Source organism: Nostoc sp. LEGE 12454, assembly GCF_056620565.1.
Genome location: NZ_JBWQXL010000027.1, coordinates 1 through 82,322 on the forward strand (window position 1 = coordinate 1; position 82,322 = coordinate 82,322).

General features: G+C 38.4%; 48 protein-coding genes and 4 pseudogenes. 18 read left to right on the plus strand and 34 right to left on the minus strand.

Annotation, left to right across the window (positions count from 1 at the left end):
* Positions 1-66: 66 nt before the first annotated feature.
* The 5 genes from AC1F2U_RS23560 to AC1F2U_RS23580 all read right to left on the minus strand — a co-directional run bounded on the left by AC1F2U_RS23560 (position 67) and on the right by AC1F2U_RS23580 (position 6,252).
* Complete coding sequence (locus AC1F2U_RS23560; protein ID WP_480263302.1) at positions 67-294, minus strand: hypothetical protein; 228 nt, start codon at positions 292-294, stop codon at positions 67-69.
* A gap of 108 nt (positions 295-402) precedes the next feature.
* Positions 403-1,524: an ABC transporter permease gene (locus AC1F2U_RS23565; protein ID WP_480263303.1), complete on the minus strand. Its 1,122-nt coding sequence runs from the start codon at positions 1,522-1,524 to the stop codon at positions 403-405.
* Positions 1,525-1,601: 77 nt separating this feature from the next.
* Complete coding sequence (locus AC1F2U_RS23570; protein WP_480263304.1) at positions 1,602-2,705, minus strand: ABC transporter permease; 1,104 nt, start codon at positions 2,703-2,705, stop codon at positions 1,602-1,604.
* Positions 2,706-2,761: 56 nt separating this feature from the next.
* Positions 2,762-4,726, minus strand: coding sequence for an ATP-binding cassette domain-containing protein (locus AC1F2U_RS23575; protein ID WP_480263305.1), 1,965 nt, complete (start codon positions 4,724-4,726; stop codon positions 2,762-2,764).
* A 155-nt stretch (positions 4,727-4,881) separates the two neighbouring features.
* Positions 4,882-6,252 carry an HlyD family secretion protein gene (locus tag AC1F2U_RS23580; RefSeq protein ID WP_480263306.1) on the minus strand — a complete coding sequence of 457 codons (1,371 nt, stop codon included), beginning with the start codon at positions 6,250-6,252 and terminating at the stop codon, positions 4,882-4,884.
* A gap of 122 nt (positions 6,253-6,374) precedes the next feature.
* On the opposite strand from AC1F2U_RS23580, the gene AC1F2U_RS23585 reads away from it, so the two are divergent.
* Positions 6,375-7,025 (plus strand): TetR/AcrR family transcriptional regulator, encoded by a 651-nt coding sequence (locus AC1F2U_RS23585; RefSeq protein WP_480263307.1) that lies wholly within the window; start codon positions 6,375-6,377, stop codon positions 7,023-7,025.
* Between the two features lie 446 nt (positions 7,026-7,471).
* On the opposite strand, the gene AC1F2U_RS23590 is transcribed toward AC1F2U_RS23585, so the two are convergent.
* From AC1F2U_RS23590 to AC1F2U_RS23645, 12 genes are all read right to left on the minus strand, one after another.
* Positions 7,472-8,305, minus strand: coding sequence for an alpha/beta fold hydrolase (locus AC1F2U_RS23590; RefSeq protein ID WP_480263308.1), 834 nt, complete (start codon positions 8,303-8,305; stop codon positions 7,472-7,474).
* Between the two features lie 186 nt (positions 8,306-8,491).
* Positions 8,492-8,965 carry an acyl-CoA thioesterase gene (locus tag AC1F2U_RS23595; RefSeq protein ID WP_480263309.1) on the minus strand — a complete coding sequence of 158 codons (474 nt, stop codon included), beginning with the start codon at positions 8,963-8,965 and terminating at the stop codon, positions 8,492-8,494.
* Between the two features lie 162 nt (positions 8,966-9,127).
* Positions 9,128-10,816, minus strand: coding sequence for an iron uptake porin (locus AC1F2U_RS23600; RefSeq protein WP_480263310.1), 1,689 nt, complete (start codon positions 10,814-10,816; stop codon positions 9,128-9,130).
* A 130-nt stretch (positions 10,817-10,946) separates the two neighbouring features.
* Complete coding sequence (locus tag AC1F2U_RS23605) at positions 10,947-11,939, minus strand: Rieske 2Fe-2S domain-containing protein (RefSeq protein ID WP_480263311.1); 993 nt, start codon at positions 11,937-11,939, stop codon at positions 10,947-10,949.
* Between the two features lie 727 nt (positions 11,940-12,666).
* Positions 12,667-13,419: a class I SAM-dependent methyltransferase gene (locus AC1F2U_RS23610; RefSeq protein ID WP_480263312.1), complete on the minus strand. Its 753-nt coding sequence runs from the start codon at positions 13,417-13,419 to the stop codon at positions 12,667-12,669.
* Positions 13,420-13,462: 43 nt separating this feature from the next.
* Complete coding sequence (locus AC1F2U_RS23615; RefSeq protein ID WP_480263313.1) at positions 13,463-17,770, minus strand: thioester reductase domain-containing protein; 4,308 nt, start codon at positions 17,768-17,770, stop codon at positions 13,463-13,465.
* Between the two features lie 33 nt (positions 17,771-17,803).
* The gene (locus tag AC1F2U_RS23620; protein ID WP_480263314.1) at positions 17,804-22,015 is read right to left on the minus strand and encodes an amino acid adenylation domain-containing protein; all 4,212 of its coding nucleotides are present in this window, start codon (positions 22,013-22,015) and stop codon (positions 17,804-17,806) included.
* Positions 22,012-24,870 (minus strand): type I polyketide synthase, encoded by a 2,859-nt coding sequence (locus AC1F2U_RS23625; RefSeq protein WP_480263315.1) that lies wholly within the window; start codon positions 24,868-24,870, stop codon positions 22,012-22,014. The genes AC1F2U_RS23620 and AC1F2U_RS23625 overlap by 4 nt, the downstream gene beginning before the upstream one ends.
* Entirely contained in the window at positions 24,867-27,611 is a 2,745-nt protein-coding gene (locus AC1F2U_RS23630; protein WP_480263316.1) for a type I polyketide synthase, read from the minus strand. The genes AC1F2U_RS23625 and AC1F2U_RS23630 overlap by 4 nt, the downstream gene beginning before the upstream one ends.
* Before the next feature lie 130 nt (positions 27,612-27,741).
* Positions 27,742-32,961 carry a beta-ketoacyl synthase N-terminal-like domain-containing protein gene (locus AC1F2U_RS23635; RefSeq protein WP_480263317.1) on the minus strand — a complete coding sequence of 1,740 codons (5,220 nt, stop codon included), beginning with the start codon at positions 32,959-32,961 and terminating at the stop codon, positions 27,742-27,744.
* Positions 32,962-33,565: 604 nt separating this feature from the next.
* Positions 33,566-35,038 carry an acyl-CoA-binding protein gene (locus tag AC1F2U_RS23640; protein ID WP_480263318.1) on the minus strand — a complete coding sequence of 491 codons (1,473 nt, stop codon included), beginning with the start codon at positions 35,036-35,038 and terminating at the stop codon, positions 33,566-33,568.
* Between the two features lie 134 nt (positions 35,039-35,172).
* Positions 35,173-36,933, minus strand: a complete 1,761-nt coding sequence (locus tag AC1F2U_RS23645) for a fatty acyl-AMP ligase (RefSeq protein ID WP_480263319.1) — start codon at positions 36,931-36,933, stop codon at positions 35,173-35,175.
* 1,385 nt (positions 36,934-38,318) lie between these two features.
* Here AC1F2U_RS23645 and AC1F2U_RS23650 point away from each other — a divergent pair.
* From AC1F2U_RS23650 to AC1F2U_RS23675, 6 genes are all read left to right on the plus strand, one after another.
* Positions 38,319-38,594, plus strand: coding sequence for a hypothetical protein (locus tag AC1F2U_RS23650; protein ID WP_480263320.1), 276 nt, complete (start codon positions 38,319-38,321; stop codon positions 38,592-38,594).
* An 805-nt stretch (positions 38,595-39,399) separates the two neighbouring features.
* Positions 39,400-39,813 (plus strand): element excision factor XisH family protein, encoded by a 414-nt coding sequence (locus AC1F2U_RS23655; protein ID WP_193919711.1) that lies wholly within the window; start codon positions 39,400-39,402, stop codon positions 39,811-39,813.
* Positions 39,801-40,136, plus strand: coding sequence for a XisI protein (locus tag AC1F2U_RS23660; protein WP_193919712.1), 336 nt, complete (start codon positions 39,801-39,803; stop codon positions 40,134-40,136). The genes AC1F2U_RS23655 and AC1F2U_RS23660 overlap by 13 nt, the downstream gene beginning before the upstream one ends.
* Positions 40,137-40,279: 143 nt before the next feature.
* Positions 40,280-40,597 (plus strand): hypothetical protein, encoded by a 318-nt coding sequence (locus AC1F2U_RS23665; protein WP_480263321.1) that lies wholly within the window; start codon positions 40,280-40,282, stop codon positions 40,595-40,597.
* 60 nt (positions 40,598-40,657) lie between these two features.
* The gene (locus tag AC1F2U_RS23670) at positions 40,658-41,668 is read left to right on the plus strand and encodes a tyrosine-type recombinase/integrase (protein WP_480263322.1); all 1,011 of its coding nucleotides are present in this window, start codon (positions 40,658-40,660) and stop codon (positions 41,666-41,668) included.
* A gap of 3 nt (positions 41,669-41,671) precedes the next feature.
* Positions 41,672-42,136: a hypothetical protein gene (locus AC1F2U_RS23675; protein ID WP_480263323.1), complete on the plus strand. Its 465-nt coding sequence runs from the start codon at positions 41,672-41,674 to the stop codon at positions 42,134-42,136.
* Positions 42,137-42,195: 59 nt separating this feature from the next.
* Here the strand turns inward: AC1F2U_RS23675 and AC1F2U_RS23680 are convergent.
* From AC1F2U_RS23680 to AC1F2U_RS23725, 10 genes and pseudogenes are all read right to left on the minus strand, one after another.
* Positions 42,196-42,399: pseudogene (locus tag AC1F2U_RS23680) on the minus strand (M48 metallopeptidase family protein); the annotation flags it as partial.
* Between the two features lie 311 nt (positions 42,400-42,710).
* Complete coding sequence (locus AC1F2U_RS23685; protein ID WP_104902249.1) at positions 42,711-43,847, minus strand: HNH endonuclease; 1,137 nt, start codon at positions 43,845-43,847, stop codon at positions 42,711-42,713.
* A 115-nt stretch (positions 43,848-43,962) separates the two neighbouring features.
* Positions 43,963-44,460, minus strand: coding sequence for a Mov34/MPN/PAD-1 family protein (locus AC1F2U_RS23690; RefSeq protein ID WP_181154582.1), 498 nt, complete (start codon positions 44,458-44,460; stop codon positions 43,963-43,965).
* The gene (locus tag AC1F2U_RS23695) at positions 44,457-46,199 is read right to left on the minus strand and encodes an E2/UBC family protein (RefSeq protein WP_104902247.1); all 1,743 of its coding nucleotides are present in this window, start codon (positions 46,197-46,199) and stop codon (positions 44,457-44,459) included. Before AC1F2U_RS23695 ends, AC1F2U_RS23690 begins: the two co-directional genes overlap by 4 nt.
* The gene (locus AC1F2U_RS23700) at positions 46,200-47,261 is read right to left on the minus strand and encodes a cyclic GMP-AMP synthase DncV-like nucleotidyltransferase (protein ID WP_104902246.1); all 1,062 of its coding nucleotides are present in this window, start codon (positions 47,259-47,261) and stop codon (positions 46,200-46,202) included.
* 379 nt (positions 47,262-47,640) lie between these two features.
* Positions 47,641-48,018 carry a hypothetical protein gene (locus AC1F2U_RS23705; protein WP_480263324.1) on the minus strand — a complete coding sequence of 126 codons (378 nt, stop codon included), beginning with the start codon at positions 48,016-48,018 and terminating at the stop codon, positions 47,641-47,643.
* Positions 48,019-48,090: 72 nt separating this feature from the next.
* Positions 48,091-49,582: pseudogene (locus AC1F2U_RS23710) on the minus strand (ISNCY family transposase).
* Between the two features lie 165 nt (positions 49,583-49,747).
* Positions 49,748-50,530: pseudogene (locus AC1F2U_RS23715) on the minus strand (transposase); the annotation flags it as partial.
* 401 nt (positions 50,531-50,931) lie between these two features.
* A complete protein-coding gene (locus AC1F2U_RS23720) occupies positions 50,932-52,359 on the minus strand; it encodes a phospholipase D-like domain-containing protein (RefSeq protein WP_104902245.1) in 1,428 nt (475 codons plus the stop codon).
* 28 nt (positions 52,360-52,387) lie between these two features.
* Positions 52,388-55,942 (minus strand): AAA domain-containing protein, encoded by a 3,555-nt coding sequence (locus AC1F2U_RS23725; protein WP_420759029.1) that lies wholly within the window; start codon positions 55,940-55,942, stop codon positions 52,388-52,390.
* 412 nt (positions 55,943-56,354) lie between these two features.
* On the opposite strand from AC1F2U_RS23725, the gene AC1F2U_RS23730 reads away from it, so the two are divergent.
* Together AC1F2U_RS23730 and AC1F2U_RS23735 are read left to right on the plus strand one after the other, a co-directional pair.
* Complete coding sequence (locus AC1F2U_RS23730) at positions 56,355-56,675, plus strand: hypothetical protein (protein WP_480263325.1); 321 nt, start codon at positions 56,355-56,357, stop codon at positions 56,673-56,675.
* A gap of 40 nt (positions 56,676-56,715) precedes the next feature.
* Positions 56,716-57,168, plus strand: coding sequence for a P-loop ATPase, Sll1717 family (locus AC1F2U_RS23735; protein WP_480263335.1), 453 nt, complete (start codon positions 56,716-56,718; stop codon positions 57,166-57,168).
* Positions 57,169-57,276: 108 nt separating this feature from the next.
* Here AC1F2U_RS23735 and AC1F2U_RS23740 read toward each other — a convergent pair.
* Positions 57,277-58,597 (minus strand): annotated as a pseudogene (locus AC1F2U_RS23740) (IS4 family transposase).
* Between the two features lie 220 nt (positions 58,598-58,817).
* Here AC1F2U_RS23740 and AC1F2U_RS23745 point away from each other — a divergent pair.
* Positions 58,818-59,504 (plus strand): hypothetical protein, encoded by a 687-nt coding sequence (locus AC1F2U_RS23745; RefSeq protein WP_104902241.1) that lies wholly within the window; start codon positions 58,818-58,820, stop codon positions 59,502-59,504.
* An 84-nt stretch (positions 59,505-59,588) separates the two neighbouring features.
* On the opposite strand, the gene AC1F2U_RS23750 is transcribed toward AC1F2U_RS23745, so the two are convergent.
* Together AC1F2U_RS23750 and AC1F2U_RS23755 are read right to left on the minus strand one after the other, a co-directional pair.
* Positions 59,589-63,359: an ATP-binding protein gene (locus tag AC1F2U_RS23750; RefSeq protein WP_480263326.1), complete on the minus strand. Its 3,771-nt coding sequence runs from the start codon at positions 63,357-63,359 to the stop codon at positions 59,589-59,591.
* A gap of 199 nt (positions 63,360-63,558) precedes the next feature.
* On the minus strand, positions 63,559-67,068 hold the full coding sequence (locus tag AC1F2U_RS23755) for a hypothetical protein (RefSeq protein ID WP_104902239.1): 3,510 nt from the start codon (positions 67,066-67,068) through the stop codon (positions 63,559-63,561).
* Positions 67,069-67,256: 188 nt separating this feature from the next.
* Here AC1F2U_RS23755 and AC1F2U_RS23760 point away from each other — a divergent pair, with 188 nt between their 5' ends.
* The 3 genes from AC1F2U_RS23760 (at position 67,257) to AC1F2U_RS23770 (ending at position 68,240) form a co-directional block, all read left to right on the plus strand.
* On the plus strand, positions 67,257-67,472 hold the full coding sequence (locus AC1F2U_RS23760) for a hypothetical protein (RefSeq protein ID WP_146110977.1): 216 nt from the start codon (positions 67,257-67,259) through the stop codon (positions 67,470-67,472).
* A 79-nt stretch (positions 67,473-67,551) separates the two neighbouring features.
* On the plus strand, positions 67,552-67,713 hold the full coding sequence (locus AC1F2U_RS23765; protein ID WP_480263327.1) for a hypothetical protein: 162 nt from the start codon (positions 67,552-67,554) through the stop codon (positions 67,711-67,713).
* Entirely contained in the window at positions 67,701-68,240 is a 540-nt protein-coding gene (locus AC1F2U_RS23770) for an MFS transporter (RefSeq protein WP_480263328.1), read from the plus strand. The genes AC1F2U_RS23765 and AC1F2U_RS23770 overlap by 13 nt, the downstream gene beginning before the upstream one ends.
* Before the next feature lie 10 nt (positions 68,241-68,250).
* On the opposite strand, the gene AC1F2U_RS23775 is transcribed toward AC1F2U_RS23770, so the two are convergent.
* The gene (locus tag AC1F2U_RS23775; RefSeq protein ID WP_480263329.1) at positions 68,251-70,473 is read right to left on the minus strand and encodes a hypothetical protein; all 2,223 of its coding nucleotides are present in this window, start codon (positions 70,471-70,473) and stop codon (positions 68,251-68,253) included.
* 559 nt (positions 70,474-71,032) lie between these two features.
* Positions 71,033-72,217, minus strand: a complete 1,185-nt coding sequence (locus tag AC1F2U_RS23780) for a ParB N-terminal domain-containing protein (RefSeq protein ID WP_480263330.1) — start codon at positions 72,215-72,217, stop codon at positions 71,033-71,035.
* A gap of 515 nt (positions 72,218-72,732) precedes the next feature.
* Here AC1F2U_RS23780 and AC1F2U_RS23785 point away from each other — a divergent pair.
* Complete coding sequence (locus AC1F2U_RS23785; protein WP_094332278.1) at positions 72,733-73,185, plus strand: helix-turn-helix domain-containing protein; 453 nt, start codon at positions 72,733-72,735, stop codon at positions 73,183-73,185.
* Positions 73,186-73,196: 11 nt separating this feature from the next.
* On the opposite strand, the gene AC1F2U_RS23790 is transcribed toward AC1F2U_RS23785, so the two are convergent.
* Complete coding sequence (locus AC1F2U_RS23790; protein WP_190881515.1) at positions 73,197-73,394, minus strand: hypothetical protein; 198 nt, start codon at positions 73,392-73,394, stop codon at positions 73,197-73,199.
* Positions 73,395-73,507: 113 nt separating this feature from the next.
* Between AC1F2U_RS23790 and AC1F2U_RS23795 the strand changes: the two genes are divergently transcribed.
* Entirely contained in the window at positions 73,508-74,647 is a 1,140-nt protein-coding gene (locus AC1F2U_RS23795; RefSeq protein WP_480263331.1) for a tyrosine-type recombinase/integrase, read from the plus strand.
* A gap of 108 nt (positions 74,648-74,755) precedes the next feature.
* Here AC1F2U_RS23795 and AC1F2U_RS23800 read toward each other — a convergent pair whose 3' ends face one another.
* Positions 74,756-74,902 carry a hypothetical protein gene (locus AC1F2U_RS23800; protein ID WP_420759036.1) on the minus strand — a complete coding sequence of 49 codons (147 nt, stop codon included), beginning with the start codon at positions 74,900-74,902 and terminating at the stop codon, positions 74,756-74,758.
* Between the two features lie 12 nt (positions 74,903-74,914).
* Between AC1F2U_RS23800 and AC1F2U_RS23805 the strand changes: the two genes are divergently transcribed.
* From AC1F2U_RS23805 to AC1F2U_RS23815, 3 genes are all read left to right on the plus strand, one after another.
* On the plus strand, positions 74,915-75,640 hold the full coding sequence (locus AC1F2U_RS23805) for a hypothetical protein (protein ID WP_480263332.1): 726 nt from the start codon (positions 74,915-74,917) through the stop codon (positions 75,638-75,640).
* A gap of 646 nt (positions 75,641-76,286) precedes the next feature.
* Positions 76,287-79,505 (plus strand): DISARM system SNF2-like helicase DrmD, encoded by a 3,219-nt coding sequence (drmD, locus tag AC1F2U_RS23810; RefSeq protein ID WP_480263333.1) that lies wholly within the window; start codon positions 76,287-76,289, stop codon positions 79,503-79,505.
* A gap of 14 nt (positions 79,506-79,519) precedes the next feature.
* The gene (locus tag AC1F2U_RS23815) at positions 79,520-82,213 is read left to right on the plus strand and encodes an Eco57I restriction-modification methylase domain-containing protein (RefSeq protein WP_480263334.1); all 2,694 of its coding nucleotides are present in this window, start codon (positions 79,520-79,522) and stop codon (positions 82,211-82,213) included.
* Positions 82,214-82,322 lie beyond the last annotated feature (109 nt).

Sequence of the window (82,322 nt, forward strand, 5' to 3'; positions counted from 1 at the left end):
AAAGTACACCTATAGGAGGCTCAATCTTACTTACGGGTGTTATTGAAAAATGGGTGGCTAAGATGCTTATGGGGGAAGGCTTTTAGCCTTAGCGTACAATTTTCCCGTTTTGGCACGGTGATGCCAATCAAAACTTGGTCTTCTAAATCTAGCTTGGGAGGACAACCACGGGGAAAGTTTGGTTTCCGTAGTATCTCCCATGACTTTGACCATCTGATCAAATGTCAGCCTTTGGACTCCCAACAGACGTTTGAACTCTCGGTTTGATAGTTTTTTTGTTTGCTCGTATCGCATAAGTGAGTTTAATCAAGCTAAAAACTCCCAATCTTACAATAAAATAATTCTGCAAGAGGTCTAATGATAATAATTTTAAAGAGGGATGCTCCCGTACTACCCATCCTCTTAACTTAACTGACTGCGAAACTTACTAATACTAATAGTTAATAACACAACAGCAAAGGCAACTAAAGCCAAAACATTCATCCACAGCACATCTAAGCCAACGCCTTTGAGCAAAATACCTCGAACGATCGCAATGTAATGACGGAGGGGATTAAGTAGGGATAGGGCTTGAAAGAAAGGAGGCATCGCTTCAATGGGTGCGATCACCCCAGAAGTTTGTACCATTGGCAAATTAATAAAGAAAGATGTCAGGACTACCTGTTGTTGGGAACTACTCACAGTTGCCAACATAATACCCAGGCTAATTCCTACAAATACATACATACTTGATAGGGCTAAAAATAGTAGAAAATTACCTCGAAATGGTACATGAAATATTACCATTGCTAAAGTGATAGCGAATAACACATCTCCCATTAATAAAAATACTAAAGGGACAATTTTCGATAGTAATATTTGCCAGTTAGCAACCGGAGTCATTAATAATTGTTCTAAAGTTCCCGTATCTTTTTCCCTGACAAGAGTAATTGCTGATACTAATGTGCCAATTAATGTTAAAACTAAACCCATAATGCCTGGTACAAAAAACCAACTACTCGTCAGTCCAGGGTTGTAAAGAAATACAACTTCAGATGAGACTGGAGGACGTGCTTTACCTTGGGCTAATTTCAAATTATATTGCTGGATAATTTGATTCATATAATTTCCCGCAATCCCGGCTGTATTAGCATTTACAGCATCGATAAATACTTGGATTTCTGCTGACTTTTTTGCTAATTGACGCGGAAAGTCGGGAGGAATTATGACTCCAACATCTAGCTTTCCTTCTTCTACCTGACGACTCAAAGCTTTTTCACTATTTGGTACAGATTCTAAGCTGAAAATTCGATTTGATGTCATAGCTGAAACTAACTCCCGACTGACGTTGACGTTGGCATAGTCGATTACGCCTAATCGTAAGTTATGAACGTCAGGATTGAGAATAAAGCCATACAGTAATAATTGGATTGTCGGCGGAACAACTAACAATACAATTAATTGCTTATTACGGAGAATTTGATTAATTTCTTTCCGCATTAATGCCCAAAATGGGCTATCAAATAATTGCTGAATAAGTTTCATAAATCGGGATTGGGTACTAAATACTGGGCAAAATAACAATTAGAAATAAAAAATTAACTGTAATTTTCGCAACTTTCTTAACTAGGTAACTGCATTCGGCTTAAAACTCGGCGTGATACATTGAAAAATACTAATCCCAAAGCTGCAAGCATAATTAAATCAAACCAAACTCCGGCAAATCCTGTACCGCGCACGAAGGCATCACGAGTGATATCAATGTAATAACGTGCTGGAATTACGTTAGGTACTAGTGATAAGGGAAAAGGAATATTATTGAGGGGATAAATGAAACCTGAGAGTAATAAGGATGTGATAAAGCCTACAAGGGAAACGCCTTGTACAGCAGCATTTTGGTTACTACTACGGACTCCTAAAAGTAAACCAAATAGAACGCTATCTATTAGAAATAGTAAAGTACCAATTAGCAATGTAATAGGGTTGCCAACTATGCCCGCTCGGAAAATAATTGAGCCTAATAGCATAACTATTAATGCCTCGGCAATCGCAATTAATAAGTATGCTAATCCTTTACCAAGTAATAGTTCTGTGGCGCTAATACTAGAGGTATAGACTTGTAGAATTGTCCCTTTTTCCTTTTCTCGTACCATTGCGATCGCTGACAGTAATGAAGGAAAAATCCACAGTACAACACCGTAAACTCCCGGTACAATATACAGCGATTCTAATCTACCAGGATTAAACCATAAACGCATTCGTGCTGTAATACTAATAGCGGGTAGGAGTCCATGCTTCTGCATAAAAAAGTTTGTGACTCTTTGAATATTATTTCTAATTACACGGGCATTATTAACATCAGTCGCATCGATTAATACTTGCACGCTTGTACTTCTATCTGCTTGAATATCGCGGCTAAATTCTGGCGGAATAATTACAGCAACTTTGGCGATTCCTTTATCTATAGCATCGCGTATTGGATTACCGCCAGACCATTGTTTAGGTATAAACTGGTTAGTAGCATACAGTCTTTCAATGTAGCTGCTACTTAGGTTTGTGCGGCTAAAATCTTGCACAATTAAGGGAATATTTTTACTCTCCAATCTAATAGCAAAACCAAAAATTATTAAGGTGATAAATGGCAATAAAAATGCTAGTGCTAACGTCAGGCGGTCACGGCGAAATTGGGCTATTTCTTTCACACATTGAGCTAAAACTCTTTTCATATATACTGAAGAAACTTTTTCTTAAATCTTACTTTTGTACAGACAGACACGATTATTCACGTAGCCTCCTTACTTTGCGATCGCTGTACTATACCAATAAAAGCATCTTCTAAAGAAAAAGGAATAGGACGTAAAGAATTGATGGTAATTTGATTAGCTTCTAAAAGTTGAGTTAGTTGATCTATTTCCTGTTCAGGATGATCGAGAACAACGTGTAAACTATCAGCGAAAATCGAGACGCGCCAAGACTCAAGGTGTTGTTTTAGTATCTTAGAAGCTACTTGGTTTTGATTAACAATAATTTCTATTAGTTGTCCCGGTTGCGAGGCTTTGACAGAACTAGGTGAACCTTCGGCGACAGTTTCTCCTGCAACCATAAAACTCATCCGGTTGCACTGTTCAGCCTCTTCTAGATAGTGCGTTGTCACTAAAATAGCTGTACCGTTGCGGGCAAAGTCATTAATCAGCTTCCAAAACTGGCGACGCGCCAACGGATCTACCCCCGATGTGGGTTCGTCTAAAAATAAAATATCTGGTTCGTGCATCACACAAGCACCAAAAGCGACTCGTTGCTTCCAACCACCCGGTAGCTGCCCAGTAATCATGTTTGCTTGTCCTTCTAAACCACAGGTAGCAATTACCCAATCAATTTTTTCCCGTCGGAGTTTGCGAGGTACGCCATAAACTCCGCTATAAAATTCGAGATTTTGCAGAATAGTTAAATCGTCGTAAAGGGTGAATTTTTGGCTCATGTAACCAATACGTCGCCGTAAGTCTGCACTCCGCAGATTTCCGGTTTCACCACCTAAGGAAATTTCACCGCCACTTGCTGCTAGTAATCCACACAGCATCTTAATTGTGGTGGTTTTTCCAGCACCGTTAGCACCTAACAACCCAAAGATTTCCCGGTAGCGCACTTCGACGTTGACATCTTTAACGGCTTGGAACTTGCCAAACATCCGACTAAGGTTGTGGGCATAGATGGCGACTCCCTTTGTGTCTCCTTGTCCTCTTTTGCGAAAACGAGGAAAGGGGAAAAATTGCGGCGCAGAACCTTGTTGTCGCAGGCGCGTGACAAAGACGTTTTCTAATGTGGGTTCGCCATGCTCGATACTGGGAGAAGGTAACTGATGTTGTTGCAGCAGTTCGCGGACTTGGATTTCGCCGGAATTTATATCTTCAACAAGGACATCCAAGCGATCGCCAAAAGTTTGCACATCTACTATATTTGTCTGGTCAGTCTGAGATAATATCTCTTCTGTAGCTTGTAGATTTGCTGTTCGCAATTCCAAACGATGCAAGCCTAAGTTAGCCCGTAATTCTTTGGGTGTGCCAATTTCATGAATTTGCCCACTGTACATCAAAGCCACGCGGTGACAGCGTTCAGCTTCATCTAGGTATGGTGTAGCAACTACAATTGTCATTCCCTCGGCTGACAATTCTCCTAGCACATCCCAAAATTCCCGCCGGGAAACTGGATCGACACCCGTGGTAGGTTCATCTAGTAACAATACTTCTGGTTGAGAAACCAAAGCACAACACAGCGCCAGCTTTTGTTTCATCCCACCAGAAAGTTGTCCCACTAAGCGATCGCCAAATTGCTCTAAATTCATTAATTTTAAATATTTATTGCGGCGTTCCCTTAATAAATCATCTGCTACTTGCCGCAAACCTGCTGCATAACGCAAGTTTTCATCAATACTCAAATCCAAATACAGCGAAAACTGTTGAGTAAGATAACCTGTAATTAATCGGGCATCTCGTGCAGGTTGATTAAATATCTGCACCTCTCCCGCCCTTGCTTCCATCACACCGCCCAAAATGTGAAAAGTGCTAGTTTTCCCCGCACCATCAGGGCCGATTAATCCAAACATTTCACCTTTATTGACACTCAAATCAATTCCTCGCACAGCAGCTAAGTTTCCATAGTGCTTATGCAAACCGCGAACTTCAATTGCTGTGGTTGGCAGGCTAGATGATGGTGGTAAGTTTGGAGAAAAAGTAGTAATTTGCTGTTTCATTCCCTTCAGCGTCCTATCTTGAAAAGTGGTGTAATGGTCTCAGAGGATGGAGTGTAGACGAAGATACCTTTTTCATGGTTGGCAATGAAATTTTTTAATCGAGACTATCTTAAAAGTGCTAAATAAATATTTCCTCCCCTGCTCTCCCTGCTCTCTTATCTACCTCCTGCCTTCAAACTAATTTCGGCATCTGCTGGCATCCCCATTTTGGCGCAGGGTAAATCTGATTCACTATAAGGATTTTCGGGGTTAAAGCAGCTATCAGGGTTTTGAACTTTGATCCGAATCCCTACTACTTGTCTGACTCGATCTTTTTGAAAGTAAATATTTTCTGGTGTAAATGAAGCTTGCGGATCGATCGCAATTACTTTACCTTCTAATGGTTTGTCCGGCGCAGAATCAATGAAGATTTTTGTTGTTTGTCCTAGACGCACTTTGCCAATATCACCTTCGGGAATAAAACCTCTAAAATACACTGTTTTGGGGTCAACAATTGTCAAAATATTAGTCTGACTGCTAACTATTGCGCCTGGTTCGACACTCCGGACTGTAACTACTCCATCTAGGGGGCTGACTACATTTAAATCTTTTTTGGAGTCTGCAATCTGCGTGAGAATTTGCTGATTTGATGCTTGGGCATCTTTAACTTTGGCACGGGCAGAGTTGACTTTCGCTTGTGCAGACTTAAGTTGAGCATAACTTTGCTGCTGCTTTCTGACTAATGCTGTTAACTGGGCATTGCGAATGTCAGGATTGAAACCTGTAGTTTTAACTTGAGTTAACGCCCCTGATGTAGCCTTTAATTGTTGGCGTTCGGCATTAACTGCTGCCTGTCGTGCTTCTAGGGTTGCTATTGCTGTATCTAGGGTAGTTTGCGCTTGATCGAATTGTTGTTGATTGATCGCCCCTTCTTTGACTAATTGGGCATAGCGATCGCGGTTGATTTTTGCTAAATTAATTTCTGCTGCTGCCTGTTTAACTTGCGCTTGTGCTTGCACTAATGTGGCTCTAGCTGCTGCCACATTTGCTAGTGCCTGCTCAATCCTTCCTTCGGTATCCCCTTGAGACTGTTGCAAATTCAGTTTGGCTTCGTTAATTTGGCTGTTAATTTCCTGAATTTCTCTGGTGACTCGCTCGACATCTGAAATTGCCTGCTGTTCATCATACTTAGCAGATGTTACTCTTGCTTGAGCACCAAGCAGTTGTTGTTGCAGCAATTGATCGTCTGTGTCGTCTAACTTAATTAACTCTTGCCCCTTTTTTACTGCTGCCCCTTCCCGCACGACAATTGACTCTATTCTTCCAGAACGCTTGATCCCAATCTCGGTTTCATAACCCTCAATCCGTCCGCTAACTTGCAATACATTTGCTGATACTTGCGGTTGACTACGCCACACAGCGTAACCAATGCCACCGACCACCAGCAGCGCCCCGATCATTAAAGGAATCGGTTTTTTGCGGTGCTGCTGTTTTAATATTGGGGCATCTTTGAGATTTTCCGGGGATGTTGGGATAGTCTGAGTCATGGTAGCACCCTGGATTGTGAAAAATATTTTATAGACAAGAATCGAGAATTTTGAATTCTTCGTCATCATACTAGACTGTATAGTATAATCTTACAAGATATGCGTCAAAAAATTTACTCTTCATGTTCAAAAACCCTAGTTCCCAACTAGAAAATCCTTTACCTGTTATCACTCCAAAGCAAGAGCAAATCTTGCAAGGAGCTATACGGGTATTTTTGAAGGAGGGTTACGCTAGAACAAGTATGGATCGTGTCAGCGCGTCAGCTGGAGTGTCGAAGCAAACCGTATACAGTCACTTTCAAGATAAAGAAAGACTGTTTAAAGCGTTGATAGAACGGTTGACGCTCGCTTGTTTTCAAAGTATTTTTTGCACAGAAGAATTGCACGGTGAACCAGCAATTTTGTTGCGTCAAGTTGCTGAAATCTATTTAACTAAAGTCGCTGATAATCCCGATTATTTGGCATTGTTGCGTTTGATTATCACCGAGTCACAGAACTTTCCGGAATTAGCCAAACTTTATACCCAAACTGTTGTACAGCGTGGTCGGCAAATTCTCAGTCAGTATTTCGCATCTCATCCAGAATTAGGAATTACCGATCCAGAAGCAATGGCTCACATTTTTTTTGGTTCGTTGGTATCTTACGTGATTGTACAAGAAATTTTGTATGGAAAAGAACTTACATTTTTATCACGCGATCGTCTGCTAGACAGCCTAATGAACGTGGTCATGAGCCAGTCCTTAAATACGGTAGGGGCAACAACAGTATATTAAGCTGAGATAGCAATACTTGATACAGACTGATTTGAAAATCTAACCGGAGATGACAGACAACTTGAGCAAAGGTTTAAGATTGCCACTGTTCCCACCTTAAATCATTAGATATGCTTTTTTCATTCGCTTATAAGGTGGTAATGTCTTCAAATTTTAGCTTAAGCCTTGTGAGCTTTACGCTGTTAGTTTCACCGAATTTGCATATACTTAAGTTTTAAGGTCTTTAGTATAATTTATCTTTAGTACCAATTCTCTGTGAAGCTGCACATTACTTTGATCCCTCCCAACCTCCCCAAACTTGCGAGGAAGTACCGTAGGCAATGAGATTCTTTCTATACATCTTTATACAAAACTGGTATAAAACACCTGTTTCATTGTTGGTTATCTCCAAAAAAAACCGCTCTCATCACAAATGAATAAAGTCGAGCTTAGAAGTAAACCCTTAATTATTTTAGAAACTCAAGGACTAAGTGATTGAAATCATCAGGATATTCCAGATATGGCCAATGACCACAGTTGTTAAATAGGTGTAGTTTGCTATCAGGAATTTTACTAGCAGTGCTTTCTGCATAGCTAACTGGTATAACTTGATCTTGTTTTCCCCAGATTATAAGTGTAGGGGCTTGAATTTGTGTCAAAAAATCACAAATATTTTTTAAAAATTCTGGTTTCATTCCCCAGAAATTTGCAGTTGTCCGAAAAAGGCGTAATTGAAATTTTAAAACTTCTAAGGGTAGATTTTGGTATACAAGGTTCACAAATTCATCATTGAGAAAGTTTTCTGGATAGTGGGCACACTGCCGAATCAGAAATTTAGTAGTAGCAAGACTTGGTTTATTAAGAGCTTCGCCAATTCCCGGTATGGATGAAATACGCATTCCTAAACCTACGGCTTTGCCTAAACCAGCGCTGCCAATTAAAACTAATTTATTTACTTTTTTGGGAAAAGCTAATGCCAATTTTAGTGCAATAATTCCACCCGCAGATGCTCCTAACACAGTGGCATTTGACACACCTATTGTATCCATAAACTGGATTACAAAATTTGCTAAATCATCATAGTTATATGTTTTTTCAGGTTTATCAGTCTTGCCTGAGCCTACCCAGTCCAGAGCATAAACTACATGATTTTGCCCTAAGATAAATATGTTTTTGTACCAGTAATCTATTGATGCACCAGCCCCATGAATAAGTATAATAGGTGTTCCATGCTCACCAACTTTCCAGTAGCGAGTGTTAATACCTTCTATATTGATATAATTATCGATTGGCATTTCCATGAATATTAACCTTTGAAACAGTATTAAAAATCAAGCTAATCCTCTGGCTTTAAGTAGGGATTTCCTATTGAGTGTTAATGTTTACTGAAATTCAGCCAACAGTTAACCGTTAATGAAAATAGGAGCGACTCTCTCCTTATCCCCAGAAACAAAGGAGTTTAAGAGTCGCATTTATAAAAATCTAACTTAACTAGATTTAGTCTTTAACAATTTCTCTATTTCTAATGGTAAATGTTGCATAATCGTTCCTTTTTGCGTATTAATTAGCACTAAAGTCAATTGTGCTGTTACATAGGTTTCTTGCTCTTCTAACGATTGAATTGTATAGTCCCAATCAAGCCTTATCCCACTTACTTTAGATTTCATACAGGTTCGGACAACAGCTACCATTCCCATCCGCATAGGCCGATGATAGCGAACTGATAAATCAACAACAGGTAAATCACAACCTAAGCTAGTCAGTTTCGCATGATCGATTCCAATAGAGTGCAAATATTCTATCCGTGCCTCTTCCATCCAGTTGATGTAAGAACCATGCCAAACGACACCAGCATAATCCGTATGATGAGGCTGTACTCGTACTGAATATCTAAACCACTTGTCATCTATCTTTGAAGGTGATTTTTCAATAGACTTAATAATAGGGGATTGAGATTGCATTTGAATTTAAAACTCTAAACTAAACTACACCATCAAGCTTTTATAATAGAACCTTGGATAAGAGCAGTACCGAATTAATAAGATTTAACACAATAATTAGAAGCCACGTCAATGTTTTCAAAAAAAATCCTTTCTTATAAAATTGATTAATTGATTAACCTTTTAAAACTTAAATGTAGTTCTAAGAGTAACAATCACAAAATCATCATTTTCATTACTCTGATTAGGTGCAGTAATCCAGATAATTCCAGGCGTAATAGAAATGAAATCATTAAGTTGATACTTATAGAAACCTTCAAGATGTAATGACATATCGTCATCTTCAATAGATATTTCCCTAAGATTACTACCAGATTGAAGACCTATAAGAGTAGGTTCCTGTCCAATAATAATACCACCGAGACTACCTGATTTACCCAAATCAGGAAAAGCAAGCGTGATAGCCCAGTTTAAAAGTTGAGCGTCGCCGACCTGAAAGATACGACTATCTGTAAATCCAGCCCAACCACCAAGATAAAAGTTATCAGTAACCTGAAAGTTAGCTTGAAAACCGTATGAACTTGTAATAGCTGGGCTAAACCTCCGTCCTAAAAATACGTTAGGATTACTGGCTTGAAAGCTACCAACCAGAGGTGCAGGTAAAGGACCTACTCTAGGATTACCAAAATAACTATTAATATAAGTAAAACCAAACTGCAACTGTTCACTGGGCGTAAAAGTAATTTGTCCTAAAGCGCTATAGTTACCCTGAAAAATTCCTGTATTTGGATCGTTGGCTTCATTGCTGAGGTAACCTGCGCTCAACAAAACTGAGTCAGTTAATCTAACTTTCATACCAACACCAAAACCACCACTACCAAAACGATAAATTGGGTTACGTTGCCCAAATGCAGAAATGGCTCCGCTACCCCGTTCATTATCATCGAAAAAAGGATTAATGCTAGGGGTATAATACTCATGGCGCCCACCTGTAGCCATTAAGACAGCCTGTATTCTATCACCTATAGGAAAATCATAAACTAACTTATCTAGTTCCAGTTGATTATTGGTTCCGTATGCTTCTGTTATAAGAGTCCCTTGAAAACTAGGAACAATGGCTGTTCTAAAAGGGGTAAACCTATTTAACCTTTGGTTAAGTTCTAGATTAGAACCATATCTAAAACTAGAAATTAACCTATCTCTACCAGAAAAGCTAGACGCAAAGTCTAGATAAGCCACATAGGAAAGAACAGTTGAACTTGAGTTACTTTTTCTGAAAATATCAGAAACTGCAAAACTAGCTTCACCATTAAATTTAATTTTAGTCGAAAACTGCCTAGCTTCTAGTTGGCTAATATTGTCATCTATGATGTTTATACTACCTACTAAATATTTAAGTTCCAATGCAAATTCTCTTTGCAATCGCTGTACAGTATCTAAAGTATCTTTATTAGCTAAACTTCCACTATCTGTTGCTAACTTTTTGTTAAGTTGCTTTAGAGCTAGCCTTAAAGCTGTTGCAAACTCGTAACGATTCAAACTTCTGTTACCTTGAAATTTACCATTAGGGTAACCAGCTATCAGTGCGTAACGTTCAATCAAAGATTGCAGAGCTTGAAAAGCCCAATCACTAGGTTGCACATCTGAAAATTGAGAGACAGAAGTTACTTTGTCAGCCGCAGTACTAGAATCATTATCAAGAGGCTCTAATTCAACTTGAGCTTGAGTCTGAATATTCTTGAGTGGGATATCTGAGAATTTATCCTTGACGATATTATTTTCAACTTCTAATTCAAATGCTAAAACAGCAGTACTTAAAATATTCAGGAACAAACAACTAAAAAATAATATTTTCCCCACACGAATAATCATTAGCTAAAAGATTTAACTCCAGATATAGAACCTACTTTTACTAATACAAACTCAATCAAGATTTAGTAACTATTTTAAAAAAATAGTTTTATTTTAACCTTAGCCTTAAATCAAAGAAACTACAAAAAACTTAGCGTAAAGAAATAACGTCTTTTTGCCAATAAAGGCTTTTTATACGTTCACGAGTTAGCTTTAATACTTTATCAAAACGCCCTAACTGCATTCCTACAATACTAATATTTTTATTTGTTATTCCTTCGAGCATTTTTTTATCTAACTTGGTTTCATAATCTAATAAAAATGTTGCTAAAGGATTTAAAAAACGGCTAAATACGGCTAATTCTGAGGACATAAAAGAAAACATCATCATTTCTGTTTCTTGGTCATTAACTGGGTTAAAAAATACAGCGCCTTGTGCCTCTCCTTTTCTGAATTCCGAGTCATTGGGAGAAATCCAATAATTTTTTATGTTGATATGTACTGGAGAAAACAGAACCTCTAACTCGCCTACAAACAAACTATCACGTTTGTAACCTAGTAGCAATTCTAAAAATCTGGGTATTTTCCTTTGTGGCCCCTTATTAATAATTCGTACTGCATCCTCTGTAACCTCAAGATAACTCTCAACCTGAGATATTCCCTCTAAATCGTGTCCAAGAAAAATATGAGTTGTACAACTATGCTCAATCTCAGAAAAGTTATCTACTAATAGTTCTAGAGGCGCTTGAATACGGTAATGTAAGGTACAAACTTGATGGAATTCAGGATTAACTATTACTGGTAATTCTGCAGTAGAATGAAGTTCTTTTACCCAGATTGCCCCGTATTTCTCGGCAATATCATAAGATTTAACACATGGACGTAGTCCTGAAGTACTAGGGCTGGTTCCTTTCCCATCTCGATCATAATTCCAGCCATGATAAGGGCAAACTAGACGATTTCCCCTGACAGTTCCTTTGCTCAATCGCATTCTGCGGTGTGGGCAACAATCTTCTAATGCTCCTAATATTCCATTTTCACTCCGAAAAATAACTAATTCCTTTCCACAAAAATTTACACTCACCGGTTGACGTTTTATATCTTTAGTTTTTAAAACAGGATGCCAGAAATTATGTGCTTTCATGACTTTCTTTTACCTTGACTAAAAATGTATCCACAACATTAACATTTTTTTCCTCAAACATAGTCTGGCGCTACGCACCTCATTTACAAATACTCCGCTACCTGAATCCTTACGCATAATTTAAAGCCAGAAGTACATCTCAAAGGTTTTGGAATGTATGTCAACAGCCGCATTCGATATGCTCACTCCCACTAACAACAGTTTCAATGATGGCCGTAAAATCGGCGGATTGACATATAGTAGTTCAACAGGCCCTAATGCTTGAAGCTTTGCCTGAATGAAGTGGAGCAGCTAAAGTCGCATTCCAGCTTTTTAGTTGTGTCATTCAAGCAGACATCTGCCCTCAGGCGCGGGTGCTTACGTCTAGTTGTTTTATGTACCGACCAGGGCAAACGCATCTAAATTACTCTTGATCACAGCCAAGGTTAAGAACCAACGAAAAAATCAGCATTTCTCGTTTGGCTTAGTTTCCCAAACTCAAAGCGATCATTAAATGTGTCTCAATACAGCACTTCCGACTATTATGAAGCACAATTTTCCCCATATCCCTTTCCTATCCTAACTTTTGAGACTGTGTGCGTACCTCATAGCAGGCGGAAGTGCTGTAAGCAACAATTAATGCGACTATTCTTGAGCTTATTGACAATAAACTACTTTTGTTAATATGATACGGTCGCTCTGATGTACTGACCTACTGATTTAGGATTGCTATAAAAATGTTGTGACTTTAAATTTTTTTACTTATAGCACGATAGCCATTCCCACCATATATAGATTCAATTTCTATCTCTTCAAATCCTCCATTAACCAAGTGTTCGCGAATTTCTTCAGGTGTGTATCGGTGGAAAATATCTTTATCGAGTCCTTTTTCAAGGTCACTGAATCCAGTTGCAGTCAGAGGATAAATGACCCACTGGCGGAATATTTTGTACAACCAATTGACATCATGACGCTCTGATTCAACTTTGCGAGCATGGGTAAAGATATTTTTAACAGCCCAATTCTCACTAGGTACAGCAAGTACAAGTTTAGCTCCAGGCTTAAGTAAACTACTTATTTCTTTGATTACTCCCCGCCGCTCAGATTGAGTCGCAAGCATATAAACGGAAAAATGAGCTACCGCACCTTCAAAAAAGCCTAAGTTTAAATCTTTAAGGTGGCGCATATCACCTTGCTTAATAGTGACCCTATCTGCACAACCAAATTTTTCGGCACGATATCGAGCATAGTCAGCACCACCTTGGCTAATTTCTACACCAACCAAGCGTCCACCTTCATTTAACCATGAACGGGCATGGTGGATAAGACGGCCATTACCACAACCAACATCAATTATTCGATCTGATACTTTGGGAGCTAAAGCTTCAAAAGCACCTTTGATTGAAAGGTCATAGTTAATAGGAATAACAGGGTCAAAAAGACCGAACCGATAGAAAAATGACCAGGCAGACTGTTTTGTTAGTAAAACTGAGTTTGTCATATCAAACACTCCATCGAAATTTTTAGACAAATTCACATGGTTTCTACACAGATAAGTAATTGTAATTCTGCTCCTTAATTACAGTGGGAGGATTAATAAATCCACTATCAATAAAATGTGAAAAATATGCTGTTAATAAATCAACGTTTACTGTCGGGCAGGTTATAGAAGATCCTGTTAAACTCTGGAGAGTAGTTTGGCAACCTAATTGAGGCCTTTGAATTTGTGCAAATATTTCTGTTTCAGACATATTTACTGTGCCAAAAAATAGGGAGGCTAATGGATATAATGCATTATTATCAGTAATATTGATGTTTTGAATTAGTTTTGTTTGCCACTGTGTATATGAAATTTTTTCAATAGCATAGCCAAAATCTATCATCCAGTTAATAATATCATTCCAATTAACAGGTTGAGGATTGACTAAGTGAAATGTTTTTTCTAAAGAATCTAGCTGTCGCGAAAGATAAACAATAGCACTGCTTGCATAATTTACAGGGGTTATGTCTATTAGAGTATCTAAATCTGGTGCAATACCCAACTGGATACAGCTTTTTATCATTCTCCAGATAAAATCATTTGTATTACCTATGCCATTTTGACTATGACCTCCTAAATTTCCTGGCCTATATATAGTAGTAGGAATACCTCTAGAACGTGCTGATACAATTAATTTTTCAGCAACCCATTTGCTTTGAGCATAACCTCTAAAAAGTCCTTGAACTTTATCCAAGTCATAGTTTTCATGAATAATAGGAGCTTCAGAGGTAGTAACTGATTCAAATACAGCAATTGAAGAAGTAAAATGTACTGGTTTAACCTTAAATTGAGCAGCTAACTTAATAATTTCTTGAGTTCCTAAAACATTGCTTGATTTGAGAAAGGAGTATGGATAAGTAAAATTAACTATTGCCGCATTATGGTAAATGGTATCAATCTGACTAGCAAGCTTTTGATATTGCTTAGACGTAAGCCCTAAAAAAGGACGAGATAAATCACCGATTACAGGAATAATTCTAGTACTAAAACCACGCTGCCAAAGCCCATAATACTCTAAATTCCGTCTAATTTTCTGTTTGGATTCTCTAATATTATGCGAACGGATTAAACAGTAAATATGTCCCTCCGTCTGTTTTAAAAGCTCAGATAATAAAAATGCTCCCAAAAAACCCGTTGCTCCAGTTAGAAGAATATTATCTAATTGATTTGCTACTGGCTCAAAATAAATTCCTTGAAGTTTAATATTTTGATCTAACAACGAGTCCTTTAAAAAATCTATAGAATTATTATTTAATGGATGATTTTCCGGATATTTTCTTTGAAGCCTATTAACTAATTCAGCCAATTTTGCAATGGTTGGTGATTCCAATAAAGAACGTTGAGGAAGTTCAACATCAAAAATATTGAGTACTTGGGTGATAAATTGAGTTGTAATTAAAGAATTCCCTCCCAATTCAAAGAAATTATCGTGAATACCGATTTGGTTGACACCTAGTAAATTTTGCCATATTTCGGCTATTTTTTGTTCTATTTCGCTAAGAGGTGCGACGTACGTATTATGTAAGTTTGGTCTTGAATATAGTGATGTGTTCTTTATATCTGAAGAATAAGTATCTTCTATTTTTTGCTCGCATTCTATCTGGTGGCTATGATTATGATTCATAGCTGGCGGATTAATCCAATATCGTTGCTGCTCAAATGGATAAGTTGGTAATGAAATACGGTGGCGTTGCTCATGAGTATAAAATTTAGACCAATTGATGTTAATTCCCTTTAACCATAGTTGACCTAAGGTATTTAGCAATAATGTTATGTCTGATTGCTGATCGTGAGGATGACGTATCGAATACAGTACATTTGATGCTGTTGATTTTCCTAGAGTTAACTTAGTCAACGTACTTAATGTTGAACCAGGACCAACCTCCAGTAAAATAGGGTTTTGTGCTTGCATCAATGTCTGGATACCTTCCATAAAACGCACTGTTTGGCGTAAATGCTTGCTCCAATAATTGGGATCTGTTGCTTCTGAGGCAGTAATCCAAGTACCAGTTACATTAGAAATGTAGGGGATTTGAGGAGAAGACAGCTTAATTTTACTGACTAACCAAGTGAAAGTTTCTAAAATTAAGTCCATACTATTAGAATGAAAAGCATGGGAAGCGTTTAAGCGACGGCAAGTAATATTTTCATTCTTCATTTTTTGCTCTAGTTCAGCTATATGATGTTCTGCTCCCGAAACTACACAAAGATTAGGGGCATTATTTGCAGCTAAAGAAAGTTCGCTAGTTTCTAAAAATCGTGTTATTTCTTCTTCCGAAATAGCAATACTCAGCATAGCTCCAGTAGGCACTTGCTGCATTAACCGACCACGAGCAGCTATTAAGGTTAAAGCATCCTTTAAACTCAAAACATCAGCTAGGCAAGCTGCCACATATTCGCCTACGCTATGACCAATCATTGCATTGGGACATACACCCCACTCTATCCATAGTTGTGCTAGTGCAAATTCAACTACAAAAAGTGCAGGTTGTGCTATGGCAGTGGTGCGTAACTTATGTCTTGCGTTTTCGCTTTCACTTACACTTGGATATAGTATATCACCTAAATCTAGACCTAAATCAGTCTTAAGTAATTCTGCACATATATCTATATGTTTGCGGAAAGTTGGTTCAAATTTATAAAGTTCCAGAGCCATATTCACATATTGTGAACCTTGTCCTGGAAACATAAATATAATTGACTGCTGTTTTAACTCTTCATAACTTGTATACACTCTATCTGTATTAATTGGCTCTAATATGTTGACAGCATCGCTTATATTATCACAAACTAGCATTCGTCTATAATTGAAGGCTCTTCGTCCTACTTGGTACGTATAGGCTACATCAGCAATATTAATTTCAGGATATTGTTTTAAATATATAGCTAAATTCTTGGTTGCTTTTTCTAGCGCAGAGCTAGTTTTAGCAGATAACAATAATAGTTTCTTTGGTCTTATTTTTAGAGAGGATTCATCTATTACAGGGGCTTCCTCAAGAACAAGATGAACATTTGTACCACCAATTCCAAAGGAACTTACTCCTGCTAGTCGTTTGCCTTGGTTAACTTCCCATCTTTTCAATTTAGTATTCACATAAAACGGGCTGTTATTAAAGTCAATTCTCGGGTTAGGATGCTGAAAATTCAAACTGGGTGGAATTAATTTATGCTTCATCATTAAAACTGTTTTAATTAAACTCGTGATACCTGCGGCAGCTTCTAGGTGTCCAACATTGGTCTTGACTGAACCAATAGCACAAAATTGTTTAACCTTAGTACTAGTTTGAAAAACTTGAGTAAGAGTAGATATTTCGATAGGATCACCTAGTGGTGTTCCTGTACCATGCGCTTCAATATAAGTGATTGATTTCGGTTTTACCCCTGCTACGGCATAAGCTTCTGCAACTACTTTTGCTTGACCATCAATACTAGGTGCTGTGTAACCAATTTTTAAGGAGCCATCATTATTGACGGCTGAACCTTTAATAACAGCATAAATTGAGTCACCATCGTTTATAGCATCAGCTAAACGCTTTAGGACTACGACTCCAACACCACTACCGAAAATTGTTCCTTGTGCTTCAGCATCAAATGCTCTGCAATGTCCATCAGGAGAGAGAATAGAACCTTTCTCATAAAGATAACCAGTTTTAGGGGGTGAAGAAATTCTAACACCACCGGCTAAAGCCATATCGCACTCATTATTTAGCAAACTTTGAGCAGCTAGGTGTACAGATACTAATGATGAAGAACAAGCAGTTTGAACGCTGACGCTAGGTCCTTTTAGATTTAGTTTGTAGGATACACGGGTAACTAAATAATCCTTATCATTACCAATGATAGTTTGAAGTTTTCCTACAGATTTTATTAGTTCATGGTTAGGGTAAAGATTGAAGAACAAATAACTGCTCATTCCTGTACCTGCATAAATACCAATAGAACCTTTATATGATTCAGAATTATAACCCGCATCCTCTAAAGCCTCCCAAGCACAATTTAGAAAGAGGCGATGCTGGGGGTCTGTAATTTCTGCTTCTTTGGGACTAAAACCGAAAAATGCTGCATCAAATAAGTCAATATCTGCTAACACGGGTTCTGCTTTCACATAGTTAGGGTCAGCTAAATCGCTATTTTCTACTCCTACTGATTGAAGTTCTTCGTCAGAGAAGAAAGTTATTGATTCAACTCCATTTTTTAAATTTTGCCAAAATTCTTCAATATTCTTAGCTCCGGGAAAACGCCCAGATATACCAATAATAGCTATCTCGTTAGGATACTCAAAGAGTTCATTTGAATTCTCATGCATATTCATACTCTTGGTTATTATAATTTAATTTTTTTATGGCTAGATAGATTTTTTACGGCGCTTACTGGCTTCTCTACGAGCTTCACCCCTTTGATCAGCTTCTTGCAAAATTTGCTTTTCTTCTATTTTTTGACTCAGGTATTGGGCTAAAGAATTTAATGTTGAATACTGGAAAAGTTCAATTATTGGAATGTTTTTATTAAAAATGTTTTGCAATTTATTATGGGCTTTAACAATATGTATTGAATTTGCGCCTAAATCAAAGAAATTATCATGAATTCCAATATTCTTTAATTCTAATACTTCTTGAAAAATCCCTTTAAGATTTTCCATAATTTGAGTATTAGGTTGTGCTATATTTTCCATTTCATCAAGGTTAATATTAAGATACTTTGGTAGCGGTAGGGATTTACGATCTACTTTCCCATTTGGATTTAGTGGAAGACTATCTATAAATATTAGATGTGAAGGAACCATATAATTCGGTAGCTTTTGCCGTAATAATTTTTTTAAATCGATATCTAAAAAATTGTTCTTCTTAAATACTTGAGGTGAATCCTTTAGGGACAATTGTGTATTAAATGGTTGCTTTACTTTAGGTTGAAAATTAATTAATCCTCCTACTAAGGAATGTAGAAAAATATCATTTTCTTCTAGGAGAAATAAATCGCGAATTTTTTCAAAATTTATTCCACCTATTGGGCAAAGCCCAATTTTATGACTTGAAGCTATAGTCATCAGTAATTGAGATATATAGCCAGCTTCAAGTAAACAAAATTCTTTGGATAAATTACCATACATAGGGGTGATTGCATTCATTCGTCCAATGAAAAAGACAGAAAATGCTGATTCCTCAAATGCATCACGATTGATTGAACTATGTATGTCTTCGCTAGTTAAGATGCATTCGGAGATGATAAGAAGACAGTGTTCTTTAGGGTGATAATAGTAAATTCCTGCTTTGAGCCCTTCGATTCGGTTAGGCTTGATATAGAGGTAAGTTTGTACTGGATATAAACCCCCAGCAGAAGCATATTGATATTTAGGTAAAGCATCTATTTCTATATTGTATAGACAACTTAATAATTCGCTAAACTGATGAAGGGAAATAAGGCTGCTTAAAAATTCTCGATAACTGCGGCGTTGGATATATTTTAGTTTCAATTCTTCAGTGAGTTCAGGCTTGGAGAGATTGACATATGATTTATTTAGGTCTTGTCTTAATCCAGGCTGTTTAATTTTAAACTCAAGCCTTTTCAAAGGATCAAGAATAATATTTTTTTCCTGTTGCTGATTAAAGTTTTCTGGTAGTTTCTGCTTAATTTGAATTTGTAATTCGTTGGTTATTAGTTGCTTATCCTTAGGAACAATATAGCTAATTAGGCTTTCATTACCGGGACTACCCGTAATTGTAACTACGACGCTTTCTACTTCTGGATGCTGACAGAGAACCTTTTCAATTTCACCCAGTTCTACTCTATAACCGCGAAGTTTAATTTGGAAGTCTTCTCTGCCTAAAAATTCAATATTTCCATCTGGAAGAAGTTTTCCTAAATCGCCACTGTTGTATAATCGTTCACCTGTTTTGGGATGATGAATAAATTTTTTGTTGGTTTCTTCTGAATCGCGCCAATAACCCCTTGCTAATCCTGCACCGCCGATATAAAGCTGCCCAGCTACCCAAACAGGACAAGGCATTAATTTTTCATTCAATATATAATAACGGGCATTGGTTAAGGGACAACCATAAGGAATACTTTTCCAATTGGGATCTACAGTTACAATTGGGTAGCAAATATCCCAAACAGTTGTTTCTGTAGGCCCACCCGCACTAATAACTTGAACGCTATTAATTAAGGATCTGAGCCTGTCAGGTAGTGTGACAGGAATCCAATCTCCGGATAATATAACTAAGCGTAAAGAACGAAGTAAATGGTCTTGAAAATTAGGTATATTTTCTAAATGCTCTACCAACATTTGCATAAATGCTGGCACAGAGTTCCAAAATGTCACTTTTTCTTGGTATATTAATTTTACCCAATGGGACGGATCGCGTGTTAATCCGGCATCAGGTAAAACAAGAGTTCCACCAGCAGTTAGAATGCCAAATATATCATAAACTGATAGGTCATGATGCAGAGATGTGAGGGCTAAGGCTCGATCGCCTGGGTTGATGCCAAAACGTTGATTAATATCAGTAATTCTATTAACGACGTTACGATGTTCAATCATGACTCCTTTTGGAAGTCCTGTAGATCCGGATGTATAAATGACGTAGGCTAAATCTTCGGGTTTCTGGATAGGTTTAAGCGGTGGATGTTTAATATCATCTAAGGGTTGCTGATCTATATATATTTTATGTATGTGAGCGGGCCAGGGAATTTTATTGTCTATCGAAGATTGAGTCAGTACAATATTGACTTCTCCGTTGCCTAATAATAATAAGAGGCGATCGTTAGGAATGTTAGGGTCAATAGGCAGATAAGCCGCACCAGATTTAAGAATACTCAAAACTGCAACAATTTGCTCCCAGCCTTTATCCATGACGATTGCTACTAAGGTATTGGGACGTGCCCCCCAGTTACGTAATTGTGAACCTACTTGGTTAGAGTAGCAATCTACTTCTTCATAGCTAAGAGTCAAATTAGTTGTGATTATGGCTGGATAGTTGGGCTGTTGATTTGCTCGTCGGCTAAATAAAGTATGTAAAAGTTCTTCAGGGATATCAGCTTCAACCCCATTGAGCAATGCTATTTTTTGTAGTTGTGCAGATGGTATTAAGCAATTATTGGCTTCCGTCCAAATGGTAGGCTTATTGGCTAAATTCTGAAGTAGTTGGCAGTAAGCATCAAACATATATTGAAGTAGACCTTCAGGGAAGATAGCTTCAAATGCATCCCAATTAAATAATAGTGTTCCATCTTCTTCAAATACCTGGTGATCTAACCAGACTTGAGGAGTTTGGCTAATACTATAGACTTTTTCACCAAGTTGAGCTAAAGAATTTAAACCTTGGCTACTACCAATCGAGTCAAGCGCACTGGTAAATACAATCGGCATGATAGCTTCACCAGTTTTCCCTAGATGATGGGTTAGCTCTCGTAATACTTGAATTCCACTCACAAAACGATGCTCTAAATCGTTCCAAAGCTGTCTTTGAATTTTTTGGGCGCGAGTGATAAAGTTATCTGTGACGGAATTATCTATTTCTAGTAAAATAATTGAAGTAAAATCGCCCAAAATGTCATTGATTTGAGGATGGACTGGTAGACGATTAAATAGCGTCACATTAAGGGTAAAATGGTCTATTCTACTCCATATTGTTAATACTTCACTGTAGGCAGCTAGTAATATTCCGGATGGGGTTAATCCTGCTTGGCTAGCGTGTGCTTTTAAACGTTGCCAGGCTTCTTTATTTAGTTGATAGCTGAAGCGGCAAAATTGAGAAGACTCTGTATTTTGACTAAGTTGAATAAATGGTAAATCGGGTGCTGGAGGAAGGCTAACTAAGCGAGAGCGCCAATAATTTAATGACTTTTGATACAGGTCTGAATCACGTAGAGCCTCTAAAGCCAAGACATAATCTCGATAGGATAATTCTAAAGGAGTAAGCGATATATCAGGATTTTGATAAACTTGTACCCATTCTCGGATAAGGATCATAAAACTCCCAATATCAATATTTAAGGCATCGATACTAATATGGAGCCGAATCAAAGAATCATCTAAGCGAGAAGCACAAATCTCAAATAGAGGCCATTTTTCAGATGGTAGTACTTGATGAGATAAACGCTGCCGTGTAACTAAAAGATGGTCTTCTACTACAGCAGGGTCTTGGTTCCGTAAATCGAAGATTTTGATTTCGTAAGGAGGAACTTGTGCCAATATCTGTTGCTGTCCATCTGTAAGCACAATTGACCGTAGCATATCATGACGCTCAATTAATTGCTGCCAAGCGATATTTAAAGATACTAAATCAAGACTAGTATTTTCAATTTCCATATAAGCATGAATGGCTACATTTCCCCCCTGGAAAGCACCCATACGACCAATCCAGTATGCTTGTTGAATATCTGTCAGGGGAAATGGTTTGTAACGTTCCTTTGGATTAGGTACAATTCTGGGCAATTTAGTAGCCGTTTTTGTTGATTGTGTTTGTTCTGTTTCAGCTTTTTCCCTTAACATTTTTGCTAATAAAGCTCTCTTCTCGTCCGGTGGCAGATTTGCAGTATTTTTAGTGGAGTCGCTCATGAATCTTCCTCTTCTAAAACTAATTTATTAAGTAGTTCGTTTACTTCGGTATCTGATAAATATTCAAGTTCTGCAAGCAACTTTTCTGCTTGAACTTTCTCATTTATTTTTTTGCTTGTTACCATTAGTTCTTCGAGCGTTTCTATGGCAAGCTGTGCAGTACTATTACCCTCAATAAATTTCACTAAAGGTACTAGAATTCCTAGAGCAGCCTCGATATTATTTTTCAATTCTAGAGCCATAAGAGAATCTAACCCTGATTGATTCAGAGGTAAATGAATATCAAGTTTTGAGGGTAAAATTCTTAAAACTTTAGCTACTTCTTGATGCATAAAAGTTTCTATCATGGAAAGCCGCTCTTGTGGTTTTGCAGCTAAGATAGTATCTCTTGTCAGTACGCTGGTTGTTGTATTAAGCCTTAAGTTTAAAACATATGTAAACAATGGTGATTGGCTCAAACTTGGATAAACTTGCTGCCATTGTGCCCAGTTAATAGGTAATACACCAACTTGGGGTAAATTTTGTTGTAAAAGATAGTTAAATGCTGCCAACCCTTGCTGAGTTGTCATACTACCTAATATACTGGGGTCAAAATAACCAGATGCTTTTGTCCTAACTGCCATACCTGTTTCAGCCCAAGCTCCCCAGTTAATACTAATTGCAGGTTTCCCTTGAGCATGGCGATAGTGAGATAAAGCATCAAGAAAGGTATTGGCAGCAGTATAATTAGCTTGTCCTGGTGAACCCAATAATGAAGCCGCTGAAGAGAATAATACGAAAAAGTCAATATCTGCATCTGCAAATAGTTTGTGTAATAGCCAAGCTCCTAATACTTTAGGGTGTAAGGCTTCTGCAAATGTAGTTTTATTGAGCTTTAGTATTGTTCCGTCACGCAATTCTCCAGCTAGATGAACTATACCACGAATTTGAGGAAATTTATCTTGCTTAATTTGCTGAATAAAAGATGATATTTCTTTTTCGTTGCCAACATCGACAGAAGCATAAATGACATTTGCTCCCAGTTTTTGCAATTCTTGAATTGCTATAATTTTATTTGCTATATGGCTATCTGCCGTTATTTGCTTCCATTCAGAGGCGGGAGGCAGTTTTGTACGCCCTAATAATATTAAGTTTTTAGCTCCTTCCTGTACCATCCAACGCGCAACTTGCAGCCCCAAATCGCCAAGTCCACCGGTGATCAGATAACTAGCATTTAAGCGCCATTGGAACGAACGCATGGGTTTTTCTGAGATGGGCTGACGTATTAAACGCGGCACATAACACTTTCCATCTCTGAAAGCAATTTGTTTATCTGCATCTGATTGGCAAATACTTTGAAATAAAATAGAAGTTTCTTCTATGGGTGCTTCAGGATCTAAATCAATCAAACCACCAAACCATTCAGGATGTTCTAAGTCCATCGCTCTACCCATGCCCCAAAGCAGGGATGATGCTAAATTGATATCTGTTACATTTGCCTTCACTGGTTGAGCGCCACGGGTTATTAGCCAGATTTTCGGTGTCTCTAACCATGTAATACTATTTAAGCTTTGCAATAGCAAAAGTATGCTTTGATAACCTAACTTTTGAGAAGTATCTAGAGTATTGATATTATTGTTTGCCAGTTCGGTGTTTAAACTCCACAAGTGTATTATTCCACGACAGGGTATTTGATGATCGCTACCAACATAATGCAATAACTTCTGATAATCCTCAAAATTCTCTGGATCAATCCAAGCTTGTGTTTTATCTGAAGAAATACTATAACTAGAACCAGGGGAAACAACTATATAGCTATGATTGGAGGATTGGAATAAAGCAACTAATTCTTTACCCAAATTTTTGTCACTCTCTACAAAAATCAACCATTTGCCTGCATAATTACTTGTTAGTGGTTTAATCGTGTGTTCCACGATTTTAGGTTGCCACTGTAATTGATACAGCCAATTCTTAAGATAGTAAGGAATTATACTTTTATCGTGTTCAATTTTATCAAATCGCTGTAACCCTAAACCCAAGATTTCTACAAAAATTTCCCCTAAATCATCAACTAAGTAGAAATCACATTCAAAAATATCAGGATTTGTATCTAAGTTATTTGAGCGAATATTAACATAGCTCCAAACCTGAGTACTAACAGGTTTGTGAATGCACACTTTTTCTAAACAATAGGGTAAATAGGTAGCAAAACTAGAAAATTGAGAACTATTTGAGGGGAGAGCAGCTACTAAAACTTGAATGCAAGCATCAAGAAATGCCGGGTGTATATGGTAGAAAGATGCTTCCTCTGCAAGCATAGACGGTAGGTAAATTTGGCCTAATGCTTCACCCATACCACAATAAATTTGTTGTATCCCTTGAAAACTAGGACCATGCTCCATCCCCCGACTGCGTAAACTCTGATAAAATGCAAAACTGGGAATGATTTCAGAGCAACGCTGTTTTATATCTGCAAGGCATATTGATGATGCAGATATAAAACTATTAGTATCATTAGTCTTATTACGAAGCTCACCTTTGACGTGTAAAGTCCATTGGTTTAATAGCTCTTCATTATCTGAGCGTTGACTGAGAATCTCAAAAGTAGCGGTTTCAGTAGAAATTTGCGAACAAATAATAAATTTAATATTACGCGTTTCTCTTTCTGCTAAGATAAGCGCTTCTTTAAGTTCAATGTTTTCGGCAATAGGCTGAACCGTACCAAAAACTTCTGTCGCTGCTGCCAGAGCCATTTCTATATAACCAGTTAAGGGGAAAATAATTTTACCCTGCACTCGATGCTCTAACAGATAAGGCTGGTATTCCGTACTGATCTGAGTTTCAAATTTAATGTATGGGATACTTGATGTTGTCATTTTTCGTCGCCTGTTGAAGCTGAGTTAGATATACGTTTTCCTAACAAAGGATGAATAGGAGCTTTAGACTTACTTATTGAAACTTTTTTATCGTCGGATGAATTCAATGGCAATGAATGTGATTCATCAAACCAGTATCGTTCTCTTTCAAAAGGGTAAGTTGGTAAAGGAATACGGTAACGTGGATAATTTTGGTCAAACCCTACCCAATCTAGATTTCGTCCCTGACAATATAGAGTACCTAAACTATTTAACATAACTTGCCAATCACTTTGACCCTGTACCAAAGAAGATAACCAAAATACATTATTTTCTGATAAGCACTGTTGTCCCAATCTTGAAAGAGTTGGATTTGGTCCTAATTCGACAAATATTTTATAGTTATTGGTAGCTAGTGATTGAATTCCTGCCATAAACTCAACAGGTTCACGGATATGTTGACACCAGTAGTCAGCATCTAGGGGCTTTCCTGATTTCCAAATCTGACCTGTGAGATTAGAAACTAAAGGAATTTGGGGAGTGTTAAATTTAACCTGCTGTGCAATTTGCCGGAATTCCTTAAGTATAGGCTCCATTAGAGGAGAATGGAAAGCATGAGACACTTGTAGAAGATGGACAGGAATAGACTTCGATCGCAACTCCTCAATAACAGCTTGCATTGCTGTATGCTCACCTGAAATCACTATCTGCTCAAGACTATTGACCGCAGCAATAGATACTAAACCCTGATAAGCTGAAAGAACCTTAAGCACCAGTGGTTTGTTGGTTTGTACCGCTGCCATCATACCGTTACAAGGTAAAGACTGCATTAATCTTCCCCGTTGAGCAATGAGTTTCAATCCATCTTCCCAACTGAATACTCCGGCTACACAGGCCGCTACATACTCACCAACGCTATGGCCCATCACGGCTTCAGGGACAACTCCCCAAGAACGCCAAAGTTCAGCTAATGCATACTCTAAGGAGAATAGGGCTGGTTGTGCATACTGGGTTTCATGCAGTAAAGGTGTTGCATCACATCGAGGATAAAGTACTGAGAGTAATGGTTGTGGCAAATCTGGTTGCAGTAGTTCGTTGCATTGATCGAGTACTTTCCGAAAAGTTGCTTGAGTTTCGTAAAGATAACGGCCCATCTCCAGGTATTGAGATCCTTGCCCAGTAAACAGAAAAGCAACTTTTTGACGACTGTCTGTTTGTTTACCAAACCGTACCATTCCTGCAAATTCTTGTTTTTCTAAAAACTCTGCTAATTGATTACAGATAGAACTCGCTGAAGGAGCCACAATGGCTAAACGGCAGGAAAAATGACTGCGTCCACTATTAGCAGTAAAACAGACATCTGCCAATGCTTGCGAAGGGTGCATAGTTAAATGATGCTTAAATCGCTTTGCTAACTGTTTTAAAGCTTGTGGACTTTTAGCAGATAGAGTCAGGATGTTTACAGGACGCTCTATTTTTACATGCTCAAGTTCTTTGATTGGAGCTTCTTCAAAAATTATATGAGCATTAGTACCACTAAACCCAAATGAACTTAGTCCAGCATAACGCCGCTTATTCTCAGCATTCCAGTATGTTAGCTTAGTAGGGACTGTTAAAGGAATATCTGCCCAAGAAATTCTAGTGTTTGGTTTTTTGAAATGCAAATGCGGTGGGATTTGCTGATGCTGCAATGATAAAACAACTTTCATTAACCCAGCTATTCCAGCAGCAGCTTCTAAATGCCCAATATTAGTTTTTATTGAGCCAATAACTAAGGGGGAATCAGCAGGACGAGCTTGAAAGACTTCCCCTAATGCTTGTACTTCAATTGGATCTCCTAAAGCAGTACCCGTACCATGTGCTTCTACATAATCAATAAGTTCAGGGCTAACATCAGCATTGGCTAAAGCCTGACGAATAACTATTTGTTGGGAAGGCCCATTAGGAACAGTCAAACCGCTACTAGCTCCATCTTGATTAATAGCTGTTCCCCGAATTAATGCTAAAATATTATCTCTATCTTTAATTGCATCCGAAAGGCGTTTCAATATTACTACTCCGCAGCCCTCACCTCTTGTAAAGCCATCAGCAGCAGCATCAAAAGTTTTACAACGTCCATCACTAGCTAACATTCGAGATTTAGCAAAAGCAATACTTGCGTAAGGTGATAAAATTAAATTCGCACTACCAACGATCGCTAAATTTGATTCACTATTTCGCAAACTTTGACATGCTAAATGTACAGCTACTAAAGAAGAAGAACAGGCTGTATCAACTGACAGGCTAGGGCCTTTCAAGCCTAAAGTGTAAGATAAACGACCAGATGCAACGCTAAGAGCATTGCCTGTAGCTCTGTAAGCATCAATACTCTTGTAATAATCTTTCTGCATTTGGAGGTAAGTGTAATCGTTAGCACAAATACCTACAAACACCCCTGTAAGACTGCCAAATAATTGATTAGGTGCTAAACCTGCATTTTCTAAAGCCTCCCAGCTTACCTCTAACAGCAACCTTTGTTGAGGATCAATACTAACTGCTTCACGGGGAGAAATATTAAAGAATGATGCATCAAAACTATCCACCTCATCTAAAAAAGCACCCCACTGCATATAAGTTTTACCAGGGGCTTCTGGTCGCGGATCGTAGAAACTATCAACATCCCATCTATTTTGTGGAACCGGAACAACTGCATCTACTCCATTACACAACAATTCCCAGAGTGCCTCCGGATTACTAGAGCCGCCTGGAAGTCGACAACCCATACCAATGATTGCAATGGGCTCTTTACGCGAGTACTCAAGATTCTTGAGTTTAGCACGTAGGGTTTTCATCTCTAGCAAAGCATTTTTCAATACAGAGTGACGATCAGGTATATCAGGGGGTGTATTCATCTCAATTGATTTCCGTAGGATGGGCTAATTCTTCGGCAAGTAATGTAACTAGTTCATCTTCAGAAAGCTGTTCAATCTCTGCATCTGTGATCGCTATATTTTGCTGGTCAGTATTAGCGATCTGCGGCTTAAGCATAGTAACCGGGGAAGAGCCACAATAAAATATTTTCTTAATTAGATAATGAATCAAGGCTTCAGTGTTAGGGTAATCAAAAGTGAGAGTCGAAGGCAAACGTTGACCTAAACTCACTTCCAGCCGATTTTTAAATTCAACTGCTGTCAGAGAATCCATGCCCATTTCAAACCAGCCTTTATGCTCAGGAATTTCAGAAGGTGTACTTAAATTTAGTACTTCTGCAAGTTCCGCACAAATAGCACGACTTAAAATTTCTGAGCGATGACTTGGTAGAGCTGCTTCCAATTGACGGACAAGCTCAGGTTTCTGAGTGTGTGCAGGCTGTAAATGTAGACCAATGAGTGAGGCTGCAAACTGTTTATCTTCATCAAATAAATGTAAATCTGCTGTTACTATTTCATTAGATGAGGTGTAAGGTGATCGCAAAACTAGATGGAGCCAAATTTTTGCCCCAGGTTTATGGTCAAATTGGACTTCATTAACCGCTGTAGGAATATGGATATTTTCAGCTATCACACGAATTACTGGTTTTGACCAATCCACACCAGCAAGCTGAATACAGCCATCAAGTAAGGTTGGATGTATATAATAATTGTCTACTGTTGTAGATAATTCTGGTCGTAGACTTAACAATGACAAAACCTCATTATCTTTTCGCCATAAAGCCTGAATTTCTAAGGCAGTCTCTTCATAATATTGTAAACTTTGATTAAGATAATTTTGATAAAGCTCAACATTAAGTACTTCCTCTGAACATTGACCCTGAATTTCTTCAAAATTCATTTTCTGTTGTTGGAGTTCTTTAATTGTTTGGAGTGAATTATCAAACTCACCAATACAATTTAAACTCCATCTGGATAATTTTGATTCAACAGAAGATGATACACTGTAAATCCGGAAAGAAAATTTTTCTTTCTCCGTCTGGCTTAAAATTGATTGTATAACTTTAGTTTCCCCTTCCGATAAGCTCAAAATCTCTTGAAAAGTAATATTATTTAAAACTTTTATGTCTACACCAAAAGTCTCAATCACAGCACTCAAATACATCTCTAACTGTACAGAAGCTGGCAATATTATCTTTCCAAAAGCCGGAGAATTCTTGATGTAGGGAAATGAATGTTTATTCAAATAAGTTTCAAATTGAACATCTGGCAAGGCTGAATGTAGCCTATTACCTAGCAAAACATGGGTCTCCGGAGCTAAATCTGCTGTTGGTGAGCCAAAATTATTTATAGAAAATTTTTGATTAATCTTTACGGGCATTGGCATTGTAAAAGCTGCAAGGCTTGATTCTGTGGATATTGGGGCTTGTGCAACTAATATATGTTGCCCCAAAACCTCAGTCTCAAAACCTGATTCAGGAAAAGCTTCAACCTGGCTAAAACCTTGAGCCTTTAATAAGTTCTGCCATTGGGATACCGAGATAAACGGCTGATTTTGTCTGAGTTCTTCATCCTCAATCGGCTGTACCAGTGGTCCAAAAGCTACATCAAACCATAACAAAGGCTGAGTAACTTCCCAAACTAATAAAATTCCTCCAGGGGCTAAAAGTGACTTTACATTTTGTAGCGTTTCTTCAAGGTTACGAGTAGCATGAAGAACATTTGCTGCCAGAACTATATCATAGCTATGGCTTTCATAACCTTGATTTTGAGGTAACTGTTCAATGTTCAGTAAACTATACTTAACAAACGGGTATTTATGAAACTTTTTAGTAGCTTTATTTAAAAACAGGGTAGAAACGTCTGTAAATGTATATGTACTTCGATGCATCGGCAAAATTGGTAATAACCATGAAGTTGTTCCTCCTGTCCCCGCACCGATTTCTATAATCCTTAGGCTGGTATTCGACGATAAAGTTTTAATCACGGCTTGTATAGCTTCCCTAGCTATAGCATTGTAATAGCTAGAAAATTGAGTCTCTTGATAAAGACTTGCCATAATATCTAAAAAACCGCCAGAAAAGAGCAAAGCTCTAATATCCTCCTCTCCAATCAGTATTTCTGCCAGATGTTCCCCAGAACGCTGAATAATTTCTACTAATTGTGGCGTACCTTCCCATTGATTTCTAACTTCCTGTACTAATTCTTCAAAATTATTACTTTCAATAGGTGAAAAATTAATGTAGTATTCACCTTCCTTTTGTAATTGTCCATTCTCTATTAATACATCTAACCATCTAGCAACTAATTGCTTATAACTAGAGCGAATAGCCAATCTGTCTACTAATTCAGCCAGAGTATAAGCTTTATCTTGGCGAAAAGCCCTTAATTTTTTTAATGCTAAATTAATGTAGTTAATACACAACTGATACATACACTGATTTTGTCTTTGCTCAGTCGGTAACTTATATTCTAAAACCCCTTTATAGCTTTGGTCGCGGCCTGCTTGCACTAAAGAATTCCAAAGTTGCAATAATTGAGGCTGTAGCTGAAAAGAATTTTCTAAATTACCTTCAATCCAGTACCGTTGTCGCTGGAATGGATAATTTGGTAAAATCGAAAGTCGAGAACGGTGATAATCTTGCTCAAAACCTAACCAGTTAATCTTATAACCCCGAATATATAGTTCTCCTAAGCTGTTTAGTAGCTGTTGCCATTCCCCAATTTGTGGATGTAATGAAGGTAACCAAACACTGCTTGCTTGCAAAATATTTTGACGACCCATAGCTATTAAAGTTGAACTGGGGCCAATTTCCAAAAATATTTTTATACCCAAGTTATGTAATGTTTGCATTCCTTGAGCAAACTGAACACCTTCCCGTGCATGGCGACACCAATATTGAGAAGTTGTTATTGCTTCATTATCCAACCGACCAGTTAAGTTAGAAATTATCTGTATTTTTGGTTTGGCATATTTTACTTGTTCTGCAACCTGGCTAAAAGCAGCAAGCATAGGCTCAATAGCAGGTGAATGGAAAGCCTGTGATACATTTAACAGCTTAGTTTTGATACCTGCTGTTTCTAGCTGCTGTAATACTTTCTCAACATCAACATTCAGACCAGAAATAACCGTATTACTCGGACTATTTACCCCGGCAATGACTACCTTATTCCCACAAGAAGTAATGATTTCTGCAACTATACTTGCATTTGTAAACACCGCAGCCATCACACCATCATTTGGTAATGATTGCATTAATCGCCCTCGCTCGGCTACCAGTTTCAACCCATCTTCAAGACTAAAAACCCCTGCAAAACAGGCGGCTACATATTCTCCCAAGCTGTGACCCATAACAATATCAGGGATAATCCCCCAGGAAAGCCAAAGCTTTGCTAAAGCATATTCCAAGACAAATAATGCTGGTTGTGCATACTCTGTTTTATACAACTGATTTTTATCAATCGATGAGAAAAGAATAGAGATGATTGAAAAACCTAAGTAAGGACGTAATGTCTTATCACATTGTTCTAAAACTTGCCGGAAAGTAGGGTTAGTTTGATAAAGCTGATATCCCATACCAATATGTTGGGACCCTTGACCAGTAAATAAAAAAGCTATCTTGGGGCATTTTTTACTGGACAATTGACCGCTAACAATTCCAGGGATCTGTTTACCAGCTGCTAACAAAATTAACTGCTCATGCAAATGTGTAGTGGATTGACAGACAATAGCCAGACGGTGATCAAAATGCGAGCGCCCTACATTCCCTGTGAAACAAATATCTGCCAGTTCTATCTCAGGATGAGATGTTAAAAAATTTTCATAACGCAGTACCCACTCATTTAGTGTCTCTTCACTTTTTGCTGAAAGAGTAAATAGATGTACAGGACGTTCTACATCATTAGTTGGCTTTGTTAGCAAAGGTGCTTCTTCTAGAATTACATGGCAGTTAGTACCGCCAATACTAAAAGAACTAACCCCAGCTAACCGGGTTTCTTGATCAACAGACCAGGACTGGCACTCCGTCGGAATACAAAAAGGTGTCTTTGCTAGAGAAATATATGGATTTAATACTTTTAAGTGTAAATTAGGAGGAATTTGCTTATGTTGTAAAGAAAGTACTACTTTAATAAAACTAGCTATTCCTGCAGCAGATTCCAAATGACCAATATTAGTTTTGACAGAACCAATCCAACAAGGTTGATTGAGAGAGCGACCAGGCATCAATGCAGCTTTTAAAGCTTCAATTTCAATTGGATCGCCTAAAGGCGTTCCAGTACCGTGAGCTTCTACATAGCTAATTTGCGCTGGTGCTACCTGAGCATCTTCTAAAGCTTTACGAATCAGCATTTGTTGAGATGGGCTATTCGGTGCTGTTAGACCATTGCTCATTCCATCGTGGTTAATTGCTATACCTTTAATAACTGCTTGAATTGTATCTCCATCTCGGATTGCATCTGCAAGAAGTTTAAGTACAACTACACCGCACCCTTCCCCTCTAACATAACCGTCAGCTTTAGCATCAAAAGTTTTACAGCGTCCGTCAGAGGCCATCATATTAGCTTTAGAAAGAGCAATGTTTAACTCTGGAGAAATAATTAAATTAACTCCTCCTACCAAACAGACATTAGATTCTAACCTATCCAAACTATGACAAGCTAAATTTAATGCCACTAAAGACGAGGAACAAGCAGTATCTATAGCTATGCTTGGCCCATGAAGATTTAGGAAATATGATAGACGGTTAGGAGCAATACTAAAAGAACTACCAATTCCATCATAGGCATCTGTACGAAATATATCTTTGCGTAATAGCAAGCCATAATCGTAATTACCTATAGCAATAAAGACTCCAGTCTGACTACCTGCTAAAATATCTGGTGACAGTCCAGCATTTTCTAACGCTTCCCATGCTACCTCCATCACTAGCCTATGCTGGGGATCCATTCTTTCTGCTTCACGAGGGGAAATCCCAAAAAAATTAGCGTCAAAAAGGGAAACATGATCTAAAAAACCACCCCAACGAGTGTTCATTTTCCCAGGTTTAGTAGGATCTGGATCATAGAAAGCATCAACATCCCATCGAGCTTGCGGTATCTCTGCAATAGCATCTACGCCATTTTTCAACAAATGCCAGTAGGCTTCTAAATTATTCGCTCCAGGAAAACGACATCCAATGCCTACAATTGCTATAGGTTTCAATTTTTAACTCCCAATTTTATCTACTTCTTTTATGGTAAGTAAAGCGAAAACTACTGGGTGACTGACAAAACTGTGGAGCCTAACAGAAAGACATCTAAACTCGCGTTCAAATTGCTTTTGCGCCTTTTTTCGATAAACGATGGCAGGTTCTGGATCAATTTTGCCGATTGATTTTTGGCATTACTGAACGAAAGTATGAATTAAATACGGTTCAGTTAAGGCTAAAATGCTTTGAAAAAGCCAATTTTTTTAACGAATTACAGAGGCGCAGAGGACACCGAGAGAAAAAATAAATGTTTAATTGAATCGTATTGAGTATGAATTTATCTTACGTGAGAGCAAGAGTTTGAGAAATGGAATTTTTGACTTTCATATTTTAATTCAGCAACGCCTGATTTTCATACAGAAATTCTTTCTCATGTCATGCCCTTGAATAAAAGACTAGACTTTTTCTTTCCTTCACTTATGCCAGTTGTTAACCAGACCGAGGGAAGAAGGAAGTACTATTTACTTCCTTCCTAAAACTCAATGGGCTAAATCCCATACAGGTGAAGAAAAATACTTAAAAATTCCTCCAACAGTTCACCTGAGCCAGTACTTCAATCTAGGCATTAACCAAAACATTGGTTTTTCCAGCTAAACTTTCAGCCAAAATTTGAATGGTTGGGTAATTAAACAGCAGAGTAGGAGTAAGTTCTCTTTCCAGCCAAGCTTCTAAGTCTCCAATTAGACTTGTAGCATCAAGAGACCCTAAACCATAGCGATCAAAGGGTGCTGTAATATCTATCTGCTCCTGTTCCTGTTTCAAAAGTTCAGCTAGGTAAGCAACTAACCATTCTTGAATCTCTATTACCCCAGGATTTGCCCCATTAACAGAGCCATTATTATCATTATTTTCTTCATCTAGAGTCGTAACCTGGCTGCGCTTACGTGGTAAAGAAGCTACTAATTTGCTATACATCTGCATTGCCTCAATACGGCTTATTCCTTCCAGCTTCTTCCATGCTTGCCACTGAATGTATTTACGTGCATGTAAAATTGGGTCTGGTTCTTCAATAGTACAATCCCCCTCTATTGCTTGTTGGTATAAACTATCAATTTCTACTCTTTGCTTACCCGTTGGTAGCTCAACATGGTCAAACCTTACTAAGTTTGTCATGTTTTGAAATTCAACTTCTGTTTTATCTAAATCATTCCAGGCTCGTACACGATTAATTCCATAATCATCGCGTCCAGAGACAAGAATACAGAAATGTCTTTCAATATTATGATAGTTTTCATCGAAAAAATCTCCCTTTAAGCGATGAGGATAAATCTGTACCTTCGGATGTATATAACGTGCATTAATACCTAAGCGACGTTTATTAGAACTATTACCAGGAGAATAATGCATACATCTCTCAGTAAAAATGATGATCTGCCCTGGTTTGGCTGGTACTGCTTCTACTTCCCATTGACTAGCATCAAAATCAAATACTTCTGAATATTGTTTTCCTCCTTGCCAAATCATTTTGTGAACTTTTACACCTGCAAACATACCTTCTTCCGCAGGCACTTTTAAACGTCCAAACTTTTGTTTGTGAGTCCCATTAGCAAAATGCACACAACCACTTTCGATAGTGGCATTATCCAAAGCTACCCATACGGTGAGATTTAAAAAATCTTTTTCTTCAGTATATACTAGAGTTGGTTTTTCCTCATCGTAACCAGTAGGATTGTAAGAATCATAAACTTGATGCCATTTTATCTCACCTTCGCCTGGCATTTTGCAAAAAACGTTTGAACGCCACATTAACAGATCTGGTTCACCCAACTGATTTAATAACCGCACAATTTTTTGGCTCGTGAAAAAGTCAGTTATTGCTTTATGGAATAGATGAAGATCACGAGATGTACTAATGTTCATTATATTATTATAGAACATCATCATTGGTTGTTCATCTACAACTTTGATAGTACTATTAAATTCTAAACATTCTTTTATAGAAGCAACTTCTGCCTCTGTAAATATATCTAGAGGACCAATCCATCCTTTTTCGTGGAAATTTTTGACTTGATCTTCATTAAGTGTGTACATTATCTTTTCCTTTCTTGTTTGTATTACTGAATTTTTTAATGCCTTAGTAAGTTATATGTGCATTGGCATTAAAAATCTTGACAAAAACCTAGTTCTTAGGACTAAAAAATCTAATTATGAATTAAATCAAACGCCTAGGAAACTAATTCTTTTTGAATTTTTAGACTTTCTCCAACTTGATTTACACATGCTAAAGAACCATCTAAAAACCTAGTTCGGCATTCTCTACGCTGGATTTTTCCACTAGAAGTTTTGGGAACATTTCCAGGTTTTACTAAGACAATAGCATAAATTGGTAAATTATGTTGTGTCATAACTGCCTGACGAATATTGCCAATAACTTCTTCTATATTTAATGTTTGCAGATAACTCCGCTTTATTTCTTGAACAATCACTAATCTTTCTTCACCTTCTATCTCTAATCCAAAGGCTGCACCACAACCACGTCTTAATGCAATGTGACTTTGTTCTACTGTTAATTCAATATCATGAGAAAAATGATTACGGCCCCAAACAATTATTACATCCTTGAGCCTTCCTGTAACAAATAGTTCTCCATCTTTTAAAAACCCTAAATCACCAGTACGTAGAAATGGACCCTCATTTGTATCTACTAGGTAAGCTTGAAAAGTTTGCTGTGTTTCTTGAGGTTTTCTCCAATACCCCTGAGCAACAGTGGAACCTAACACCCAAATCTCTCCTACTTCATCAGATGCACATTTGGTTAATAACTCAGGATGAACAATAACAATCTTTGTATCAATCTCGCTAAATCCACATCCAACCAACACTTGTGCTTTCTGTTTAGATGAATTCACTTCTAACACTCTATTTTGTAAAAGAGCATCAGCTTGAATTTCATAGAAAGTCGGTGGAGTTTCTCGACGTACCGCAGCTACTTTTAAAGTAGCTTCAGCAAGACCATAACCAGGACAAAAAGCAGCTAGATCAAAACCACACGGTTTAAATGTCTGAGAAAATCGCTGGAGTATTTCTGCTCTTACTGGTTCTGCACCATTTAAAGCCATATGCCAGCTACTGAGGTCTAATGTAGACCTTTGTTCTGGTGTAATCTTACGTAGACAAAGCTCATAGGCAAAATTAGGAGCAGCACTATGAGTAGCTTTGAAGTGTGAAATTGCTTCTAGCCAATTCAAAGGTTTACGTAAGAAGGACATAGGGGACATCAAATAACAGGAAAAACCTTTATATAGAGGTTGAATTACTCCATAGATGAGACCCATATCATGGAAAAAAGGTAGCCAAGAGACCATAATACTCTCTGCTGTGTGCTTCCAACCTAGATCGAGATCAGCACTATTGTTTAGTAGATTCTTATGGCTGACCATAACTCCTTTAGGTATCCCAGTAGAACCTGATGTGTACTGGAGAAAAGCTAAGGTGTCATCACTCAAATTCTGATCCTGCCAAGTAGATTCTATATCTTTATCCAAATTATCAGTAGCTAACCATTGCAGCCTTCCCAAACTTGGGTTTTCAATTATTTGTTGTCCTACACTAACCAGCGTATAACTAGTGGTGAGTGCTATAGATGCTTGAGCATCAGATAAAATTGCCTCTAGCCTTAAACTTGCTCGATTACCTTCTGGGGGATATACAGGAACAGCAATAACTCCAGCATACAAACAGCCAAAAAAGGCAACAATAAACTCTAAACATGGTGGGTATAGTAGTAGTGCTCGTTCACCCACCTTCAATCCTGAAACTTGCAATTGAGCTGCAACTGCTCTTGCCTGTCGATCGATCTCTTGATAAGTCAGGCTATTAACTTCTGTTTTTCCATCTTTTAGAAATGTATAAATAACTCTATCAGGACTGTATAAGCTTCTGTCACGAAGAACAGATAAGAGCGTAGAAAAACGGACTTTCCTCATTTCAGTAACCCCGATGGTAGTACTAAACAAGTAATGATGCATTGTAGTAATGTACAAAATACCAAATGCCCCAATGTAGTTTTCTAACGATTTAGAAAAGGATGAGGTTTTTTCCATTAACCGAGACACTCGGTGCCTCAATGTATAGTTGAATCGCTCAATGCCTCAACGTATATAGCGGTTCTCGCTTGCGTGCAGTACAGTTTTGACCTCTTTCTTGTAAGAACAGAGCCTTTGAATCTTACTGCTCTTCCTTGTGGGGCTACCGTGTATACACAAGTTGAGTTGGGAATCAAATGGACACATATAAGAACGGAAAATTATTTTTAAAATCCTTGATTTTCCGTTAAACTTCTATCAATAAGCAGACATTATTGATAATTAGCTTGCTCAGTTCAAAACCTCGCCTACTAAGCCTTGTATCTTAATCAGGCAAAGATTTTAGGATTTGTGTATACACTGTAGCTTTGTGAGGAAAGGCTAGGGGTTGGGTTTGTATTCCATACAATTGAGAACCGCTATAGTTGAATCGCTCAATACCATCTGCTTCTGAGCAAACACCTTTTGTCCCTATTCTTTCCAAAGCTTCTGTTCCTCTAATATGAGTTACATATCGTCAGATTTAGCACATATCTGCATGAGTAAGCGTACTAAGAGCGAAAGTGTCTAAAGTTGAATGACAAACAGTTGTTTGTCTTGTCAAGTTCCGCTCAGACAAAACATTAATGAGAATTGCTTAAGAACTTGAGTGGATTTTGTACGACAAAACTAGAGGGACTGCAATATTAAAAAATCACTTAACAATCCCGTAAAGTAAGTTAACCGAGGGATGAAACCTGTTTACAGGTGGTTGCTCGTGATGGGTGTAAAGAAATATTTTTCTTTCTCAGCAGAGGGTTATCATATTTATTTTCCGCTAGAATAGTCGATTTATTAAAAGACTGAACTGTAGTTATCTTGCCGATAAAGTAGTTAATATGCAACTAGCTTATTGTAAATAATTGTAAAATTAATGAACAAATTCATCTCTCAAAATGCCGAAAGCTATGAAAATATCAAGTTTATAGCTTGTCATTTGCATTACTTATCTTTACTATAGAGCTCCGATTTGATTTCTGAAAACATACTTAGACTGAAAAGCCTGTTTTATCAGGGTGTGGTGTGGGTTCGCAGATAAGATGAAATTAGAACAACGAAGTTACAGGGGTTTGAACCACTGCAATTTGCACATAAAGTGGAATCAACTGTGAAGCAAGGCTTTGAGCTAGCTAGGCAATTCGAGCATAAAGTGAAATTTTGCATCTAATCATGGAAAAGCAGGGTATTTTCTTGAATCTTGATGATAATTTATACCTAAATTCCTAAATGTTCTATAGTCAAGCTACTTGGCTACTTATGGCACGGAGCGATCGCCTGGGGCGAGGCGTAATTCCATCGCACCTCAAAAGTCCGCTTTTAAAAGTATTCGGGCTGTCGTCAAATTAAAGTCGGAAAATTTCAATTTATGTGCGAATTGGCTATTTGGCTCAAACCCAGACACCACAATCGATTTCACTTTATGCGCGAATTCCGTCGCCTGGAATCCCTATAGCTCCGTTGTTCAAATTTCATCTTATCTGCGAACTCACACCGACAGCATTGTGGGTTTGCAGACTAAATGAAATTTTTTCAACGCAATAATAAGGGTTTAAGGAACTTTTGTTGCAGACTAAATGAAATTTTTTTGCGGACTAAGTGAAAATTTCCCCCTAAATTCGCAGACTAAATGAAATTTTCCACCAAATGCGCATAAAACGTTCCAATTCATATACAACACAAGGCTTTGGAGCAAAAATCTGTAAGTAGCGATCGCTCTCGAACTACGAAAGAATCAGGGTTACACCAACAGATTTTCAATTAGTCTGCAATAGAATTTCATTTAGTCCGCACAAATTTCATTTAGTCTGCAAACCGACCCCGGCAAACTTATGGTTACAGTCACATGTGTGTCCGGGGAAAAGCTATTAATCGTAGTTTATGTCGGATAAAAGATAAGGGTAGCTTATTTTATATTGTAGTCTTGTACTACCATGTAATCTAAAGCATAATGTGAGCAAAGTCTAGATTTAAAGGATTTATGTGTAGAGGAATAAAAAAGTTCAACAATAAATAATAAAATCCAACAATTTCTGTTAGGTGCTTTACCCCGCTCCAGGCATCCGTCCATAAATCGCTCCAAAGAGCCTGTACACCGTGCCCATGCTACGTTATTTACTAGAGCGATCGCCTCCGGCGGGGGTAGCCCATCGCGCCCACATTCTCTTAGCATCACTCTCCTAATTGTTCAACTTTTTTATATGCTTACATTATGTACTGGAGTCGATAGTCAGTACTAAGTTGAAATCTATGTTTAAATGTTTTACTGGCAAATGACACCACTAAGGGTGTTGAGCAGTATTAAGGTTAGTGTGGCTTTGCTGTGAAACTATGGCTCGTGATTTATTCCACAATATTGTGAGGTCTGCACTAGAAAAAGATGGTTGGTTAGTTACAGATGACCCGCTAAATATTCGGTGTGGTGGAGTTGATGTTCAGATTGATTTAGGTGCAGAACTCCTAGTTGCTGCGGAAAAATCTGGAGAAAAAATAGCAGTTGAAATCAAAAATTTTGTTAGTGCATCGAAGATTTCAGAATTTCACATGGCACTAGGACAGTTTATTAATTATCGGACTGCATTACGTGCAGAAGAACCTTCGAGAAATTTATATTTAGCTGTACCATTGGTAACTTATAATGATTTTTTTAATTTGCCTTTTATTCAAACTGTAGTCAACGAAAACAAATTGAAATTAATTATTTATAACCTTGAGACTGAGGAAATAGAGCAATGGATAAGTTAAATGAATACCGCACAAAAGTTAGGCAATTATTAACTAAGTATATCGAGTACAAGCCTAGTTATGGAGATGTAGAGGTCGAACAGATTTTTGACGTAGAGTATGACCATTATCAAATTATTAGCATTGGATGGAACAATCAAAAACGGATCTATGGCCCAATAATGCACCTAGATATCAAAAATAATAAAATTTGGATTCAACAAAATACAACGGAAGTAGATATTGCTTTAGAATTGATAGAAATGGGTGTACCTAAACAAGATATTGTCATCGGTTTTCATACTCCTAAAATGCGTCAATTATCGGGATTTGCTGTGGAATAAACATGATACAAAACGCAGAATCTTTGCCAACATTCCGATTGAGAATATATTAGTTAATAGAGAGCTATGAGGTAGTAAAAGGACTACTTTATTTTGTATAAATTCGGGTAAAATTTTGTTGTGATAGCCACAAGTTGTTAATCATGCGTTATTATTACAAACTCGTAGGACATACCCCTGTTGCTGTTAATTCATTGTCAGAGTGGCAAAATTATTTACACTCAGTACAAGATTCACTCAAACATCTAGTTGCCGAAACTATAGTTGGGGATGCCAAAATATCAACTAGTTTTTCGGGATTCGATCTCACTTTTGGAGATCCCCCGTTGCTTTTTGAAACGATGGTTTTAGGCGGGCCTCATCACGGGAGAATGCAGCGTTATTCTACATGGGAGCAGGCACTAACCGGTCACGATCGTACCGTCGTAGAAGTCATGACTACCTCACCACCAGATGAGTAGTCTCAAATCAATACAGGGTTATATTTAATACTTAATAACTAATAATTTACACAAAACTGGATGAACTACAGCGCAGATTCTCTACCTGAGATCAAACTCATTCCCCTTGATCGTGAAGCTCTACATTTCACACAGCGAGGAGAAACTAGAAGACCACCAACCGATATTCGGTGGGTAAAAGTTCTGGAATTTTTACGCAGCAACAATCTCGCACCCAACAGCCGCAAACTCTACGAACGCGAACTCAAAAGGTTTTTGGCTTGGAGTGAGCTACATTATCATGAACTGCGTCCACGTCACCTTGCGCTATATAAAGAATATCTCCGTGATGAAATACGGACTGATGCAGGTAAACCGCTTTCAAAAAGCAGCATCAATGCGGGAATTGCGGCACTCAAAAGCTTTTTCAAATGGATGTGTTACACGTATCCTGAAATTATTGCTACTAATCCTACACTGGGGATAAAACTGGAAAAAGTGCCACTACCACCAGCCCAGAGTTTAACCCCAGAAGAGATGGAACGGGTTTGGTCAGCGTTAGAGTTATTGGGAGAAACAAAGCAACGCGATACAGCACTCCTTCACATTCTCAGTCATGGACTCCGGGCAGGGGAAGTTGTACAGCTAAATGTTGGCTCATTTGATGGCAAGCTGCTATTTTTACCAGACACCAAAACCAATGAACCACGCTTAGTTCCACTGCGAAAAGAGAGTCGGGAAGTTTTAGCAGAGTATTTGCGATCGCGAGAAGAAAGGAGTGAGGTGTTAAACAGCCTTAGCCCACTGATGATTTCACACCATGCTTCATACAAAGGTGAACGCTTGAGTTATCACGGCATTTACTTCGCTGTGGAAAAAATCGGTGAAATAGCTCACATTGAGGATTTGCACCCTCACTCCTTTCGTCACACCTACGCCACTGACTTATTGCTATTGGGAGTTGACCCCAGCCATGCACGAAAATTAACAGGACATCAAAGCGAGAAAGCGTTTCGGCGGTATACTTTACGGAGTGAACAAGAGGCGGCGATCGCTGCTTACTATCGTGCGATTGGCGAAGAAGCGGAGTAAGGTATGCCCAAGCCACTTGATCCCAAATGTCAGCTATGTGCCAAGTTATCAACTGCCCAAGCTAAAGTTTTACATGGAACAGCAGGGGACATGTGTTGGAATCCCAAAGTCTGTCATAATCGCCGTTCGTTTTACCGCCACCGCTCCCAGAATAATTCAGCAGAAATTGATGCGATCGCAGTCGAACCACCAGCAACATATTTTGCAGTGCTGTATTTGTATAAAGAACCAGGGGATAAGCCATTGCACGCTATGTCGGCAGAACTCTGGCTGGGGCAAAAACCTGTTTGCCGCTTAGAACCAATTCACTGCTTTGGGTTAACGGCTGGTAAAATACGCGCCTATACAGATCAGGTGTTGCAGGCTTTTGCAAAACAATACAGTGTTTCACTATATCAATATAAGGAGCTGTTCGAGATTGCACCAACACATTGTCCAGTGCGTCCTTGTCCCTTGCACCCTGACTGATCGTCATACAAGCGATCGCTCCAGCCTCACTCACATTCATACTTCCCAAGATTCCAGTTTTAACCCTTCCGCACCCTCCAGTCCGGCATGACGCATGAGAGAGCTTCCCAAAAACCATTACCATAATTGCGGTGCAGCAAGTGAACAATCTCATAGGCTACTACGTACTCCAAGACTGACAAAGGCGCATCAATTAACTGCCAATTGATGCGAATCACTCCATCTTTTCCGCAGGTTCCCCAAACTCGCTTTTGCTCTGAAAGCCTAACAGGTGGTAACTAAAGACCCAACTTACGGGCATAAACTTTGATTTTGATGAAGTTCTGAATATCCTGCCAAGCGCAATCGCGTTTCCAATTAGTTAGTGCTTGCTCAATAGCATCTTCTCTTTTACCCCCAGCCAACTGGTGTGGTACTTGAATGTAAAAGCGGCTTCTGCAAGCGATAGTAACCTGTTCTACATCGGCTGACTCTCTCGATACATGGGCTAGTATATATCTAGCTTGTAACTAACTTAGTTTTTCAAACCAAATAAATTTTTACTGTACAATATTTGGGTATAAAATTATTGCTTTCAGTTTATTTTTAATACTCTTTGAAATCCTCCTTTCTCCCTATAATATTCACAAGCATAAATTTCAGGATCTTTTGTCGGTAAGATAACTCTCCCACACTCTACTGCTATTGAGACGGGAACTGCGGGCAAAATGAGTATTTTGCAGTTCTTTCCGTGTTTTGCTTGTATTTGATTAAGTAATTTACGGTATTCGTAACTAAAAATTTCAAGTTGTCTTTTTAATTTTAAAAAGTGTGGTGATGCTTCAGATACAGTAATTTGATAGATACTGCAATTATCAGAAACTAAATTTTCATATTTATCATACTCAATGGTATCACTAATGGCTAATTTCAGTAAGACAACTTCGCCTTTCCCATCTTGTTCGCAAGAAACTAAATAAGGTAACTCAACACTTGAATCTTCTTGCCAAGACCAAGTTTTACTCGTATCCTCAATATTCCTGTGCGATTGATAAATGTCTGCCGGAACAGTATCACCTATACACTTACCTAAATACATGAGTAAAGGCATAGGTGATATTCCAAATATGGAAAAATGTTTAATCTTCACATCATCAATGCCTTCCTCTAAATCTCTTAAAATTCTACGCTTAATTTTGTTGTCAGCAAATGTTTGCCATTGTTCAGGCGTTCCTAACCTATCAAAATGGCTTTCTTCTATCTTTATTCCTTTTAAGTCTGTTGGAAACTTCGGGAACATTGCATTTCTTATCACTTCAGTATTTATAGGAACAATCCTGTCACCAATATTTACAGAGAACAATAATACTGTAGATTTATGTATATCCTCTGGATAACTCGTTTGGATCTCTATTCTATCTTCGTGTTCTTGCTTCCAACGACGTAATAATTCAGTTGGATATTTTCTTTGATGACGATCTATTTCTATATGGCATCGTTGGCACAGAAGCATTAAATTAGAAAAATCTATTTGTAAATCTTCTGACTGGTCTGTTCCTCTTGGCCCAGTTTCACTTGAACCAATAATATGTGCAACTTCTGCAAAGTTTCCTTCACTTAAAGTTAATCCATTATACCAAACAGGTGTATTACACCCTTTGAACTCGCAACGTCCTGCTGACTTTACCCAAAGTTGTAATTTGACAGCTTCTGGGATACTTTTTCTAACCATAATTTACAGTTTTGGAAAATCCTGATTTTTTGCGTTGTTATACAAGTATTTACAATATTACATTCACTTAATTTACTATTTATTCAAAGCAGATTGTCAAGTAATTAGCTTTGTTTTAACTGCTGTCATTTGATGTACTTTCATTAAGTAATTCAAAAATAAAAGTTTTTTTATTACCCTCCCAAACTCGTAAAACTTTTATGCCAATAATAATAAAAAACAAAGTATCTCCGCTAAAAATATCTTTTTTAAGGCGAGCCTGCCAATTTTTAATGTCAGTATCCGAAGGTATAGGAATATTCTCAGGATGAGTGTGCCATTCTCCTATATAAGTACTTGTACCCCCACTTTCTAGCCAAGATTGATCGAGGATTTGCTGGTGAGATTGGCGACTACGCCAGAAATAAAATCGTTGCCAGCGATCGCCCGCCATTGGAACTGTTATTTCATCAATAACAATATCTTGACTGTTACGAATGTAACGCCCTATTAAGATTCCCCCTGCTTCAGGTTTGTGTCGATCATCTTGAACAAACGCCAGCATACGTAACAAAGCATGGCTGCTGATTTCAAGCTTGCTTTCGTCTGACTTTCTAAAGATTAGTGACTTCATGCTTGTTGTCCACCACAGACCGGACATTGCAAATTAATATAGTCGTACCTGCTTGCCTGTAATTGGTCAGGAGTCAACAAGTAACGTGGAGATACTTTAAAACCCGCAGCTACAAAATTATCATCAGTTCCTTTCCAAGATAATATGGGACTACCTCGCTCACGCTCTGTTAAAGCATCGAGTGCAAGTCTAACAGCAGATTCAGCTGTTTTTTGCGCGTCTAAAAAACTATATGGTATATATGAACTACCGCAGCCCAAGTCATCTTTAGCAAAAGATTGGCCGTAGGCAGCAAATGCCGATTTATTGTAGAGTGGGGTGTTAATTGCGGTGGCTGAGGTAAAAAGGCATTGTAAGCAACCTGGTTTATCAGGGCGGGTAAGCAAAGAGTGTCCCCCAATTCCTAATGGTTCTAGCCAAGTAAACACTGTGATAGGACTTTTAGATTGAGTAAAATGCAATAAATGGTTAATATATAGTTCTCTTGTGGGATCACCTGTAGCAAAAATTGCTAAATCAAAATAGGACAAATCAATCAGTCTATCTTTAATGGCTTGCTCAATGTATTGTTGGTGTGTTGTGACTAACAAATAAGGATACTTGCTTTCGATTTCTTCTTTAAGGGCTGTAACTTTAGGTTGAAAGAGTGCTGTCTTACCTAAAACGTGTCGATATATATTTTCTGGTTTAAGAATGTCAGGGTCTACCAGTGTCAAGTGCATAATGCCTGCCTGTGCTAGTGCAAGGGCTATATAACCGCCAACCGCACCGCATCCAACAAGGAGAACTCGGAAGTTACCGAATTTAGTATAACTGCCACCTCTTTGAAGCAAGTAGTCAAGGTCATAGCGTTGAATATTAATTGGTATTGGCAAATTTTTTACTCTTCCAGATAAAAGTGGATGACCACCAGCAACACCAGAAAATAAAAGACCTATAAGGGTCATTCCACCACGCGGACGGGGTAAACTTAAAATAACCAGCTCTTCCGATTTCCACTTTCTCCCCCAATGTCTTAATAAGCGACGATTTTCTTCAGACAAGTTCTTGTGGACAATCAATTTTACGTCTTGACTACTCCAGGGGTTATTGGGTTCGGGTGGAAGTACAAATGCACCGTCTTTAAGCGGAATGTATAAAGCAGTACGTCTTGACAATAAATCGAGTTCTTGACTGTCAGTATTTAAATATGCCTTTATGGTACTAATGTTGTCTGCGGTTAATTCTGTGCCTTTGTTATCCGTATAAACAAATATTTTGCGTAATACATTGTCTATTGGCAAAAATGCAAACAAAGTCTTGGAACTAATTCGTTGCCAATATGCACCGAACTCGTTCATAAAATCTAGTTTATTAGAACCTTTGACACCTGCTTGTAGAACATCAACAGCTTTAGCGATCGCTTCAAAAATAATGCCAATAGGGTCTTCTGAATTTAGCAGCAGTCCCTCGGAATCTAAATAGCAAATGTTGCCATCTTCCTCCACATGTGGAATGAAGCCAAGAGCATCTGATGGACGCAGAAATACTTTTGGTAGGCAAAGAGGAAAGTTACAATCAACTCCAATACACAACGCTACGTTTTTACCCGCAATAGCTACCTGTCCTTCAATTGCCCATATAACACCGTGGGTTTTGAAACTATTCAGATCATTTTCAGGTAATATACGTAGATCATGAAGATATTGTTCCTGTGTTAGAGATGCAACGATGTTAAGTTGTGTTTCTATATCCAGCATTTAAGCTGAAGCGCTAGAGGAAATAATGGCTGGTGGTCGTTTTTGTGCCGTGTCTTCTCGACTGGGTATGGGAAAGTCATCTCCAAATTGTTTTTGAAGGATTTTGCAAGCTTCTACAGGGTCTGCTTTTTGTTGAGCTTCCCCAATGGCTTCTAGTAGAATTTCTAATTTCTCCTGAAAATCTGCCATTTGATTATCAGTCATTTTCTCAAACAGGTCGTTATGGGGAGAGACAGGTAACTCCACTATCAACCGTTGAACTATGTTGCTGTTAAAGTATACATTTTGGAACTTAGCAAGCATAGCGTTGACAAAGCATCGCAAGGCTTCTAAATCGTTGTAGTTTTTTATATTTGTAAACGAGTCACGAGTGTAAACTGGGTTGAACCAGTGGTAAGCTGCAACAGTAATGCCAATTCCAATCGGCGCTGCGTTTCCGTCGCTAGAGAATTTCACATCCTTCCAGCGTTTGAGGTAACGAATAATGCGGCGAAATTGTTTATCATCTTCTCTGTCTAGAAAGTGATTTTTGATCAGATGTATAAAAGTTTGGGGATCAGATTCTTGCCAAAATCTATGTTCTATAGCGGAATTTAACTTCCCCTTGGCTAGATACATTTTGCCATCTGGGTTACAGTCTTGATCCGAGTAAACTGCTAAATCAACGTGGTAAATGGGTTCGCCTTCTTGTTGGTAAAATACTGTGACACATGGGCGGCGAATTTCAACTCGTTGGGTATGTCCATTTAAAGCAAGATATACCCATGTCTTCACTTTCACTGGGTCGGGATAGTCTAAGTAGCAAATTTTAAATCGTATCCCTGTATCAATGTCGTAATGCCCATCAACTGGTTTAGTACCAGTACCCATTGCGTAACTACCCTGGTCAAAAATTTCGTACTTTGGTGGTTTCAAACCTTCGATCTCAAAGATTTTTATCAGTCCAGAGTCCAGACGAGCGAGAATGCGATCGCGTTTTTCACGAAGCACTTCATTCTCATCGAAGCGCTTAAGTTTGATTGCTTCATGAAAATTAATCATTTGGTATTGTACATTTGCCATATATCTTTTTCACCCCTCATGAGTTATATCTGAAAGATGTAATGTTGGTTATCTAGCATCTTTCTTGCGTAACTTTCTATTTTCAAATAGCTGTAGCATTTTTAATTCTGGTTAGTTTACTTTGAAAAACTAAAAGACTTTTCAGTACAAAAGTACTATTAGAAATTAAAGTTTACATCAGTATGAATACTGAATTTTAGTGACTATTACGAAAGTAGGATCATCTAAGAGTCTGTCAAGAAACAACTCTTACAATTTTTTATCTAGAAAACTTACTGAAAAAGCATTTCTAATTAAAAAGAAGGGAGGTTGTTATTTGACAAGCTCTAAGAGCTTGAATGAAGCTCTGCCTAAGCAATAAAATGAATGTAAGTATTTATTACCCATTCCACTTCATCAACACGCCATCAACACAAGTGATACCCCACTGCGGAAACTTCGCTAGCAGCTTCTTGATCACGATCTGTAAGGCAGGGTGATTATTCCAACACTTATGCAAGAAATCAAACCCCGGATTTTGCCCCGAATTCGCCGCAACTTTCAGTTTCTGCATCCGCTCCGGTCGCATATTTGACCTCGCTACAATCGCCTCATGCGACCACTTTTCAGGATCAGGGGCAAGCGCGGCGGAACCTTCGCCTTCATGATCCGCTTTCATTTCTCCACCCGAAACCGAGTTTTCAACCAACAACAAAGCGGGATTACCTGCTTCTACTTGCCCCTGAGTTTGATTAGCGATCGCTACTTGTCCCCACATCAACAGCTAAATGCTAAATTTTATTTAGCTACCCAGTAGGAGTTTTCTTTTTCTCTAGTGTGGTAAAACTTACTAGAGAAGACGACTCTCTAAATTAGCCAAGTAAGCCTTGGGGTTTCTGCGAAATCGATACTGTTCAATTCTGGCTTTATGGTGTTTTTGCAATTGAGAACGTAATTCGAGCCAAGTATCAATATCAACTTGTGCTAAATCAGATGCGGTAAAAGAATGAAGTTTAGTAGCAATTGCACAGGCAAGTTTGACAGAACCACGAATAACGAGTGATGAGGGGGCAACTTTACGATCGGTACAACGACGTTGATGGTGACGTAGCATACCAAAAGCATGTTCTAAGTCATTATTAGTTCTGGGAAAATCTTCAATTTCGTAACAATGAAAAAGTCCAGACCAGTAGCTATGAGTGGTTTTTATAAAGTTATCGATTGCAGTGTTTAGCGTACCAGCTTTCTGCTTTTGTTGGGACATTTCTGTTAACAGTTGCTGATAACTTTGTTTGACCCCAGCAGCATTAAGACCTATTTTATTATTAAGAATATCACTAGCTTTATCAACCCACTGATATGCAACCCTCACAGGTGAAAATAAAGATGCAGTCGCAGATAAACCCTTAGCTATCAGGTGTTTTAGGTTGACTAAGGGTGGGGTTAAAGCACTTTTTTTTCCATCCGTTCTAAACTTTGCTCTATCAATGTCAAATTTTCTTGTAACTTTAATCCAGATGCCTCTAACGGTGGATGACCATCATTGGTTATAGAACTACGCACTGCCGAGCAATAATCTTCAATAATAGTTGCCATTTCCTGAGTTTCATTGGTAATACTACGTTCAATGTCTCGTAATCCTCTAACTTTTTTTTTCAATTCCTTTTTTGCATGTCGATCTGCCTCATATATGGGTTTAATTGCCTCCTTTAGGTAATGATAATGACATAAACCATGAGCAATACTAGGTAATGCTAACCTAACAGCTTTGCGAATTGATTGTTGCCCATCACTAACAACGCCATCAATTGGTACATTTAGGGTATTAGTTACTTCTAATAATAACGCCACTAAATCTTCGTTTCTTGATGATAATAAGGTTTTAGCTAGTAAGATTTCTCCTGATAAGCAATCTCGAATTACCCATAATACTTCATGTCCAATTTCTGGCTGCATTCCATCGATCGCTAATATCACCCGTCCTTGGTTAGCCACTATTGCTTTTAACCTTTTATGGTCTTTTAGCCACAAAGAATTTTCTCGTCATATCTGTCAATTAGGTGCGTGACCGTTCGTTGACTGATACATATACCCTTTAATTCAAGGTGAGCGTGTATTTGGGTAACACTTCTATGTTCCTGGTAGCGTAATGCTCCTATATAAGCAATCACATCCAAACCAAATTCGTTTTGTGGTAGAGCGAGTGACCCTTCTTGCTCTGGTCGATATGCTTTTTTGTACCGCAGACATGACTTATTGTGACATTGCCGAATTTTTAGCTGTAGTTCTACTACCCCATTTAATGTTCTTATATGTCGAGGATTATTGTATTCATTCCACATTGCTTGACCGCACGAAGGGCATTTTTTTTGAACACAATCGAGTACTTCAAACGATGTTGCCTCTGGTTTTAGATTTTTTCTTGCCAAGTTTTTGCACCATTATTTCGCTACAAGGTCAAGATTACAGGATTTTGACTCTTCTCTAGTAAGTTTTGCCACGCTAGGAATTTTGTCTGTTGGTGGATAGTATTGCTGTAACCAAACTTGACGCAAAACTTCTACGGCTGGCAGTTGTCGCAGTTCAATCGGGGAAGTTTGGGAATAGATGTTATCGAGTAAATGAAAACCATCCGCACCTATGATCTCGGCTAATGCTTCCCTGTCGGTAGGTGTTCTAGGGAGCCGAGAATCTTCAAGACGTTTGCTATAGCGGTCATACCACTCGGCAGGAGCTAGTGACTTCAGCCAAATGGGTGCGACTTCGGCCACAGCATTCAAGGCATACCGCAGCGTTTCCCCCAAATGTTCCAGTCTGCTTAAATCCCTGACTACAGCTAGTATATGAGTAGAGTCAGTGCGCTGTTTTCCCCTTGCTGACAGTAATTTGAGTTCCTGAAATTTCGACAGCATCAAGTCTAGTATTTGCCGCTCGACTCCACCTGTGATTAATCGATCGCGGAATTCGCTTAAAACACTAAAGTCAAAACCAGGGTCTGTCAACTCCAACGACAAAGCGTATTTCCAATCAATCCGCCCTTGCACTGCAAGGGTTGCTTGTCTATCAGAGAGATTTTCTAAATATTGCATTACCAGGATCATCGCCAACCTCCAAGGTGCTTGCGCTGGCTGACCCCGTTGTGGATACAGTGATGCGAAATCTTCATCCTGATAAAAGACTCCAAGTTCATCACGCAGTCGCATATATAAATTACCTTTTGGAAATGCGGCCTTGGCTACACGCACCGTTTCATTGGGAATAGGAGGAATTTCTTCAGGATGTAAACACATATACTGCCTCCACAGGTATTTCTTCTAGTTTATTGATTATTGAGGCAGCTAACTTAATTTTTTTATTCTCGTGTAATACACGGAGAGGTGTGATTCTCCTTTTCATGTAATACACGGTAAAGCCGCCGTTTTTTTGTTAAGCAATATTTCGCCAACGGTATCCGTATCTCGGCTCAATACCAATACCAAGAGCCTTCCAAATATCATCTGTTAATCGCAAAGAATGTACTTCACGATAGTCATCATTCTTAAGCGCAAACTTTCCTTTTTGCCTACTTTTACCCTTATATGGATTTGAGGCTTATTTCTGCCTCAAAAATGTTTAAGTCCCGTTATTTGAATTATAGAGAAATACTTGTATGTAGCTAATTCATCCCGTATTTGTGCAACGCCTATAAAAATTAAACTTTGACCAAACTAATACCACTGTTAAATAAATCTTCAATCGTTTGTTTATCCCTTAAAATTACTCCTAATTCATCTCTATAAGTTAAATTAGGATCTGCTCTAAATGATAAAAAATTAAAGCTGGTTACTATTGCAAACTTATCATCACAAACTACTTGCTTACGATGACTATTGGTGGTTTTTTGAAAATTCAAATTCTTATAATTGTACATTAAATTCTCTAATTTATTAATTGACCAAGTATCATTTTTCATACTCCCCGGAGTTTCCTTATACCCGTATATGATATTAACTTGGACTTTTCGTTTCAATGTCTCCTCTAAAATTGATAAAAATTCTTGATTTACCACATTACTTTTGATCCAGGGAGAAACTATCATTACTCTATTGTTTGCCTGTTTCAAAGCCTTAAATAGATATTCTCGAATATCACAAGTATGAATTACTTCCGATATTCTACTTTGAGTTTTTATTTGTTCTAGTTGTGCCTTAAGTTTTTGCTTTTCTTCTTTGACCGAGTTATTTGTAATGTCTATGAAAGAATCAGGATCATTAAGTGAACTAATTCTTGCACTGATTTGTTCTACATTTTTAATATCCTCATCGTTAATACTACTAACAATTTTAGTAAAAGATTGATTAGAAGTATTATCTTGTTTCATATCCTGAAAAATAGGATCAAGTATTTTTTTACCTTCACCATATAATTTTTCTATAGTTTCTCTATAATCTTTCTGAATAGAATCTCTAGAAAAAATTTCATATTCTAATTCAGTATCATTCGCATTACTTTTATACAAAACCAATAATACTTCATGCCATTCAGGATATACTTTTTCTATTTTATTAACTTGGATCAATTCAATAATATTATAACCTGGAGGTTGTAATAATTTTTCAATATCTTGATAATGGTCAATAATATCTTCTATATTATCTTTTCTCGGCCTTTTTATTATTTTCTCTATACAACTGTTTTGATACTTTTTAGTATCAAATTTACTCAAATGAAATTTATCTATCAACTTTCCATTTAAAGCATCTAAATAGAAAGTTTTGGTATCTGAAATAGGGGCTAAAACAGTTTGCTTTTGTAAAGCATCTACTCCATTTTGTGTAAGATTAAAACCGTGTTCTCTGATAATTAAATCATTGGAGATTAATTTTGATAATACTTTTTCGATAATATGGTTATCCATTCCTAAGAAACCAAAAATTTCTTCTAGTTTATTCAAACCATTAGCAATACATTTCATTACATATTCTTCCAATAGTTCTAAATCTCTACTGTCTAAATAAGTTAAATCAAGAGTTAAAACATAAAATGGATAACCGATAGGTTTACAATCAATTACTATGGCTTCAGGATGTGAGTGATATTTGCGAATTTTATTTTCAAAATCCTTGATTTGACTAACCATAAAATCACCTCATTATTATCGTTATTAACTAAATAAAATCATTAGATTTTAATCGTGAACAGGAAGAACTACTGCTATCAATATATTCTATTAATGGTTTAAAAGGATTAGAAATATTGTTAGGAGTTCTCCCCTGATAAGCCATATTATCATTACCCACTATAATTAATAACTGTTTAGCACGAGATAAAGCAACATTTAATCTGCGGTCATCAGATGTAAAACCCAATTTATTATGTTTATTGTTTCTGACTAAATCATAAATAATAATATCACATTCACCTCCCTGAAAAGCATCTACTGTACGAATAATGATATGTAAATTTTTCCATAATTGCTTATCATTAGGAGCAATCGCAGATTCTAAAATACTAATTTGTGAACGATAAGCTGAAATAACACCGACTTCTTTTTGTAACTGATTTGATTCGCAATTTTCTTGAATTTTAGCTAAAATTCCCTTAATAACTCTGGCTTCATAATGATTTATACGACTTTTTCCATTTTCTCTTTCTTGAGATTTTTCCCCTGCATCGCTAGTGGATATCCAATAAATATTTTTATCAAAGATTGTTACATAATGCTGTTTCTCTTCAGGGTTTACAAGATTGCTCGCCACCTGATTATCATAGAATAATATACTAACAAGATTACCAATATGAGGGTGCATTCTATATTGATTATTCAAAGTTATTTTATTAGTTTTAGGAAGTTGTTCATAAAGATATTCAAATAAACTCCTTTCTAGGATAATTTTTTGAATATCTTTTTCACTTAAAGCTCGTTCCTGTAATTCTTGATCAATAATAGGAGGTAATTGTTTATGATCACCAACTAAAATAATTCTTTTTCCTTTGGACATGGGTACAAAAGTTTCAGGAGCAGTTGATCTACCAGCTTCATCAACAATTACCCAATCAAAGTTTCTATCTTTAAATCTTGCTACTCCTAAACAAGTTGCACCAACAACATTTATTTCATCTATAAATATAGATTCTAAACTTTTTTGTTTTCTTATAAGTTTTTCATTCCATTCTTCATTCAGCCTTTGTAGTTTAATAAGCTTTTCGTAATTTTCTTGATTATCGCCTAAAATACCTTGTAATACTTTATATTCTTCATTAATCCAATCTGACAGATTTTTATTATCAGGATATTCTATTCCAAATTTTGTAGTATATATTTCTAGTAATTTTAATATTTTTTGCTCCAATTCTAACTTTTCAGAAATCAATTCTATAGCAGTATCAGAAAAATCAATAGATGCTAAATTGTCTTTATATATAATTAACTCTGAATTAAATCTAGAAATTATTTGTGTTAATTTGTTAGCCAATATTTGTAATTCTTTATTTTTCGTTTTTATATCTTCCAATTGAGCAATTTTTTTTACTCCTGATAGAAGTAGCTCATTTTGTTCTTGGTACTGTTTCCAATAAATTAAAGACTTATAACGTAGAGAATCTTGCCATTTGATAATAGCTTTTTCTACCTCAAACTGTCTAGCATCTTCTTCTATCTTTTCTTCTCTACCAATTCTAATACATTTAATTTCCTTATCTTCAACACGAGAAATTCTTGTTAAAACATTATCAACTGCTACATTAGACTGGGAAGAAATCAAAATTTTATCATTAGGATATTGATTTAAAATCTGTAAAATAATTTCTGTAATTACAGAAGTTTTACCTGTACCTGGTGGGCCTTGAATTAGAAAAATATCTTCAGTAGCTAAAGCTTTACAGACTGCTTTTTGCTGTGATTCATCTAATTTTTGATTAAAAAATTTATGAATTAAACTTGCTTCTATTGGTTTCACATTAGATGGTTCTGCTATTACCCGAGATAAGGCTGCATTTTCACAGTCTCCATATCTAATTTCTCTTAAAGCCTTATGTCGTTTTTCAATTTCAGATTCTTGCTGTCTTTTATTTGTTTCAATTTTTCCTTTATCTAAAATAGATTCTATAATTTCAGGATTTAAAAAGTCACTAATACTAATATGTAACTTTTCAACTACTTCTCCATTACTAGATTTATCACCATCAATAATATCTCCTATCTCCCATTGCATTTCTTTTTGTCTACCAGAACGTAAGCTTTTTCTAATAGATATAGTAAAGGGTACTGGAGGAGAAGTTATCTTATCAAATTCTTCAATTGAAATAGGCTTTACTAATGATAAAATCAAAATTTGTCTTTGTTTATCATAATATTTTTCTCTGTATTCAAATACAGATTTTTTATCACTAATTATTTGTTTTTCAATATCAATTAGTGATTGCCATTGTTCAAATGTTGCCGCTAAATCTTTATTATTTTTTATTTGATTTTTAACCTGCTGATCTTTTTGTAAAACTTGTTTAATTAATTCAGATAAATCTACTTTTCTTTTTAATCCAGAACCTACCTCAATTATGGGATTAGCTTTGATAGGTAATCCATTCTCAAATATTTGTTCTTGTATATTAGGAGGTAAAGAAATTTCATGTAATACTGTTATTTGGGTAGAATTATGATTATCTAGATTAATAAACCCACGATAGAATTTAGATAAACTCTCTAAACCAATATCAATTGTTAGTCTATTTTCATCATGTTGATGTTTATCTGGACTTTTTTTGAGATGTAAGATATTGGAGTTTTCGTGGAATAAAGACTCAATATGCTTTTTGATTTCTAAAAGGTTATTTTGAAAGTTATATTTATCATTAATTTCTTGTTCTACTTTACGAGTTATATTAAAAACAATAGTAATCGATTGTTTTATTTCTTCCTGAACATTAGCAATAATTTTTCTAATTTCATCCAGCTTAGGACGATTGTCACGATTTTTATCTGTCGCGTTTTTTAAATTTTCTATTAAAGTGTTAAAATTACCACAAGCACTTAAAGTTGTGTAAGTAGATTGATAAAGTATAGTTTTATCTCTTTCATCTTGAAAAGTAATTCTCGCTTCTGGAGTTGATAATAAGTATAAAAATGTCATTCCTAAAGAATAAACATCAGAATCTCTAGAAACTTTTTCTAAATTAATTTGCTCAGGAGCAGAAAATAGAGGCGTATGATAGCTTCTAATTGTATTTGTTAGAATAGTAGTAGTAATAATAGCTATACCAAAATCTAAAACCTTTGCTTGAGGTTGTTCATCAGTTTTTACAATTTTGATATTGTCTGGCTTAATATCTCTATGAATTATATTTTTAGAATGGGCATGACTAATTGCATCAATAATTTGTGAAAATAGATTTAATTTAGTTCTTAAATCAATCCCACTATCAAAATAAGTTTTAATATCTTGACCATCTAAATATTCTAATACTAAATAAACAAGCTTATGACGATTTTCATAACCTTGTTCAATAAATTTAACGATATTAGGATGATTAAAACGTTTTAAAGTCTCAGTTTCTCTTTCTAAAAGTTTAATTGCGTTCTCTTCTTCAGTGGAAATAGTTTTAATAGCATAACGCTCATTAGTACCTAATTTTTTTGCTAAATAGACTACCCCACTACCACCTTGTCCAAGTTTAGCTTGGATATCATACTTACCACCAATAAATTCACCGATAACATTAGACATACTGAATTTCTAGAATTATATTCGTAAATTTGATTCGGTAAAAGCCGTATTATAAAATTATACTATAGGGGTAAAAGTAGCCAAAACACATTTTGCCGCCACGTAAAGCTTGAAAAGCTTGCTATAAAATAGTTACAGAAATAAAATAAATCGCTCTTCTCATCAAAAAACGGAGAAAAAGCTTGTTTTGGCTGTATCAATTGAAGTCTAAGTTATTTGATACGGCATTTAGTCACGTAGCCTGACAGGTACTGCGGAACAACTGCTTTCAGGGCAGTATCTTACTTGTCTCATCAGTGCTTGACGCAAGAATAGTCAAAGCAGACTCATCTGCTCAACAATTGGGATGCTCCCCTTTTCAGCGTGTCGTTATCTTGCTGCTAAAGTTACTGGCATAAACTTCAGAATAACCATGCGGACAGATGTGTGGCCTTTGATACGGAGGTATGATGAGTCACTTGACAAATTTGAGCAGTATGTACATGACATCACTTGGAGCCAAGCTGACTTCCGAACCCTTCTATTTAAGCGGATTAAGTATCAGGTGGATTGTTTAAAAATCGAAATTTCTCCTTTACCTACATACACAACAGAAATTGAGATTGAAGAACATTACGTGAACCAAATCTTTCAAGCACGAACATTATGGGGTGAAAGTGAAAGACCCATGTATCAAATAATTTATACTCTCTCTTACCATAGACCTCGCTGGGCTATTCAACTATGTATGTAAGCTTGCACAGGAAGAAGCTATTAGAGAAAAACAAGGATTAATTGCTAAACAGCACATAGATGCTATCTGGGGAGAATATGGCAGGAAACGTATTAGTGACCTGATTGCAGAACATAAGCATCAGTGTCGCAATGTAGAAGAGTTAATAAATAGCTTTAGAGGTGCAGAGCGTCGAATGACACGAGATGAACTAATTACATGGGTAACTAATCACATAACAAATCATCTTTCACCAGTTATAGAAGGTAAATCAGTAAAATCATCTCTAGATATCGCACACTTCTTGTTTAGGCTAGGCTTTATTGTTGCCAGAGCAGAAAAGGAAGATCAGGGATATGAACATTATTTCTTTTCTGATATGCCCGATTTTCTCTCAAGCAGAACAAATCAAGACTTCAACGTAATTTGGGAGATTCATCCATGCTACCGAGAAGCTTTAGATATTCAAAAACTTAATCAGCATCAGCAGAGGAGACGTAACTACGCTAGATAAACAAAGGCAACACAGCATCGTACTTCAACTCACCCGTTCAATCCCATAGGCAATACCGCTTTATCATCTCCTAAGTCACCACAGCTTCATCCTTGGAGGTCATTGGTGTCAAGTTAAGGCAGAAGCCCAAATGTCAAGCGACCTGGCGGCGTTGCGTCGGTGTCGCTGACGAACAGCTTTCACAAGACCCATAGAACGTTGATGCTCAACTAGCCAAGGAATCAGTTGTAGTTGTGAATTGTGCGATCGTGCGCGATGGAAAAAATATAAACTGCGAAACACCATTTCTACGGAAATACGCTCTAACGGCTGCTGTAAAGCGATCGCTACATCAGCACACAAGTCATTCAGAACAGCGTAGAAAATCCAAGTAGCGTATATTTGCATTTGTACACCGTTAGTACCACCAACCCACAGATAGGACAAGCCCAACAATCGCTTAGTCAATAGAAATGCGTCCTCAATCCGCCAACGTCGTCGGTATAAATCACAAACTTCTTGTGCCGAAAGTTTTTGTGGGTCAAGAACATTAGTTAAGTAATGATACCAAGTCTTACCCCACAATACTGATACTAGGCGCATGGGATGGTGGCAAGGGTGAGTGTGATTCAATCCCATGTGAATAATTTCGTCTTTGTAGTGAGAGCCAAGAGACAAGTACACGTGTTACCCGATATGTCACCAAATTCTTTTGGCGTGTGAGTACATACTTGCCAGCTGCGGTAAGAGAATCAAACCACTCAAAACCATAAAATCCCATGTCTACTATCAGTAAACCACCATCAGGTAAACGTTCTAACAGTGCTTGCCACCAACGAGTCTCATTTATTTTGGCATCAGCATCATACCAAATTGCTACAGGAGTGTGAGTGAAAGCTTCTACAACCATCAGTATTTTTCCTGCCAACACCGTACCTGTTTTTTCTTGCAGTTGTCCGAAGTGTTTTTTCATTGCTTCGAGTGTTGAGGCATCTCCAATCCAGATAGCGGTAAATCTTTGTGCTACTGATGACCAAGCTGGGGCTAATTCTCTTACGCTCCTTTTCACTGCCAGACGCTCTATCACTTGCTCGAATAATTTTGCAAATAGTGTAGCCGGCAAACTATTGAGTCTTTGTGACAACGCTTGCTTACTCACTTTTGTTGCTTTCACCCACATTAATCCCTCTATTTCTAGCGATCGCAATACATCTGTGAGATGCTGTATTTGTCGATACACTATACTCAATACTATTGCTGCCATTACTGGCAAGGTCAGTACTCGTGAACGCAAGCTCCGTTCTTTGTCTTTCACCTCTTTGAGGTTAGCAAATGTACCTGGGCTGACTAGTTCAAACAGGCGTGATTCTATCTCTTGGCTGGCTGGGGCAGGTACGCTGACTCGATGGCGAAAATCTGGATTCCCTTGCTTTTTCCGTGGTTTACTCATGGCTTTTCAACACCCCTGTGTTAATTGACTTTTACCATTGATTTGCCCACTCTTGACAGCCATCTATTTTTCTTAACTTGACACCAATGGAGATTAGTCCATCTCATTGACGATAAAGTTGATTTAGAAGATTTCTAAATTTGTGTCAAAAAGATATGTTCGAGATTAGTCCATCTCATTGCCCAGTGCGACCCTGCCCGTTAAATCCAGAATCCTAGAGATGACCACATACCGCCAATTAACAATTTGGGATGTGCTGGATGAGTTGTCTGAATCTCCACCAACTTCTTCCCTTGATGCTATGTGGGATTGTTTGGATGCCGAGCTAGAAAATTTACCCTTGGAGGCACAGTTATTAACCGCAGCGCTTGCTTTCAATCAAATTGCGGATATTCTTAAGTCTCGTGCCGAAGTGCTGTTGCAAGATACCCACGATCGCAATAGTCTTTTGGGGCCAATTGTTAGCGCCGATCTCTTTGCTGGTCTAGTGCGGACAACAATGCACCTAGATTTAGATGATTTGATTGAACCGGAAACACCACAAACCTTTAAACCACACGGCCCACACCAATTTTCATATCCTAACCAGGAGGGTGATTCTGTAGCAGCACCTGTTGAAAAAGCGAATGTTTTGGTAATGCTCGATGAGGTGACGAGTTTAGAAGATGTCCACAAGCTGGCGGGTGATGAACATGTGGAAAAATGGCTTAGTGCGATCGCTAACTACCTTGCACATATTAAAGGTGAGATTTCTTTAACTCAACTCCAAGGTGGATTAAAAATGCCTTTGGTAGAGGTTTGGCTGGGACTGTTGCTGGGTAATTTTACATTAGAGCAACGTGGAGATTTTTATAGTAGCCAGGATATTTGGGTAATTACAAACGCTGATAAACTTGTTATAAAATAGGGTTATAGCTAGGATAAAGTGGATAAAAATAGTCTAGAAATTAATTTTTGGCTATTAAGTAGTAGAAATTTTTGTATGAACAATTCAATTATTTGCTGACAAAATTAAATTGAGAATATTTAGAGAGCGAGAGTTAAGAAAGTAATTTGCTTTAAACAAACTCCGACGAATTTGTGCCAAATCGTAACTTTTAAAAATTACCCAAGGAAAATCAGGGTAGCCATTACCAATAGGAAGAAAATCATTAGCAGGGTATAAAGCTTTAATATAACGCTCTAGTAAAATACGAAAATCAGAACTCATAGGAGAATTTGCATCTCCTATGAATGAGGATTGAAGAATTTCATCCTTTAACAAAAAATGTAGGGGAATAGCTAAGTACTGATCGCTAAAATTACTAGAATCGCTTATTTGCTGAGTGTTACCCTCATTTTGGAGCAGGTGTTCTATAAAATCAATGGCAAACAAAATTTCATTTTTGATATTTTCTGAATAATCACCTTGACTAATATTTTTTAGTGCATTCCTAAAGTTTGTTGTTATATAAGAGCGAATTTGAGAATAAGGATCTATACTATAACGTGATGTTACAGTATGATTATTCATTGGGATAATCAATAATGAACCGTCCATGTAAACCTGCGGACTAATTTCTATTTCTAACAATTCAGCCATACAGGAACATTGGTCAAAGAAAAAATCCACTCCTAGCTCCAACAAGGACAGCAAGCTAATTTTTTTTCTAGCTGGTTGCTGGACAACAGAAGAATTGGATATGCGAGGAGATTGAATTAGAAACTCGGATGACTTAAATAAAGTAAACAGATTTTCACAAACAAGTTTAATATCCTGGTCATCTGGATGTAGCCGCTGGTGACTTCGTAGTAACTGCATCAAAGATTTAATCCGAGTGCTGAAAGTCTCACCGCTTGAATATATCGCTTTACCACCGACGGGAATCATGGCTACGTTGTGTCCACCTAAATTCCCAGCACCCAAAATTCGCGTCATTATCGCCGCCCGTAAGACGAGTAGAGAACCTATTAAATTCGCGGCGCGGGTACTTTTACTTTGTTGATTATTAGGTGCATTTGTAAAAACTTTTTCAATAATGTAAACTGTTATTTTCTTATGAGCGCGGTCATTATTTTGTCCCTCACCAAACTCACCTCTACCTCGATAAATTACCTGAATTATCTCCATCAGGTTATTTTCTATCTGAAATCTTGGTAGTTCAACAATTATGTGTTTAGCAAGGGGAAAAGAAATACCGCGAGCCGCAGATGATGTCATAAACACTACCCGTACCTGATTCTTGCGTTTGAGCAGCATTTCCAGATCAGCTACTTGGGAATGTATCTCTAGATAAATCTCATTTTTCTCGAAGCCAAAAAGTCTCTTTTTGACTAGGGAAATTAATTGTCTTAGACGTTGTTTATCCTGGATATAAACAATTAATTGTCCTAATTCTGGGTGATTAACATAGTGGATTATTTCGTTTATTAAAGACTCATCTCGTGCTGATTGACCAGGTGTAAATTTAATGGAACCATCATCGTTGATTTTGTTCACTTCAAAAAACACTTGGTAAGTTAGCTCAATTTGTTTAGCTGGATATGAGTTAACATTAATAACAGCAGAATCAACATTGCCTGGCGGTGCAGAATAACCGCCAAAAGACAGATAACTAACTTCTAATGGTTCTTGCTTTTTATCAACAAAAGAACAATAGATTTTATCTGGTTCCGCTTCCTTTGTACCGAGATGTGGTTTAACAACATCAAGACCTGTAAGAGAAGCATCGGCAATAATCAACTTTGTATTGAAACCGTATGAAGGGTCAAATAACTCAAGTTTTTTTCCTAACCATTTCTTCATAGAGTGAAACCACTCAACTCCAGCATTGTCACCTGTTACTTCGTCAATCATGACAATGATATGCTTCAGGCGTGAAGATAATTCACTCATTAACTCCGGAATTACATCACCATTATTTGTAACTGAACGAAATAGTCTCTCGAAATTATCTAATGAGTCACCTCCACTATTCAATTTGCGGAGGGATTGAGTTGAGCAGGTAATGACAATTTTATTTTTTTGCTGTTTGATGAGAATATGACCTGCGTCACATAAACTTCTAATAACTCCGGTTCCGGATTTGTTGTTGTAGCCGAGTGAAGAGCGGGACTGACGATTTATTAAATTCTTTCGGTTGGTATTCCGTTTTTTATCATATTCTGCACCATGAAAAGTTACCCCTAAGCTTTCAAAAGTTTGGTTATTGCCATTAGAATAATATCTCACTGTAGGCTGGTTATTATTGGTAGCAATCAGAGCGTGACTCGTGGAAATACAATACAGGTCATCAGCAAACAAATTACCTGTTTTTGTATCTATAAATTTATTAATCGTGTCTTCGTTTACAGAGAGACGCGGACTAATGTAGAAAAACAGGAAACCCTCGTCAGCATGATCGCGGATAAAATTCACCACCGCTGTTGTTTTACCAATACCCGGATTCCCGGTTAGAAATAGATTACGATAATTACCTAACAGATGTTCCTGAATTATTTTTGCGTGGGCATTTATTAAAGAAATTTGCTCAGTTAGATGGTATTTTTCACTGATTGAAGTATCTAAAAAATCTGAGGGATTATTAAAATTTGTAAGTGTTTCACTGAAACACACAGTTTTCTCTTCTGTAACATTAGTATCACATAATGAGTCCACAAATTTGTGGACTTTTTGTTCATGAGAAAGTTTATCTGGCTGAGATTTTTCTATTAATTCTTCTTTTACCGAAATTCCTACTTGTTCAAGCGAACGTGAAAGACAATATACAGCATTTTTTTTAATTAAATTAAGCATCTTAAACAGCGCATTTTCATAAGTATTGATAGAATTTTCTCTATCCGACTTTTGCCGTCCCTTCATCGATTTATATGCCTCGGCGCAAAGGTCAAGAATGTGAAAGTCCTCCCGGCTAACATTTAAGGTGCTAATTCCTCGTGTAGTGTAACCTATCGTTGTCACTTGTACGGTCGCATCCTTGGGTATTCTATTTTCTGAATCAAGAAATTTGACGAAACTTGCTGAGTATGATGCTGCCTGTACCAACTTAACAAAATCTTTGTCGTAATAAGAAAAAGCTGTAAGATAATCCTGAATATATTGCCCTATTAATTGCTGATTAGTCCCTTTTTGGGTGTCAATTTTTAATTGATGATAAACACTTTTGGACATTAAATAACGCAGTTCTGCTTTTAAATATCCAAGAATAGACGAAGCGCTTGATAAATTCCACAACTCAAACTGTTCTTGTTCATGTCTTGACTCATCATTATCTTTCTGAGAATTCAATTCATTATCCTGATTATTCTCCACAGTAAAGGCGGACAAATCAACACAAATAATGTAATATTCCTTGTTTTTTTCTCCGTCTTTCGACATCAGCATCAATGTATCCGCTTTTAAAAATTCTCCTGTGTCGGCATACTTATTTATATAAGGTGTAACCTTATCTGCGGTAATATCAAACTGCGAAAGAATCTGAGAGTATCGGTCATGTTGATGTTTTTCTAGCGTTCTCATACTGGCTTCGTCTGAGAGGCAGCATTGCATATACAGTAGTTCCCAGTTTCTATTAGAAGCGGACGAAAACTCCAAAGAGTCCATCAATTCCTTCCATAAACCTAAACCACCGAGATGACCTCGTAAAAGTAAAAATTTACCCCATGCTGCCCATATTCTTTGACTCTCCGCATCAATAAATCCTTCTAACAGTTTCATCTCAACAAGTTTATTGACTACTCCTCGATGATTGATACGTTTCAGGTCATCAATGAATAAATCCATGTGGGCATATTTCATCCCTGATTGATGAATGGCTGTCAATATTCCTGCGTTGAATGCTAACTCGAAAAGATGTCCCTGAGCTTCTCTTATTTTCATTTTTAATTTATTATAAGAATTCTATTCAGCTTTTCAACAATAATTTGCTGAGTTCATCAAGGTGTAATTGATATAAATAAAAATAAAATGTCTTATAATTCAATTAAAATTGAACTTGAACATTACCGTTTTCAATCTCCCAACGCTTATTTTCTAGTATCAAGTAAATTCGTTCTCGTAAAATTGGGTGGTTATAGTGCCTCACTAAGAAGTTATTATAATCTCTAGGGAGTTCTATCGATGGGTCTTTTATTTGGTATTTATCCAAAAAATCTTCAATCTCTTCAAGGAAGGCAAGTAGAATTTGAGATGAATTGGCAGAATCATTAATCACATCTTTTACATCTCTTGAGTCACTTAAGGCATTGTTAACTTCTGTCAACCATGCGAGATAATTCATTTGCACCCCAGGAATGCAATGCTTACCTCTTGCCGATGATCTGCCGATTGCATTATCGCCGATAATATCATTAAGCGGGTCAAGCTTAGGTAACAATTTCTCCGACTTGCCTTGTTTCTTTTCATATCTTGAATAATGCAATAGTGTCAAATAAAACGTAATATCATTTTTTAATTGACCTTCCTTAATTAGACCATTCATAACCTTCGTCATGTCGAGTGCATCACCTGGATGAGCATTCAAAAGTGTTGAATAAGTCGTTGCAGTGTTATAAAAAGTCCTATCTTTCTCTATGGTCTTTACTGTAAGCAAATTAAAAAATATTACCTGGGAGCGATTGGGGTCATTAAATAAGTTACTTAGTTGTCGTACATCCTGAATATATAAGGTTTCTTCTTGAGTTTTATCGTCGATGCACAAGGCACTATAACTGTCATATAAAGCAGGATATATGATTATATCATCTGCAATATCTTTGAGGAACTTTATTATATCCGGTGACATAAAAAATAATTCATTTTGTTGGTCTGTCACCCGCAATTGTTCAGAAAAGGGAGTTTTAGCGATGTATAAAACATCCTTAAAACCCTTATCGTACATCTCATTAATTACATCTCGAAGCGCCCACGGAGTGCGATGCAATTCATCTAACCAGTAATTGCCTGCTAAAGTTTTAACTCGATTTATCTTTATACCAGTTTCGGTGTCCTCCACCGCTACTATTTCACCTGTCAAATTCGCAATATAATTATCTTCCAAACGTGATGAACGAGCATCACACTTGTTACTAGACACCATTACTATTAATAATTTTTTTAGTATCCGTTTATCGTTATTTTTGCTATGGTATTTTTGAGGTAATACAGAGTACAGTGATTTCTTGGCATTAGCAATTCTAAAACGGTCGATTTTCGGTAACACTATCCCTTGAGAATTGATGAACATAAAGTCAGTTAATAAGTGATTCCATTCTTCAACCGTTTGATGAATTAGTGCTTCCTGTTGTGTTGTTTCTTCTTCCTGTGTTTCATGCAGTATCCACTGCCCTACAAATAAATTTTTGTTTTTTTTCACCCTACTAGTGAGAAGTTCTAGAATTATAAATCCAAGGGTCTTTAATGTAAGCTCGTATTTGAAACGCCCTTCAACCGTAGCTTTTTCTAAAGGAACTTCCCCTATTTGAAACTCTATAATTGAGCCATCAAATACAACACTGCTGAGTAAATCACTAGCTTCGTCAGCATTGTTAAGTGTATTAACTTTCTTCAGAAAGTCAGGTTTTTTACCTAATAATTGTGCTAGCTGTTTTATATTTTTCTTATCGCGTTCAAATTGTTGTGCATTATTAGATTGTATAAACTTATGGAAGACAGTGAGCATTTGTATATCGTCAGTTTGATAAGCCATATCAAACTCACATTTTTTTGCTGCTCGATAGAAATTATCTGTCTCAAATTTCAGCTTTACGGGTAGCTGGATAATTGCTTCTTTTGTTACCCCCTGTAGGGAAATAAAGATATGCTTGAGACATTGTTTCAAATTACCTGAAGAAAGTTCTTCTGCAAAAAATCTATCTGTACTACTTATTTCTGTCAGTTCAGAAACCAGTAATTTCTTTGATATCCCAATACTTATTTGTTTCTCATCTGATAATAAAAATTTTGGATATTTTAAATATTTTTGGATAATTTTTACTATTGCTTTTAGGTTGTGTGAAACTAAATATTGATTAATATCACTAACAAACTGCACTAACAAGTTTTGCTTATTTGCATCACTCTGATTATCTGGGTTACTGAAAATAGGCAATACTTTGTCTGTGAAATCTTTAACTACATCAAATTGGAGAACATCTTGATAACAAGAATTTACTTCCGAGGGATTAGGACACGCAAATGCAAAATAATAAAGAATAAAATATTTAATTATTTTTTCAACCTGCCAATCTGTTTTTTGCGGGGGGTTATCATCAATTTGTTGATTATTTAATTTTGAATTTGGGTTAATTATGTCAAGTCCGTAAGCGAATGAAGTACCGTATTTAACTGGATTATTGACGCGCCCATTGAATTTAAATTTTAATCCAAAAGTTATTGAGGTTATACCTAAACGTGGGTCATCTGTCTGCCCAATACAACCATTAATTTGCCCAATGATAGGCAATTCCGAAAAAGCATCCCTACGAGAAAATAATTCTTTAATATTTACAGTCACACCCTGATATACTACATCGTAATAACTATCAGCTTTATTCGGGTCATTGATGAATTTTTCTAATAATCTAATGCGTCTACTGTAGTCTCTCAAATAAAATGATGCCTCATGGGATGATATTTTACGTAAATTTTCTCCTGTACCATTCTCATATATGACTTCTCTGTTTTTACTTAAATCGTTACATTCTTCACTAATAACTTTTGCCCAAAATTCTAAAAAATTTATCTCCGCTTCTCTTTTTAATCTTCCGATTGTTTCTTGATTAATTAATTTTTCAAGTAATGATAATTCCTGAGAGCCATGAATCTTGATAGACTCCAGATTAGTTCTTACATTGCCAATTACATAATCAGATATATCTGACTCATCATTCATCTTCAGACGAACATAGTTTTCTAGTGCCGTTAATACAAGTTCGCGGAATCTAGTTGCACTATTTATTTCTATGGTGACTTTGTGGTTTATAATCGCAGGATTATCAAACTCAGACTCCAAGGCTAGTTCTTGGCTACTTAATCCAGGCGATTGAGGGAAATCCCAGGTAAATAAGGAAGAGTCTTTAGCTTTTTTTGCCAAGGGCGTAAGCATTGAATCAATTAATTCCTCAATGATATTGTCTGCGATTTGTGCATTGGAATTTAAACCTGTGCTATTCCTAATTTCATCTATTAAAAGTTTGGATAAAGTCGCTTTTATTTCTTTAGTTTTATCTTTAAATACTTCACGACAAGCATCGATCATATTTATTGACGCTCGATATGTTTTTTCGTCTTTTGACAACGGTAATCTTATATCTTTAGCTTTAGCTATCTGGTAAGCAAAGGCATGAATATCAATGATTAACCTTAATCTCCCGTTATTAGAGTCTTTTTTCAAAGAAAATATTTTTCCTCCTGACTCTCCATTCAATTCCTCATCTATTTTTGAGAGCAAATCTCTATAATCTGGTCGCGGTAGTTGATTTCTTTCTTCTCTTAACTGATTCTGATTTTCCACTCTGTGTTGCCCCTTTCTTAGTTAAGTGAAACCGGCTTATGTATTGCTTACCTTCCGATGATTGGCTCAATATAATACAACTAATGTTCCGAAAAAATCATTTTATATTCACAAAAATAGACCCTTTTCAGGGAAAGTATATAGCCATTGCATGGAACCAGCTGACTGCGGCATTTTCAAGCCACTTTGTGACAATAATATCTACACGGCAGCCAGATCCTGCAATGACTTATGCAGTTGCCATTGCCATTTGCCGACAAGAATCCGCGCAGCGACGGTACCAAAAGCAGTTTTTGAGCAATGATGGTTGCTACAGGAACATCACAGCTATAACTAAAAAACACTACACTCCTTCCAGAAAACAGCAGAGTGGTGAAAATGGTCTTGGCAAGGCAATTTTCTAGCTTTGATAAATATGCCCCCTCCCCCCATTTCTGTTAAAATTTTGAGATAAAAGACTTGTGTAACTATGCCCCTTGATAAATGAATACCTTGACATTTTTCCGCAGCTTGAGAAATCCGGTATTTGCAAGGCTGTACACTGCTCAGACCACTAGTTTATTGGGCGATGCACTTACTTGGGTGGGTTTAGCCCTTCTGTCCTTTGAGTTAGCTGGAAAAATGCTGCGGTTGTGCTTTCAGTAGCTTTGACTCTGCGTGTCACTGCTTTTGTATTGCTGTCTACCCTTGCAGGTGCGATCGCTCTTTCGGCTGCTACTTATCAATTACTTGGTGTACTTGGCCCTGGTATCGCTGGAAGTGTCGCCGCCTTCATTGGTGCGAGACAAGTTTTCTTTTTGGATGCTCTCAGCTTTGCGATCGCGGCAGTCTTAATCTTCACCCTACCAGGTCAGCTCGTCGTTGCACAAAATCAACAGCCTTCCAGGACAACACGCCGAACATGGGGAGACATTAAAGACGGTACAACTCGCCTGCTTACAGATGCACCTATTCGTTACGCGCTAGCGATGCAGTTAGTCGCATCAATTGCCGGAGCGCAGATATTAGTAAATACTGTTGGCTATGTTCAAGGTACACTCAAATTGGGAGAAGTGCAGTACGGCTGGGTGATGGCAGCTTTTGGGATTGGTGCAACCCTGTGTGCAGTTGCGGTTGGTACGTTCAATAGAAGTTTGCCACCGTATAGGCATCCAAATCACTCTCACCTGTGAAATTCAGCCATCACGTCTCACCTTCTTGAAACACCAACTCCAACGAAAACGGTAGACACCCAGGATTGGCAGCTGCCCACTCATTGGCTTCTGCAATTAGAGTTTTGTTACCTGAATCGAGATAAAATTGCATTTTGGCACTCTGCTCCAGTCTTTCCCGTTCCTTGCCCCCAATTAAGCATCGTGCAATCAGGCAGTACTCTCTAGCTACACGTTTGGCGTAAGATGCTGCTTGGAGTCGCAACTTAGTCAGATTCTTCAGTTCTGACAAAGCGAGAGTTGCTGCTGAATCGCTTGAAGGTGTACTTTGTTCGCTAACTTCGGCTTTATGTGACGTTTCAGGCGGCACAATTGCAGGTGTACGCGCAGTAAGCGGAATACTAACAGAATTGATTAATAAGTTTTTGTTATTGTAATTTTCAGCCGCGCTGGGGTTAGAAAGGTATTTGAAATTCTTATCTGAAGTACTTTCATTAAGATTTTCAGCTAATTCTATAATATTTGAAGAAACTAATGAATTATCAGAATTATTGACACCTGAAGTTAAAGACAGATCCTCTGGTTGCAATAAATTCAATTCTTCGGAATTCTTAATTTTCTCAGATTCATCTTGTACCTGTAGTACAAATAATTCTCCTTGAGACTCAGCAACTTCTTCAAAGATTGCTGCTGCCAACTGCCCTGTAGGGGCATCGGCAGCAGGAGGTAAGCAGTTACAAAAAACCTTCATATAGTAAAAATGACCGTCATTTTCCTTTTCGTAAGGATTTTGAGCAGTCTGCTTGGCAAATGAGTTTTCAAAACTATTAAATTGCCCGTCATTGCTTGATTGATAAGGCTTTGAGCTATTTTCTGTCCACGGGTCTAAGATGTAGCGTGTGGGATGCCACAAATGCAAGTGCTTTTGTAGTGTCTCTTGTGAGATAGTTTTGTGAAAGCGGCGCTTGTATTCAGCACGTATCACTTTCCCTCGTTCAGTAGCCCCTGCTGGTAAGCCTCTATCCCACTCTATTGCCCTTACTACTATCTGGATGCGTTGTTGGGCTTGTTGGCTGCGTTCCCAGTTCTGTTGCTTACGACGGTCAAATGGGATTACGTTGTCTTTGGGTTTATCAATGCTCTTAATGCCTGCTATGGCTTCTGCAAAGGTGTTGGCGAATGTACCCAATAGCCGTTCGGGATAACTAATATAGGCGCTGTACCATTTGTTGCGAATTGTGGATTCTACCCAATGCCGCACTCTAGCTTCGATTTCGTGCTGGTGTCGGCAATATTGGCTATAGCCGGGGGCGTTAATTGCGGTAGTAAGGCAAAATTCGACTAATTTATCACTCTCTAAGTCTAAAAAGACGATTCCGTACCCTACGAAGATTTGTAGGAGGGTGTTTGTTTGTCCTTTTCCTGTCCAGCCTGTGCTGATGATTTCTTCCCAGTTGGCACGCCACTGTACAACGTCAGCAGATTCTTGCTTGCGATATCTCTCCCGTGAAATTTGTTTTTTGGCTTTGTTCGCTACCCGTTTTAGTTTCGTTAAATCTTGCCGACTTGCCGCGCGATCGCAATAATCGAGGAAGATAGAAACTGAGTCGCTAATTGGTTGTAGGTCATCATTAAGTAAAAATGAGCCGCTACCCGGTTGCATGGGGCAACGGATGGCTTTGTAGTTAGTTATTTGTTTGGCACTATATGGTTTGGTGTTGGGGAAAATTTCTAGATGTCCTTGGCGGAGGATAAAGCCTGCGTTTCTCAAGGTAATCTCTAGGGCGCAGGCTAGGGCAAAGGTAGGTAGGGAGGAAGCAAAGGTTAGGATTAGGTGATATCCGCCACTAAAACTGGACTGGAGGATGATGATATCGACTATGCCGATGTCCTCTAACGCTGCTTTGATGCGATTTATGGATTCAATGTTATGGTAGTCGCCTTCTAAGTCTAAATCGATTGTGGCGTAACGAGTTGTGTCGTTAAAGCGCAGACCTACTAGTTTTGACTTGTCCTGGTGCAGGTTCCACAGTTGGGAGGGTTGGAGGTAATAATCGATAGTGCGCCATGCTGGTTTTGTACCTTCTACTAAAGAAGGGGCAACTATCGCCCCAAATGGATGCCAAAAGCGTTCTACGTAGCGTTTGCCCACGGATTCGGCGGGCAGGTGGGGTTTGATTTTCTTTTTTGAAGGCTGTGAAAGACTTAATTGGGGCTTGTTATCAAAATTTGCCCCAAAATCTTCTTGGTACATGAGTGACTGTCCTGATGATTTTTGTGCATCAGGTAGCCTCGCTGTTGGTCAAAATGTGTTAGCCTAAATTTGAAATTTTTATGTTTAAGCGGTTGGTTATCCGCTTGTTGGAGACGACTGGTAATCGTCTCGTGGTTGAAAGCAAACAAAGGTTTATACTTGTTTAGGCTTAGACATACGTAGGCTTAGGCTAAGATTTAGTCCAACACGCTTCACCAACAACAATGCGACTACCCAACTTTTTTTTGGTAATTATTTAAATGAGGCAGTTCGAGCGAAGTTGTCACTAAATCGACATTCTTAGTTTTGGGATAACAATGCAAAGCTAGTAACACCCACAAGCGTCACCCCACATTGGCTCTTATTAGTACAACTGGTGAAGATGAAATTACTCATACTCCACCACCGAGTTAAAAAACAAAAAACAGTCAAATATCTTGATACGAGTTCAGCACTCAAAACAGTGAACTCGTACTGTAATCAGTATTGAGATGCTAATCTAGTAAGTAATGTTAAATTGTGGGATAAATTCTCTGCTAGATTAACTGCTTACAGCTACCTATGCAGCACAAATCTTATCCTTTTTTCTATTTGTAGAAACTTCCATTGCTTTCATTTGGGTCTTATAATCTTCCCACGTTTTTTCAAATACATCAGACTCATACATCCGCAATAAAACCTCTTCTTTATCAGTTAAATTTGGGAGTTTTAACAACTCCGCTAAAGATACCTGAACTGGGAAAACATCACTAAACTTTTGCATTAAGTGAAATATTCTCTTCCTCTGTGACGCAGATGGTTCATCTTGCAATTCTGCATCAATTTGTCGCGGGCGTAGATTCACAATTTCTAGGCTCATATTCCCTAAATTCCTCAATCCAAACACAACAAACTCATTAGTTATACCAATAACCCGTCCCACAATTTCCAACTCGGGCCGCAGTCTCTTTTTGAATTGATATACTTGGTCAAGCTGGAAACGTCGAAACGGATTGCGCTCGCCATTCAGCATCCAAGCAATACCATCGCCTATACTACCTATCTCATCTGCCTCCAGAAGGTCTATCACCTGGTAACAGATATCTTGATTGCAAACAAACTTGTATGCTGCATCAATACTCCGGTTAAATTCCATCTCCAATGCAACAACTGCCTTAAATTTTTCCAGTTCTCGTAATTGAGAAATTAATTCAAAAACTTTCTTGCCCTTGTGATAACTACCAACACTTATATTTAGATTCTCCGAGACCTCCTGAATCACTCGCTTGCCCTTCCCTAATTGAGACTTACTCTCAGTTACCGAATGATTCAAATTTGAATCATTCGATTGATTCAAACGACGAGCGCTTTGGCGCTGTCTTTCTTTCGCTTGGGGACGAAGTACGCTCTCCCAGTACTGCCCCTCGTGAAATTTCTGGTAATGAGTCTTCCCACCTTCCCGGTGGAGATTAAAGTCAAGCACTAGTTTCAAATCTTCTTCAGGCGAACCAGACTCGACAAATTCCACTTTCACAGTGGAAATTCCTAACTGGCGAGCTATCTGCAAGCGACACTTACCTGCCAAGACGATATTTACACCAGTACGTGCAGATACCTTTAAAGATTCAAGAATCCCTTTTTCAGAGATACTTTTTTCTAAAGCCGGACGTTCCTCATTCTCACCATATATTTCTATCAGCTTCGGATGAACAACCAACTCCGCAGGTGAAATATATACAATTGCCGGATTCTTCACCTCAGACATATTTATACTCCGGGTCACAAATTGTCACTCAAAAGATAGGTTCCATCTTGAAAAACCTAAGCAGAAAAATCTTAACCAGCAAGACTTATAGCACTTTCATCCCTTGGAAAAAGTGACAAGTTGAAAAAATAATTAAATCTTGTAAATGGCAAAGGATTAACTACCAGAAAAACTCTCGAAGAGAATTTTCTCGCGCAGTAAACTATTATTCCCAACCCATTGAAAACCAATACGACTGAAGAGAGATTTAAAGTACTGGTATTTAAAAAAAAGCATCTATCTAAAGATAGATTTGTAAAACTGGGTAAATTCATGATATGATGGCTCTAGATAACTAAATTGACAAAACAAAGTTCCGTCCTGTTTTAGTAACAGGTGGGGTTGTTTTTTCCTCAAAGCCCTGTTTGCAGCAGGGCTTTGAGTGAATCTTTAGGAAAAATGAACTCTACAAAAAAAGTATATCAGGCTTCATTCGATTTGGCAAAATTGTAGGTTTAAGCGGGGTAAATACTAAAATGCCTCATATTCAAGTATTGAATCCTATTGAAAAGCAAGTATTAGAGAATATAGCAGCCACCGGCAGCGATGAAATGATCAAGAGAGCAAACATCCTGCTAGAACTTAATCGTGGGGAAAATCATAAAAATATAGTAAAAAAACTTGGTATAGCGAAGCAAACAGTAACAAACTGGAAGAAAAAGTGGACATCAAGTACCATAACATCGGAAACCTTGGAAGATGCGATCGCAAAGATAAATAATGTATTAGGTGTGAACGCAGGCAGACCTAAGAAGTGCAAGAGCGCAGAGGCGAGCAAAATTGTTGAAATCAGCGAATGGAGCAAGAACCGAAAACCCAGTCGTTCAAAGCACCATTACCATATGCAAGTTGCTGAAGAAGCTACTCGCAGGGGGTTGCCAGCACTATCGCCAAGAAGTATAGGTCGGATCTTGGAAGCGCAACCCTAATAGCATCAAGCTCAAATCAAGCTAACGGGCAATCCTATCTTTTCATTACGCCAAAATAACAACCAAGTCGCCGAAACTATCAAGTTAAAAGGAATGCCTGAATTGTCGCCAACAACAATTGGTTGCCTCCTATAAGCAAAAGGAGCAGTAAGAAAAATTGATAATTCCCTTAAACCATTCCAACCACTGGGATGGTTTAATTTTTGCATCTCTCATAATTCATTAAAAATACATACTGTAGCACAGTGAAGCGTTGGGTAATAAGCGAATAGCACTAATACCACAGCAGTATATTTAGCAACATTGCGATTGTGTTGGTCTAATGGAAGATTTATCGCGCCAAAGTGAGTGTAGTCGGGCAAATCGAGAGAGAATAGGTTTGATATCGAAAACACCCATTTTCGCGCCCAATGCTATGTCTGATACTCCATATCCCCCCTGGCGTGCATCCCCAAAAGCAAACGATGATACCGGATTTGACTCGGCGGTAGAGTCATTAAAAAAATCTCTTTCAGCCCCAATTGAGCGGTATTTTGCTGCAACGGAGGACGAACGGGATGTCATCGCTTTGATGCTCGCCAATATTCGCGCATCCAGCACCCGGCGCGAATACCAGAAAGATTTGCGGAAATTCTTTGTGGCGATGACTGGTATTGAGCCAAATGTTGATAGCGTGTTGGAGTTTCTGCACCTGACCGAGAAACGGGCGGTGGCGGTGGTGTTGAAATATAAGGCCAAGCTACTGGCTATTGGGTTGAAGGAAGCAACGGTTAACCGTCGTCTCAGCAGCATTAAATCGCTGGTGAAGTTTGCCCGCAAGCTAGGTGTGTGTAGCTATACGCTAGAAGATGTGGAGTTGGAAAAGGTAAAAGCATATCGAGATACCTCTGGGGTAGATGCCCAAACCATCGCCAGTGTAGTCGAGCTAATTGAGCGCTCAACTGTTCACGGCCAAAGAGATTATGCGCTGTTGCGGCTGTTGTGGGAAAATTTACTGCGACGTAATGAGGTGAGTCAATTAAATATTAAAGACTTCGACCCACACGAAAGCAGGTTGCGGATTTTGGGAAAAGGGCAAGGTACGAATGATGAATGGGTAAAACTGTCAGTAGCAACAGTTAATGCTATCTGTGATTGGTTGCAAGTCCGGGGTAATATTACCGCCTCCTCACCTTTATTTATCGCCCTTGATAACCGCAGCAAAGGGCATCGCCTCACTGGGGACGGCATTCGCAAAATTGTTGTCAATTATTTTGATGCAGCTGGTGTAAAAAAGTTAATGTCACCCCACCGCATCCGCCACAGTGGGATTACAACTCTTTTGGAAGCAACCCAAGGGGATGTGCGAAAGACGCAAAAAGTCAGCCGTCATGTCAAGCTGGATGTATTAATCCAGTATGACGATAACCGCAAACAAGGTCAGTCAGAGATGACAAATTTGTTGGCAGATATGATTGACTAAATGGATGCGTTAGCCAGGAAGTCACCCCCTGATTTGGCTACAAAAGCGATAACAGGCTTTGCTCAAATTGTGCGTGCGCCAACGACTCCTGAACAACTCCAACAGTGGCTAACTAACTGTTGCAGACAGTAGTAATCTGACTGCTTTTTGGTAGAGGCGATGACCTCCGGTCGGTCGGAGACCATCGTCTCCGGCGGGCGCACTCATGCGCTCCAAAATGATAGTGTCAAGGTAGTTATCTTTTCGGGATGACACGCTCACTCAGTCGTGTCCAGTCCAGATTTACCTAGACATTACCTAGACATGAGCCAAACAGGGAAAAACAAGAAACTGGCATCTTTTAACTGCGACCAAAAGATGTGGGAGCAGTTTATTGCCCGTTGTAAGTCGAAAGGGACGACGGCAACAGCCACGCTGACCCAATTTATCGAACTCTACCTAGATGATATAGATAACCTTGATGCAATTGGTGGCGATAATTTAGATAAACGCTTGGACTCTAAGATTAAGGCAAGTGTTGAGGAGTACTTGGTTGCTGGTAACAATAGTCACCCCAGTCTTACGAATGAAACGATATTAGCTATTTGCTCACGACTTGATAAGCTCGAGTCACAGTTTTCAAGTGAATCTAGCAACGAAACCGGAGCAATCCATAATCTCGCCGATTTATCAGAAAAAATTGAGGGGATAACAGCCCGAATGACACAGTTTACCGAGGCGATTATTAAAATTCAAAATCATCTCAACAACCAACCGAGGCGGGGCAATAAATCGTACAACAACAATTCATCCTTTAAAGGGCATACTCCCCGAATCCAACCATTAACGGAAGAAGGTTTAGCTTCAAGACTTGGTGTAAGCGTAGAAACTATACGTGAGCAGCGAAATAAGCTGCACCCACCGCTTTTTGTGGCATGGTGCAAGGGGAAGGATAAATCGGGTATGGGATGGGAATTTAACGAAAATACGGGGTTATATCATCCTGCAAGTTAGTATTTTTATTAATTTCAAGAATTTCTGAATTTACACTGATTCGCTCGTCTTTTTGCGATCGCCAAACAATTATTTTGTTGTCCTCAATAGAAGACATCGCTGTGGCCACTGAAAAAAACTTCTATAAAATATCCTAGAAACGAATGGCAGCCATTCACAGTACCCTCAAGGGTACTTTCTCTATCAAGAACTACTTGAGGGCTTCCATCTCTGTGAGCAATTCTTGATGTTGGTTGACAGTGGTTAAATAATGCTAGTTTATCAGGTTACTTTAAGTATACGCAATTCAGCCTAAATATCTTAAGTGATATTACTGAGCAATAGATTACTATTTAATTTTAATCCAATAATTGTCTATGTGATATTAGGTAGATTATACTTTTTAGACTCTCTTCATTTAGGAATTACAAAGTTTTCTGCTGAAAATAGCCACTTACTATAGACGTATATAAAATAACATCATTAAGATGTAGCAGGTGCTAAATAACAAATAGATTAAAAGCTATTTTATACCTGCAACGCAACTTTCAAAAAGATGGTTGTAGATTAGCACTCCAAGCTAACCAGGCATTAGGGTTTAGGGGAGTGAGTTTTTCATGATTAGAGGAGGGATAATACCAGTCCAGTTACAAGGGGGAAGACACGAGTGACTGACATTGTAACTGGACAGATTGTGCGCGTGCGATCGCGGCAATATCTTGTAGAAGAAGTTGTGTCGAAACCCACTAAGGAGCAAGACACTAAAGTTAGTCTTTCTTGTTTAGAAGATGATGCGTTAGGAGAATCGCTAGAAGTCCTATGGGAACGGGAAATAGATGCCAAAATCGTAGGGGCGACATCATGGGATTCCATAGCGAATCGAGGTTTTGATAATCCGCGTCTGTTTTCTGCCTACCTGCACACATTACGGTGGAATTGCGTAACCTCCACAGATGCCAAGCTTTTTCAAGCGCCTTACCGAGCCGGTATAGAAGTCAAAGCTTATCAATTAGAGCCGCTACGTAAAGCTTTACTGATGCCGAGAGTCGGTTTGTTCATTGCTGACGATGTAGGGCTGGGCAAAACCATTGAGGCAGGGCTGATATTGCGTGAAATGCTGATGCGGCAGAAAGTTAGGCGAGTCGTTATCTCGTGTCCGCCATCAGTAGTGCGACAGTGGCAAGAGGAAATGGAGAGTCGCTTTGGACTCACATTTATGATTCTTGACCGTGAGTTTATTGCTGCGCGTCGTCAAGAACGGGGTTATGGAATTAACCCTTGGATGACGCATACTCGGTTCATTATTTCCCACGCTTTGCTACGAGATGAAACCTATGCCGCACCATTACGGGACTGGCTTGGTGATTTTGCAGCTGCTTCCATGCTCATCCTTGATGAAGCTCATAATGCTGCACCTGCGAGTGGTGCTAAGTATGCGGTTGATTCCCAACTTACCAAAACTGTTCGAGATTTAGCACCGCGTTTTGAACACAAGCTGTTTTTATCTGCCACTCCCCACAATGGACATTCCAACAGCTTCGCTGCCTTACTAGAAATCCTTGATCCCCAGCGTTTCTGCCGAGGAGTACCCGTTCGTAATCGCAAGTTGCTGGACACTGTAATGGTGCGGCGCTTAAAACAAGATTTACGGGAGATCGGAGAAGAGTTTCCCCAACGCTACGTTCTTCCTATAGTTATTGATAATCTCCCAGAAGACGCGCCCGAATTAAAATTATCCCGACTGCTGCAACAATATCGCAATCTGCGTGAGGAAAAGCTCAAAGATGCAGCGAAGTCTACCCAGACTACGGCGATGCTGGTGATTACTTCGCTACAAAAGCGTCTTTTATCTTCCATAGAGGCATTTGCTCGGACTTTAAAGGTGCATCGGACGGGGATGGAAAAACAAGCGGCTCACCGCCCCTCCATATATCAAGCCAGTCTCCCGTTGCTGTTTGAATCCCCTGGTGCTGATGACGAACGGGCTGAATTTTCCGAAGAGGAAGTACAAGCAGAAGAAGATGCTCAAATGGCAGCAGCTAGTATGCAAGCTGCGGGACAAACAGCGCGTGAATTAGCGATTTTAGATGAAATGGCAGATGTAGCGAATTCCTCTCGCTACCAGCCAGATCCACGGATTCAACAACTGGTGGAGTGGATTCGCCAAAATCTTTGTCCCGATTTGGGTCAAGCGAATGCTGCTTGGTTAGAACGGCGAGTAATTATCTTTACAGAATATACGGATACTAAACGTTATTTACAACAGCAATTACAAAGTGCGATCGCAGGCTCTAACCGTGAACATGAACGCATAGATGTATTTCACGGGGGCATTGGAGAAGAACGCCGCGAAGCTATTAAAAGTGCATTTAACGCTGATCCTGCACGTCATCCCCTGCGTATCCTGATTGCCACAGATGCAGCACGGGAAGGGGTGAACCTCCAAAATAACTGTGCTGACTTGTTTCACTTTGATGTACCGTGGAACCCGTCGAGGATGGAACAGCGTAACGGGCGAATTGACCGCAAATTACAGCGATCGCCTGTTGTCCATTGTTATTACTTTATCCTACCGCAACGCACTGAAGACAAAGTATTAGACGTACTCGTGCGAAAAACAGCCACGATTCAACAAGAACTCGGCAGCCTTGCACCAGTGGTTGAAAGAAATGTGTCGCGCTTACTGGCTAATGGGATTCGCCACCAAGAAGTAAATAATCTTACTGATTCGATAAATAAGGCAGAACTACTTAACCAGGAAACAGTAAATACAGAAGTAATTAATGAAGAACTGGAGCAAGCCAGACTCCGCCAACAGGATTTGACTAAACAAGTAGAGAATTTACAAGAAATGTTGAAAGACTCGCGGGATTGGTTGGGACTAGATGACAATCACTTCCGTAATGCCATCTCTGCTTCTTTAGAAATTCTGGGAGTCCCAACACTTGCCCCTGTAGATGTGAATGAGGTTGCTAACAATCCTGTAACTGCGCGTTGGACAATTCCGGCTCTCGACCAGCGTACTGGTGCAGATCCAACATGGTCAACTACACTTGATACCCTGAGAACACCTCGTAAAATCGGACAAAAACCTTGGGAATGGCGAAAAGAAGCACCGATTCGTCCTGTAGTTTTTCGAGATCCTGGTTCCTTGGATGGGGATGTAGTTCATCTGCATTTAGAACACAGAATTGTCCAGCGTTTACTGAGTAGATTTTTAGCTCAGGGTTTCTTGCATGATGAATTAACTCGTGCTTGTGTTTGTCTGACTGATGACCCCATGCCAAAAGTGATTGCACTGGGACGACTGGCTCTATACGGGGAACGGGCTTCTCGCTTGCACGATCAAGTGATTGCAGTAGCAGCAGAGTGGTCAGATCCAACCAGCCGGGGACGCAAGAAACTTCAGCGTTTAAGAGAAGGCGAGAAAGACAACGTACTGGAATTACTGGAAAATTCCCTAGCTTCCCCTCACTTGCTGGAAGTTGCTGAAGCGGTAAAAGAGCGATTGAAAAAAAGTGCTGCCCAAGATGTAGCAGAATTAATTCCTCATCTGGAACGCCACGCCACAGCTTTAGCTGAGAGGGCTGAGAAAAACCTGGCCAATCGGGGTACTAAAGAAGCTGCTGAGATGAAGAACATTCTGGAGGAACAGCAGACGCGAATTATCAAGTGTCAGGAAGAATCTAAGGCAGTGCAGTTGTCTCTTCCATTCATAGAAGAACAGCGCCAATTGGATGCAGACCGTCGCCACTGGGAAAAACGCCTTCAAGCGATCGCAGTGGAACTAATTTCAGAACCAGCCCGAATTGAAGCCGCCTACAAAGTAAAAGCAGTGCGAGTTGAGCCAGTCGGCGTAATTTATTTATGGCCGATTTCCGGCTAGAGGGAGTATAAACAATGGCAAACGATCCAGAAATTCGCTTACATAAAGAATGGTTGGGCTTTCTCCAGCCAGTGGGGTTGGTGGTGTCTCCGCCAGCATTGTCAGCAGCCCAAGCTGTGGTTAACCGCAATGTGGTGGAACTGCAACAAACACTCGCTACAGTTGCCAGACGCGAACCCCTCTCCGGTGAGTTAGGCAAGGAAACCTTTGGAATTGACGACTTTCCTGCTTTTACTATCAATGTTTTAGGTTGGCAACTAGAAGATTTAGTTGTCAGCCCAGAGGAATTAGCGATCGCGCTCCCAGATTACAACGAAGTTTTGACCCCCACGTATGCTGTACCCGACCCGAATGGCAACTGGATGATGCTGGTACAGGTGCTTCCTGATGGTACTGAACTTGACAACGCTGGGGCGGAAGATAGTAAATCTACTGGTTGGCACGCTAGCCCTCAGTCTAAGTTTGAGCGCCTTTTAAAAGAAACGAAAGTTTATACTGGGCTATTGTGCAACGGTACAGAATTACGTTTAGTTTATGCACCACTTGGTGAGTCATCGGGACACCTGACCTTTCCTGTACAGGCAATGTGTGAGGTATCTGGGCGGCTGATTTTGGGTGCAATGGAGATGTTGCTCTCGGCTGACCGACTGTTTAATGTCCCTAGCGATCGCCGTTTGTCTGCAATCCTGGAAAAAAGCCGAAAATATCAAAACGATGTCTCTATTAAGCTTGCAGAGCAGGTATTAGAGGCATTATGGGATTTACTGCGCGGCTTCCAAATAGCAGATGCAACTACTAAAAGCGGCTTAATAAGTGATATTGCCACGACTGCACCCCAGCATATTTACGGTGGGCTGATTACTGTTTTGCTGCGGTTAGTGTTTCTGCTTTACGCTGAAGATCGGGGATTGATGTCTCAAGATGCAGTTTATACACGCTATTACTCAGTTAGTGGACTTTACGAGCGATTGAGAGAAGATGCAGGCAACTACCCGGATACAATGGATCAGAGGTATGGTGCTTGGGCATGGTTGCTGAGTCTGTTTCGTTTGGTTTACGATGGCGGCGGTCACGCTGATTTGTACTTACCTGCTCGTCATGGGCAACTATTTAACCCAGATGAGTATCCGTTTTTAGAAGGTCGTCCCCAGTATACAAAATATCAAACAGGGGAAAGTCTTGAACCCCCTCGCGTTTCAGATGGGGTAATTCACCGGGTATTGCAAGGGTTGCTGATACTGGATGGAGAACGTCTGTCTTACCGTTCTCTAGACGTTGAGCAAATTGGTTCCGTCTATCAAGCGATTATGGGCTATGAGGTAGAAAGAGCAAGTAGTCCTGCCATCGGTGTTTGGAGTAAACCTAAAGGTTCCAAATCTTCGGTGACAGTTGTTGTCAGCGTTGAGGAAGTTCTCAAAACTAAGGTGGGAGAACGGGCTAAATATTTAAAGGATGTTGCAGGTTGCGAAATTACTGGTAAATCCCTAACTGAGTTAAAGGATGCGAGGACAGCAGAGGATGTAGTGGCGGCGTTAGGACGCAAGATATCACCGAAAACGCCGAGTTTAATGTCTGTCGGTTCTCTGTATTTGCAACCGGGGGAAGAACTGCGGCGGAGTGGTTCTCATTATACGCCTCGTGCTTTGACTGAGCCGATTGTGAAAGAAACTCTCAGACCGATTTTATCGGCTTTGGGAGAAAACCCCGCACCAGAGCAGATTTTAGAGTTGAAAATTTGTGATTTGGCGATGGGGTCGGGGGCATTTTTAGTGGAAAGTTGTCGTCAGTTGGCTGAAAAATTAGTTGAAGCATGGAATAAGCAAAACGTATTACCTGAAATTCCAATTGATGAAGAACCGTTACTTTATGCGCGGCGGTTAGTGGCACAACAGTGTTTGTATGGTGTGGATAAAAACCCTTTTGCAGTGAATTTGGCTAAGTTATCTTTGTGGCTGGCGACTTTGGCGAAAGCTCATCCGTTTACTTTTTTAGACCATGCCTTAAAGTGGGGAGATTCATTAGTTGGGTTAACTTCTGAACAAATTAAAACCTTTACTTGGGATGAAGATAAAACCTACAAAGATCCAAATTTACCTTTGTTTAATTTGGCGATGGAGAAAGCGAAGTTTTATCGCAATGGAATTCACAATTTAGATGAAGATAATTATGTAGCTAAACGCGATTTTTACGAAAATATAGAAACAGAATTGCATGATATTCGGCTGAAAGGAGATTTGCTTATTGCTTCATTTTTCGCCCAGGATAAGGACAAGGCGAGAAAGGATGAGCGTGATAATTCATGGTTGAAGTTTTACCAATGGCAGAAAAATCAGGAAGATGATTTAGATGTCAGGCGGATTTGTGCCGAATTACGGTATGGTGAAAAACCTGTTCCGGCGTTTAATTGGGAGATTGAATTTCCAGAAGTATTTGATAGAGATAATCCGGGGTTTGATGCGATTGTTGGTAATCCGCCATTTGCCGGGAAGAATACAACAATAAATGCTCATGCTTCTGGTTATCAGGATTGGTTGAAAGTTGTTAATCCCGAATCTCATGGGAATGCTGATTTGGTAGCGCATTTTTTCCGACGAGCGTTTAGCCTTTTACGCCAATCTGGATGTTTTGGATTAATTGCCACAAATACCATTGCCCAAGGTGATACTCGCAGCACAGGTTTGAGATATATCCAGGGTAAGCGCATCTAATTTTGTGCTTAAGAATACAGATTATTTTACTGTAGTAAGAGTGATGCACTAAATAGGAGCATGAAATGTGTTGAGTAGTACGCTAATAAGCAAAGCGTTTAGTCACATG

Coding starts and splice junctions, on each gene's coding strand:
- AC1F2U_RS23560 (WP_480263302.1), bottom strand. CDS start 294: ATGCGATACGAGCAAACAAAAAAACTATCAAACCGAGAGTTCAAACGT.
- AC1F2U_RS23565 (WP_480263303.1), bottom strand. CDS start 1,524: ATGAAACTTATTCAGCAATTATTTGATAGCCCATTTTGGGCATTAATG.
- AC1F2U_RS23570 (WP_480263304.1), bottom strand. CDS start 2,705: ATGAAAAGAGTTTTAGCTCAATGTGTGAAAGAAATAGCCCAATTTCGC.
- AC1F2U_RS23575 (WP_480263305.1), bottom strand. CDS start 4,726: ATGAAACAGCAAATTACTACTTTTTCTCCAAACTTACCACCATCATCT.
- AC1F2U_RS23580 (WP_480263306.1), bottom strand. CDS start 6,252: ATGACTCAGACTATCCCAACATCCCCGGAAAATCTCAAAGATGCCCCA.
- AC1F2U_RS23585 (WP_480263307.1), top strand. CDS start 6,375: ATGTTCAAAAACCCTAGTTCCCAACTAGAAAATCCTTTACCTGTTATC.
- AC1F2U_RS23590 (WP_480263308.1), bottom strand. CDS start 8,305: ATGGAAATGCCAATCGATAATTATATCAATATAGAAGGTATTAACACT.
- AC1F2U_RS23595 (WP_480263309.1), bottom strand. CDS start 8,965: ATGCAATCTCAATCCCCTATTATTAAGTCTATTGAAAAATCACCTTCA.
- AC1F2U_RS23600 (WP_480263310.1), bottom strand. CDS start 10,816: ATGATTATTCGTGTGGGGAAAATATTATTTTTTAGTTGTTTGTTCCTG.
- AC1F2U_RS23605 (WP_480263311.1), bottom strand. CDS start 11,939: ATGAAAGCACATAATTTCTGGCATCCTGTTTTAAAAACTAAAGATATA.
- AC1F2U_RS23610 (WP_480263312.1), bottom strand. CDS start 13,419: ATGACAAACTCAGTTTTACTAACAAAACAGTCTGCCTGGTCATTTTTC.
- AC1F2U_RS23615 (WP_480263313.1), bottom strand. CDS start 17,770: ATGAATATGCATGAGAATTCAAATGAACTCTTTGAGTATCCTAACGAG.
- AC1F2U_RS23620 (WP_480263314.1), bottom strand. CDS start 22,015: ATGAGCGACTCCACTAAAAATACTGCAAATCTGCCACCGGACGAGAAG.
- AC1F2U_RS23625 (WP_480263315.1), bottom strand. CDS start 24,870: ATGACAACATCAAGTATCCCATACATTAAATTTGAAACTCAGATCAGT.
- AC1F2U_RS23630 (WP_480263316.1), bottom strand. CDS start 27,611: ATGGGTTGTCGACTTCCAGGCGGCTCTAGTAATCCGGAGGCACTCTGG.
- AC1F2U_RS23640 (WP_480263318.1), bottom strand. CDS start 35,038: ATGTACACACTTAATGAAGATCAAGTCAAAAATTTCCACGAAAAAGGA.
- AC1F2U_RS23645 (WP_480263319.1), bottom strand. CDS start 36,933: ATGAGGAAAGTCCGTTTTTCTACGCTCTTATCTGTTCTTCGTGACAGA.
- AC1F2U_RS23655 (WP_193919711.1), top strand. CDS start 39,400: ATGGCTCGTGATTTATTCCACAATATTGTGAGGTCTGCACTAGAAAAA.
- AC1F2U_RS23660 (WP_193919712.1), top strand. CDS start 39,801: ATGGATAAGTTAAATGAATACCGCACAAAAGTTAGGCAATTATTAACT.
- AC1F2U_RS23665 (WP_480263321.1), top strand. CDS start 40,280: ATGCGTTATTATTACAAACTCGTAGGACATACCCCTGTTGCTGTTAAT.
- AC1F2U_RS23670 (WP_480263322.1), top strand. CDS start 40,658: ATGAACTACAGCGCAGATTCTCTACCTGAGATCAAACTCATTCCCCTT.
- AC1F2U_RS23675 (WP_480263323.1), top strand. CDS start 41,672: ATGCCCAAGCCACTTGATCCCAAATGTCAGCTATGTGCCAAGTTATCA.
- AC1F2U_RS23685 (WP_104902249.1), bottom strand. CDS start 43,847: ATGGTTAGAAAAAGTATCCCAGAAGCTGTCAAATTACAACTTTGGGTA.
- AC1F2U_RS23690 (WP_181154582.1), bottom strand. CDS start 44,460: ATGAAGTCACTAATCTTTAGAAAGTCAGACGAAAGCAAGCTTGAAATC.
- AC1F2U_RS23695 (WP_104902247.1), bottom strand. CDS start 46,199: ATGCTGGATATAGAAACACAACTTAACATCGTTGCATCTCTAACACAG.
- AC1F2U_RS23700 (WP_104902246.1), bottom strand. CDS start 47,261: ATGGCAAATGTACAATACCAAATGATTAATTTTCATGAAGCAATCAAA.
- AC1F2U_RS23705 (WP_480263324.1), bottom strand. CDS start 48,018: ATGTGGGGACAAGTAGCGATCGCTAATCAAACTCAGGGGCAAGTAGAA.
- AC1F2U_RS23720 (WP_104902245.1), bottom strand. CDS start 52,359: ATGGTTAGTCAAATCAAGGATTTTGAAAATAAAATTCGCAAATATCAC.
- AC1F2U_RS23725 (WP_420759029.1), bottom strand. CDS start 55,942: ATGTCTAATGTTATCGGTGAATTTATTGGTGGTAAGTATGATATCCAA.
- AC1F2U_RS23730 (WP_480263325.1), top strand. CDS start 56,355: ATGCGGACAGATGTGTGGCCTTTGATACGGAGGTATGATGAGTCACTT.
- AC1F2U_RS23745 (WP_104902241.1), top strand. CDS start 58,818: ATGACCACATACCGCCAATTAACAATTTGGGATGTGCTGGATGAGTTG.
- AC1F2U_RS23750 (WP_480263326.1), bottom strand. CDS start 63,359: ATGGATTTATTCATTGATGACCTGAAACGTATCAATCATCGAGGAGTA.
- AC1F2U_RS23765 (WP_480263327.1), top strand. CDS start 67,552: ATGAATACCTTGACATTTTTCCGCAGCTTGAGAAATCCGGTATTTGCA.
- AC1F2U_RS23775 (WP_480263329.1), bottom strand. CDS start 70,473: ATGTACCAAGAAGATTTTGGGGCAAATTTTGATAACAAGCCCCAATTA.
- AC1F2U_RS23780 (WP_480263330.1), bottom strand. CDS start 72,217: ATGTCTGAGGTGAAGAATCCGGCAATTGTATATATTTCACCTGCGGAG.
- AC1F2U_RS23785 (WP_094332278.1), top strand. CDS start 72,733: ATGCCTCATATTCAAGTATTGAATCCTATTGAAAAGCAAGTATTAGAG.
- AC1F2U_RS23790 (WP_190881515.1), bottom strand. CDS start 73,394: ATGCAAAAATTAAACCATCCCAGTGGTTGGAATGGTTTAAGGGAATTA.
- AC1F2U_RS23795 (WP_480263331.1), top strand. CDS start 73,508: ATGGAAGATTTATCGCGCCAAAGTGAGTGTAGTCGGGCAAATCGAGAG.
- AC1F2U_RS23815 (WP_480263334.1), top strand. CDS start 79,520: ATGGCAAACGATCCAGAAATTCGCTTACATAAAGAATGGTTGGGCTTT.